The sequence below is a fragment of the Agromyces litoreus genome, assembly GCF_040496015.1.
Taxonomy (GTDB): domain Bacteria; phylum Actinomycetota; class Actinomycetes; order Actinomycetales; family Microbacteriaceae; genus Agromyces; species Agromyces litoreus.
The window spans coordinates 168412-278387 of the sequence record NZ_JBEPKA010000001.1 but is presented as its reverse complement, the minus strand read 5'-3'; the positions used below and the strand labels follow the sequence as shown (position 1 = coordinate 278387).

The 109976-nt window shown below is 73.7% G+C and carries 116 protein-coding genes (2 of these 116 only partly in view); 55 read left to right on the top strand and 61 right to left on the bottom strand.

The genetic code is table 11. The annotated features are described in order from the left end of the window. Together ABME01_RS01390 and ABME01_RS01385 are read right to left on the bottom strand one after the other, a co-directional pair. Positions 1-630, bottom strand: partial view of an aminotransferase class V-fold PLP-dependent enzyme gene (locus ABME01_RS01390; protein ID WP_353826555.1) — the beginning only. The gene continues 1146 nt to the left of window position 1, outside the view; only the first 630 of its 1776 coding nucleotides appear in the window; its start codon is at positions 628-630; its stop codon lies beyond the left edge, outside the window. A gap of 67 nt (positions 631-697) precedes the next feature. After that, a complete protein-coding gene (locus ABME01_RS01385; protein ID WP_353826554.1) occupies positions 698-886 on the bottom strand; it encodes a hypothetical protein in 189 nt (62 codons plus the stop codon). A 203-nt stretch (positions 887-1089) separates the two neighbouring features. Here ABME01_RS01385 and ABME01_RS01380 point away from each other — a divergent pair, with 203 nt between their 5' ends. Continuing rightward, positions 1090-1446 carry a hypothetical protein gene (locus ABME01_RS01380; RefSeq protein ID WP_154346813.1) on the top strand — a complete coding sequence of 119 codons (357 nt, stop codon included), beginning with the start codon at positions 1090-1092 and terminating at the stop codon, positions 1444-1446. 7 nt (positions 1447-1453) lie between these two features. Here the strand turns inward: ABME01_RS01380 and ABME01_RS01375 are convergent, their stop codons facing one another. The 5 genes from ABME01_RS01375 to ABME01_RS01355 all read right to left on the bottom strand — a co-directional run bounded on the left by ABME01_RS01375 (position 1454) and on the right by ABME01_RS01355 (position 5330). After that, complete coding sequence (locus ABME01_RS01375) at positions 1454-1603, bottom strand: hypothetical protein (protein WP_353826552.1); 150 nt, start codon at positions 1601-1603, stop codon at positions 1454-1456. 119 nt (positions 1604-1722) lie between these two features. Next, a complete protein-coding gene (locus ABME01_RS01370) occupies positions 1723-3066 on the bottom strand; it encodes a type I glutamate--ammonia ligase (protein WP_353826551.1) in 1344 nt (447 codons plus the stop codon). A 126-nt stretch (positions 3067-3192) separates the two neighbouring features. Beyond that, positions 3193-3393, bottom strand: a complete 201-nt coding sequence (locus tag ABME01_RS01365; RefSeq protein ID WP_353826550.1) for a hypothetical protein — start codon at positions 3391-3393, stop codon at positions 3193-3195. Positions 3394-3545: 152 nt separating this feature from the next. After that, a complete protein-coding gene (locus ABME01_RS01360; protein WP_353826549.1) occupies positions 3546-4100 on the bottom strand; it encodes a dihydrofolate reductase family protein in 555 nt (184 codons plus the stop codon). Between the two features lie 135 nt (positions 4101-4235). Beyond that, positions 4236-5330: a fatty acid desaturase family protein gene (locus ABME01_RS01355; RefSeq protein WP_353826548.1), complete on the bottom strand. Its 1095-nt coding sequence runs from the start codon at positions 5328-5330 to the stop codon at positions 4236-4238. A 223-nt stretch (positions 5331-5553) separates the two neighbouring features. Between ABME01_RS01355 and ABME01_RS01350 the strand changes: the two genes are divergently transcribed. Further along, a complete protein-coding gene (locus ABME01_RS01350; protein WP_353826547.1) occupies positions 5554-6036 on the top strand; it encodes a hypothetical protein in 483 nt (160 codons plus the stop codon). Positions 6037-6154: 118 nt separating this feature from the next. Here the strand turns inward: ABME01_RS01350 and gap are convergent, their stop codons facing one another. Continuing rightward, positions 6155-7153 carry a type I glyceraldehyde-3-phosphate dehydrogenase gene (gap, locus tag ABME01_RS01345; RefSeq protein ID WP_353826546.1) on the bottom strand — a complete coding sequence of 333 codons (999 nt, stop codon included), beginning with the start codon at positions 7151-7153 and terminating at the stop codon, positions 6155-6157. A 169-nt stretch (positions 7154-7322) separates the two neighbouring features. On the opposite strand from gap, the gene ABME01_RS01340 reads away from it, so the two are divergent. Next, positions 7323-7877: a VanZ family protein gene (locus ABME01_RS01340; RefSeq protein WP_353826545.1), complete on the top strand. Its 555-nt coding sequence runs from the start codon at positions 7323-7325 to the stop codon at positions 7875-7877. A 20-nt stretch (positions 7878-7897) separates the two neighbouring features. Here ABME01_RS01340 and ABME01_RS01335 read toward each other — a convergent pair whose 3' ends face one another. Beyond that, a complete protein-coding gene (locus ABME01_RS01335) occupies positions 7898-8845 on the bottom strand; it encodes a GlxA family transcriptional regulator (RefSeq protein WP_353826544.1) in 948 nt (315 codons plus the stop codon). Positions 8846-8970: 125 nt separating this feature from the next. On the opposite strand from ABME01_RS01335, the gene ABME01_RS01330 reads away from it, so the two are divergent. Both ABME01_RS01330 and ABME01_RS01325 read left to right on the top strand, forming a co-directional pair. Beyond that, the gene (locus ABME01_RS01330; RefSeq protein WP_353826543.1) at positions 8971-10002 is read left to right on the top strand and encodes an SDR family oxidoreductase; all 1032 of its coding nucleotides are present in this window, start codon (positions 8971-8973) and stop codon (positions 10000-10002) included. Positions 10003-10228: 226 nt separating this feature from the next. Continuing rightward, a complete protein-coding gene (locus ABME01_RS01325) occupies positions 10229-10576 on the top strand; it encodes a hypothetical protein (RefSeq protein WP_353826542.1) in 348 nt (115 codons plus the stop codon). Between the two features lie 53 nt (positions 10577-10629). On the opposite strand, the gene ABME01_RS01320 is transcribed toward ABME01_RS01325, so the two are convergent. The 4 genes from ABME01_RS01320 to ABME01_RS01305 form a co-directional block, all read right to left on the bottom strand. Further along, complete coding sequence (locus tag ABME01_RS01320; RefSeq protein WP_353826541.1) at positions 10630-11424, bottom strand: transglutaminase-like domain-containing protein; 795 nt, start codon at positions 11422-11424, stop codon at positions 10630-10632. After that, positions 11421-12287 (bottom strand): NAD-dependent epimerase/dehydratase family protein, encoded by an 867-nt coding sequence (locus ABME01_RS01315; RefSeq protein WP_353826540.1) that lies wholly within the window; start codon positions 12285-12287, stop codon positions 11421-11423. Before ABME01_RS01315 ends, ABME01_RS01320 begins: the two co-directional genes overlap by 4 nt. Positions 12288-12461: 174 nt before the next feature. Beyond that, entirely contained in the window at positions 12462-13754 is a 1293-nt protein-coding gene (locus tag ABME01_RS01310) for an RNA polymerase sigma factor (protein ID WP_353826539.1), read from the bottom strand. Next, positions 13751-14125: a YciI family protein gene (locus ABME01_RS01305; protein WP_353826538.1), complete on the bottom strand. Its 375-nt coding sequence runs from the start codon at positions 14123-14125 to the stop codon at positions 13751-13753. Before ABME01_RS01305 ends, ABME01_RS01310 begins: the two co-directional genes overlap by 4 nt. A gap of 142 nt (positions 14126-14267) precedes the next feature. Here ABME01_RS01305 and ABME01_RS01300 point away from each other — a divergent pair, with 142 nt between their 5' ends. Together ABME01_RS01300 and ABME01_RS01295 are read left to right on the top strand one after the other, a co-directional pair. Next, positions 14268-14705 (top strand): hypothetical protein, encoded by a 438-nt coding sequence (locus ABME01_RS01300; protein ID WP_353826537.1) that lies wholly within the window; start codon positions 14268-14270, stop codon positions 14703-14705. Positions 14706-14817: 112 nt separating this feature from the next. Further along, the gene (locus ABME01_RS01295; RefSeq protein ID WP_353826536.1) at positions 14818-15636 is read left to right on the top strand and encodes a class I SAM-dependent methyltransferase; all 819 of its coding nucleotides are present in this window, start codon (positions 14818-14820) and stop codon (positions 15634-15636) included. A 3-nt stretch (positions 15637-15639) separates the two neighbouring features. Here the strand turns inward: ABME01_RS01295 and ABME01_RS01290 are convergent, their stop codons facing one another. Next, on the bottom strand, positions 15640-15885 hold the full coding sequence (locus ABME01_RS01290; protein ID WP_353826535.1) for a hypothetical protein: 246 nt from the start codon (positions 15883-15885) through the stop codon (positions 15640-15642). 130 nt (positions 15886-16015) lie between these two features. Here ABME01_RS01290 and ABME01_RS01285 point away from each other — a divergent pair, with 130 nt between their 5' ends. Then, positions 16016-16576 (top strand): hypothetical protein, encoded by a 561-nt coding sequence (locus ABME01_RS01285; protein WP_353826534.1) that lies wholly within the window; start codon positions 16016-16018, stop codon positions 16574-16576. Between the two features lie 317 nt (positions 16577-16893). Beyond that, a complete protein-coding gene (locus ABME01_RS01280) occupies positions 16894-17373 on the top strand; it encodes a hypothetical protein (RefSeq protein WP_353826533.1) in 480 nt (159 codons plus the stop codon). 20 nt (positions 17374-17393) lie between these two features. Here ABME01_RS01280 and ABME01_RS01275 read toward each other — a convergent pair whose 3' ends face one another. Together ABME01_RS01275 and ABME01_RS01270 are read right to left on the bottom strand one after the other, a co-directional pair. After that, positions 17394-17957: a dihydrofolate reductase family protein gene (locus ABME01_RS01275; protein WP_353826532.1), complete on the bottom strand. Its 564-nt coding sequence runs from the start codon at positions 17955-17957 to the stop codon at positions 17394-17396. A gap of 14 nt (positions 17958-17971) precedes the next feature. Continuing rightward, positions 17972-18931: a 5'-3' exonuclease gene (locus tag ABME01_RS01270; RefSeq protein ID WP_353826531.1), complete on the bottom strand. Its 960-nt coding sequence runs from the start codon at positions 18929-18931 to the stop codon at positions 17972-17974. A gap of 224 nt (positions 18932-19155) precedes the next feature. On the opposite strand from ABME01_RS01270, the gene msrB reads away from it, so the two are divergent. The 11 genes from msrB to ABME01_RS01215 all read left to right on the top strand — a co-directional run bounded on the left by msrB (position 19156) and on the right by ABME01_RS01215 (position 31727). Then, positions 19156-19647 (top strand): peptide-methionine (R)-S-oxide reductase MsrB, encoded by a 492-nt coding sequence (gene msrB, locus ABME01_RS01265; protein WP_353826530.1) that lies wholly within the window; start codon positions 19156-19158, stop codon positions 19645-19647. Beyond that, positions 19644-20210, top strand: coding sequence for a peptide-methionine (S)-S-oxide reductase MsrA (msrA, locus tag ABME01_RS01260; RefSeq protein ID WP_353826529.1), 567 nt, complete (start codon positions 19644-19646; stop codon positions 20208-20210). The genes msrB and msrA overlap by 4 nt, the downstream gene beginning before the upstream one ends. A gap of 118 nt (positions 20211-20328) precedes the next feature. Next, positions 20329-21381, top strand: coding sequence for an FUSC family protein (locus ABME01_RS01255; protein ID WP_353826528.1), 1053 nt, complete (start codon positions 20329-20331; stop codon positions 21379-21381). Between the two features lie 108 nt (positions 21382-21489). Continuing rightward, a complete protein-coding gene (locus tag ABME01_RS01250) occupies positions 21490-22314 on the top strand; it encodes a DUF8692 domain-containing protein (RefSeq protein ID WP_353826527.1) in 825 nt (274 codons plus the stop codon). 237 nt (positions 22315-22551) lie between these two features. After that, positions 22552-25512 carry an aminotransferase class III-fold pyridoxal phosphate-dependent enzyme gene (locus tag ABME01_RS01245; protein WP_353826526.1) on the top strand — a complete coding sequence of 987 codons (2961 nt, stop codon included), beginning with the start codon at positions 22552-22554 and terminating at the stop codon, positions 25510-25512. A 141-nt stretch (positions 25513-25653) separates the two neighbouring features. After that, complete coding sequence (locus ABME01_RS01240) at positions 25654-26871, top strand: carboxylate-amine ligase (RefSeq protein WP_353826525.1); 1218 nt, start codon at positions 25654-25656, stop codon at positions 26869-26871. Positions 26872-26929: 58 nt separating this feature from the next. Beyond that, positions 26930-27799, top strand: a complete 870-nt coding sequence (locus ABME01_RS01235; RefSeq protein ID WP_353826524.1) for a TspO/MBR family protein — start codon at positions 26930-26932, stop codon at positions 27797-27799. 111 nt (positions 27800-27910) lie between these two features. Continuing rightward, complete coding sequence (locus ABME01_RS01230; RefSeq protein WP_353826523.1) at positions 27911-28597, top strand: alpha/beta hydrolase family protein; 687 nt, start codon at positions 27911-27913, stop codon at positions 28595-28597. Positions 28598-28694: 97 nt separating this feature from the next. Beyond that, positions 28695-29096: a TM2 domain-containing protein gene (locus ABME01_RS01225; protein ID WP_353826522.1), complete on the top strand. Its 402-nt coding sequence runs from the start codon at positions 28695-28697 to the stop codon at positions 29094-29096. Positions 29097-29175: 79 nt separating this feature from the next. Then, positions 29176-30738, top strand: a complete 1563-nt coding sequence (locus ABME01_RS01220; protein ID WP_353826521.1) for a molybdopterin-dependent oxidoreductase — start codon at positions 29176-29178, stop codon at positions 30736-30738. A 422-nt stretch (positions 30739-31160) separates the two neighbouring features. Continuing rightward, a complete protein-coding gene (locus ABME01_RS01215) occupies positions 31161-31727 on the top strand; it encodes a hypothetical protein (RefSeq protein ID WP_353826520.1) in 567 nt (188 codons plus the stop codon). 102 nt (positions 31728-31829) lie between these two features. On the opposite strand, the gene ABME01_RS01210 is transcribed toward ABME01_RS01215, so the two are convergent. From ABME01_RS01210 to ABME01_RS01200, 3 genes are read right to left on the bottom strand one after another with little or no spacing between them, the layout of a single operon-like run. Next, a complete protein-coding gene (locus ABME01_RS01210) occupies positions 31830-33626 on the bottom strand; it encodes an amidase (protein WP_353826519.1) in 1797 nt (598 codons plus the stop codon). Next, complete coding sequence (locus ABME01_RS01205) at positions 33623-34672, bottom strand: agmatine deiminase family protein (protein WP_353826518.1); 1050 nt, start codon at positions 34670-34672, stop codon at positions 33623-33625. The genes ABME01_RS01210 and ABME01_RS01205 overlap by 4 nt, the downstream gene beginning before the upstream one ends. Continuing rightward, complete coding sequence (locus ABME01_RS01200; RefSeq protein WP_353826517.1) at positions 34669-36204, bottom strand: purine-cytosine permease family protein; 1536 nt, start codon at positions 36202-36204, stop codon at positions 34669-34671. Before ABME01_RS01200 ends, ABME01_RS01205 begins: the two co-directional genes overlap by 4 nt. A 99-nt stretch (positions 36205-36303) precedes the next feature. Here ABME01_RS01200 and ABME01_RS01195 point away from each other — a divergent pair, with 99 nt between their 5' ends. Then, complete coding sequence (locus ABME01_RS01195; protein ID WP_353826516.1) at positions 36304-36933, top strand: TetR/AcrR family transcriptional regulator; 630 nt, start codon at positions 36304-36306, stop codon at positions 36931-36933. Between the two features lie 77 nt (positions 36934-37010). Continuing rightward, positions 37011-40583, top strand: coding sequence for a TM0106 family RecB-like putative nuclease (locus ABME01_RS01190; RefSeq protein WP_353826515.1), 3573 nt, complete (start codon positions 37011-37013; stop codon positions 40581-40583). Positions 40584-40594: 11 nt separating this feature from the next. Here the strand turns inward: ABME01_RS01190 and ABME01_RS01185 are convergent, their stop codons facing one another. After that, positions 40595-40906 carry a YdeI/OmpD-associated family protein gene (locus ABME01_RS01185; protein WP_353826514.1) on the bottom strand — a complete coding sequence of 104 codons (312 nt, stop codon included), beginning with the start codon at positions 40904-40906 and terminating at the stop codon, positions 40595-40597. An 89-nt stretch (positions 40907-40995) separates the two neighbouring features. Here ABME01_RS01185 and ABME01_RS01180 point away from each other — a divergent pair, with 89 nt between their 5' ends. Next, entirely contained in the window at positions 40996-41280 is a 285-nt protein-coding gene (locus ABME01_RS01180; protein WP_353826513.1) for a glutaredoxin family protein, read from the top strand. A gap of 47 nt (positions 41281-41327) precedes the next feature. Here the strand turns inward: ABME01_RS01180 and ABME01_RS01175 are convergent, their stop codons facing one another. Further along, on the bottom strand, positions 41328-42326 hold the full coding sequence (locus tag ABME01_RS01175) for an LLM class F420-dependent oxidoreductase (RefSeq protein ID WP_353826512.1): 999 nt from the start codon (positions 42324-42326) through the stop codon (positions 41328-41330). Between the two features lie 76 nt (positions 42327-42402). Here ABME01_RS01175 and ABME01_RS01170 point away from each other — a divergent pair, with 76 nt between their 5' ends. Next, positions 42403-42846, top strand: a complete 444-nt coding sequence (locus tag ABME01_RS01170; protein ID WP_353826511.1) for a hypothetical protein — start codon at positions 42403-42405, stop codon at positions 42844-42846. Between the two features lie 45 nt (positions 42847-42891). Here the strand turns inward: ABME01_RS01170 and ABME01_RS01165 are convergent, their stop codons facing one another. Together ABME01_RS01165 and ABME01_RS01160 are read right to left on the bottom strand one after the other, a co-directional pair. Then, on the bottom strand, positions 42892-44076 hold the full coding sequence (locus ABME01_RS01165) for a baeRF8 domain-containing protein (RefSeq protein ID WP_353826510.1): 1185 nt from the start codon (positions 44074-44076) through the stop codon (positions 42892-42894). A gap of 177 nt (positions 44077-44253) precedes the next feature. Next, entirely contained in the window at positions 44254-45744 is a 1491-nt protein-coding gene (locus tag ABME01_RS01160) for an FAD-binding oxidoreductase (RefSeq protein ID WP_353826509.1), read from the bottom strand. A 228-nt stretch (positions 45745-45972) separates the two neighbouring features. On the opposite strand from ABME01_RS01160, the gene ABME01_RS01155 reads away from it, so the two are divergent. Further along, positions 45973-47022, top strand: coding sequence for an LLM class flavin-dependent oxidoreductase (locus ABME01_RS01155; protein ID WP_353826508.1), 1050 nt, complete (start codon positions 45973-45975; stop codon positions 47020-47022). On the opposite strand, the gene ABME01_RS01150 is transcribed toward ABME01_RS01155, so the two are convergent. The 4 genes from ABME01_RS01150 to ABME01_RS01135 all read right to left on the bottom strand — a co-directional run bounded on the left by ABME01_RS01150 (position 47023) and on the right by ABME01_RS01135 (position 51493). After that, positions 47023-48762, bottom strand: coding sequence for a glycoside hydrolase family 13 protein (locus ABME01_RS01150; protein ID WP_353826507.1), 1740 nt, complete (start codon positions 48760-48762; stop codon positions 47023-47025). A gap of 155 nt (positions 48763-48917) precedes the next feature. Then, a complete protein-coding gene (locus ABME01_RS01145; protein ID WP_353826506.1) occupies positions 48918-49334 on the bottom strand; it encodes a transferase in 417 nt (138 codons plus the stop codon). 202 nt (positions 49335-49536) lie between these two features. Continuing rightward, positions 49537-50496, bottom strand: a complete 960-nt coding sequence (locus ABME01_RS01140) for an FKBP-type peptidyl-prolyl cis-trans isomerase (protein WP_353826505.1) — start codon at positions 50494-50496, stop codon at positions 49537-49539. A gap of 103 nt (positions 50497-50599) precedes the next feature. Continuing rightward, positions 50600-51493 (bottom strand): sulfurtransferase, encoded by an 894-nt coding sequence (locus ABME01_RS01135; protein ID WP_353826504.1) that lies wholly within the window; start codon positions 51491-51493, stop codon positions 50600-50602. Between the two features lie 92 nt (positions 51494-51585). Here ABME01_RS01135 and ABME01_RS01130 point away from each other — a divergent pair, with 92 nt between their 5' ends. Genes ABME01_RS01130 through ABME01_RS01100 form a run of 7 tightly spaced genes read left to right on the top strand, consistent with a single transcriptional unit; the run spans position 51586 to position 58589 of the window. Then, positions 51586-54531, top strand: a complete 2946-nt coding sequence (locus ABME01_RS01130) for a Na+/H+ antiporter subunit A (protein WP_353826503.1) — start codon at positions 51586-51588, stop codon at positions 54529-54531. Beyond that, the gene (locus ABME01_RS01125) at positions 54528-54986 is read left to right on the top strand and encodes an NADH-quinone oxidoreductase subunit K (RefSeq protein WP_353826502.1); all 459 of its coding nucleotides are present in this window, start codon (positions 54528-54530) and stop codon (positions 54984-54986) included. Before ABME01_RS01130 ends, ABME01_RS01125 begins: the two co-directional genes overlap by 4 nt. Continuing rightward, the gene (locus ABME01_RS01120) at positions 54983-56596 is read left to right on the top strand and encodes a Na+/H+ antiporter subunit D (protein WP_353826501.1); all 1614 of its coding nucleotides are present in this window, start codon (positions 54983-54985) and stop codon (positions 56594-56596) included. Before ABME01_RS01125 ends, ABME01_RS01120 begins: the two co-directional genes overlap by 4 nt. Further along, on the top strand, positions 56593-57252 hold the full coding sequence (locus tag ABME01_RS01115; RefSeq protein ID WP_353826500.1) for a Na+/H+ antiporter subunit E: 660 nt from the start codon (positions 56593-56595) through the stop codon (positions 57250-57252). The genes ABME01_RS01120 and ABME01_RS01115 overlap by 4 nt, the downstream gene beginning before the upstream one ends. Further along, positions 57249-57521 (top strand): MrpF/PhaF family protein, encoded by a 273-nt coding sequence (locus ABME01_RS01110; RefSeq protein WP_353826499.1) that lies wholly within the window; start codon positions 57249-57251, stop codon positions 57519-57521. Before ABME01_RS01115 ends, ABME01_RS01110 begins: the two co-directional genes overlap by 4 nt. Then, positions 57518-57904: a monovalent cation/H(+) antiporter subunit G gene (mnhG, locus tag ABME01_RS01105; protein ID WP_353826498.1), complete on the top strand. Its 387-nt coding sequence runs from the start codon at positions 57518-57520 to the stop codon at positions 57902-57904. The genes ABME01_RS01110 and mnhG overlap by 4 nt, the downstream gene beginning before the upstream one ends. A 46-nt stretch (positions 57905-57950) precedes the next feature. Next, positions 57951-58589: a histone deacetylase gene (locus ABME01_RS01100; RefSeq protein ID WP_353826497.1), complete on the top strand. Its 639-nt coding sequence runs from the start codon at positions 57951-57953 to the stop codon at positions 58587-58589. On the opposite strand, the gene ABME01_RS01095 is transcribed toward ABME01_RS01100, so the two are convergent. The 6 genes from ABME01_RS01095 to paaA all read right to left on the bottom strand — a co-directional run bounded on the left by ABME01_RS01095 (position 58573) and on the right by paaA (position 63392). After that, positions 58573-59346, bottom strand: a complete 774-nt coding sequence (locus tag ABME01_RS01095; protein WP_353826496.1) for an enoyl-CoA hydratase/isomerase family protein — start codon at positions 59344-59346, stop codon at positions 58573-58575. The genes ABME01_RS01100 and ABME01_RS01095 overlap by 17 nt on opposite strands. Positions 59347-59383: 37 nt before the next feature. Further along, positions 59384-60595, bottom strand: a complete 1212-nt coding sequence (paaE, locus tag ABME01_RS01090) for a 1,2-phenylacetyl-CoA epoxidase subunit PaaE (RefSeq protein WP_353826495.1) — start codon at positions 60593-60595, stop codon at positions 59384-59386. After that, positions 60595-61095 (bottom strand): 1,2-phenylacetyl-CoA epoxidase subunit PaaD, encoded by a 501-nt coding sequence (gene paaD / locus ABME01_RS01085; RefSeq protein ID WP_353826605.1) that lies wholly within the window; start codon positions 61093-61095, stop codon positions 60595-60597. Before paaD ends, paaE begins: the two co-directional genes overlap by 1 nt. Positions 61096-61178: 83 nt before the next feature. Next, on the bottom strand, positions 61179-62060 hold the full coding sequence (gene paaC / locus ABME01_RS01080) for a 1,2-phenylacetyl-CoA epoxidase subunit PaaC (RefSeq protein WP_353826494.1): 882 nt from the start codon (positions 62058-62060) through the stop codon (positions 61179-61181). Continuing rightward, complete coding sequence (gene paaB / locus ABME01_RS01075; protein WP_067948099.1) at positions 62057-62362, bottom strand: 1,2-phenylacetyl-CoA epoxidase subunit PaaB; 306 nt, start codon at positions 62360-62362, stop codon at positions 62057-62059. The genes paaC and paaB overlap by 4 nt, the downstream gene beginning before the upstream one ends. A gap of 58 nt (positions 62363-62420) precedes the next feature. Beyond that, entirely contained in the window at positions 62421-63392 is a 972-nt protein-coding gene (paaA, locus tag ABME01_RS01070) for a 1,2-phenylacetyl-CoA epoxidase subunit PaaA (RefSeq protein WP_353826493.1), read from the bottom strand. Positions 63393-63530: 138 nt separating this feature from the next. On the opposite strand from paaA, the gene paaI reads away from it, so the two are divergent. The 4 genes from paaI (at position 63531) to ABME01_RS01050 (ending at position 66694) form a co-directional block, all read left to right on the top strand. After that, on the top strand, positions 63531-63995 hold the full coding sequence (paaI, locus tag ABME01_RS01065) for a hydroxyphenylacetyl-CoA thioesterase PaaI (protein WP_436407379.1): 465 nt from the start codon (positions 63531-63533) through the stop codon (positions 63993-63995). A 75-nt stretch (positions 63996-64070) separates the two neighbouring features. Then, positions 64071-65372 carry a phenylacetate--CoA ligase PaaK gene (gene paaK / locus ABME01_RS01060; RefSeq protein ID WP_353826602.1) on the top strand — a complete coding sequence of 434 codons (1302 nt, stop codon included), beginning with the start codon at positions 64071-64073 and terminating at the stop codon, positions 65370-65372. Between the two features lie 34 nt (positions 65373-65406). Then, the gene (locus tag ABME01_RS01055; RefSeq protein WP_353826492.1) at positions 65407-66012 is read left to right on the top strand and encodes a TetR/AcrR family transcriptional regulator; all 606 of its coding nucleotides are present in this window, start codon (positions 65407-65409) and stop codon (positions 66010-66012) included. Positions 66013-66313: 301 nt separating this feature from the next. Next, on the top strand, positions 66314-66694 hold the full coding sequence (locus ABME01_RS01050; RefSeq protein ID WP_353826491.1) for a SpoIIAA family protein: 381 nt from the start codon (positions 66314-66316) through the stop codon (positions 66692-66694). An 18-nt stretch (positions 66695-66712) separates the two neighbouring features. On the opposite strand, the gene ABME01_RS01045 is transcribed toward ABME01_RS01050, so the two are convergent. The 4 genes from ABME01_RS01045 to ABME01_RS01030 form a co-directional block, all read right to left on the bottom strand. Further along, positions 66713-67345, bottom strand: coding sequence for a hypothetical protein (locus ABME01_RS01045; RefSeq protein WP_353826490.1), 633 nt, complete (start codon positions 67343-67345; stop codon positions 66713-66715). A gap of 154 nt (positions 67346-67499) precedes the next feature. After that, entirely contained in the window at positions 67500-68342 is an 843-nt protein-coding gene (locus tag ABME01_RS01040; protein ID WP_353826489.1) for an ABC transporter permease, read from the bottom strand. Then, entirely contained in the window at positions 68339-69088 is a 750-nt protein-coding gene (locus ABME01_RS01035; protein WP_353826487.1) for an ABC transporter ATP-binding protein, read from the bottom strand. The genes ABME01_RS01040 and ABME01_RS01035 overlap by 4 nt, the downstream gene beginning before the upstream one ends. Beyond that, the gene (locus ABME01_RS01030) at positions 69085-69666 is read right to left on the bottom strand and encodes a TetR/AcrR family transcriptional regulator (RefSeq protein WP_353826486.1); all 582 of its coding nucleotides are present in this window, start codon (positions 69664-69666) and stop codon (positions 69085-69087) included. The genes ABME01_RS01035 and ABME01_RS01030 overlap by 4 nt, the downstream gene beginning before the upstream one ends. A 72-nt stretch (positions 69667-69738) precedes the next feature. Here ABME01_RS01030 and ABME01_RS01025 point away from each other — a divergent pair, with 72 nt between their 5' ends. After that, positions 69739-71835, top strand: coding sequence for a RecQ family ATP-dependent DNA helicase (locus tag ABME01_RS01025; RefSeq protein ID WP_353826485.1), 2097 nt, complete (start codon positions 69739-69741; stop codon positions 71833-71835). Between the two features lie 49 nt (positions 71836-71884). Next, positions 71885-72355, top strand: coding sequence for a GNAT family N-acetyltransferase (locus tag ABME01_RS01020; RefSeq protein WP_353826484.1), 471 nt, complete (start codon positions 71885-71887; stop codon positions 72353-72355). Positions 72356-72409: 54 nt separating this feature from the next. Here ABME01_RS01020 and paaZ read toward each other — a convergent pair whose 3' ends face one another. The 7 genes from paaZ to ABME01_RS00985 all read right to left on the bottom strand — a co-directional run bounded on the left by paaZ (position 72410) and on the right by ABME01_RS00985 (position 80882). Then, positions 72410-74545, bottom strand: a complete 2136-nt coding sequence (gene paaZ / locus ABME01_RS01015) for a phenylacetic acid degradation bifunctional protein PaaZ (RefSeq protein WP_353826600.1) — start codon at positions 74543-74545, stop codon at positions 72410-72412. 65 nt (positions 74546-74610) lie between these two features. Beyond that, on the bottom strand, positions 74611-75495 hold the full coding sequence (locus ABME01_RS01010; RefSeq protein WP_353826483.1) for a 3-hydroxyacyl-CoA dehydrogenase family protein: 885 nt from the start codon (positions 75493-75495) through the stop codon (positions 74611-74613). Beyond that, the gene (locus tag ABME01_RS01005; protein ID WP_353826482.1) at positions 75492-76280 is read right to left on the bottom strand and encodes an enoyl-CoA hydratase/isomerase family protein; all 789 of its coding nucleotides are present in this window, start codon (positions 76278-76280) and stop codon (positions 75492-75494) included. The genes ABME01_RS01010 and ABME01_RS01005 overlap by 4 nt, the downstream gene beginning before the upstream one ends. Beyond that, on the bottom strand, positions 76277-77479 hold the full coding sequence (locus ABME01_RS01000; RefSeq protein ID WP_353826481.1) for a thiolase family protein: 1203 nt from the start codon (positions 77477-77479) through the stop codon (positions 76277-76279). Before ABME01_RS01000 ends, ABME01_RS01005 begins: the two co-directional genes overlap by 4 nt. 155 nt (positions 77480-77634) lie before the next feature. Beyond that, entirely contained in the window at positions 77635-78024 is a 390-nt protein-coding gene (locus ABME01_RS00995; protein WP_353826480.1) for a hypothetical protein, read from the bottom strand. Positions 78025-78027: 3 nt separating this feature from the next. Further along, positions 78028-78726 carry an FHA domain-containing protein gene (locus ABME01_RS00990; RefSeq protein ID WP_353826479.1) on the bottom strand — a complete coding sequence of 233 codons (699 nt, stop codon included), beginning with the start codon at positions 78724-78726 and terminating at the stop codon, positions 78028-78030. A 188-nt stretch (positions 78727-78914) separates the two neighbouring features. Continuing rightward, positions 78915-80882 (bottom strand): DEAD/DEAH box helicase, encoded by a 1968-nt coding sequence (locus ABME01_RS00985; protein ID WP_353826478.1) that lies wholly within the window; start codon positions 80880-80882, stop codon positions 78915-78917. A 293-nt stretch (positions 80883-81175) separates the two neighbouring features. On the opposite strand from ABME01_RS00985, the gene ABME01_RS00980 reads away from it, so the two are divergent. Further along, a complete protein-coding gene (locus ABME01_RS00980; protein ID WP_353826476.1) occupies positions 81176-81703 on the top strand; it encodes a GNAT family N-acetyltransferase in 528 nt (175 codons plus the stop codon). Positions 81704-81708: 5 nt separating this feature from the next. On the opposite strand, the gene ABME01_RS00975 is transcribed toward ABME01_RS00980, so the two are convergent. After that, positions 81709-82446, bottom strand: coding sequence for an HNH endonuclease family protein (locus ABME01_RS00975; RefSeq protein ID WP_353826475.1), 738 nt, complete (start codon positions 82444-82446; stop codon positions 81709-81711). Between the two features lie 172 nt (positions 82447-82618). On the opposite strand from ABME01_RS00975, the gene ABME01_RS00970 reads away from it, so the two are divergent. Next, a complete protein-coding gene (locus tag ABME01_RS00970; RefSeq protein ID WP_353826474.1) occupies positions 82619-83626 on the top strand; it encodes an alpha/beta hydrolase fold domain-containing protein in 1008 nt (335 codons plus the stop codon). Between the two features lie 53 nt (positions 83627-83679). After that, a complete protein-coding gene (locus tag ABME01_RS00965) occupies positions 83680-84276 on the top strand; it encodes an antibiotic biosynthesis monooxygenase (protein WP_353826473.1) in 597 nt (198 codons plus the stop codon). A gap of 19 nt (positions 84277-84295) precedes the next feature. Here the strand turns inward: ABME01_RS00965 and ABME01_RS00960 are convergent, their stop codons facing one another. Next, on the bottom strand, positions 84296-85069 hold the full coding sequence (locus ABME01_RS00960; protein ID WP_353826472.1) for an IclR family transcriptional regulator: 774 nt from the start codon (positions 85067-85069) through the stop codon (positions 84296-84298). An 84-nt stretch (positions 85070-85153) separates the two neighbouring features. Here ABME01_RS00960 and hutH point away from each other — a divergent pair, with 84 nt between their 5' ends. The 4 genes from hutH (at position 85154) to hutI (ending at position 91485) form a co-directional block, all read left to right on the top strand. Continuing rightward, on the top strand, positions 85154-86725 hold the full coding sequence (hutH, locus tag ABME01_RS00955) for a histidine ammonia-lyase (RefSeq protein WP_353826471.1): 1572 nt from the start codon (positions 85154-85156) through the stop codon (positions 86723-86725). Between the two features lie 125 nt (positions 86726-86850). Beyond that, positions 86851-88425, top strand: coding sequence for a M23 family metallopeptidase (locus ABME01_RS00950; protein WP_353826470.1), 1575 nt, complete (start codon positions 86851-86853; stop codon positions 88423-88425). A 124-nt stretch (positions 88426-88549) separates the two neighbouring features. Further along, positions 88550-90271 carry a urocanate hydratase gene (gene hutU, locus ABME01_RS00945; RefSeq protein WP_353826469.1) on the top strand — a complete coding sequence of 574 codons (1722 nt, stop codon included), beginning with the start codon at positions 88550-88552 and terminating at the stop codon, positions 90269-90271. Beyond that, positions 90268-91485 carry an imidazolonepropionase gene (hutI, locus tag ABME01_RS00940; protein WP_353826468.1) on the top strand — a complete coding sequence of 406 codons (1218 nt, stop codon included), beginning with the start codon at positions 90268-90270 and terminating at the stop codon, positions 91483-91485. The genes hutU and hutI overlap by 4 nt, the downstream gene beginning before the upstream one ends. A gap of 39 nt (positions 91486-91524) precedes the next feature. Here hutI and ABME01_RS00935 read toward each other — a convergent pair whose 3' ends face one another. Together ABME01_RS00935 and ABME01_RS00930 are read right to left on the bottom strand one after the other, a co-directional pair. Beyond that, positions 91525-91821, bottom strand: coding sequence for a DUF503 domain-containing protein (locus ABME01_RS00935; protein WP_353826467.1), 297 nt, complete (start codon positions 91819-91821; stop codon positions 91525-91527). Positions 91822-91864: 43 nt separating this feature from the next. Beyond that, positions 91865-92194 carry a hypothetical protein gene (locus ABME01_RS00930; RefSeq protein ID WP_353826466.1) on the bottom strand — a complete coding sequence of 110 codons (330 nt, stop codon included), beginning with the start codon at positions 92192-92194 and terminating at the stop codon, positions 91865-91867. A 129-nt stretch (positions 92195-92323) separates the two neighbouring features. Here ABME01_RS00930 and ABME01_RS00925 point away from each other — a divergent pair, with 129 nt between their 5' ends. Beyond that, positions 92324-92950 carry a hypothetical protein gene (locus ABME01_RS00925; protein WP_353826465.1) on the top strand — a complete coding sequence of 209 codons (627 nt, stop codon included), beginning with the start codon at positions 92324-92326 and terminating at the stop codon, positions 92948-92950. A 13-nt stretch (positions 92951-92963) separates the two neighbouring features. On the opposite strand, the gene ABME01_RS00920 is transcribed toward ABME01_RS00925, so the two are convergent. From ABME01_RS00920 to ABME01_RS00910, 3 genes are read right to left on the bottom strand one after another with little or no spacing between them, the layout of a single operon-like run. Further along, entirely contained in the window at positions 92964-93221 is a 258-nt protein-coding gene (locus tag ABME01_RS00920; protein ID WP_353826464.1) for a DUF6510 family protein, read from the bottom strand. Then, positions 93221-94024: a ferredoxin reductase gene (locus ABME01_RS00915; RefSeq protein WP_353826463.1), complete on the bottom strand. Its 804-nt coding sequence runs from the start codon at positions 94022-94024 to the stop codon at positions 93221-93223. The genes ABME01_RS00920 and ABME01_RS00915 overlap by 1 nt, the downstream gene beginning before the upstream one ends. Continuing rightward, positions 94021-94614, bottom strand: a complete 594-nt coding sequence (locus ABME01_RS00910; RefSeq protein WP_353826462.1) for a sulfite oxidase-like oxidoreductase — start codon at positions 94612-94614, stop codon at positions 94021-94023. Before ABME01_RS00910 ends, ABME01_RS00915 begins: the two co-directional genes overlap by 4 nt. Before the next feature lie 78 nt (positions 94615-94692). Between ABME01_RS00910 and moaA the strand changes: the two genes are divergently transcribed. Further along, positions 94693-95760 (top strand): GTP 3',8-cyclase MoaA, encoded by a 1068-nt coding sequence (gene moaA, locus ABME01_RS00905; protein WP_353826461.1) that lies wholly within the window; start codon positions 94693-94695, stop codon positions 95758-95760. Then, complete coding sequence (locus ABME01_RS00900) at positions 95753-96025, top strand: MoaD/ThiS family protein (RefSeq protein WP_353826460.1); 273 nt, start codon at positions 95753-95755, stop codon at positions 96023-96025. The genes moaA and ABME01_RS00900 overlap by 8 nt, the downstream gene beginning before the upstream one ends. Positions 96026-96063: 38 nt before the next feature. On the opposite strand, the gene ABME01_RS00895 is transcribed toward ABME01_RS00900, so the two are convergent. The 4 genes from ABME01_RS00895 to ABME01_RS00880 are packed head-to-tail and all read right to left on the bottom strand — an operon-like array spanning position 96064 to position 99899. Next, on the bottom strand, positions 96064-96483 hold the full coding sequence (locus ABME01_RS00895; protein ID WP_353826459.1) for a molybdenum cofactor biosynthesis protein MoaE: 420 nt from the start codon (positions 96481-96483) through the stop codon (positions 96064-96066). Next, on the bottom strand, positions 96476-97552 hold the full coding sequence (gene moaCB / locus ABME01_RS00890) for a bifunctional molybdenum cofactor biosynthesis protein MoaC/MoaB (RefSeq protein ID WP_353826458.1): 1077 nt from the start codon (positions 97550-97552) through the stop codon (positions 96476-96478). Before moaCB ends, ABME01_RS00895 begins: the two co-directional genes overlap by 8 nt. Beyond that, on the bottom strand, positions 97549-98745 hold the full coding sequence (locus tag ABME01_RS00885) for a molybdopterin molybdotransferase MoeA (protein ID WP_353826457.1): 1197 nt from the start codon (positions 98743-98745) through the stop codon (positions 97549-97551). Before ABME01_RS00885 ends, moaCB begins: the two co-directional genes overlap by 4 nt. Before the next feature lie 17 nt (positions 98746-98762). Next, positions 98763-99899, bottom strand: a complete 1137-nt coding sequence (locus tag ABME01_RS00880; RefSeq protein ID WP_353826456.1) for a HesA/MoeB/ThiF family protein — start codon at positions 99897-99899, stop codon at positions 98763-98765. 187 nt (positions 99900-100086) lie between these two features. Between ABME01_RS00880 and ABME01_RS00875 the strand changes: the two genes are divergently transcribed. Genes ABME01_RS00875 through ABME01_RS00855 form a run of 5 tightly spaced genes read left to right on the top strand, consistent with a single transcriptional unit; the run spans position 100087 to position 103606 of the window. Next, entirely contained in the window at positions 100087-100758 is a 672-nt protein-coding gene (locus ABME01_RS00875; protein WP_353826455.1) for a GNAT family N-acetyltransferase, read from the top strand. A gap of 58 nt (positions 100759-100816) precedes the next feature. Next, entirely contained in the window at positions 100817-101233 is a 417-nt protein-coding gene (locus ABME01_RS00870) for a TOBE domain-containing protein (RefSeq protein WP_353826454.1), read from the top strand. A 5-nt stretch (positions 101234-101238) separates the two neighbouring features. After that, positions 101239-102024, top strand: coding sequence for a molybdate ABC transporter substrate-binding protein (gene modA / locus ABME01_RS00865; protein WP_353826453.1), 786 nt, complete (start codon positions 101239-101241; stop codon positions 102022-102024). Between the two features lie 44 nt (positions 102025-102068). Continuing rightward, complete coding sequence (locus ABME01_RS00860) at positions 102069-102875, top strand: ABC transporter permease (RefSeq protein ID WP_353826452.1); 807 nt, start codon at positions 102069-102071, stop codon at positions 102873-102875. Further along, the gene (locus tag ABME01_RS00855; protein ID WP_353826451.1) at positions 102872-103606 is read left to right on the top strand and encodes an ABC transporter ATP-binding protein; all 735 of its coding nucleotides are present in this window, start codon (positions 102872-102874) and stop codon (positions 103604-103606) included. Before ABME01_RS00860 ends, ABME01_RS00855 begins: the two co-directional genes overlap by 4 nt. Positions 103607-103631: 25 nt before the next feature. Here ABME01_RS00855 and ABME01_RS00850 read toward each other — a convergent pair whose 3' ends face one another. Further along, entirely contained in the window at positions 103632-104114 is a 483-nt protein-coding gene (locus ABME01_RS00850) for a SixA phosphatase family protein (RefSeq protein WP_353826449.1), read from the bottom strand. Between the two features lie 50 nt (positions 104115-104164). Next, positions 104165-105109, bottom strand: coding sequence for an arginase family protein (locus ABME01_RS00845; protein WP_353826447.1), 945 nt, complete (start codon positions 105107-105109; stop codon positions 104165-104167). Positions 105110-105300: 191 nt separating this feature from the next. Here ABME01_RS00845 and ABME01_RS00840 point away from each other — a divergent pair, with 191 nt between their 5' ends. Together ABME01_RS00840 and ABME01_RS00835 are read left to right on the top strand one after the other, a co-directional pair. After that, positions 105301-107499 carry a heavy metal translocating P-type ATPase gene (locus tag ABME01_RS00840; RefSeq protein ID WP_353826446.1) on the top strand — a complete coding sequence of 733 codons (2199 nt, stop codon included), beginning with the start codon at positions 105301-105303 and terminating at the stop codon, positions 107497-107499. An 86-nt stretch (positions 107500-107585) separates the two neighbouring features. After that, positions 107586-107957 (top strand): nuclear transport factor 2 family protein, encoded by a 372-nt coding sequence (locus tag ABME01_RS00835; protein ID WP_353826445.1) that lies wholly within the window; start codon positions 107586-107588, stop codon positions 107955-107957. 18 nt (positions 107958-107975) lie between these two features. On the opposite strand, the gene ABME01_RS00830 is transcribed toward ABME01_RS00835, so the two are convergent. From ABME01_RS00830 to ABME01_RS00815, 4 genes are all read right to left on the bottom strand, one after another. After that, entirely contained in the window at positions 107976-108488 is a 513-nt protein-coding gene (locus ABME01_RS00830) for an HAD family hydrolase (RefSeq protein WP_353826444.1), read from the bottom strand. After that, a complete protein-coding gene (locus ABME01_RS00825; protein WP_353826443.1) occupies positions 108485-109252 on the bottom strand; it encodes a GntR family transcriptional regulator in 768 nt (255 codons plus the stop codon). Before ABME01_RS00825 ends, ABME01_RS00830 begins: the two co-directional genes overlap by 4 nt. Before the next feature lie 153 nt (positions 109253-109405). Next, the gene (locus ABME01_RS00820; RefSeq protein WP_353826442.1) at positions 109406-109837 is read right to left on the bottom strand and encodes a hypothetical protein; all 432 of its coding nucleotides are present in this window, start codon (positions 109835-109837) and stop codon (positions 109406-109408) included. Between the two features lie 31 nt (positions 109838-109868). Next, positions 109869-109976: the final stretch of a molybdopterin molybdotransferase MoeA gene (locus ABME01_RS00815; RefSeq protein WP_353826441.1), read on the bottom strand. 1065 nt of this gene lie beyond the right edge of the window; only the last 108 of its 1173 coding nucleotides appear in the window; its start codon lies beyond the right edge, outside the window — the gene reads right to left on this strand; the stop codon is at positions 109869-109871.

The window sequence follows — 109976 nt, the reverse complement described above, 5'->3', positions numbered from 1 at the left end:
GCCGATCTTCAGCGGCCGGTCGGCGTGCCGCACGAGCTCGGCCTCGAGCGCGTCGGCGTCGATGTGCCCGTCCGGATCCTGCGGGATCGTCACGACGTCCGCGATCGACTCCCGCCATGGCAGCTCGTTCGAGTGGTGCTCGAACGGGCCGATGAACACGACCGGCCGCTCGCCGGCCCGGATGTGCCCGCTCAGGTGGTACCGGTCGTCGAGCGCCGACGGCATCCGGAGCCCGAGCATCCCGACGAGCTTGTCGATGGCGCCCGTCGACCCCGACCCGGTGAAGATCACGACCGTGTCGTCGTCACCGCCGACCGCGTCGCGGATCGTCGCGCGCGCGTCCTCGCGCAGCCGGGTCGTCTGCAGGCCCGTGCCGCTCGACTCCGTGTGCGTGTTCGCGTACCTCGGCAGCACCTCATCGCGGATGAAGTCCTCGATGAAGGTCAGCGCACGACCCGATGCCGTGTAGTCGGCGTAGGTCACGCGGCGCGGGCCGTACGGCCCCGGCACGACCTGGTCGTCGCCGATGACCGACTCACGGATGCGGCGCACGAGCGCGGAGTTCCGGGCCGCGTCCAGGTCGGCGCGGTCGGTCCGGCGGGCAGCGGATGCCTCGTGGAGGTGGGCCACGCGAGGAGGGTAACGCCGTCGACGTCCTGCGGCTACGGCCGATCGTCCTGCGGCGCGGTCCGGTCGGTCACTCCTCGTCGGCGCGATCCTGGGTCGCCGACGACGACGACGCGCCGTGCCAGTGCTCCGCGCGTTCGTCGGACCACCGCTTGGCACGGTCGGCGGACTCGGCCTCGGCCTCCGCCTCGGTCTCCGCCTCCACCTCAGCCGCAGCCTCGGTCTCCGCGCCGTCGTCGGATTCACGCTTCCGGATCATCACGAGCCTCCCCCGCGTCTCTCGCCACCCTAGGCGCTCGGACGCCGCGGGCGCGGGTCGAACGGCCCGCAGCGTCGCCATTCGTGCCATGCGACCCGTCTCCCCTCGACAGGCCGCCGCGCAGCGACCAGACTGGCCGGGCCTGGAGTCGCTGATGCGAGACGACCAGCGGGTCTGCGCCGACGACAGGAGAGCTGGGTCCGATGACCGACACCGAGACATCCGCGACGGCCAGCGAGGATCGCGAACGCCGGCGCCCGGCGACCACCCTCGCCGGACTCGCCGCGGCCTTCGCTCGCGCGCGCCGCGCCGACGTGCCCGCATACGCGCCGCGCGCGTTCGACGCGGCCATGGCGGCATGGCGTTCGGCGACCGCGGCGACCGAGGCCGACCGGGCCACGCGGATCGACGAGGCGGTCGCGGCGTTGGGAACGGCGTCGGAACGGGCGTGCTGCTCGGCCGACCTGCTGGGCGACGTGCGCCGCCGCCGCGTCGGCGCGATGTACCACGATCGCGACCGGTCGCGCGTCACCGTGGTGCTCGACGAGGCGGGAGCCTGAGCGCGCCTCAGCGCACCGGCCGCTCCTCCTCGAGTCGCGTCGACTCGCGCCCCCACCACGTCGTGACGTCGACCCCGTGGTTCTCGGCGTCGGCGAGCGTCCACCACTCGGGCGCGCCGGCGTGCACCTCGTCCGCTACGACGGCGGCATCCTCCACATCGTCGACGCCGGCCCGCCTCGCCGACCCCGGCCCGGCGCGCGCCACGCTCGTCGACGCGGCCGCGCGCTTGGAGCCGCTGCTGGCGTGAGGCCGCGACGCGGCGGCGGCGACCGCGCTCAGTACTTCCAGCGCACGAGCTCGGCGACGTCATCCGGCACGTGCTCGCCGTACGCCTCCCACTCGTGCTGCCGCACCGCGACGTACGCGTCGACGAGCACGTCGCCGAAGACGCCGCGGTAGAACTCGCTCGACTGAAGCCGGTGCAGCGCCGAGCCGAGGTCGGCGGGCAACGGGCGGATGCCGGCGGTGCGCCGCTGCGCGGCCGTGAGCGTCGAGGGGTCCACCCGCACCGGCTTCGGCGGCGTCGCGTCGCGGGCGACACCGTCGACCGCGGCCGCGATGATCGCGGCGACCGCGAGGTAGGGGTTCGCCGCGCCGTCCACCGGCTTGACCTCGATGTTGGACTGCTCGGCCCCCATGCCCGCCTGCCCGGGCACGAAGCGGATCGCCGCCTCGCGGTTGCCCTCGCCCCAGCAGACGTCGGCGCCCGCCCACGCGTGCGGGCGCAGCCGGTGGAACGAGAGCACGCTGCCGCCGAGCAGCGCCACGCCCTCCTCGAGGCGGTCCAGGATGCCGGCGATCATGTTCGCGCCGACGGGCGTGACGGCGAGCTTGGCTTTCGGGTCGGCGAAGACGTTGCGCCCGTCGCGTCGCGCCGACACGTGCACGTGGCATCCGTTCGTCGAACCGCCCACGATCGGCACCGGGCCGAACGACACCATGAGTCCGTGGTGTTGCGCGACGCGGGTGAGCACCACGCGCGCCAGCGCGAGGTCGTCGACCGCGGCGAGCGGGTCGCGCGGGGCGAACGCGAACTCGAGCTGGCCGGCTCCGAACTCGGGATGCATCTGGTCGACGGGCACCCCTGCCACGTCGAGCGCCTCGAGCGCCGCGAACGCGAACGACTCGATCTCGAGCAGCGCGCGGGTCGAGTATGCGGGGCCGGTCGTCGCCGGCACCGGCGGCTCGCCCTCGACGGACGACGGGCGGAACACCGTGCACTCGAGCTCGAACCCGACGACGAAGGTCAGGCGGGCGTCCTCTGCGTCGTCGACGATGCGCCGCAGCGCGGTGCGCTGGCACGTGGGGTGCGGCGACCCGTCGAGCGAGAACAGGTCGGCGGGGGCCCATGCGAGCCGCGCCTCGCGGTCGAGCATGGCCATCGAGGACGTGTCGGCGATGCCCCGCAGGTCGCCCACCACCGGGTCGACGTGGGCCGTCGCATTCAGGTGGTCGTCGACCGAGAACAGCACGCCGACGCTGTTCGAGATCGTGACGCCGTGCGTGCTCGCCGACAGCAGCTTGCGGTGCGGCAGCACCTTCACGCGCGAGATGCCGGCATTGTCGACGTGGCACACGAGCAGGGCGCGGATGTCGTCGAAGCGCACGGATCGGTTCATGCCGGGTCTCCTCCCAGCCGGGGTCCCGGTCGGGGGAAGTCGGGCCCGGCGCTCGGGATCAGTATGCACCCGGCGCGTTTCGCGCGGTTTTCGCGTGCGAGCGCGCGCCGTCGGCGGTGCCCCGCGTCAGGCTCCGGCCGGCGCCGCGGCGGGCACGCCCTTCAGCTCGGAGTAGCGCTGTGCGTGGACCTGCGCCAGGTCGATCGCGCCCGTCATCAAGGCCTCCGCGCATTCGCGCGCGGCCTCGTCGAGTTCGAGCTGTCGGCTGGTTCCCTCTGCGCTGGCCTGCAGGGCGCGCTTCAGGCGATCCCGGTCTTCGTAGATCATGGTCTCCTCTTCTCGGTCCTCGGAGCGATCATGAGGTCGTCGTCAACCGGTGCAGAGGAAGATACCGCGTCGCGCGCCCACCGCAAAGCCGAATGCGGACGTGTCGCCGTCACCTCGTCGGGCCCGTCGCCGTGACATCCATCGAAGACCGCTCATCGGACGACGTCGAAGACGTTCTTGACGACGCCGTTCGAGTAGGCCTCGTGCTCGACGAGCTTCAGGGTGCCCTGCTCGTTGCCGTCGAAGAGGCGCTTGCCGTCGCCGAGCACGACCGGGAACACGAGCAGGTGGTAGCGGTCGACGAGGCCCGCGGCCGCGAGGCCCTTCGCGAGCGTCGCGCTGCCGTGCACGATGATCGGGTCGCCGTCGCCCTCCTTGAGCGCCGCGACCTCGTCGAGCGAGCGGAGCACGGTGGTGCCCTCCCACTCGGGATCGGCCAGCGTCGAGGAGACCACGTACTTCGGCATGGCGTTGTACCCGGCGAACTCCTCGGTCATCGTCGGCCAGATGGGCGCGAACTCGTCGTAGCTGACCCGGCCCATGAGCATGGCGCCCGCCTCGAGCTGCTCGCGGCCCTTGATCTCGTAGGCCTCCTCGACGAAGGGGACTTCCGTGAAGGTCCAGCCCGCACGCGGGTGGTCGCCGCCTCCGGGAGAGTCGATGACGCCGTCGAGGGTGATGAACTCGGTCACGATGAGGGTGCGCATGGGTCGTCCTTTGCTCGGTTCGGGCGAGGCGGAGGTGCCTCTCATTCTGGACGTCGAACGGGGCGCTCCGGGATCGACACAACGCCCGGAGGCATCTCGTTCGACCCGGAGGAACCGAACCGCGGGGGCAGGCCGTCAGGCCGTGAGACTCGCCCGCTGCTCCACGAGCGGGCACGCGAACGGGTCGCGTTCGCCGAGGCCCACGCGGTTGATGTAGCGCAGCACGATCCCGTAGCTCTGCCAGAGCCCGGTCACCGTGTATCGCACGCCGCGGTCGCGGCAGTAGTCCGCGATGATCGCCGCGGCCCGGCGCAGGTGCGGGCGCGGCATCGACGGGAAGAGGTGGTGCTCGATCTGGTAGTTCAAGCCGCCCATGACGACGTCGAGGAATCGATTGCCGCGGATGTTGCGGCTCATGAGCACCTGCCGGCGGAGGAAGTCGAGCTTCATGCCCTTGGGCACGAGCGGCATCCCCTTGTGGTTCGGGGCGAAGGACATTCCCATGTACACCCCGAAGATGCCGAGTTCCACCGCGAGGAACGCGGCGGCCACGCCGGGCGAGAGCACGAGGAAGACGAGCGTGACGAAGCCGATGATCCGTACGGCGAGGAACGTGATCTCGATCGGGCGACGCGGGACGCGCTCGCGGATCAGGACTCGACGCACGCTCGACGCGTGCAGCGAGATTCCCTCGAGCAGGAGGATCGGGAAGAAGAACACCCCCTGGTGCGACATGATCCACCGCGTCACGCGGTTTCCGGCACGTGCGGCGCGGTCGGGGGTGACAGCGATGACGGGCAGCTCGATGTCGGGGTCGGCGCCGACCTGGTTCGGCGTCGCATGGTGGCGGGTGTGCTTGTGCTGCCACCAGCCGTAGCTCATGCCGATGAACAGGTCGCCGACGATCAGGCTGATCCAGTCGTTCCACCGCCCGGACCGGAAGATCTGACGGTGCGCGGCATCGTGCCCGAGGAACGCCGTCTGCGTGAACAGCACGGCGAATCCGACCGCGGTGAAGAGCTGCCACCACGTGTCACCGATCCAGATGAAGATCGTGATCGCCGCGGCGAAGGCGAGCGGCACCGAGACGAGCTTGGTCCAGTAGTAGCCGTAGCGCCTCCGCATGAGTCCGGCGTCCTTCACGCGGCGCGCGAGAACGGTGAAGTCGCTGTTGCTCCGGGCCGGACGCGTGCCGCCTTGCGTCGTCGCGACCTCGATGATTCCGGTCATGACGACCTGCTTCCCCGCACCGACGGTGCGCCGGCGGGACGTTCTCTCGTCGCCATCCGGCGCCTGCCGGTCCTGCCGTTCCTTCAGGCTACGTCCGCTTTCGCGGGCCGCTCCGAAAGTCCGGAGGAACTCTCAGTTTCGCCCTGATCGCGACCGCCGATGCGCTCCGCGCACGCGACGCGAAACTGTGAGGGAGTACATGTTCGAGGCCTACGCTCCGATGATGAACGCGAACTCCGAGACCACCACCCCTCCGCCGAGCCGGACCGCGAAGGAGTCGGACTCGTTCGCGGTCGGCCACATCCTCGTCGCCGAGCTGCCGCCCGAGCTGGGCACCGTCGACGCACCCGAGCGCTACACCGTCGCAGCGGTCTTCACGCGTCGACCGCTGCCGCAGGAGCTCGACCTGCTCGCGGCCCCCGCGGTCGACACCGCCCTCGCCAAGGCGGGCTACGCGCATGTCACGCTGCGCCCCGCCGACCGCCGGCTCCTCATCGGCGGCACCAACCTGAGCGAGCTCGAGCACGGACTCGCATCCGTGATCGGCGGGATCCTCGACGAGATCGGCACCGCGGCGGCGACGACCAGGTCGGCCCAGGCGCGCGACGCGGCCGAGTTCGCCAGCCGCGCGGCCGAGCGTGCGAACCGCGTGCTCGAGCAGGCCGAGCGCATCGACTTCTCGCCGCACCACTCGCACTACAGCTGAGCCCGCGACGGCGCCCGGCATGTGAATCGCGCCGGCGGGGGCTCCACTCCCCCGCCGACGCGATGTCGGGGCCGGGCGGCCCGGGTACCGCCCCCCGAGCCGACCGGAGTCGGTGCGATCAGGCTGCGGCGAGCAGCCCGAGCGAGTCGATGACGCGGTTCGAGAAGCCCCACTCGTTGTCGTACCAGGCGACGACCTTGATGTGCTTTCCGTCCACTCGGGTCAGCTCGGCGTCGAAGATCGACGAGTGCGGGTTGCCGACGATGTCGCTCGAGACGAGCGGCTCGTCGGAGTACTCGAGCACGCCCTTCAGCGGCCCCTCGGCGGCGGCCTTGTAGGCGGCGAGCACCTCCTCGAGCGTGACGTCCTTCGAGACGGTCGTGTTCAGCTCCACGATCGAGCCGACGGGCACGGGCACGCGCATGGCGTCGCCGTTGAGCTTGCCGTCGAGGTTCGGCAGCACGAGGCCGATGGCCTTCGCGGCGCCGGTCGAGCTCGGCACGATGTTCTCGGCGGCGGCGCGGGCGCGTCGGGCATCGGAGTGCGGGGCGTCCTGCAGGTTCTGGTCCTGCGTGTACGCGTGGATCGTGGTCATGAAGCCGTGCTCGATGCCGGCGAGGTCGTCGAGGACCTTCGCGAGCGGCGCCAGCGCGTTGGTCGTGCACGACGCGTTCGAGACGATCGCGTGCGACGCCGGGTCGTAGGCGTCCGTGTTCACGCCGTAGGCGAGCGTGACGTCCGCACCCTTCGACGGGGCGCTCACGAGCACCTTCTTCGCGCCCGCCTCGAGGTGGGCCTTGGCGGCCTCGGCGTCGGTGAAGCGGCCGGTCGACTCGAGCACGAGGTCGACGCCGAGCTCGCCCCAGGGCAGCTTCGCCGGATCGCGCTCGGCGAGCACCTTGACGCGGCGGCCGTCGATGACGAGGACGTCGCCGTCCACCTCGACGGGGCGGCCGAAGCGGCCTCCGACGGTGTCGTACTTCAGCAGCCGCGCGAGGGCGGCGGGTTCGGTGAGGTCGTTCACGGCGACCAGTTCGAAGTCGGCGTCGCGCTCGACGAGGGCGCGGACGACGTTGCGGCCGATGCGGCCGAATCCGTTGACGGCGATGCGGGTCATGACGTCAGGGTCCTTTCTGTTGCCATCCCAAGCGTCGTCACCGGGACCCTGTCGGAGAAGTGGCTGGGACGACAGCATGCGAAAGTATCTCGCCAACTCTCGCGACCGATTCACGCGACACGGAGGGCGTATTCAGGGTCGGCACAGGCTCGATGGGGAGCATCGAGGGATGCGTCCCTCACGTCTCGCCGTCGCGCTGCTGTTCGCGTACGTCCCTGCCGTGCTGTGGGTGACGCTCGGCCCCGCACCGGGTGCCGTGGCGGGAAACCAGACCACGAACGGCGTGCTCGGCGTGCGCACGTGGCTCGACGCCGACACCTGGGCGTTCGGCTCGAGCACGGAGTTCGCGCTGAACGTGCTGCTGTTCGTGCCGCTCGGAGCGCTGCTCGCCTTCGCCCTGCGCGGGGTGCCGGCGCTCGCGGCGCTCGTGATCGCGAGCGGCTTCGCACTGCTCATCGAGGTCGGGCAGATCCCGATGGACGACCGGATCTCCGACCCGCGCGACCTCATCGCGAACTCGCTCGGCGCGCTCATCGGCATCCTGCTCGCCCGCCTCTCGGACGCGATCGCGAGCATCCCCGCGAGGATCCGAACGCGTCGCCGTGCCGCGCGGATGGCGCGCGCGATGCGCGCCGCGCGCCTCTCCCGCGCGCAGACGGACTCCCTCCGTGCCGCCGACGAGGCGCACCGCACCGGCCGCATCCCGGTCGGCCGCTCGAACTGACCCGAGCCCGCGCGGCGGCGTCAGGCCGCGAAGGTGTGGCGGTACTCGCTCGGCGAGGTGCCGAGGATGCGGTGGAAGTGCAGCCGCAGGTTGGCGCCCGTGCCGAGGCCGACCCGGTCGGCGACCTGCTCGACCCCGAGGTCGGTGCGCTCGAGCAGCTCGCGCGCGAGGTCGATCCGCGCGCGCAGGATCCACTGCATCGGCGTGTAGCCGGTGTCCTCGACGAAGCGGCGCGAGAACGTACGCGGCGACACGCTCGCGTTGCGCGCGAGGTCGCCGAGGGTGAGCGGCTCCTCCAGCCGTTCGAGCGCCCACTGGCGCGTCGCCGCGAACACCTCGCCGAGCGGCTCGGGCAGCGCCCGCGGCACGTACTGCGCCTGGCCCCCGCTGCGGTAGGGCGCCGCGACCAGCCGCCGTGCGGCGTGGTTCGACGCCGCGACGCCGTGGTCGCGCCGCACCAGGTGCAGGCAGAGGTCGATGCCGGATGCCGCGCCCGCCGACGTCAGCACCTGCCCCTCGTCGACGAACAGCACGTTCTCGTCGACGCGGACGAGCGGATGCCGCGCCTGCAGCGCCCGCGTGTAGTGCCAGTGCGTCGTGGCCCGCCGCCCGTCGAGCAGCCCGGTCGCCGCGAGCGCGAACGCCCCCGTCGAGATCGCCGCGAGCCGCGCCCCCCGGTCGTGCGCCGCACGAAGCGCGTCGACCACCGCGGCCGGCGGGTCGTCGCGGTCCGGATGCCGATAGCCGGGGATGAAGATCGTCTCGGCCGACTCGAACGCCTCGAGGCCGTGCTCGACCTGGTACGACAGCCCGTCGCCGCCCGTCACGTGCCCCGGGTGCGCCCCGCAGACCCGCACCTCGTACGGCATGCTCGCCCTGGTCGTGAACGTCTGCGCCGGGATCCCGACGTCGAGCGGCTTCGCGCCGTCGAGCACCAGGACGGCGACCCTGTGCTTCCTGCCGGACATCCGATCCTCCGAGACCCTGCGGCCGGGCCATCCGGCGTCGTGGCAAGGATGCCACGGGCCGCAAGGATCGCGCACCCAGCCTCCGATCCGAGACAGGCGATAGAGTCCCGAGCCGGGAGGCGCTCATGGACGACGAACTGGTACTGGTCACCGGCGGAACGGGCTTCGTGGGGTCGGCGTGCCTCATCGGACTGCTCGAGGGCGGCACGCGCGTGCGGACCACCGTACGAGACCTCGCGCGCGCCGACGAGGTGCGCCAGGTGGTGCGCGCGGGCGGCGCGGACCCCGACGGGCTCGAGGTCGTCGCGGCCGACCTCAGCCACGACGCCGGCTGGAGCGAGGCCGCCGCAGGCGCGTCGCACGTGCTCCACGTCGCCTCGCCGTTCCCGGCCCGCCAGCCGAGGAACGCCGACGAGCTCGTCCGGCCCGCGCGCGACGGCGCGCTCCGGGTGCTCCGCGCGGCGCGCGACGCGGGCGTGCGGCGGGTCGTGCAGACCTCGTCGTTCGCGGCGATCGGGTACGGCCGGGCCTACCCGGGCCGCCCGTACACCGAGGACGACTGGACCGACCCCGAGGGTCACGGCGTGACGCCCTACGCGAAGTCGAAGACGCTCGCCGAGCGTGCGGCCTGGGACTTCATGATGCGCGAGGGCGGCGGCATGGAGCTGGCCACGGTCAACCCGGTGGGCATCTTCGGGCCGGCGCTCGGCCGTGACCTGTCGACCTCGCTCGAGCTGCTGCGGCAGCTGCTGCAGGGCGATTACCCGGTCGTGCCGAACGGATCGGTCGGCGTGGTCGACGTGCGCGACGTGGCCGACCTTCACCTGCTCGCGATGCGGCACCCGGATGCCGCGGGCGAGCGGTTCCTCGCCGTCTCGGGCGAGCCGTACGAGTACATCGATCTCGCCCGGCTGCTGCGGGCGGAGTTCGGCGACCGCGCGTCGCGCGTGCCCGACCGGGTGGTGCCCGACTGGGTCGTCCGCGCGGGCGCCCCGTTCAGCCGCGACCTCCGGGCGATGGCGTCCGAGCTCGGCCGCCGCGGCGACGCGACGCACGAGAAGGCGACGCGCGTCCTCGGCTGGATGCCGCGGCCCCGCGAGGAGGCCGTGCTGGCGTCGGCACGGAGCCTGTTCGAGCACGGCCTCGTGCGCGCCTGAGGAGCGGCCGCGCGACATCGCGGTGGGTGCATGCGCTGCCCGCCCGGAAGCGGAGGACGACGTCGGCTCGTGACCTCCACGAGACCGTCGTGACCACATCGAGACCGCCGTGACCTGATCGAGACGTCACAAGGGCCCGAACCGCCGTCATGCACCCGGGGCCCACGGAAGGATTGGCCACAGCGGCGCGGAGCCGCGGACGGCGATCATCCGGGGGGAGCAGCACATGTCGACGGCCGAGACGAGCGAATCGGGCGACGAGCGCATGCGCGTCGCCGACCCCACCTCGACCCCGGGCCGTTCGCTCGGGTCGATCGGGCTGTTCGCGGGCGTCGCGACCGTCGTGCTCGCGTGCCTGACGCCGTACCGCGACGCCGTCGCGTCGGGCGTGCTCGCGCTCGCCGCGCTCGGCGTCTCCACGATCGGGATCGTGGCCCGGCGTCGCGCGCGCCGTGCGGGCCTGAAGACGTCGTCGGCGGCGTACGCCGCGATCTGGCTCGGCCTCGGCGCGATCGCGATCATCGGGATCTCGGTGCTGCCCGCGCTGCTCATGCCCACCGGCACCGCCGGCTGAGGCGCGCGGGGCACGGCTCGGCCCGGGCGCGGCGGTCGGCGCGAACGCCACGGTCAGCGCAGGCGGACCAGCCGGCGCACGTCGTCGTCCGGCAACTCGTCGGCCACCGCGGTCACCTCGACCGAGTCGAGCCGCACGGCGCCGCCGTACACCGAGAGGAACGCGGTGTCGGCCGCGTCGCGACCGGTCGAGATGCGCACCAGCGTCTCGCGCGGCGCGAGCGTCGTCGCATCCACGACGTGCCACGCCCCGTCGACGAACGCCTCCGCCACGGCGTGGAAGTCCATCGGGTCGAGACCCGGCGCGTACACCGCGACGAGACGGGCGGGCACGTCGAGCGCGCGCAGGAGCGCGACGACGAGGTGCGCGTAGTCGCGGCACACGCCCTGCCGGGCGAGGAGGGTCTGCACCGCGCCATCCGTCGGGCTGCTCGAACCCGGCACGTACGACAGGCGGGTGCCGACCCACGACGAGACGGCCGCGAGCCGGTCGACGCCCTCGACCCGGGCGAACTCGGAGGCCGCCGTGGCGGCCAGCCGGTCGGACTCGGCGTACCGGCTCGGGCGCAGGAAGGCCAGCAGGTCGACGGCGTCGGCGGATGCCTCCGGCGCGGGTCCCGGCACCTCGGCCGCGTACGAGCACGTGAGCGAGCCGGCCGGCGCGTCGACGACGTGCAGGCGATTGCCCACGGCATCCGTCAGCTCATCCGCGTCGATCGGGCGGCCGTCGAGGCGGAACTCGAGCCGCTCGCGCGCTTCCACCCCGGACGCGACGGCGACCTGGAACGCGAGCCGGGCGGGCGCGTCGACTTCCAGCCGGATGTCGCAGCCGACCGAGCGCGCGGTCACCGGCGCCCCTCGCGCCAGCCGAACTCCGGCTCGAAGCCGAGTTCGTCGCGCGCCCGCTCGATGGAGAACAGGGACTCGTTGCCGGTGAGGTCCCGCTTCAGCGAGACGCCGGGGAAGAACTCCTCGACGAGCTCCCGCGTGGGCCGGCTCATCACGGTGTCGGCGTTCGCGATCACGTACGCCCGGGCGCCGTCGACGTCCGCTTCGAGGGCACGGCGCACCGACTGCGCGGCATCCCGCACGTCGATGTAGCCGAACGCGTTGAACAGGCGCGATCGCGGATCGTCCTCGAACGAGGCGAACTCGTCGTACTTCTCCGGGTCGATGACGTTCGAGAACCGGAGCGCGATGAACGGGATTCCGGTCCAGTCGGCGACGTGCTCGGCCATGGTCTCGCCGAGCACCTTCGAGAGCGAGTACGTCGAGTTCGGCTTCGGGTAGTGGTCCTCGTCGAGCGGCAGGTAGTCGGGCAGGCCGTCGGGCCCGAAGTCGAGGCCGAGGGTCGTCTCGCTCGAGGCCCAGACGACCTTCTCGAGCCCGACCTTCGCCGCCGCGAGGAAGACGTTGGTGTTGAGCGCGTTGTTGACGTTCAGGGTGCGCGCGGGCGTGAAGATCGTCGGGGCCGGGATCGCCGCGAGGTGCGCGACCGCGTCGACGTCGCCCAGCACCTCGACCGCGTCGCCGAAGTCGGTGAGGTCGGCCTGCGTGTACACGAGGTCGGGACGCGACCATCGCGGCGGCAGTTTCGGCGAGAGCGGCACGACATCGGTCGCGAGCACCTCGTACCCGTGCTCGAGCAGGTCGGCGACGACCGCCCGGCCCGCGAGTCCCGATGCGCCCGTGACGCAGATCCGCTTCGACATCCTGGTGCCCTCCTCCGTCGATGACCCGATCCATCCTGCACGTGCGGATGCGACCGCGCACCCGGTTGCGATCCGACGGCGGCCTCGGTCGGCGTCGCGGTGGCGTCGCGGTGGGCGCCGCGGTGGCGGAGCGGGGCGCGGTCGGCGTTGCGGTCTGCCGGGGACCGCGGCTGCTCAGCCGTCGATCGCGCTGGCGCGGCCCGCCAGGTACGCACGCACCCCGTCGTCGTCGGCGAGCGCCGCCGCGCGACGGTACGCCTCGGCGGACTCGGGCGCGCGCCCGGCGCGGGCGAGGAGGTCGGCGCGCGCCGCCCACCACGGCTGGAACGCGGGCGGCTCGGGCGGCAGGGCGGCGAGGCCCGCGTCCGGGCCGTCGATCCGCCCGACCACGACCGCCCGGGCGACCTCGGCGCCGAGGGTCGGTGCGACGGCGAGGAGGGCGTCGTACAGCGTGCGCAGCGCGGCCCAGTCGGTCGTGCCCGTGCGGCGACGGTCGCAGTGCACCGACTGGATCGCCGCCTCGAGCTCGAACCGACCCGGCGCCGGCGACGACCCCGATTCCGTCGCGCGCGCCGTGCGCTCCCGCGCCGCGCGCCGCAGGTAGGACTCGCCCTCGACGATCTGGGCGGCATCCCACGTGGTCGGATCCTGCAGGTCGAGCGGCACGAAGTCCGCGCCGTCCGGCGCCCGCCGGGCGAGCGGGAGGGTCGTCGCGGCCGCGAGCGCCCACGCCTCGGGCTCGTGCTCGAGCAGCCCGGCGAGCACGGCGGCGAGGTACTGCGCCTCACCGGCGAGGGACCGCGCGTCGCCGCGCCAGTCGAGCGCCGCGCAGGCGTAGATCGCCTCGAGGACCGCGGGGAGTCGTTCGGGCATCGCCCGGCGATCGGGCACCGCGAACGGGATGCGCGCGTCGCGGATGCGCCGCTTCGCGCGCACGAGGCGCTGGGCCATCGTCGCGGGCGGCACCGCGAACGCCCGGGCGACCTGTGCGGCCTCGACGCCGAGCACGGCCTGCAGCATCAGCGGGGTGCGCACGGCCGGGTCGATCGCGGGGTGCGCGCACGTGAAGAGGAGCTCGAGGCGGCGATCCGGGATCGCGTCGGGATCGACGTCGGCGAACGGATCCTCGGCGAACGCGGCGTCCGCCTCGCCCGGTTCGGGCACGGGCGAGGTGCGTCGTCGCGCGGCGGACTTCCATTCGTCGCGTTCGCGGTTCCTGGCCACGGTGAGCAACCATCCGTCGGGGTTGCCGGGCACGCCCGACTCGGGCCACGTGCGCAGCGCGCGCTCGAAGGCGTCCGCGAGCGCGTCCTCGGCGAGCGCGAGGTCACCCGAGGACGCCGCGAGCAGCGCGACCAGGCGGCCGTACGACGCGCGCGCCGCGCGGGCCGCCGCCGCGCGGGCGGCGTCGGCGCGCGCCCCAGCGTCGTCGCGCCGCGCGCCGGTGCGCCCGGCGCCCGTGCTCACCCGTTCGGGTTCCAGGCGCCGGCGACGGTGTACACGGCCCCCGGCCGGATCTCGATGGCGCCCCACTGGAGCGGCGGCGCCTTCCTGGCCCAGTCGATCGCGGCGTCCAGGTCGTCGACGTCGAGCACGATCGTCCCGCCGAGCTGGTCCTTCGTGTCGGCGAAGGGGCCGTCCTGCACCTGCAGCGCCCCGCCCTCGAGGCGCAGGGTCGTCGTGTTCGACGACGGCTGGAGCACCTCCGCGGAGACGAGCACGCCGGCCGCCTCGAGCGACTCGGTGTAGCCGGCGAAGGCGCGCTGCGCCTCCTCGATGAGTTCGGGGTCGAGTTCGTCGGCCACCTCGGGGTAGTGCATCAGCAGGGTGTAGCGCATGGGGGTCTCCCTCCGGCCATCAGCGGTCACTGTACCGGGCCGCGGTGGCCCGTCGACATGATGACGAGCGAGTCCGCCCGCGATCGACACGATCCCTCCGCGTCCGGCTCGCCGAAGGAGTCGAGCGTCCTACGATCGACGCATGACCGACCCTGCGCGCCGCGACCCCGACGACCGCGACGACGAGCGGGTGCCGACCCCGTGGTTCGGCGACGCGTACGACGTCGGCGGACTCGGCATGGGCCGCTTCTTCGCGTGGGCCGCGGTGCTGCTCGGCGCCGGCGCGGTCACGATCGCCCTCTTCGCGCCGCTCGAGGGACAGGCCCTCCGCACGGTGTGGATCACGGGCTTCGGCGCGGCCGCGATGTGGATCGCGTGGATGGCGCCCGCCCGCTACCGCCGCGCGGGCGTGCGCGTGTCGCCCGCCGTCGGCATCGCGATGGGCCTCGGCGGGCTCGCCATCCTGATCGCGATCTACGCCTTCATCGTCATCGTCGCGGCGAGCGGCGGCGTGGTCCTGCCCGCTCCCGAGTACTGGCTGGCGCCGACGGGCCAGGTGGCGCCGGGCGTGCCGACCTGACCCACCCTTACGCCGGCACGGCGCCCGTCGGCGCCCGTGGCGTTCCCGCCCGTGCGCGCGCCACTCCGAGCGCCGCGTTGCCGCCGAGGCGGAAGGGGCGTAGAACCTCACCATGACCGTCGCGGACCGATGGCAGCTGGGTGCACCGTACGAGCGGTACATCGGCCGGTGGAGTCGACTCGTCGCGTCACGGTTCGTCGACGGGCTCTGCGCGCCGCACGGCCTCCGCTGGATCGACGTCGGCAGCGGGACGGGCGTCCTCGTCGCCGCGATCCTCGACCAGTGCGCGCCGTCATCGGTGCTCGGCGTCGATCCGTCCGAGGGGTTCCTCGAGGTCGCACGGGTTCGGCCGCGGGTGACGGGGCGCCCCGCCGCGCGGTTCGAGGTGGGCGACGCCGAACACGTCCCGGTCGCCGACGGCTCGGCCGACGTCGTCGTCTCCGGACTGGTGCTCAACTTCGTGCCGGATCCCCCGGCGGCGCTGGCTGAGTTCTCGCGGATCGCAGCGCCCGGCGCGCTCGTGGGCGCCTACGTCTGGGACTACGCGGAGGGCATGGAACTGCTCAGGCTGTTCTGGGATGCCGCGACCTCGGTGGACCCCGACGCGGCCGCGCTCGACGAGGGCCGCCGGTTCCCGCTCTGCGCGCCCGAGCCGCTGCGCGACCTGTGGACGTCCGCTCCCGGCATGGACGCCGACTCGGTCGTCGTGCAGTCGATCGACGTCGACTCGGTGTTCGCCGACTTCGATGACCTCTGGGACCCGTTCCTCGGCGCCCAGGGGCCGGCGCCGTCGTACCTCGCCGAGACGACGGATGCCGCCCGAACGGAGATCCGCGACCGGATGCGCGCTGCGACGGCGTCCCGAACCCGCTCCGATGGCGCGATCGAACTCCACGCGCGGGCGTGGTCGGTGAGCGGCCGGCTCGAGTGAGCGTCAGGCCGCGGTGGCCGGTCGCCGGGCCGCGGCGAGCGCGAGCCCGGCGAGCACGAATGCCGCGATCGCGATGAGGCCGGAGGTCACCGCCGGACCGGCGTGGTCGATGAACATCATGGTCGCCGGTTCGCCCGAGATGGCCGTGAGGATCCAGTACCCGAGCGATTGCACCGCGGAGAGCAGCCCCACCACGAACAGCACCATCGCCCCCGCGATCCACCATGCCTGCCCACGTCGAGTCGACATCGTCGCCACCCCCATCAGCGTCGTCGAACACGCCCACTATATCGCGTAGCGATCTATCGCGCCATGATCCATTGCGAAGTCCTGTGGATGGAACGGAACTCGCCCGAGCCGTTCGCATACCGTTGTCGGCATGCCTCGAACCGCGCGCCGATGCGCCGCTGCGCTGGCGCTCGCGTGCGCCGCGGTGATCGGTCTCGCCGCGTGCTCCGCGCCCTCCCCTGAGGCGCTGGCGACGTCGTCGCCCACTGCGACCCGAGAGCCCGTCTTCTCGAGCGACGAGGAGGCGCTGGCGGCGGCGATTGATGCCTACGACGAATACCTCGCAATGAGCGTCTCGATCGCGTCGTCGGGAGATGACTTCACGGAGCTGCGAGAAGTGACGACGCCGGATTACGGCGAGACTCGAATTCGCGACCTCAAGAGCTTCTCCGCCGCTGGCCTTCGTGTCTCCGGCGCATATCGGGCGGACTCGACATCGATCGTTTCGCGGTCGCTTCTAGGCGAAGCCGAACTCGTGACGATCTATACATGCCAAGACGTGTCAGGCACGCGAATCCTTGACGCCGAGGGAAATGACGTGACTCCCCCGGACCGTGACCTGCGCGCGCCAATGGTTGTGGAACTTGAGTTGACGGAGACGACTGGGCGCGTCTCAGGAACTGAACTGTGGTCTGGCAAGAACTTCTGCTGACCGTCTTGGTCGCGCAGCCATTCGGCACAGCCGGCACTCCGATATGTACGGAGGAGATGCTGGCATCAGGTATCTGTGGCGTATCAGGCGATGTCATCGAAGACACCGCCACGCTGGAGGGGCAGTACGAGTCGATCAACGACTCCTGGGGTGGCGGAGTGATTGGGCCCCAAAGCGGGTTCGAGCCAGCGGGCGAGGCCTCAACCGTCGACTGGAAGCCTCCTCCACCCCCACCGGACAACTGCGCACCCGAGAACCCGACACCCTGCCTCTTCGAGGGAGCCGAACCCGAGCCGCTGGCGCCCGGCGAGCCGGCGGTGACCCTGCGCGACATCGCGTCGTTCCAGCCGGCCGTGCCCGTCGGCACGATGGAGCCCTCCGGGTGGGCGGTCGTCTCGCTTCCCGCGAACTTCGTGGGGGCGGCATCCGTCGAGACCCGCTCGGGCACGCTGCTCGGTCGACCGGCGGAGGTCCGGTTCCATCCGATCGCCCATCGGTGGACGCACTCCGACGGGGCGGTGGTCGAATCCGCAGATCCGGGAGCGACCTGGGCGGAGCTCGGCGCCGCGGAGTTCTCGCCCACGTCGACCAGTCATGCCTACGCGTCGCCCGGCTCGTATTCGGTCCAGCCCACCGTCGTGTACGCGGCGGAGTACCGCTTCGACGGCTCGAACTGGCGATGGATCGACGGCTTCCTGACCCTCGCGGCGCCGACCATCAGCGTGCTCGTCGGCGAGTTCGACACGGTGCTCGTCACCGGCGACTGCCGTGCCGTGCCGACCGGCCCGGGCTGCTGAGGGCGAGGCTCGGAACAGGTTCAGCGCGTCGTCTCGTACCGGGTCATGACGACGCCGCCCGGGAACGTCCGCGTCTCGACCAGCTCGAGCGACGTCCAGGCGTCCAGCGCCGTGAAGAACGGGTCGCCGCCACCGAGGATGACCGGGTGCGTGACGACCGCGAACTCATCGACGAGCCCGGCCCGCATCGCCGCCCCGGCGAGCGCCGCACCGCCGACCCGCATCGGTCCGCCGTCCTCGGCCTTCAGCCGCGTGATCTCTGCGACCGCGTCGCCGGCGAACACGCGGGCGTTCCAATCCACCTCGCGGAGCGTCGACGAGAACACGACCTTCGGCGTGTCCCGCCAGTTCCGGGCGAAGGCGATCTGGGCCGGGGTGGCGTCCGGCTGCTCGTCACCGGTCGGCCAGTAGGAGCTCATCGTCTCCCACAACCTGCGGCCGTAGAGCAGGAGCTCGATCGCCCGCTCCTCGTCGAGCCACCACTCGAACAGCTCGTCGCTCGGAGCGCTCCAGCCGAGATCGTCGCCGGGGGCGGCGACATAGCCGTCCAGCGACACGTTCATGCCGTACCTCAGCTGCCGCATCGGGTTCGCCTCCCCTAGCCGCGCCCGTCGAGCGCAGCGATCACCCGCGGCACCGCGCCGCCGAGGTTCCACTCCCCGCCCAGGTCCTCGAGCGTCTCGCGGCGCCCACCCATGACGGGAGCGAGCCGCGCGCCGAGCTCCTCCGCCGACGGAAGGTCGAGGTCGCGCACGACGTTCACGACCGTCGGGGCGACGGCGAGGTAGTCGTGCGCGCCGGTGAGCTTCGCACGCATCGATGCGGACATGGTGGCCGGCGCGGCATCCGCCGCATCCGCAGCGCCGGAGGCCACCGCGAGCATCGCGTCGAGGGAGCCGAAGTCGCCGAGCAGCCCTGCGGCGGTCTTCTCGCCGATGCCGGCGACGCCGGGCAGGCCGTCGGAGGAGTCGCCGCGCAGCGTGGCGAAGTCGGCGTACTGGGACGCCTCCACGCCGTACTTGGTGACGACCCACTCGTTCGTCACCAGCTCGAGCCGGTTCATGCCGCGGGCGGTGTAGATCACACGCACGCCGCGATCGTCGTCCACGAGCTGGAACAGGTCGCGGTCGCCCGAGACGACGTCGACCCGCATGGTCGCCTGCGTCGCGAGCGAGCCGATCACGTCATCGGCCTCGTGCGCGGCGACGCCGACGATCGGGATGCCGAGCAGGCCGAGCGTCTCGCGGATCATCGGCAGCTGCGCCTCGAGCGGGTCGGGCACCTCCTCGACGTCGGGACCCGCCTCCACGACGGCTTCGACACGGTGCGCCTTGTAGCTCGGGATGAGCTCGACGCGCCAGTGCGGGCGCCAGTCGTCGTCCCAGCAGGCGACGAGGTGCGTCGGCTCGAACTCGGTCACGAGGCGCGCGATCATGTCGAGCAGCCCGCGCACCGCGTTGACCGGCGTGCCGTCGGCGCGCTTGAGCGAGTCGGGCACGCCGTAGAAGGCGCGGAAGTACAGCGAAGCGGTGTCGAGCAGCATGAGGCGATCGGCCATGCGCCGATCCTCCCACCTCGCACCGACGGGCCGCGCGGCATCGCCTGCGCAGCGCCCGCCCAGCGCACTCGACGCGCTCCCAGCGAACCCACAGCCCCGAGGCGCATCCTGCGGAACACGCGCCGCCCCGCAGCGGTTCTTCCTGTTGGAGGCAGAGGTAACCGGCCCAGCCGGTGTCCGAGCCCCGGGGCGGCACAGCCAGTGTCGCCGGAAATGGAGCAACCGTGTCACAGGACTACCGCAGGACTCCCGAGGCGCTCGACCGCCTCACCCCGTTGCAGCGCAAGGTCACGCAGGACGAGGCAACCGAGCCGGCGTTCCGGAACGAGTTCTGGAACCACCACGAGCCGGGCCTGTACGTCGACGTCGTCTCCGGGCAGCCGCTCTTCGCGAGCGTGCACAAGTACGACAGCCGCTCCGGCTGGCCGAGCTTCACGCGCCCGATCGACCAGGCCAACGTCACCGAGCACGTCGACCGCTCCTTCTTCATGAAGCGCGTCGAGGTCCGATCCGCCGGCGCCGACAGCCACCTCGGCCACGTCTTCGACGACGGACCGTCGGATGCCGGGGGCCTGCGCTACTGCATCAACTCCGCCGCACTGCGCTTCGTGCACCTCGACGAGCTCGAGGTCGAGGGCTACGGCGAGTACCTCCACCTGTTCGAGATCACGGATGCCGCGGCATCCGGCACCAGCACCACCGAGGAGACCGCATGACCACCCCAGGCGCCATCACGACCGTCCCCGGAGCCGAGACCGCCGTCCTCGCGGGCGGCTGCTTCTGGGGCGTGGAGGACCTCGTCCGCAAGATGCCGGGCGTGATCGACACGCGCGTCGGCTACTCCGGCGGCGACGTCGAGAACGCGACCTACCGCAACCACGGCACGCACGCCGAGGCGCTCGAGGTCGTGTTCGACCCGACGAAGCTGAGCTACCGCGAGCTGCTGGAGTTCTTCTTCCAGATCCACGACCCGACCACGAAGAACCGCCAGGGCAACGACATCGGCACGAGCTACCGCTCGGCGATCTTCCCGACCACCGACGCCCAGTACGACACCGCGATCGACACGATCGCCGACGTCGACGCGTCGGGCATCTGGCCGGGCCCCGTCGTCACCGAGGTCGCGCGCGCCGGCAAGTTCTGGGAGGCGGAGCCCGAGCACCAGGACTACCTGCAGCGCATCCCGTGGGGCTACACCTGCCACTTCGTCCGGCCCGGATGGCGCCTGCCCAAGCGCGACGCCGCCGGAACCGCAGACGCCGCCACGGCGGCCGGCTGACCGGACCGTCCGGACGGCCCGCCAGGCGCCGTCCGGACGTGCTCCCGCAGGGCCGGAAGCGACGTGGATCCCGACCCTGCGAAGCGTCACCCCGGGCTCGCCCGATAGCGTGACCTCCATGCGGTTCTCCGAGCGGTTCCGCGCCACCAGGCGGGCGCCCATCCTGCAGGTGCTGAAGTCGGCGGTCGCCACGGTCGCCGCCTGGCTCATCGCCGGGTGGCTGGTCGGCGGGCCGCCGCCCGTGTTCGCGGCGATCGCCGCCCTGCTCGTGGTGCAGCCGAGCGTGAACCAGTCGCTCGGCAAGGCCCTCGAGCGCAGCATCGGCGTGATCGCGGGTGTCGCGATCGCCTCGGTGCTCGGGCTCATCCTCGGTCCGAACAGCTGGGTGATCCTCGCGGCCATCCTGGTCGCCCTGCTCGCGGCCTGGGCCGGGCGGATGACGGCGGGCACCTCGAACCAGGTCGCGATCAGCGCGATGCTGGTGCTCGCGCTCGGCGGCACGTCGCCCGAGTACGCGGTCGACCGCGTGCTCGAGACCCTCATCGGCGCGGCGATCGGCATCGTCGTGAACGCGCTCATCGTGCCGCCGGTGCTGGCCGCGCCCGCCCGCGAGGCGCTCGCGCGGCTCGGGAGCGAGCTCGCGGCATCCGTCGACCGCCTCGCGAACGCGCTCGCGACGCCGCAGCGACCGGCCGAGCTCACCGGGCTGATGCTCGAGGCGAGGCTCATGCGGCCCATGCGCGACGCGGCGGCCGGCGCCATCTCCGACGCCGAGGAGTCGCTCACGCTCAACCCGCGGCGGTCGGCGCATCGCGGCGACCTCGCGGAGCAGCAGGTGCTGCTCACCCGCCTCAGCCCGATCGTCACCCAGGTCGTCGGGATGACGCGGGCCCTCGTCGACCACTACGACGACGACCTCGCGAGCGAGCCGACCGTGCGCGCGATCGCCGAGCAGCTGCATCGCGTCGCCCACGACATCCGGCTCGCGGTGCACCTCGCCGACGTCGACCCGGAACCGCTCACGTCCGCCATCCCGGCGCTGACCGCGCCGCTCGTGATCGCGCCGCCGAAGTCGGACCACTGGATCCTGATCGGCTCGCTCATGGAGGACCTCCGCCGCATCCGGGAGGAGCTGCTCGAGGAGGACGTGGAGCCCGACCGCGCGCCCTAGCCGCGAGCACCGCCGGCCGGGCACGACCGGGCGAGGGTGCGCGTGCTGTCAAGGACTCGTCGTTCCGGTGAACGATCGCTTACCATCTCGTGACCGCACGCCGCGCCCGTGACGTGGGAAGGGACCGAGATCAGCACCGCATTCGACAGCCCGACGACCGACCGGATCGTCGACGGGATGCGACGCACCCCCGCGTGGGTGATCACGACCCTCGTCCTCGTCACGCTCGTCGCGATGACCCTGGTGGTCGCGCAGCCGTGGCTGAGCCCGACCGACCTCGTGCGCGACGGGCAGGCCGTCGCCGCCAAGCACGGCGACACGAGCTCCGCCTACGGCCTGGTGTCGAACCTCGGCATCGTCGTCGCGGTGCTCGCGGCCGGGTTCGCCTCCGCGGGAATCGTCGTACTCGCTTCCGGCGACCGGCTCCGCGCGCTCCTCGGCTGGTGCATCGGGCTCACCCTCGTGTTCGCGCTCGACGACCTGCTGCTGCTCCACGAGAGCACGGCCTTCGGCCCGGCGTCCGGCTTCCTCCTCGTGATCGGCTACGCCGTCGCGTTCGCCACGGTCGCCATCCGCTTCCGCGAGGTGATCGTCGACCGGCTCGATCCGGCGCTGCTGGCCACGATGTTCGCCGCGCTCGGCCTCTCGGCCGCCGTCGACGTGCTGGTCGAGCCCGCGACCATCGCCTCGGTGCTCGTCGAGGACGGCGCGAAGCTGCTCGGCGTGCTGGCGTGGTCGGCGTTCGTCGTGCGAGCCGCACTCGTCGCACTGCGCGCGGGTGGGGAACGGTCGACCGATCAGGCGAGCAGGTCGCGGACCGCCTCGCCCCATTCGAACCCGCACTCGCGGCAGTCGAAGATCGGCGCCTCGCCGTCGGACGCGACGGCGATGGCGGCGGCGCCCGCCTCGACCTCGAGGTCGAGCGGGCCGTAGAGGATGACCCGCACCGCGGTGGAGCCGCAGCGCAGGCAGGGCTCGTCGAGCACGTCGGGCTCGAGCGTCGGAGGCATCGGGTTGGTCATGGCCGAAACGGTACGGGCGACCGCCGACATCCGCCGGACACCGCCCGCGCGTCGCCCGCACGGTGGACGATCGGCGCGATGCTCGCCGCGCCGGCGATGGGACCGCGCCGTCCGCGCTGACTAGGGTCGAGGCGGAAAGGGGCGCACCATGGGCCACCGCGCGATCGTCAGCGGATTCGACTTCTTCTCGGCGGGCGAGCTGCCCGCCCCGGCCCTCCCGGCGGACGAGGTCGCGAGCCTCGTGCGGGAGCACTGGGGGCTCGACGTCGCGCTCGCCCCGCTCGGGAGCCAGCAGGACCAGAACTTCCTCGCGCGCACCCCCGACGGCGACCCGGTCGGCGTCGTCAAGATCACCACCCCCGCCTTCACGGCCGACGAGATCGCCGCGCAGGAGCTCGCGGCATCCCGGATCGCCGAGGCCTGGCCCGAGCTCCGCATCGCGCGGTCGAGCCGGGGCGGCGACGGCGCGCCGCGCTCGGTCGTGGCGACCACGAGCGAGGGGCCGCTCCACGTCCGCATGCTGGAGTTCCTGCCCGGCGGCACGCTGCACGGGCCCGCCCACCTCTCCCCCGCGGTCGTCGCCCGCATGGGCGAGCTCGCCGCTCGCGCGAGCCTCGCGCTCGCGGACCTCGAGCACCCCGGGCTCGACCGGGTGCTGCAGTGGGACCTCCGCCACGCCGATCGCGTGGTCGAGCGGCTCGCCCCGTTCCACCCCGATCCCGCGAAGCGGGAGCAGGTGACGGATGCCGCGGCGCGCGCCTGGGACGACCTGCAGGCCGTCGCGGCCGACCTGCCGCAGCAGGCCGTGCACCTCGACCTCACCGACGACAACGTCGTGTGCCGCGGCGAGCGCGGCACGCGCGTGCCCGACGGGATGATCGACTTCGGCGACGTGACGCGCACGTGGGCGGTCGCCGAGCTCGCGATCACGATCTCGTCGGGGCTGCACCACGCGGGCGCCGAGCCGGTGTCGGTGCTGCCCGCGGTGCGGGCGTTCCACTCGCTGCGCCCGCTCTCGACGGCGGAGCTCCGGGCGCTGTGGCCGCTGGTCGTGCTCCGCGGGGCGGTGCTCGTCGTCAGCGGCGAGCACCAGGTGCAGGTCGACGGCGGCGCCAACGACTACGCGGCCTCGGGCGTGGAACGCGAGTGGGAGATCTTCGCGCGGGCGACCTCGGTGCCCTCGGCGGTGATGACGGGCGTGCTCGCCGAGGCGCTCGGCATGGACGCCGCGGAGGCCGTCGAGGCGGCGGGCGTGGACGCGCGCGCGACGCGGCCGACGCCCCTGACCGCCGACCCCGCGATCGACCCCGACCGCGCGGTGCGCCTCGACGTGTCGATCACCTCGGACGCCGTCGACGCGGGCGCGTGGCTCGACCCCGACCTCGAGGACCGGCTCGCGCTCGCCGCCCTCGACCGGGGCGCGGCCGTCGCCTGGCTCGAGCGCGCCACCCCCCGGCTCACCTCGAGCCGGGTGCACGCGGCCGACTCGCCCGCGACCGTGCCAACCGGCATCGATGCGTGGTTCGCGACGACGACGCACCTCGCCCTCGCCGGCGGCGCGCGGCTCGTCGTGGAGGCCGCCGACGGCGTCACGATCCTCGACGGCACCGTCCCGGCGCGCACGCGAGCCCGCATCCGCCTCGAACGACCCGACGGACCGCACGTGCCGCACCTCGTGCGCCCCGAGCTCGCGCCCGGCTGGCTCGCGCTCGGCGATGACCCCGCGCGGGCGCTCGGCCTCGGCGGCAGCGAGGTGGACGGCGGCGGCGCTGCCGCCGCCGCACCTTCGAACACGGAGCGCGCAGTCGCCACGACCGCCGCGCGCGACGCCGCCGACCTCGTCGCCCGTCGCGACCGCGCGTACGCCGAGGTGCAGGAGCACTACTACGACGCCCCGCCCCGCATCGAGCGGGGCTGGCGCGAGCACCTCGTCGGCACCGACGGGCGGGTGTACCTCGACATGGTGAACAACGTGACCCCGCTCGGCCACGGACATCCGGGCCTCGCCGACGCGGTGTCGCGGCAGCTGCGCACGCTGAACACGAACTCGCGGTTCAACTACGGCGCCGTCGTCGAGTTCTCCGAGCGGCTCGCGTGCCTCGCGCCCGACCCGCTCGACACCGTCTTCCTCGTCAACTCGGGCTCGGAGGCCACCGACCTCGCGATCCGCGTGGCGCTCGCCGCGACCGGGCGGCGCGACGTGGTCTCGGTGCTCGAGGCCTACCACGGGTGGACGTACGCCTCCGACGCGGTCAGCACCTCGACGGCCGACAACCCGAACGCGCTCGCGAGCCGGCCCGACTGGGTGCACCCGGTCGAGGCCCCGAACCCGTTCCGGGGCCGCCACCGCGGCGAGGACGCCGCGCGGTACGCACCAGAGGCCGCCGAGCGCATCCGCGAGCTCGCCGCATCCGACCGCCCGCCCGCCGCGTTCATCGCCGAGACGTTCTACGGCAACGCCGGCGGCATCCCGCTGCCCGACGGCTACCTCGCCGAGGTCTACGCGGCGGTGCGCGAGGCCGGCGGGCTCGCGATCGCCGACGAGGTGCAGGCCGGGTACGGCCGCCTCGGGCGGTGGTTCTGGGGCTTCGAGCAGCAGGGCGTCGTGCCCGACGTCATCGCCGTCGCGAAAGCTGCGGGCAACGGGTACCCGCTCGGGGCCGTCATCACGACGCGCGAGATCGCCGCCCGGTTCCGCAGCCAGGGGTACTTCTTCTCGTCGACCGGCGGCAGCCCGGCCTCGAGCGTCGCGGGCCTCACGGTGCTCGACGCGTTCCGCGACGAGGGGCTGCAGCGCAACGCCGCCGAGACGGGCGCGTACCTGAAGGGCCGCCTCGAGGCGCTCGCCGCGCATCATCCGCTCATCGGTGCCGTCCACGGCCTGGGCCTCTACCTCGGCGTCGAGTTCGTGCGCGACCACGCGACGCTCGAGCCCGCCACCGAGGAGACCGCGGCGATCTGCGACCGCCTGCTCGCGCTCGGCGTGATCATGCAGCCCACCGGCGACCACCAGAACGTGCTGAAGGTGAAGCCGCCGCTCGTGGTCACCCGCGAGAGCGCCGACTTCTTCGTCGCGATGCTCGATCGGGTGCTCGCCGAAGGCTGGTGATCCGTGCTCGGCGGCCGTCCCGATGCACGTCGGAGCCGCCGGCGATAGCCCCTTGACGGACGCTCCGGCGCGGGCGCACGCTCCCGCTATGCGGTGCACGCGAACCGCCGGCGGGCTGGTCGCCGCAGGCGAGGACCGACGATGACGACCTTCGGCATCGAGGAGGAGTTCTTCTTCCTCGACCCCGTGAGCGGCCTGCCGGCGGATGTCGGCCAGGAGGTCCAGCAGCGCCTCGACGCCGATGCCAGGTGGACGGGCCACGTGCAGCGGGAGTTCCTCGCGGCGCAGGTCGAGTACGCCACGCCCGTGTTCGACGACCTCGGCACGGCCGGGCAGGCGCTGGTCGCGTTCCGGCACGAGGTCGACGCCGACGCGGCGCGGCACGCCCTGAGCGTCGCGAGCGTGGGGACCCCGCCGGACGTGCCGCACTTCCCGTCGGTCAGCGACTCCGACCGGTACCACCGGGTCCTGCACGACATGGCCGGCCTCATCGCCGACCACCAGATGAGCGGCCTGCACGTGCACGTCGGCGTGCCCTCGCGCGAGCACGGCGTCGCCGCGATCGACGCCGTGCGGCCGTGGCTCCCGCTGCTGACCGCGATGACCGGCAACTCGCCGCTGTGGCGGCGGAACGTGACCGGCTACGAGAGCTGGCGCACGGTCCAGCTGGCTCGATGGCCCACGGCGGGGTGCCCGCCGCGGTTCGCCGACGCGGCCGACTACGACCGCCGGATCCGGGCCATCCTCGGCTACGGCGGGATGAGCGACCTCGCGCTGATCGCCTGGAACCTGCGGCTGTCGGAGCACGTGCCCACCATCGAGTTCCGGATGGCGGACGCGCAGCTCGCCGCCGACGACACCCTGCTCGTGGCCGCGGTCTGCCGGGCCCTGGTGGAGCGCGCGGTCGACGAGTTCGAGCGGTTCGGTCCGAGCGTGCACCGCCCCGTCCGGCGGGCGGAGGACCCCGACCCCGACGTGCCGGACGAGCTCCTTCGCGCGGCGACGCTCCATGCCGCGCACGCCGGGCTCTCCGGCGGCGCGTTCGACCCCGCCACGGGATGCCTGGCTCCCGCGGGGGACCTGCTCCGCCGCCTGGAACGTCACCTCGCGGCGCCGCTCGAACGGTCGGGCGACCGTGCGATCGTGCACGAGCTGCTCACCCGCCTGCGTCACGACGGCACCGGCGCGGCCCGGCAGGTGGCGGCGTGGCAGCGCGCCGGCGTCCCCGGCCTCCGACGCCTGTTCGCGGCCACGATCACCGCGGGACCGACCCCGGTCGCGCCGCTGCGCGCCGCCATCCCATTCGCCGCCGGACGGGAGTTCGCGCTGGAGCCGGAGCCGATTCCATCGAATGGTTGACGCGTCGGCGCTCGCACCCGCCATACCGTGGCCACACCAGTCATCGAGGGGAGCGACGATGCAGCCGACGACCGAGACGGACGCACCGAGCAGCGAGACCCGACGTCCGCCGGGCGTCGCCGACGTGGTCCGGCAGGTGGTCGTGCTCGTCACGTCGGTGCTCGCGATCGTCGGGGCCTTCATCGGCTCCGGGGTCGCCGGCGGTACGCCGATCCAGGATGCCGCGGGCGGCTGGCTCGACGCCGACTCCACCCTCATCGCCCCGGCACGGCCGGCCTTCAGCATCTGGAGCCTCATCTACACGGCGATGTTCGCGCACGCGATCTGGCAGGCGCTGCCCGCCCAGCGGGCGAGCGAGCGGCAGCGACGCGTCGGCTACGCCGTCGCGCTCTCGCTCGTGCTCAACGCCGTGTGGATCGGCGTGGTGCAGGCCGACCTGCTCGGCATGAGCCTGCCCGTGATCGTCGCGCTGGTCGCGGTGCTCGCCTGGATCTTCGTGCAGCTCCGCCGGATCCCGCCGACGGGCGTCGTCGACGCCGCACTCACCGACGGACCCATCGGCCTCTACCTTGGCTGGGTCATCGTCGCCACCGCGGCGAACGCGACCGCGGTGCTGCAGGCCGTCGGCTTCCGGGGCTTCGGGCTCGCCGAGGAGACGTGGGCGGTGATCGTCCTGGCGGCCGCCGCCGCGATCGGTGTCGCGCTGGCCGTGTGGGGGCGCGGCCGCCTCGCGCCCGCATTCACGCTGTGCTGGGGGCTGTCGTGGGTCGCGGTCGGGCGGCTGACCGACCAGCCCGAGTCCACGACGACCGGGATCGCGGCCATCGTCGCGGCGGCCGTCGTCGCCCTGGCCACCATCGTCGCGCGGGTGGGGTCCGCGCGCTCCGCACGCGTCGCCCGCACGGTGGGGGCCGGCGTCGACGCGTGACGGGCATGCTGCGCGGACGCGCAGCATGCGGGGCCGGGACGCTTCGGGTCGTCCCGGCCCCGCTGCCGTCTTCGGCCCAGGCTGCCGGGCGTCGTCGGGCACCATGGATCCATGGACGATGCAGGCGAGCGCGAGCTCTCGATCACGGTGAGCGACGAGCTGGGCGCGGTCCCGGCCGTGCTGCGCCGGCCCGACGGGGCCACGGCGACCATCGTCGTCGCGCACGGCGCGGGCGCGGGCAAGGAGCATCCGTTCCTCACGGGCTTCTGCCGGGCGCTCGGCGACCTCGGCGTCGCGACGATGCGGTTCGACTTCCCGTACCGGGTGGCCGGCCGCCGGTTCCCCGACCGGCCGCCGGCCGCGATCGCCACCTGGCGCGCGGTCGCCTCGGCCGCGCGCGACTCGGCGGCGCCGGGCGAGCCGGTCTGGGCGTCGGGCAAGTCGTTCGGCGGCCGGATGGCGTCGATGGCGGTCGCCGAGGGCATGGATGCCGCCGGGCTCGTGTTCCTCGGGTACCCGCTGCATGCGCCCGGCCGGCCCGAGAAGGCGCGCGACGAGCACTTCCCGAAGCTGGCGGGCGTGCCGATGCTGTTCCTGCAGGGCCGGAACGACCCGTTCGCGATCCCGAACGACCAGCTCGACGCGCTCGTCGGCGGGCTCGCGCCGTCGGCCGTGCTCGCCTGGATCGACGGCGCGAACCACTCGTTCGAGGTGAAGGGCGCCAAGCGTCCGGCGGCCGAGGTCGGCGCCGGCCTCGCGCCGCGCGTCGCGGACTTCGTGTCGACGCACGCCGGATGAGCGGCGCCGGCGCGGCCCGCGCCGCACGGCGCAGGGACCTTGGACCCCGCGCCGGCGCGGGGTGGACGTACGGTGGTCGTGACGAAGGGGGATCGTCATGGCGAATCCGTCGACCGCGCCATCCGGGCGGAACCCGCAGGTCGAGCGTGCGGCGCGCGAGTCGACCTCGTCCCGGTCGTTCATCGCGACCTGGCTGTTCGCGTGGCTGCTCGGCGTGCTCGGCATCGACCGGTTCTACCTCGGCAAGGTCGGCACGGGCGTGCTCAAGCTGCTGACGGCCGGTGGCCTCGGCATCTGGTGGCTGGTCGACCTGATCCTCACGCTCACGAACACGGCGACCGACGCCGACGGGCGACGCGTCATCGGCACCCGTCAGGAGCAGACGATCGCGTGGATCATCACGGGCGTGATCGTGCTCTTCAGCTGGGTCGCCGGAGCGGTCGCCGAGGGATTCGGGTTCCTGTTCGACCGCTTCCTGCCGCTCCTGCCCGGGATGTAGCACGAGGCGCTCCTTACGAACCCCTTACGTCGGGCCCGCACCGCCGATGACGAGTGGGCGGCCGACGTAGCCTGAGAGCATGCCGACCGATCGCGCGCCCCTCGGCTGGCCGCGCCCGGTCGCGGCCGGCGCGGCGGCGGCCGCGTTCGGGGCGGGCGCCGGCGAGCTCACCGCGGCGCTCATCGCCCCCTCGACCTCGCCGTTCGCCTCGATCGGGGCGCTGCTCATCGACCTGGCTCCGCCGTGGGCGAAGGATGCCGCGATCGCGCTGTTCGGTACGGGCGACAAGGCCGCGCTGCTCGTCGGCGTCGGCGTCGTGCTGCTCCTGCTCGGCGCCGTGGCCGGGCTGCTGGAGGTGCGCCGTCCACGACTCGGGCGCGGCCTCTTCGCGCTCGCCGGCATCGTCGGTGCGATCGCCGCCATGACGCGGGCCAACGCCTCGGTGCTCGCCTTCCTGCCCGCCGTGGTCGGTGCGCTCGCGGCGATGGGCGCGTTGTCGATGCTGCTGCGGCGCCTGCCCGCCGAGGTCGCGTCCCGCGCAGCGACGTCCGAGGTCGAGCCGACGGTCGCGGACGTGGACCGGCGCCGGTTCCTCGCCTGGGTCGGCGGCACGGCGGCGGTCGGCGTGCTCGCGGCGATCGCCTCCACCGCGCTGTCGGCCGGCTCTCGCGCGGTGACCACGGTCCGCGAGGCGTTGCGCCTGCCGTCACCCGCGTCGACGGCGACGGTGCCGGCCGCCGCCGAGCTCGGCATCGACGGGCTCGCCCCGGTCATCACGCCGAACGGGGTGTTCTACCGGATCGACACGGCCCTGAGCGTTCCGCAGGTCGACCCCGAGGAGTGGCGACTGCGCATCCACGGCATGGTCGACCGCGAGGTGGAGCTCACCTGGGACGACCTCGTCGCCCTGCCGATGGCCGAGAGCGTCACGACCCTGGCCTGCGTGTCGAACGAGGTGGGCGGCGAGCTCATCGGCACCGCCGTGTGGCTCGGCACGCCCATCCGCGACCTGCTCGCCCGGGCGGCGCCGGATGCCGAGGCCGACATGGTGCTCTCGCGCAGCATCGACGGGTTCACGGCGTCGACGCCCCTCGAGGTGCTCACCGACCCGGACCGCGAGGCGGTCCTCGCGATCGGGATGAACGGCGAGCCCCTGCCCGTCGAGCACGGCTTCCCGGTGCGGATGGTCGTGCCCGGGCTGTACGGCTACGTCTCGGCGACGAAGTGGGTCACCGAGCTCCAGGTGACCCGGTTCGACCGCGACCGGGCGTACTGGAGCGACCGCGGCTGGAGCGAGCGCGGCCCGATCAAGCTCTCCTCCAGGATCGACGTCCCCCGCCCCGGGCAGTCGCTCGAAGCGGGGACGGTGGTCGTGGCGGGCGTGGCCTGGCACCAGCACACCGGCGTCGACGGCGTCGAGGTGCAGGTCGACGACGGCCCGTGGCGACCCGCGACCCTCGCCACGGCGATCTCGGCTGACACGTGGGTGCAGTGGCGCTACGAGTGGGAGGCCGAATCCGGTCCGCACACCCTGCGCGTGCGCGCCACCTCCGCCGACGGCGAGGTGCAGACCGACGAGCGCGCTCCCGTCGCCCCCGACGGCGCCACGGGCCTGCACGAGCGCACCTTCGACGTCGCCTGACGCGCCGACGCCCGCCTGCCCGGCCCTCGCCCGCCGACCCCGCCCTCGCCCTCGCCACCCTTCCTCCACATCGGCCGGGATGACCGTCGATCACGTGGCCGCCGGTCGGGGCGCGGCGCGCGCGCAGCCCGCCGAGACACTGTTCCTGTTCGCGTCGCCCGGTACTTCGGTACCTCGGCACCTCGGCACCTCGGCACCTCGGTACTTCGGTACTTCGGTACCGGTTCCGCGACATGAAGACCATCGCCCGGCACGGACCCGGGACGGCGCCGACGAGACCGCCCGCGCACCGAACGGCAGGCGAGCAGCACTCGAGCGGGTGGAGGTCCGGTCACGCGCGAAGCTGCACCCGACCAAGCGAGGCACATCCTCCGTGGTGTCGGGCGTGACCAGCAGCACGAAGGACATCGGAAGGAGCCGCCATGACCGAGAAGCCCATCAAGGTCGACGCCGCCACCGACCGCCTCGTCACCGAGCTCGCCCTCGTCCTGCGCACCACGAAGAAGGCGGTCGTCGCGAACGCCGTGATCGCGTACGCCGACCTGCGCGATCGGGCCGTCACGCACGGCCAACCCGACCATCGTTCTCCCGTATCCGTGAGACCGGGTCCCGCGGTGCCGCAGGCGGGGCTCCGTGGTCGGACGGGCGAGTCGGCCCCGGGCGATCCCGGAGTCGGCGCGCGCAGCGGCTCCGGGCTTGCCCCGGCGGATCGCCTGTCGCTCCGCCGCGGCGAACTCGTCGCGGTGTTCGCCCGGCACGGGGCGTCCGGCATCCGCGTGGTCGAACCCGGCCCGGAGGATCCCGACGACGCGGGTCTCGTGCTCCTCGCAGAGACCGCGCTGACCGCGGCCGGACGGGTCGAGTACGAGCTGGGGCGCGCGGCATCGCGCCTGCTCGAGCTCGACGTCCACGTGGTGTCGACGACACTGCTGCGACTCGTCGACGAACCGACGCTCACGCGGCTCCTGGCGATGTCGCATCCGCTCTGAGCGACGCGACGCGACGCGCCGGGCCGGACGCCGCGGGGACCGCGTGCGGGACGCCCGGCCCCGCAGCATCCGGGACCGGGCGTCGCGTCGCGCGGACGCGCGTCAGCCGAGGCGCGGCGTTCGCGGCGGGGCGACCCGACGAGGCGCGAGCGCCTCGAACGCGGCGCCGAGGCGCAGCAGGGCCGTGTCGTCGTAGGCACGGCCGGCGAACGTGAGCCCCACCGGCATCCGGATGTCCTCCATCAGGCCCATCGGCACGGTGACGGTCGGGATCCCCAGGTGCCGGGGCACGAGGTTGCCGTTGGCGACCCAGACGCCGTTGCGCCAGCCGAGGTCGGCCGATGCCGGGTCCACGTCCATGTCGGCTGGGCCGACGTCGGCGACCGCCGGGAAGGCGACCGCGTCGAGCCCCAGCTCGTCCATCCACTCCTCGAGGTCGACGCGGCGCGTCTCCTCGAGCCCGCGGAGGCCGTCCTCGAGCTCCGGCATGTCGTCCCACGTCGCCCCAGGATGCGCGCGCACCCAGCCCGGGTACTCGGCGATGTCGTCGTCGAAGCCCGTGTACCGGTCCGGCAGCGCGCCCTCGGGATGCGGGAAGATGCGCGAGCCGTCGACGTCGGCGAGCGTCGACAGCGCCGGGTCGCCGTTGGCCTGGAGGAAGTCCTCCCAGCCCCACGCCGACAGGTCGACGATCTCGCGCTTCAGGTACTCCGGCGAGACCAGTCCGCGGGTGGCGATCGTGGGCGCACCGGGGCGGTCGCCCTCGTAGTTCGACACGACCGGGAAGTCGACGAGCACGACCTCGGCGCCCGCGGCCTCGAGGTCGCGGCGCGCGGCCTCCCACAGCTCGATCACCGAGGCGCGCGTCTCGATCCGCTGCCCGGTCGCGCCGCCGATGCCGACGGTCTCGCCGGGGGCGGCGGTGCCGGCCTCGGGGTCGGCGTTGACGTACATCCGCGGCACGCCGATGCGCTTGCCCGCGAGCTCGGCCGGCGCGCCGGAGGGGCCCGTCGCGAGCCCGGCGTACGAGGCAGGCCGCACGGCGGACGCCGCCGGCAGCTCGATCCACGGCTGCGCGCGCCAGAAGTCGCCGCGCGTCTCGGGGTCGTCGGCGACGATGACCTCGAGCACCTCGAGCAGGTCGGCCATCGTGCGCGTCTGCGGCACCACGACGTCCATGGTCGGCACGAGCGGCCAGTTGCCGCGCGTCGAGATGACGCCGCGCGAGGGCGTGTACGCGCAGAGCGCGTTGTTCGATGCGGGCGCGCGACCCGACGACCAGGTCTCCTCGCCGAGGCCGAACGCGGCGAACGAGGCCGCGGTCGCGGTGCCCGAGCCGTTCGACGAGCCCGAGCCGAACGCCGCGGTCAGGAACTCCGCGTTGTACGGGCTCTCGGCGCGGCCGTAGACGCCGCGCTGCATGCCGCCGTTGGCCATGGGCGGCATGTTCGTCAGGCCGAGGCAGATCGCGCCGGAGCCGCGGAGCCGCTCGATCGTGAAGGCGTCGCGCTGCGCGACGAGGTCGGCGAAGGCCCGCGAACCGGATGCCGCGGTCAGCCCCTGCACCAGGTAGGAGTCCTTCGCGGTGTACGGGATCCCGTCGAGCGGGCCGAGCAGCTCGCCTCGCGCGCGGCGCGCGTCGGAGGCGCGGGCCTCGTCGAGCGCCTCCGGGTTGCGCACGACCACCGCGTTCAGCGCGGTCTCGGTGCCGGGCCCGTCGAACGCGTCGATGCGTGCGAGGTACGCCTCGACGAGGGCGACGGCGCTCGTGCGACCGTCCTCGAGCGCGGCGCGCAGGTCGGCGATCGACGCCTCGACGACGTCGATGCCCGATCCTCCGCTCGTACCGGCGCCGGTCTCGGCGGACTCGGCCGGATCGGTGCGGATCTCGCTCATCATCGCTCCGTCCCCTCGTTCGGCAGCGCGGGCTGCTGCTGGGTGATGCAGTGGATGCCGCCGCCACGCGCGAAGATCGGCCGCGCGTCGACGGTGACGACCTTCCGGCCGGGGTACGCGTCGGCGAGGATCGCCGCCGCCCGCTCGTCGGCCTCGGGCTCGCCGAAGCCGCACGCGACCACGCCGTCGTTCACGACGAGGTGGTTCACGTAGCTCCAGTCGACGAAGCCCTCGTCGTCGCGCAGGGTCGCGGGTGCGGGCAGGTCGACGACCTCGAGGCGCCGCCCCGCGGCATCCGTCTCGGCCTCGAGCAGCGCGCGGAGATCGCGCGTCACCGCGAAGTCGGGGTGCGCCTCGTCGGCCTGGTGGTGCAGCAGGACGCGGCCGGGTGCGGTGAGCGTCGCGACGATGTCGACGTGGCCGTTCGTGCCGAAGTCGTCGTAGTCGCGGGTGAGGCCTCGCGGCAGCCAGATCGCCTTCGTCGCGCCGATCGTGCGGGCCATCTCGGCCTCGACGCGGGCCCGGTCGGCGTACGGGTTCCGCCGGGGGTCGAGCTGCACGGTCTCGGTGAGCAGCACCGTGCCCTCGCCGTCGACGTGGATGCCGCCGCCCTCGTTCACGAGCACGGAGCTCACGAGCTCGGCGCCCACGTGCGCGGCCGCGAACCGGGCGATCTCGGCCGAGACCTTCCATTCCGCCCACTCGGGAGCACCCCATCCGTTGAAGACCCAGTCGACCGCGCCGAGCACGCCCGGGCGCTCGTCGTCAACCACGAACGTCGGGCCGAAGTCGCGGATCCAGAACTCGTCGAGCGGGGCCTCGACGATCTCGATCTCCGACGAGAGCATGCGGCGCGCGCGATCCAGCTCGGTCGGGTCGACGACCATCGTCACGGGTTCGAACTCGGCGACCGCGTGGGCGACCGCGGTCCAGGCCGCGTACCCCTCCTCGCGGTGGGCGTCGCCCTCGCCGAGGGTGATCCCCTCGCGCGGGAACGCCATCCAGGTGCGCTCGTGCGGTGCCGTCTCGGCGGGCATGCGCCAGGTCATGCGCGGACTCCCTCGGTGCGGGCGGATGCCGCGCCCGGCCGCTTCGCCGGGTCGCGGTACGGGTCCGTGGTCAGCCACAGCAGCGCGTAGATGCCGGCGCCGAGCACCGGGCCCATGAGCGCCGACAGGTCGGCGCCGCCGAGCGCGTTCGAGATCGGGCCGACGAAGAGCGTGGTGTTCGCCGAGAGCACGGCGATCGTCATCGCGCCGACCATCGCGACCGCGCCGGGCAGGAACACGCCGCCGCGGTACCAGAACGGGCTGCCGGGACGGGTGTCGTCGAGCGCGGCGCCGTCGTAGCGGTTGCGGCGCAGCACGATGTCGATCGCGTAGATCGAGACGAGCGGGCCGAAGACGGTGACCGACAGCTCGAGCGAGGCGCTCAGGGCGTCGAGGAAGCTCGGCGAGAGGAAGAGCACCCAGCCGGCCGCCGCGGTCGCGACGACGCCCGTCACGATCGTGGTCACCGGGCGCGAGATGCGCTCGGCGAGGGCCTGCGCGTAGAAGCCGGTGGAGTAGGCGACGAGCACGTTGTTCGTGATGCTCGAGAGCACGATCATCCCGAGGAAGATCGGGGTGAACCAGACCGGCACGATCTCGCCGATGGTGAGCTCGGGGTCGGTCATGTCGATCGCGGTGCCCGCGACGACGCCGAGGACGCCGATGAGCAGCGCGGGCACGAAGCCGCCGAGCGCGGTGTACCAGGCGACCTTCTTCTTCGAGACGTCGGCCGGCAGGTAGCGGGCGTAGTCGGCGCCGATGCCCCACGACAGCGGGCTCGAGGCCACGATCGCGAAGCCGAGCATCACGAGCGCCCAGTGCTCGGCGACGGGAAGCGGCTCCACCGCGTAGGCCCAGTCGGCGGCGCCGAACACGAACACGGCGAGGATGACGAAGACCACGGCGAGCGCGGCGGAGAACCACGGCGCGAGCGCGAGGATCGTGGCGTGGCCGTAGACGCCGATCACGAAGCTCAGGACGCCGATGACGGCCAGGACGATCCACTCGCCCCCGGGCGGGAGCCCGATGCCGACGTGCGCGAGCAGTGCGATCGCGCCGAGCGTCGCGAAGGCGACGTTGATGATCTCGTAGAACACGCCGATCAGGACGCCGAGGCCGGCGCCGAAGACCTTGTTGCCGCGGATGCCGAACATGGCGCGCATGATCGACACGCTCGGCGAGCCCGACGCGGGGCCGCTGACGGCGAGCCAGCCGACGAGCGCCCACCAGAGGTTGCCGACGACGGTGATCGCGAGCGCCTCCCAGAGCGGGAGGCCGAGGAGCATGAGCACCCCGCCGACGACGAAGTAGAGGTAGCCGACGTTCGCCGACATCCAGACCCAGAAGAGGCTGGAGGGGCGGCCGTGGCGCTCGGAGGCGGGCACGTGCTCGGTGCCGTGCTGCTCGACGTGGCCGACGCGGTCGGTGGCGGGAGCGGCGGCGTGCGCGGGGCGATCCGCCGTGGCGGCGGCTGCGGCGGAGGGCGTCGCGACGGCGTCGGCGCGCGTCTCCTCCGGGGACTGGATGCTCATGTGCGGAACCTCATCGTTCGACCGGGTGGTGCTCGAGTGAGCGGAAATTTATTGATCATGCGATCAATAAAGTGGGAGATTACCTAGACTGGCCACACGATGTCAACACCCGTCCGCACCCGAGCCGCCCGCAAGAGCCCCGCCGAGCGATCCGCGGAGATCGTCGAGGCCGCCCGCCTGCTCGCCCTCGAACAGGGGCTCATGGCGGTCACCCTCCGCGCGATCGCGGCCCGCGCCGGGGTCACGCCGGCCCTCGTCGCGCACTACCAGCCGAGCATGGAGACGCTCGTCGCCGACACGTTCGCGAGCATCGTCGCCGAGGAGCTCGACGAGCTCGGCGGCCTCCTCGCCCACCTCCCGGGACCCGCCGCGCGCCTCGGCACCCTGCTCGACACGCTGCTCGACGGCACGCGCGACGACGTGACGATCGTCTGGGTCGAGGCCTGGGCGCTCGGCCGACGCAACGAGGCGCTCGCGGCATCCGTCCGGGCGCAGATGGACGCCTGGCAGGAACTCGTCCGCGGCGTCATCGAGGAGGGCGTCGAGCACGCGGGCTTCCGCACGCCCGACACGGGCGCGGCGGCGTGGCAGCTGCTCGGCATGATCGACGGCCTCAACGCCCAGGCACTCGTCCGCTGGGGCGACGCGAGCGACCGCGGCTCGCTCGTGCACGGCGCGGTCGAGGGCATGCTCGGGCTCGAGCGCGGCGCGCTCGTCGGCGCGGCCTGATCCGCCGAGGCATCCGGCCGCCGGGTGTCGGATGCCGCCGATAGCGTGGGCACCACGATGACGGCGGAGGGAGCCCGATGTACCTGTCCGACGGCACGGTGGTCACGAGCGCGAGCGACCTGAAGAAGGCGTCCGACTGCGAGTTCGCGTTCCTGCGCGAGCTCGACGTGAAGCTCGGGCGCGACACGCTGTTCGAGCCCGTGGCCGACGCCATGCTCGAGCGAGCCGGGCGCATGGGAGATGCGCACGAGCTCCGCGTGCTCGAGCGGTACCGCGCCGAGTTCGGCGACGGGGTCGTAGAGATCGAACGCCCCGACCTGCGCGATGCCGCGCAGCTCGAGGCCGCCGTCGAGGCGACGCGCGCCGCGTTCGAGGCCGGCGCGCCGGTCGTGTTCCAGGCGACGTTCGTCGACGACGGCTTCGTCGGCTTCGCCGACTTCATCGTCCGGCAGGCCGACGGCCGCTACCTCGTGCAGGACTCCAAGCTCGCGAGGCGGGCGCGGGTGACCGCGCTGCTGCAGCTGGCCGCATACGCGGCGCAGCTCGACCGCCTGCGCATCCCCCGCGCCGACACCGTCGAACTGCTGCTCGGCGACGGAACCACGAGCTCGCACCGGCTGGCCGACATCGAGCCGGTCTTCCTGCTGCGCCGCGAGCGCCTTCGCGAGCTCGTCGCCGCGCGGGTCGCGGCCGACGGCCCGGTCGCGTGGGGCGATCCCGGCGTCTCGTTCGACGGCCGATGCCCGACGTGCGACCTCGAGGTGCACGCCGCCCGCGACCTCCTGCTCGTCGCGGGCCTGCGCATCACGCAGCGCGCCCACTTCCACGCCGCCGGCATCACGACGATCGACGAGCTCGCGGCCTCCGCCGGTCCCGTCGAGGGCGTGATGGAGGCGACGCTCGAGGGGCTGCGCGTGCAGGCCCGGCTGCAGCTCCGGGCCGAGGCCGAACTGCGCGCCGCCGAGGCCGCCGGCACCCACGGGCCGGACGACCCGCCCCTGCCGCCGCCGGTCGAGGTGCGCGAGCCCGGGGCGCTGGCCGCGATCCCGGAGCCCGACGAGGGCGACCTCTTCTTCGACTTCGAGGGCGACCCGCTCTACACCGAGGGCGCGGCGACCGAGTGGGGCATCGACTACCTCTTCGGCATGATCGACGCCGAGGAGCGGTTCACCCCGATCTGGGCGCACTCCTTCGCCGAGGAGCGCGAGGCGCTCGTCGCGTACCTCGCCCTCGTGAAGGAGCGGCGGGAGCGGCATCCGAACCTGCACATCTACCACTACGCGAGCTACGAGCGCACGCACCTCACCTCGATCGCCGCCCGGCACGGCGTCGGCGAGGCCGAGGTCGACCAGCTGCTCGCCGACGGCGTGCTCGTCGACCTCTACCCGATCGTCAAGCGCGCGGTGCGGGTCGGCAGCCGGTCGTACTCGATCAAGAAGCTCGAACCGCTCTACATGGGCGACGAGCTGCGCGAGGCCGACGTGAAGTCCGGCGGCGACTCGATCCTGGAGTACGTGCGCGCACGCGAGCTCCAGGCGACCGGCGGGGTCGATCCCAGCACCGGCCTCTCCGGCGACGAGGCGGCGCAGCACGTGCTCGACGACCTCGCCGAGTACAACCGCTACGACTGCGTCTCGACCCTCCGACTGCGCGATTGGCTGCTCGGCCTGGCGCGCGCACGCGGCGTCGCCCCGGTGCCCGCGCTCCTGCTGGCCGAGCCGAGCGGCAAGCAGTACGAGACCAGCCCGCTCGCCGCCGAGCTGTCCCGGCTCGCCGGCACCGCCGACGAGCGGCGCGACGACCCCGACCGCTCGGCGCTCGCGCTCGCCTCGGCCGCGATCGACTACCACGACCGCGAGATGAAGACCTTCTGGTGGGGCCACTTCTTCCGCGTGGAGCAGCCGCTCGAGGCGTGGGAGGACCATCGCGACGTGCTCGTCGTCGATCCGGCCGCGACCGTCGTCCTCCACGACTGGTATCGCGAGGGGCGTCAGCAGTTCGACCGTCGCGAACTGCTGCTGCGCGGTCGCATCGCGCCCGGGTCGCGCTTCAGCGCGGGCGCCGACCTCTACCTGCTCTACGACTGGCCTGCGCCGTTCCCCTCGTTCACCCGACGCCCCGGTTCGCGGGCGTGGGCGAGGGCGACGGTGATCGAGGCGACGGCCGACGGCGTGCGCATCGAGGAGCGTTCCACGGTCGACGAGACGTGGCGCGACCTGCCGTTCGCACTCGTCCCGGGCAACCCGCCCCCGGCCGGCCGCCAGAAGTCGGCGATCGCCGAGTGGGCCCGGCCGATCGTGGAACAGCACCCGCGCCACCCGGCCGACCCCGCGTTCGACCTGCTCCGACGCATGCCGCCCCGAACCCGATCCGGCGGCGCACTCGCACCCGTCGCCGACCACGACTACGTCGGCGCGGTGGTGCGGTCCCTGGGCGACCTCGACCGCTCGTTCCTCGCCGTGCAGGGCCCCCCGGGCACCGGCAAGACCTACGTCGCCGCCCGCGTGATCGCCCGGCTCGTCGCCGACCACGGCTGGAAGGTCGGGGTCGTCGCGCAGTCGCACGCGGTCGTCGAGCACCTCCTCGACGCCGTCGTCGAGGCGGGACTCGACCCGCGCCGCATCGCGAAGGCGCCGAAGGGCGGCGCCGACGGCGCCACGGCCTCGTGGACCGCGATCGAGAAGGACGGCGCGAGCGCGTTCATCGCGGCGAACCGCGACCGCGGATTCGTGTACGGCGGCACCGCGTGGGACTTCGCGAACGCCGACAGGGTCGGCCGGCGCGAGCTGGACGTGCTCGTGATCGACGAGGCGGGCCAGTTCTCGCTCGCCTCGACGATCGCCGCCTCCGTCGCCGCGCGGCGGCTGCTGCTGCTCGGCGATCCCCAGCAGCTCCCCCAGGTGAGCCAGGGCACGCACCCCGAACCGGTCGACCTCTCAGCGCTCGGCTGGATCGCGCAGGGTCACGACGTGCTCCCGCCCGAGTACGGCTACTTCCTCGCCGAGAGCCGACGGCTGCACCCGGCGCTGGCGGCACCCGTCTCCCAGCTGTCGTACGAGGGGGCGCTCGACTCGCACCCGAGCGCCGCACTGCGGTCGGTCGCCGGGGTGGAGCCCGGGCTGGTCCCGATCCCCGTGGAGCACGAGGGGAACACCACCGAGTCGCCCGAGGAGGCCGCCGAGGTCGTGCGGCTCGCCCGCTCGCTCATCGGTCGCGAGTACACGGGCATCGCGCGCGGCGCCGGCGAGGTCGCCACCGCCCCACCACGCCCGCTCGAGCCGCGCGACCTGATCGTCGTCACGCCCTACAACGCCCAGCTCGCGATCGTGCGCGACGCGCTCGATCGCGCCGGACTCGCCGAGGTCCCCGTCGGCACGGTCGACAAGTTCCAGGGCCAGGAGGCGGCGATCGCGATCGTCTCGCTCGCCGCGTCGTCGGCCGCGGCCGCGCCGCGCGGCGTCGAGTTCCTGCTCCTGAAGAACCGCCTGAACGTCGCGATCTCCCGCGCCCAGGTCGCGGCGTACCTGCTGTACTCGCCGGGACTCGTCGACGCCCTCCCCCGCACGCCGCAGGGGGTCGCCCAGCTGAGCGCGTTCGCCCGCCTCGTCGGCGTCGAGCTTCCCGCACGCGAGCGCGAGCCGGTCGGCTGAGCCGAGGGTCGTCAGTCTCCGACGAGCTTCTCGATCGCCTTCGCGATCCGCCGCTGCCGCGTCTCGGGCGTCTTCGCATCGGTGATCGCGGTCACGTGGGCCTTCCGGTGGCTGGGCGCCAGCTTCTCGAACGCCGCCCGAGCGCCCGGAGCACCGTCCAGCGCCGCGGCGAAGTCCTCGGGCACCTCGACGACCCGCGGCTCACGGTCGAGTTCGAGCTCGACCGTGATGGCGTCGCCGCCGCCGAGGGCCTCGACGACCTCGGCCGGCACCTCGATGCCGGTGTTGTTCCCCGTCTGCGCCATCGTGGTCTCGAACCGCATGCGTCGAGCCTCGCACCCGGCACCCGTGCGCGGAACCCCTGCACCGCAGGCTGGGAATATCGCACAGGGTACCCGCGTAGGTTATGGGCATGACCTCCCCCGTCACCGACCTGAACCCTGCCCGCATCACCATGTACGGCGCCGCCTGGTGCGGCGACTGCCGCCGCTCGAAGTCGCTGCTCGACCGACGCGGCGTCGACTACGACTACGTCGACCTCGAGGTCGTCGTCGAGGGCGCCGAGCGCGCCAAGGCCATCTCGGGCCGCACGAACATCCCCGTCGTCGTCTTCCCCGACGGCACGCACTTCACCGAGCCCACCGACGTCGAGCTCGGCGCGAAGCTCGACGAGGTCTCGGCCGGCCCCGCCGCCTGAGAAACGGATCTGCCCGCGCCGCTCGCACCGCCGCGCGCCGGCCGCCGTCAGGCCAGCGCGGGGATGACCTCGCGCTCGAAGAGCTCGAGCCCGGAGCGGTCGTACGCGAGCTCCGGGAAGTAGTGGATGGCGTAGCCGAGGCCGCGCTCGCGCATGTCGCCCAGCTGCGCGACGACCTTCTCGGGCGTGCCGACGAGTGCGGCGTCGCTCCGGTAGTCGCGGATGACGCGCGCCGCCACGTCGGGCCCGGCGGCCGCGGTCACGCGATCCTCGATCGCCTGCAGCCGTCGCTCGACGTCGGCGTCGTCCTCACCGACGACGGTGTTGAAGTTCGAGCTGCGCACGATCGTGTCGAAGTCGCGGCCGAGGCGGTCGGCGTGCCCGCGGAGCACCTCGCTCTTGTGGCTGAACTCCTCGGGGCTTCCGTAGAAGTTCGTGTACGCGGCGTACTTCGCCGCGATCTTGAGCGTGACCTTCTCGCCGCCGCCCGCGACCCACATCGGCACGCCGCCGTCCTGCAGCGGCTGCGGCTGCACGATGGCGTCCGACACCTGGGTGAACTCGCCGTCGAGGCTCGCTCGACCCGTCGTCCACGCCTGGTGCATCACTTCGACGCCCTCGCGCAGCATCCGCAGCCGCGCCGGTGCGTCCGGGAATCCGTAGCCGTACGCACGCCACTCGTGCTCGTACCATCCGGCGCCGATGCCCATCTCGAGCCGGCCGCCCGAGATCACGTCGATCGTCGCCGCCACCTTCGCGAGGTACGCGGGGTTGCGGTACGCCACACACGTGCACATCTGCCCGAGGCGCACGCGCGACGTCGACGCCGCGTACGCGGCCATGAGCGACCACGCCTCGTGGGTGGCCTCGGTGTCACTCGGCACGGGGACCGTGTGGAAGTGGTCGTAGACCCAGATCGACTCCCACGGCGAGCCCTCGCGGTCGGCGTGCGCGGCGAGGCCGTGCATCGTCGACCAGTGCGCCGCCGGTTCGATGCCGACGAGGTCGTGACGCCAGCCCTGGGGAACGAAGAATCCGAATCGCATCAGGCCAGCCTAGGGTTCCGCATCTCAGCGCCAGCACTGATGTCGGCGAGGCGGGTCATCCGTACCGTCGGCGGACATGGCCCACACGATCGATCACGCTCACGTGCACGCCGACGACCTCACCGCGGTCGCGATCACGACCGGCGGCATCCGCGTCATCCACCTCTCCGGCGTGGCCTCGTGCCCGAGCGAACTGTGGCGCGTCGAGATCGCGCCCGACCGTTCGCAGTTCGGCCACGGGGCGCGACTCGCGATCGCGCTGCGGTCGGCGCCGCCGCGTCGGCGCGGGCGCTTCCACTCGGTGGTCGTGCCGTTCGAGGCGATCATCGAGGACGACCGGACCCACGAGGTCGAGGTCAGGTTCGAGTGCCAGCCCGCGATCGTGCTGCCCGTGCTCGAGGCCGACGGGTCGTTCGGGGCCGGCGCCCGCGCGTCCGCGCCGCGACGCCGCGTGACCGCCGCGGATGCGGGCCGCGCGCGACCGCGCGTCTCGCTCGGCGCGGTCCCCGCCACCGCCTGACCGGGCGGTCCGCGCGGGCGCGGTGCGCCCGCGCCGGGACGCCGGTCAGGTCAGGGCGAACCTCAGCTCCGCCATCGCCGGCCCGGTCCACACCGACTCCTCGAGGTCGTCCCCGCGGACGGTGATGACCTTGCCGCCGCGGGCGATCACGAGCATCGCGAGCTGCGGGAGCAGGTCTCCGGCGTGCGTTCCGTCGGCGAGCTCGTCACCGTCGCCGTGGTCGACGGCGAACTCGATCGCCCCCGACTCGTGGTCGAGCGTGCCGTTCACCGAGGTCGTGAAGTCGAACCACATGCACTCCACGGCACCGTCGGCGGCGAGCCGCCCGATCGCGGCGAGGTCGCGTTCGACCCGCCCGGCGCTGCCGTCGGCCAGGCCGGCCAGCGCGGTCCTGGCCTCGTTCACGTTCAGCTCCGACAGCTGCCGGCGCAGCTCCACGTCGATCTCGGCGGCGCCGAGCCGGTCGGGCGCGCCCTGGATGCCGACCACGCGCCGGCCGTTGCCCGCGCGGTCGAGGAACGAACTCAGGAGCGGTTCCGCGGCGAACACGAACAGGGGCACCTTCCCGTCGGCATCGTGCGCCTGCAGTTCCTGCCGGACGGCGTCGGCGACGCGCTTGACGTAGATGTCGTGGATCTCGGGTCGACGGTCGTCCTCGTTGGTTCCGCGGTCGCCGTGTCCCCCGGTGCGACGCTGCCCGACGTCGCCGGGAACGCGGTTCGCGGCGTCGTCGAGGTTGCGAGGCAGGCTCGGATCGAGCGGCATCTCCTCGGCCCGTGCGGTCGGCAGGGCGTGCCAGAGCCCCCACTCGTTCGAGGACAGCGTGACCGCGAACGCCTCCTGGTCCTGGCTCGGAGCGCGCAGCAGCTGCCCGAGCACGAAGTGCGAGCCGACGTGCAGCGCATCGTCGAGCCGGTTCGGCAGGACGTAGACGTCGGTGAAGCCCGGCGCGACGAAGATCGCCAGCGAGCGGGACAGCCCCGCCCAGACGCCGCGGTCGGCGAGCACGGCATCGCGTTCGGCCTTCAGCGCCGCGACCTCGCCGGCGTCGGATCCGTTGCCCCGGACCCGATCGATGGCCTCGTCGAACGCGCTCTTCACGGCGACCTCGGCGCGCTCCCGCTCGCTCACCACGGGCGAGGTCGAGGCGTAGATCGAGATGGCGGGGTGATGCTCACCGGCCAGTGTCGCGAAATCGGTCGTGGTGGGCAGTTCATGGTGAACGGTCATGCGTCCCTCCCCCAAGGTCGAGCGACGACGTCGTCGCGTGTCCCCCAGCCTAGGAACCTCGGCGCAGAACCGACAGACCCATTCGCCCCGGTGACCGACGCGCCGAACGGGCCCGGCCTCGGAGCCGGACCCGGTCTGGTCGCGCGGCGCGGGCGTGCGCCATCCGCGGCCCCGGGATCAGTCGGCCACCGGGTGGTTCGAGCGGATGACGCCCGTCGGGTCGACGGCGTGCTTGACCGCGCGCAGCCGCGCGAGCCGGCCGTCGTCGCCGAAGAAGCGCGATGCCGTGGTGCGGCGCTCGGCGAAGTTGAGGTACTCGAGCCCGGCGCGCCACGGCTCGATGCGCGAGAACAGCCGTCCGAGCGAGGCGACGACGGCGTCGTCGCCCTCGGCCGTCGAGATGCCGACGCCGAAGACGAGCACCTCGCCGTCGAGGCCGCCGACGGCCCCGGGCAGCGGCAGTCCGCGCTCGGCCGCGAGCGCCACGGCGGCATCGGGGTCGAACGCCCCGCCGAGGTGGCGGAGCTCGACCGAGAGCAGTGCCGTGTCGGCCTCGGGGCCCACCGCGGCGACGACGGCGCGGACGGCCTCGGCCGGCAGCTCGCGCAGCAGCATGGCGTCGCCGCGCCCCGGCGTCGGCCCAGGCGGGTCCATGTGCAGATCGAGCAGCTCGGCGGGTGGCTGCGAGCGGACCGTGTCCATCTGCGGGTGCAGGGCGCGCATCGGCGCGAGCAGCGCGTCGGCGCGATCGGGGTCCTCGAGCACGACGGCCTCGACCAGCACGAACGAGCGCCCCGAGAGGGTGGCTGGCAGGTCGGGCAGCGGCGGGAAGCGCAGGACCCGGCCGACCGAGGTGACCGTGTCGGGCACGGTGCGGCTCCACTCGGCCCAGGCCTGCAGCACCTGCTCGGCGCGGTCGAGGGGGAAGAACAGCGCGCCGGCGACGACCTGCTCCAGCTCGAGCAGGCCGAACTCGATCGCGGTCACGACGCCGAAGTCGCCGCCGCCGCCCCGCAGCGCCCAGAACAGCTCCGGGTCGTGGTCGGCGTCGACGCGGCGGAACTCGCCGTCGGCGGTCACGAGCTCGATCGCGAGGACGTGGTTCGCGGCGAGCCCGTGCGCGCGGCCGAGGAACGAGACGCCGCCGCCGAGCGTGTACCCGACGACCCCGACGTCGTGACTCGAACCGGCGAGCGCCGCGAGCCCGTGGGGCGCCGCGGCGGTGACCACGTCGGCCCAGAGCACGCCGGGCTCGACGCGGGCCACGCGCTGCCGCGGCCGGACCTCCACGGCACGCAACTCGTGGGTGCGCAGCAGGATGGCGTCGGCGAGCCCGCGCCCTTCCGCGAGCGGCCCGGCGTTGTGGCCGGTGGCCTGCGGTGCGACCGCGAGCCCGAGCTCGGCGGCGGCGCGAACCGTGCGTGCGACGTCGGCGACCGTGGCCGCGACGACGACCGCCACGGGCCGCTGGTCGATCGCGAGGTTCCAGGCGAGCCGGTCGGCGTCGTAGCCCGGCTCGCCGGGGATCGACAGGCGACCGTCGAGCCGCTCGGCGAGCAGCGCGAGCGATTCGCGGAGCGAGCGAACGGGGGCGGTCACGTCGACGACGGTCTCGGGGACCGCGGCGACGTCGTCCGCCACGGCGGTCTCGGAGGCGAGCTGGTGCATCGGTGGTTCCTTCCGGAGTCGGGGTCGTGGGCCGGGCGGGGGCACTGGAGGCCCGGTCCGGCGGCCGCCGGACGACCCGGCGGCGCTCACGACGGGTTCCATCCAATGCGCGCGCGGACCGCCGGAGATCAGGACGCACCCCCGGATCCGCTCAGGGACAACCCGAGCCCTCATCGCGCCGATCGGCGGGCCGGAATAGGCGGCCGCCGCGAACCGTTCGACCTGGGGATGCCTCCTGCACCCCGTCTCTCGGTCCTCGATCTCGTTCCCGTGCGCAGCGGCCAGTCGTCGGCGCAGGCCCTCGCGGCCAGCGTCGACCTCGCCCGCGCCGCCGATCGGCTCGGCTACGCGCGCTACTGGTTCGCCGAGCACCACAACATGCCCTCCGTCGCCTCGACGACCCCGCCGGTCCTCGTGGCGTCGATCGCGGCGCGCACCGAGCGCATCCGGGTCGGCTCGGGCGGGGTCATGCTGCCGAACCACGCGCCGCTCGTGGTGGCCGAGCAGTTCGCGGCGCTCGAGGCGCTCGCCCCGGGCCGGATCGACCTCGGCATCGGGCGCGCCCCGGGGAGCGACCCGGTGATCACGCAGCTGCTTCGCATCTCGGGGCCGACGGCCGAGGTCGACCGGTTCCCGGAGCACGTCGCCGACATCCAGAGCCTGCTCTCCCCGGACGGCGCGACGCTGCGACTGACGAGCGGCCGCGAGTACCCGATCCGTGCGACGCCCGCGGCGACCGCGGCGCCGGAGCTGTGGCTGCTCGGGTCGAGCGACTACTCCGCGAAGCTCGCGGCCGAGCTGGGGCTGCCGTACGTGTTCGCCAACCACTTCGCAGGCGAGGGCCTGGAGCGTGCGCTCGAGCTCTATCGCTCCGGGTACCGGGCGAGCGAGCGGCATCCGGAGCCCCGCACCATCCTGACCCTGAACGCCGCGGTGGCCGACACCGCCGACGAGGCGTCGGAGCGCGCGCTGCCCCAGCTCCGCGCGATGGCGCGACTCGCCCTGAACCGGCCGATGCGGGTGCTCGAGACCGTCGACGAGGCCGCGGCGGCCCCGCGCGACTCCGACGCCGACGCGGTCATGGCGCGCATGCGGCCCCGCTGGGTGATCGACGCACCGGATGGCGCGGCCGTCGCCGTGCGTGCGCTCGCCGACCGCCACGGCATCGACGAGGTGATGGTCTCGCCGGTCGCCGGCGCACGAGCCGACGAGCCGATCGACGCGACCCCCGGCCGCGTCCGGACGCTCGAGCTGCTCGCCGAGCGCCTGGCGGCCTGATCAGGGGCGGGAGGCCAGCACCCGCGCCTCCCAGGGGCCGAGCGGCGCGTCGAACGGCGGCGGCGCGTCGGGCAGCGTGTTCGTGAGCAGCGGCATGCCGTCCCGCCAGCGGTCCGCGACCGACTCGTCGAAGGCCGGATCGTGCTCGGCCGAGGCGAGGTTCACGACGACGAGCAGGCGGTCCTCGCCGAGCGCCCGCTCGAACGCGAAGATCGCCGGGTGGCCGGCGTCCAGCCGCTCGAAGCCGCCGTGCGCGACGACGTCGCGATCGTGGCGCAGGGCGATGAGGGCGCGCGTGTACTCGAACACCGAACCGGGGTCGCCCACCTGGGCGGCGGCGTTGACGCGCTCGTGGTCCGGGTGCACGGCGAGCCACGGCTCGCCGGTCGTGAAGCCCGCGTTGGGGGTGGCGTCCCACTGGACCGGGGTCCGCGCGTGGTCTCGGCTCATGAGGCTGAGGCCGGACAGGGCGTCGGCGACGGCGGTGCCGCTCGCGACCTCGTCGGCGTAGGCGTTCAGCGACTCCACGTCGCGGTACTCGTCGATCGTGCCGAACGGCGCGTTCGTCATGCCGAGCTCCTGGCCCTGGTACACGTACGGGGTGCCGCGCAGCAGGTGCAGCATCGTCGCGAGCGCCGTCGCCGACGCGTACCAGTGCTCCTCGGCGTCGCCGAAGCGGCTGACCGACCTCGGCTGGTCGTGGTTCTCGAGGTAGAGGCTGTTCCAGCCCCGGTCGGCGAGCCCCTCCTGCCACCGGGTCAGCGAGGCCGCGAGCTCGCCGGGCGCGAGCGGCCGAGGGCGGAACTTCGTGGCGCCGTGGTCGAGCCCGACGTGCTCGAACTGGAAGACCATGTCGACCTCGCGCCGTGCGGGATCGGTGAGCAGGATCGCCTCGTCGAGCGTCACGCCCGGCGTCTCGCCGACGTTGATCAGCCCGTCGCGCCCGTCGAACACCTCGCGGTGCATCTCCTGCAGGAACTCGTGCAGCCGAGGGCCGTTGGTGTAGGCGGCGCCGCCGTCGCCGTACCGACGCCCGGCGCGCACGGGCCCGTCGGGCAGGTGCGGATGCTTCGAGATGAGGTTGATCACGTCCATCCGGAAGCCGTCGACGCCGCGGTCGAGCCACCAGCGCATCATGTCGTAGACGGCGGCCCGCAGGTCCGGGTTCTCCCAGTTGAGGTCGGGCTGCTTGACGTCGAACAGGTGCAGGTAGTACTCCTCGGTCGCCTCGTCCCACTGCCAGGCCGGACCCGAGAAGAACGACTCCCAGTTCGTCGGCTCGGCGCCGGGGTCGCCGCCGTGCGTGCCCGGACGGGCGGGGCGCCACCAGTACCAGTCGCGCTTCGGGTTCTCCCGCGAGGAGCGCGACTCGACGAACCACGGGTGCTCGTCGGAGGTGTGGTTGACGACGAGGTCCATCACGAGCTTCATCCCGCGCCCGTGCAGCGCCGCCAGCAGGTCGTCGAGGTCGTCGAGCGTGCCGAACACCGGGTCGACGTCGCGGTAGTCGCTGATGTCGTACCCGTTGTCGGCCTGCGGCGAGCGGTAGATGGGCGAGAGCCACACGACGTCGACCCCGAGCCGTTCGAGGTGGTCGAGACGCTGCAGGATGCCGCGGAGGTCGCCGACGCCGTCGCCGTCGGAGTCCTGGAAGCTGCGCGGGTACACCTGGTAGACGACGGCGGACCTCCACCAGTCCGGGGCGGTCGACGGATGCCGGGATTCGTCTGCGTTGGCCATGCTCAGATCCTCGCAGCCGCAGCCGTCGGCGTCACCCCGTTGCGCCCCGGGGCGGGGGCGCCGACCGGCGGGGCGTCCACCGGCGGGGGCCCGACGCGGACATGACGATGCCCCGGGCGTTCCCGGGGCATGCGGGGCGGCGGTTCGCGCGCGACTCAGGCCGCGAGGCCCAGGCGGCGCAGGTCGTCGGTCGAGGCCCGGTACTCGCCGTGCTCGGCGACCGTGGCCTCACGCGGCACGCGCGCCGCGTTCTGCACGCGCGCGTCCGCACCGATCGACGCGTAGGGGCCGACGACGGCGAAGCGGCCGACGACCGCACCGCGGCCCACGCGCGCATTCACGCCGATCGTCGCGTTCTCCGCGACGATCGCGTCGGGTTCGATCCAGGCTCCGTGCGAGATGGTCGCACCACGCTGCACCTCGGCACCGGGATCGACATAGGCGGTCGGGTCGACGAACGCCGTGGCATCCACCTTCGCGGTCGTCGCCACGAGGCCGCGACCGTTCACGTGCTTGCGGTAGCGGCGCAGGATGCCGGCATCGTCTTCGAACTCGACGTAGCTGATGCCCACTCGTCCTCCATTCCGTCCGGGCACGGAGGGTCCGCATCCGGATACAGGTACAACATCGGGTCTGACCGGGGCATTCCCCAGCCTCCGCCGCGATCCTGCACGTGGCCCGCGAACCGGCTGGGCACCGGCTGGATCCCCGGGACGACGACGCCCGCGCGCCCCGTTCGATCGGGGTGCGCGGGCGTCGTGGTCGGCCGGAGGGTCAGCCGTCGGTGCGGGTCTCCGTGATGTCGACGTAGAAGACCAGCGTCTGGCCGCCGAGGCCGTTGGAGGTCTCGCCCTCGCCGTAGCCCAGGGCCGGCGGGATGGTCACGAGCAGCTTCGTGCCGACCGTCTGGCCCACCAGCGCGGCCCCGAACCCGGGGATCACGCCGTTGATGGAGAACGGCGCGGGCGCCCGGCCGAAGCTCTGGTCGAAGACCTCGCCGGTCTCCCAGTTCACGCCCTGGTAGTCGACCGTGACCACGTCGTCCTCGCCGACGACCTCGCCGTCGCCCTGCTCGAGGACCTTCACCAGCAGCTCGTCCGACGGCTCGGCGTCCGGGATCGTGAGCACCGGCGTGCCGTCGTCGTCGTAGTCGACGGTCGGGACGTCCTGCGACCACTGGCCGGGGACCGGCAGCTCGACGAGCTCCTGCACGTCGGTGACGATCACGAGGGTCTCGCCGGGCGCGACGCCGATGCTCTCGTTGCCCTGCTCGCCGTAGATCGATTCGGCGGGCGCGACGGTCACGACGCGCGAGCCGATGGGCACGCAGTCGGCGCCCGCGCGGAAGCCGTCGTAGAGCGTGCCGTCGACGAGCTCGAGGGTGGCGGGCTGGGAGAAGATCTGCTCGCCCGTGCTGCCCGAGAACGCGGTCACCTGCGCGCTGACGCTGTCGCCCGGCGCCGTGAGGTCGCCGTCGCCCTCGTCGACGACCGTGCGCTGCAGGCCGTCGGCCTCGACGGGCGTGTCGAACGTCGCGGTCGGCGTGCCGCCGAAGTCGCCGGACACCTCGATCGCATCGCTCTGCTCGCCGGACTCGACGTCGAAGCAGCTCCCGGCGGCCTCCTCGCTCGGGGTGGCCTCGGGCTCGTCGCCACCGCCCGCACAGCCGACGAGGAGGAGGGCGGTCACGGTGGCCAGCGCGAGGGGCGCGCCACGACGCAGGGCACGGTTCATGGAGGGGTACTCGTTTCGATCGGGAAGACGTGAGTGACCCAGTCTGCCCCGTCGAGGTCTCGATTGCCTGAGTCTTCCCCCCACCCGCCGACGCGCGAGACGGCTACCCGCCCTCGCCCTCCGGCCGCGGGCCGGTGGCCACGGGCCGCTCCGGGTGCGTCGACCACTGGCTGAACGAGCCCGGGTACAGCGCCGCCTCGATGCCGGCGATCGCGAGCGCGGCCACCTCGTGCGCCGCGGTGACGCCGGAGCCGCAGTACGCCGCGACCGGGTGCCCGCCGTCGACGCCGAGTGCGGCGAACCGGTCGCGCAGCGCCTCCACCGGCAGGAACCGACCGCTTCGCCCGACGTTCTCCGCCGTCGGCGCCGACACGGCGCCGGGGATGTGCCCGGCACGGGGGTCGATCGGCTCGACGTCGCCGCGGTACCGTTCGGCCGCCCGCGCGTCGAGCAGCACGCCGCCGTCGGCCGCGGCGAGCGCGTCCGCCTCGTCGAGGTCGATGACCGGCATCGCGCCGAAGTGCGCGGTCGCGTCGCCGGGCGCGGGATCGTCGCCCCCGATCTCCAGGTCGAACCCGGCGTCGCGCCAGGCCGCGAGACCGCCGTCGAGGATGCGCACGTCGCCGAAGCCGGCGTGCCGGAGGAGCCACCAGGCGCGCGCGGCCGACATCCCGGACGCATCGTCGACGACGACCGCGGTGTCACGGTCGCGGAGCCCCCACCGACGCATCGACGCCGTGAAGGCCGCCTCCCCGGGGAGCGGATGCCGCCCCTCCCCCGGTGCCGCGTGATCGGCGAGTTCCCCGTCGAGGTCGACGTACACGGCCGTGGGGATATGCCCGGCACGGAATGCGGCGCGTCCGTCCGGCTCGGCGAGCGTCCAGCGCACGTCGAGGACGACCGTCCGCGGTTCGTCCGGCGCCGCCGGTGCCCGCTCGACGACCCGCTCGGCGTCGAGTCGCGCGGCCAGCTCTCGGGGATCGATGAGGATCGGCATGCGCCCATCCTCGCAGCCGCGTCGCCACGGGGCCGGCGGCGGACCCGTCGCTAGACTTGCCGGACGGGTCGGGACGCACGGGGGGAGCTCGGATGATCGGCTCCCTCGTGGCGTTCGCCATCGCGGCCCTGCTCACGCCGTTCGCCACGAGGCACCTCGGCCGACGCGTCTTCCCGGTCATCGCGACGGTGCCGGCGGCGGTGTTCGCGTGGCTGCTCGTGCAGGTGCCGGCCGTCGCCGGCGGCGCCGTGCCCGCCGAGCGCATCGAGTGGATCCCGACGCTCGACATCTCGCTGTCGTTCCGCCTCGACCCGCTCTCGCTGCTGCTGGCGCTGGTCATCACCGGGGTCGGCGCGCTCGTCCTGCTGTACTGCACCTGGTACTTCCGCGACGACGAGCCGGCACTCGGGCGGTTCGCCGGCCTCCTGCTCGCCTTCGCCGGGGTCATGCTCGGCCTCGTCACGGCCGACGACGTCTTCGTGCTGTTCACGTTCTGGGAGGCGACGAGCGTGCTCTCGTACCTCCTCATCGGACACACGGCCGACAAGCGCGCGGCGCGCGGCGCGGCGCTGCAGGCGCTCACGGTGACCACGTTCGGCGGGCTCGCGATGCTGGTCGGGCTCGTCATCCTGACCGTCGCCGGCGGCACCACCTCGCTGCACGTGCTCGTCACCGAACCCGTCACCGGGGTGGCCGCCGAGGTCGCGATCGCCCTCGTGCTCGTCGGCGCGATCTCGAAGAGCGCGCTCGTGCCCTTCCACTTCTGGCTCCCCGCGGCCATGGCCGCGCCCACGCCCGTGTCGGCGTACCTGCACGCGGCGGCGATGGTGAAGGCCGGCGTGTACCTCGTCGCAGCGCTCGCTCCGGGGTACGCCGGCCTCGCGGTGTGGCATCCGATCGTCATCGGCATCGGCGGGTTCACGATGGTGGTCGGCGGATGGCGCGCCCTGCGCCAGAACGACCTCAAGCTGCTGCTGGCCTACGGCACGGTGAGCCAGCTCGGATTCCTGATCCTCGTGGTCGGGCAGGGCACGCGCGACGCCGCGCTCGCCGGCACGGCACTGCTGCTCGCGCACGCGCTGTTCAAGGCGCCCCTGTTCCTCTCGGTCGGCATCGTCGACCACGCCGCGGGCACGCGCGACCTCCGCAAGCTCTCCGGGCTCGGCCGCCGCATGCCGTGGCTGGCGGGCTTCGCCACCCTCGCCGCAGCGTCGATGGCCGGCCTGCCGCCGCTGCTGGGCTTCGTGGCGAAGGAGGCCGTGTTCACGGCCCAGCTCGAGGCGGGCGGCACCGGCGAGCCGTGGGCGTGGGTCGGACTGGTGGGCGCGATCGCGGGCTCCGTGCTCACGTTCGCCTACAGCGCCCGCTTCATCCGAGGCGCGTTCGGCACCCGGTCGGGCGCGGAGCCGACGCCGCTGCACCGGGAGCCCGCGCTGATGGTCGCGGTCCCCGCGATCCTCGCGACCACCTCGCTCGTCGCCGCCTTCGCGACCGCGCTCATCGAACCGCTGCTCGACGCCTACGCGGCGCGGCTGCCCGGCCCGGCCGAGTACCACCTCGCGCTCTGGCACGGCTTCGAGCCCGAACTCGCGATCTCGGCGGCGATCATCGGCCTCGGCGTCGTCCTGGCGTGGCAGCGCGACGCGGTCGCGCGGGCGCAGGCACGCGTGCCCGCGACCCTCGACGCCGAGCGCGGCTACCTCGGCACGATCGGCGTGATCGACCGGTCGGCGGCGGCGCTCACCGCGCGGATCCAGTCCGGCGGGCTGCCGGGCTACCTCGCCGTGATCGTCTCCGTCTTCGTGCTCGCGCTCGGCGGCGCCGCCGCCCTCAACGGCACCTGGCCGAGCGGGCTCCGCGTCGCCGACGGCCCGGCCCAGCCGATCGTCGCGCTGCTCATGGTGCTCGCCGCCTCGGCCGCGGTCGCCGTGCGCCAACGGCTCACCGCGGTCCTCCTCGTCGGCGCCACCGGCTACGGGATGGTGCTGGTCTTCGGCATGGCGGGCGCCCCCGACCTCGCGCTCACCCAGGCCCTCGTCGAGACCATCACGATCGTCGTGGTGGTGCTCGTGCTGCGGCGACTGCCCAAGCGCGTGACGCTCCGCCGCGCGGTCGTGCGCGCACCCGTGCGGATCGCGCTGGGCGCGCTCGCGGGCGTGGTCATGGCCGTCGTCGGCATGGTCGCGCTCGGCGCGCGCCTCTCCCCCTCGATCGCCGAGGGCCTCCCGCCGCTCGCCGAGGAGGCGCACGCGAAGAACCTCGTGAACGCCCTGCTGGTCGACCTGCGCGCCTGGGACACGCTCGGCGAGATCTCGGTGCTCGTCGCCGTGGCGACGGGCGTCGCGAGCCTCATCTTCGTCTCGGGCCGCCAGGGCGGCGCCCCGCGCCTGGACGACGTCGACCGGAGCCGGCGGCTCCTGCCCGTGCCCGAGTCGGCCGACAGCATCCGCGGGGTGCGCCGCCGCCTCGCCGACGTCGACGACGAGACGGATGCGGCATCCGAGGCCGCGTCGACACGGCAGACCTGGCTGCTCGCGGGCCGCACGCTCTCGCCGCGGAACCGCTCGATCCTGATCGAGGTGCTCGTCCGGCTGCTCTTCCACCCCGCCATCGTCGTATCGGTGTTCCTGCTCTTCGTCGGGCACAACGCCCCGGGCGGCGGCTTCGCCGGCGGGCTCGTCGCGGGGCTCGCGCTCGTGGCGCGATACCTGGCCGGCGGTCGCTACGAGCTCGGCGAGGCCGCGCCGGTGGAGGCGGGCCTGCTGCTCGGGACCGGCCTCCTCGTGGCGGCCGGCACCGCGGCATCCTCCCTCGTGTTCGGGCTCACGGTGTTCGACTCGACCTGGTTCGAGACCGAGGTGCCCGTGCTCGGCACGCTCTCGATCGGCACGTCGACCCTGTTCGACATCGGCGTGTACCTCGTCGTCGTGGGGCTCGTGCTCGACATCCTGCGCACGCTCGGCGCCGAGATCGACCGGCAGATCGATGAGGCCGGACCCGACGCCGTGCCGGCCGACCCGGCGGAGGCGATCCGATGACCGCCTCACTGACCCTCGTGATCGTCGCCGCGGTGCTCTTCGGCACGGGCATCACGATCATGCTCGAGCGGAGCCTCACGCGCGTGCTCATCGGGTTCCTCCTCGTCGGCAACGGGGTGAACCTCTTCATGTTCGTCATGGCCGGGGAGCCGGGACTCGCACCGATCCTCGGCGAGGGCGACCTCTCCGCGCTCTCCGACCCGCTGCCGCAGGCGTTCGTGCTCACCGCGATCGTGATCAACCTCGGCATCACCGCATTCATGCTCGGGCTCATCTACCGCAGCTGGTGGCTGGCCCAGCTCGGCGAGCGCGGGGACCTGATCGGCGACGAGGAGGAGAACGCGGAGGACGCGGAGGAGACGGCGGGCCTGTACCGCAGTTCGGAGGTCGACGACCGGGCCGTGCAGCGGGTGCTCGAAGCGAGCGACGACGACGAGGACGGGGGCCGAGCATGACCGATGCCCTCGTCCCGCTCATGGTGCTGCTGCCGCTGCTCGGCGCCGCGGTCGCCCTCATGCTCGGCCGTCGCCAGGGTGCGCAGATGGTGGTGAGCACGCTCGTGCTCGCGGCCGTGGCGGCCATCGCCGCGGTGCTGCTCGCGCAGGTCGACGCCTCGGGCTCGGGCATCGCGGTCGCCGTCGGCGCGTGGCCGCCGCCGTACGGCATCACCCTCGTGGTCGACCGGCTCGCCGCGATCATGATCATCATCTCGGCGCTCATGCTGCTCGGCGTGCTCGTCTACGCCGTCGGGCAGGGCATCGCCGACCAGCACCGCGAGACGCCGGTGTCGATCTTCCACCCGACCTACCTGATCCTCTCGGCCGGCGTGTTCAACGCGTTCGTCGCGGGCGACCTGTTCAACCTCTACGTCGGCTTCGAGATCCTGCTCTCGGCGAGCTACGTCCTGCTGACGCTCGGCGGCACGGGCGAGCGCATCCGCGCGGGCGTGACGTACATCATCGTCAGCCTGGTCTCGTCGCTGTTCTTCCTCAGCGCGATCGCGCTCGTGTACGGCGCGACCGGCACGGCGAACATCGCGCAGCTGTCGGTCCGCATCGCCGAGCTGCCGCAGGACGTGCAGCTCATCCTGCACCTGCTGCTGCTCATCGCGTTCGGCATCAAGGCCGCCGTGTTCCCGCTGTCGTTCTGGCTGCCCGATTCGTACCCGACCGCGCCGGCCCCGGTCACGGCCGTGTTCGCGGGCCTGCTCACGAAGGTCGGCGTGTACGCGCTCATCCGGACCGAGACGGTCATCTTCCCCGAGTCCGACCTGTCCACGCTGTTCCTCGTCATCGGCGGGCTCACGCTCGTCGTCGGCATCCTCGGCGCGCTCTCGCAGGCCGACATCAAGCGGCTGCTCTCGTTCACGCTGGTCAGCCACATCGGCTACATGATCTTCGGCATCGGGCTGGCGAGCATCGCAGGCCTCGCGGCCACGATCTACTACGTCATCCACCACATCAGCGTCCAGACCACGCTGTTCCTGACGACCGGGCTCATCGAGCGCTTCGGCGGGTCGACGTCGATCACGCGGCTCGGCGGCCTGCGCAAGGCGTCGCCGTGGATCGCGATCCTGTTCTTCCTGCCGGCGATCAACCTCGGCGGCATCCCGCCGTTCTCCGGGTTCCTCGGCAAGGTCGGCCTGTTCGTCGCCGGTGCGGATGCCGCGGGCGGCCCGCCCGCGACCGAGACGCTCGGCACCTCCTCCCCCGGCCCGGACTGGCTGATCTGGACCGTGATCGGGCTCGGCACGGCCACCTCGCTCGTCACGCTCTACGCGCTCACCCGCTTCTGGAACCTGGCGTTCTGGCGTCCGCGTTCGGAGCTCGACGGCTACACGTCGCGACTGATCGACTCGGTGCAGGAGGCCCCGGGCGCGACGGTCGTGGCGACGCGCAGCACGCCCGTGCTCATGACCGCCGCGACGGCGGCGCTCGTGGCGCTCACGCTCGCGCTGACCGTCTTCGCCGGCCCGCTGTTCGAGCTGACCGGCCGGGCGGCCGAGAACCTGCGGGATTCGACCGTCTACGTCACGCTCGTCTTCCCCGAGGGAGGTGCGCAGTGACCGGCGAGATCGGGCGGCCACGGCCGCGGACCGCGCCCCAGCAGCTGGGCCGCTGGCAGGCGGTCTGGCGGCAGCTGCCGCTGCTCGCGTTCCTCGTCGCGCTGTGGGTCCTCCTGTGGGCCTCGGTGGACGTGCTCACCGTGACCACCGGGATCCTGCTCGCGATCGCGGTGACGCGCCTGTTCTACCTCCCGCCGGTGCTGCTGAGCGGCCGGTTCAACCCGTGGCGGGGCCTGCTGCTCGGCGGCGCGATGATCTACGACGTCGCGACCGCGTCGATCCAGGTCGCCGTGCGCGCGGTCCAACCGGGCTGGTCGCCGATGAACGCGATCATCGCGGTGCAGCTGCTGACGCGCTCCGACCTCGTGACGACCCTCACGGCCGAGGCGATCACCGTCGTCCCCGGCACGGTCGTCGTCGACATCGATCGCGAGCGGGGCCTGCTCTACCTGCACGCATTCGGCACGCGCACCGAGGCGGACCTCGACAAGGCGCGGCAGCACGTGCTCGTCACCGAGGAGCGCATCGTGCTCGCGATCGGCACGCACGCGCAGGCCGAGGCCGTCCGCGAGGCGCGCCGACTGCGCCGGCGACTCGGCCGTCCGCCGTCCGAGACGGAGCAGGTCGAAGTGGCGAGCCGGGAGGACGACGCATGAGCGCGCTCGCCGTGATGGGGCTCGCCGCCGGCGTGATGTTCGCGGTCGGCGCGATCGCCGCGCTCGTGCGGATCATCCGCGGCCCGACGATGCTCGACCGCGCGCTCGCGACCGACGTGCTGCTCGCCATCGCGATGTGCGGCCTGGCCGCCGAGATGGCGATCAACCGGCACACCGACACGCTGGTCGTGCTGCTCGTGCTGGCGCTGTTCGCGATCGTCGGGTCGATCGCGATCGCCCGGTTCATCGGGAAGGAGGACCGCTCGTGAACGTCGTCGAGATCGGGATCGGCGGGCTGATCCTGCTCAGCGGCTTCCTCTCCATGGCCGCGGGCATCGGCGCCCTGCGCTTCCCCGACGTCCTCACGCGCCTGCACGCCGCCACGAAGCCGCAGGTGCTCGGGCTGGCCGTCGTGCTCCTCGCGATCACGCTGCGCGTGCCGAGCTGGGGCGTCCTCGGCGCGGTCGTGCTCATCATGACGTTCCAGCTGCTCACGCAGCCGATGACGGCCCACATGCTCGGTCGCGCGTCGTACCGGTCGGACCCGCACGGCGAGCTGCTCATCCGCGACGACCTCGGCCGCGACATCGCCGAGCACGAGCAGGAGCACGGGCGCGACCGGGGCGATCGGGGCGTTGCGGCCCCCGACTGACCCGGCGACACTGGCAGCGGGCCCGACCGCCGAACGAGGAGGGCACGTGGACCGCGTCTGGTACGTCGCCTACGGCTCGAACCTGAGCCGCGAGCGCTTCCGGTGCTACGTGGTCGGCGGGCGGCCCGAGGGCGGCGCGCGGACGTACGAGGGATGCCGCGAGCCCGACGAGCCCGCGGACGACGTCGCCGTGCAGATCCCCGGCGCGCTCTACTTCGGCGGTCGATCTCGCGTCTGGGGCGGCGGGATCGCGACCTGGGAGCCGCACGCCCGGGGCAGCGTCGCCGCACGGGCGTACCTGCTCACGGTGCGGCAGTTCGCGGACGTGCTGGCGCAGGAGTCCTGGCGACCGCGCGGGGACGCGATCGACCTGCGTGCCCTCCGGAGTTCGGGCCGGCTGCGTGTGGGGCCGGGACGGTACGAGACGCTCGTGGGCGTGGGCCGCCGTCGCGGCATCCCCATGGTGAGCTTCGCGGGCGAGCACGGCCGGGCGCGGGACGTCGCCGCGCCCGCGGGGGCCTACCTGCGCATGATGGCGACCGGGTTGCACGAGTCCCGGGGCTGGTCGGCCGCCACGGCCGGCCGCTACCTCGCCGCGATCACGGGCGCGGCGCCACGATGGACGTCGGCCGCGATCGCCGGACTGGCGACCGCACCCGGTCCGCCGGTCATCCGCGACCGGTGAACTGCGGGGCGCGCTTCTCCTGGAACGCCGCGAACCCCTCGCGGTAGTCGTCGGTGTCGCAGAGTGCGGCCTGGGCGCGGTTCTCCTCGGCCATCGAGGTCCAGAGCCCGACCCGACGGTCGCGCAGCTCGGCCACCAGCCGCTTGGACGCGACGAACGCCTGGGTCGGACCGGATGCCGCGGCACGGGCAGCCGACCGCGTCTGCTCGAGCACGTCGTCGGCCGGGAACGCCTGCGAGAACAGCCCGGCCGCGACGGCCTCGGCGCCCGACATGAGGCGCCCGGTGACGATGAGGTCCATCGTGCGGTGCGCCCCGAGCCGCTCGGTGAACAGCGCGTGACCGCCCGAGTCGAGCGTCGCGCCGAGGTTCTTGAACGGCGAGCCGATCTTCGCGCTCTCGGCGACGTAGACGATGTCGGACGCGATCAGCAGGCCGAGCCCGACGCCCAGGCAGGCGCCGTGCGCGGCGGCGAAGGTCGGCGCGGGGAAGCGCGACATCTTCTTCAGCAGCGGCTCGACGAGCCCGCCGAGGTAGCCCTGCACGTCGTCCTCGCGCGGGTCGACTCCGGCGATGTCGCGTCCGGCGCAGAACGCGCGCCCCTCGCCCCGCAGCACGAGCGCGCGGACCTCGGCCTCCTCGGCGCGGTCGTACGCGTCGCCGAGCTCGGCGAGCGCCGCCTCCCCGAGCGCGTTGAGCTTCTCCGGGGCGTTCAGCACGACCTCCGCGACGCCGTCGCGGATCTCGACCTCGATCATCCTGCTCCCTGTGCCTTCCTCCCCGCCCGCGGCGGGATCATCCGTCGTAGTCGACCACGACGCGGTCGGACGTGGGGTGCGACTGGCAGGTGAGCACGTATCCGCGCTCGAGTTCCTCGGGTTCGAGGGCGTAGTTCTCGGTCATGTTGACGCTGCCCTCGACCACGCGCGCGCGGCAGGTGCCGCAGACGCCGCCCGCACACGCGAACGGGACGTCGCCGCGCACGCGGAGCGCCGCGTTCAGGATCGACTCGTTCGCGCTCACCGGGCTCTCGACGGTGCCCGAGAGTCCATCGAGGGTGAACTCGATCTCGACGGTCGGCTCGCCGCGCTCGACGGTCACGGGGCGGCCGTGCCGCGGCTCGGTCGCGCGGTCGGCGTCGGTCGTGAACAGCTCGTAGCGGATGGCACGGGCCGGCACGCCCCGGGCCTCGAGCGTGTCGCGCGCGAGCTGCACGAGCTCGAACGGCCCGCAGAGGAACCACTCGTCGACGCTCGCCGGCGGGATCAGGGCGTCGAACATGCGCTCGAGCTTCTCGGCGTCGATGCGTCCGGACAGCAGCGGCGCCGTGCGCTGCTCGCGCGAGAGCACGTGGTGCAGCGCGAGCCGAGCCGGGTAGCGGTCCTTCAGGTCGGCGAGCTCCTCGAGGAACATCACGTCGCGGGTCGACCGGTTCGTGTAGACCAGCGTGAACCTGGCGTCCTCGGAACGGGCGAGCACGGTGTGCGCGAGCGCCATGAGCGGCGTGATGCCCGAGCCGGCGGCGATGCCGACCACGTGCTTGCCGTCGAGGGAGTCCAGCCCGCTCGTGAAGGTGCCCTGCGGGCTCATCACGTCGATCACGTCGCCGACGGCGAGCTCGCCGTTCGCCCACGTCGAGAACCGTCCACCGAGGTCGCGCTTGATGCCGACCGAGATGCTGCCGCGCTGCGGCGGACGGCAGATGGAGTACGACCGGCGCAGCTCGTGGCCGTCGAACTCGCGTCGCAGCGCCACGTACTGGCCGGGCAGGTAGGCGTAGTCGTCGGCCAGCTCGTCCGGCACGGCGAAGGTGACCTCGACCGCATCGTCGGTCAGCGGCCGCACCTCGGCCACCTCGAGCGGGTGGAAGCGCGCCCGCCGGCGCGTCGGTGCGGTGTCGCCGCCGACCGCGCTCGCGAGGAACGCGTCGGCGATCGCGGCATCCGACTCGATCGATCCGGCGGGGGCGGGCGGGGCTCCCGTGGAGCCCAGGTTCGTCGCGGCCATCAGAGCACCTTGAAGTAGTCGAAGGGCTCGAGGCAGTCGAGGCACTCGTAGAGCGCCTTGCACGACGTCGAGCCGAAGCGGGCGAGTTCGCGGGTGTTCAGGGAGTCGCAGCGCGGGCACTTGACCGTCAACTGCAGGCGGATCGGCCCGGCATCGCGCACGGGCGCACGGCCGGACGGCGCCTGGATGCCGTACGTGCGGAGCTTGACCTTGCCGGCCTCGCTCATCCAGTCGGTGGTCCAGGCGGGCGAGAGCACCATCCGCACGTCGACCTCGTCGTACCCCGCGTGCGTGAGCGCGAGCACGACGTCGTCGCGCATCGCGTCCATCGCCGGGCACCCGCTGTAGGTCGGGGTGAGCTCGACGTGCACCGCGCCGTCCTCGTCGACGGCGACCGAGCGCAGCACTCCGAGGTCCTCGATGGTGAGCACGGGCACCTCGGGGTCGGTCACCGTCGCGGCGACGTCCCACGCGGTGCGCGAGGCGGGGTCCTTCGGCACGGGCCGGGCGACGGATGCCTCGAAGGCCGCGTCGAGGTCCACCTCCGGCGGCACGCCGCGGTCGGGCACGGGCTCGGCGGCCGTCACCACGACGCCCCCGGGTGCGCCCGGGCGAGCACCTGCATCTCGGCGAGCATCGGCCCGAGGTGCTCGGTGTGCTTCCCCTCGCGGCCGCGGCCGTCGACGATGAACGCCGTGCGCCCCTCCGGCCGGGCGAGGTCGGCCTCGGCGAACACCTGGTCGACGACCGCGTCGAACGCGTCGCGCAGCGACGACGGCAGCGGGGCGACGCCGGCCTCGGCGAGCCGCGCCGTGAGCTCGTCGTCGCGGAACAGCTCGTCGACGTACGGCCAGGTCTGCTCGATCGCGCGGATCATCCGGCGACGGGACTCGTCGGTGCCGCCGGCGAGGCGCAGGGTCCACTGCACGGCGTGGTCGCGGTGGTAGTCGACCTCCTTCGACGACTTCTCCGCGATCGCCGCGAGCGTGGCGTCGGTCGATCCCTCGAGCGCGCGGTAGAGCTCGACGAGGTAGGCGCTGACGAACAGCTGCCGGGCGATGGTGTGCGCGAAGTCGCCGTTGGGCTGCTCGAAGAGCCAGGCGTTGCGGAAGTCGGGCTCGTCGCGGAAGTAGGCGAGGTCGTCCTCGCTGCGCCCGTCGCGGGTGCCGGCGTAGTGCAGCAGCGATCGCGCGTGCCCGAGCAGGTCGAGCGCGATGTTGCCGAGCGCGACGTCCTCCTCGAGCTCGGGCGCCCTGGTGATCCAGTCGCCCAGCCGCTGGCTGAGCACGAGCGCGTCGTCGCCGAGGCGCAGCGCGTACTCGGCCGCGTCGTCGGATGCCGCGTGGCCGGCGCCGGCGCGCTCGCCGGCGAACTCCTCGGCGAGCGCGACCCGGTCGACCGTGACGTCGCCGTGCGGGTCGAGGTCGGCCTCGGACGAGGCGCCCGGGGTCTCGGCCGTGCTCACAGGTGCTTCACCCCTTCGGACTTCGTGTAGTACACCGCGTGGCGGTAGTTCTTGCCCGCGGGGCTCTCGAAGAACGCGCCCTTCGCGTCGGGGTCGCTGGTCGTGACCGCGTCGGCGGGCACGACCCAGATCGACACGCCCTCGTTGCGGCGGGTGTACAGGTCGCGTGCGTTCCGGACGGCCATGTCGGCGTCGGGCGCGTGCAGCGATCCGACGTGCACGTGGCTCAGCCCGCGGTTGGCGCGCACGAAGACCTCCCAGAGGGGCCAGGCCTCGGTGCCGGTCTCGCCGGGGGTGCTCATCTCGTCTCCTCGTCCCGGTCCGCTCCGTCGCGGACCGCAGGTCTGGTTCGGGGCCGCGTCAGGCGGCCGTGGCGGCCTCCGCGGCCTGCTTGCGGGCGTACTCGGCGGCGGCCTCGCGCACCCACGCGCCCTCCTCGTGCGCCTCGCGGCGGCGGCGGAGCCGCTCGGCGTTCGCGGGCCCGCGTCCGGCGAGCACCTCGTGGAACTCGTGCCAGTCGATCTCGCTCATGTCGTACGCCTGCCGCTCCTCGTTCCAGGCGAGGTTCGGGTCGGGCAGGGTGACGCCGAGCACCTCGGCCTGCGGCACGAGCATGCCGACGAAGCGCTGGCGCAGCTCGTCGTTGGAGAACCGCTTGATGTTCCACGCCATCGACTGCGCCGAGTTCGGCGACTCGTCGTCCGGCGGGCCGAACATCATGAGGCTCGGCCAGTACCAGCGGTCGACGGCGTCCTGCGCCATCCGTCGCTGCTCCTCGGTGCCCTGCATGAGCTCGAGGAGGATCTCGAAGCCCTGGCGCTGGTGGAAGGACTCCTCCTTGCAGATGCGCACCATCGCGCGGCCGTAGGGGCCGTAGGAGGCGCGGCAGAGCGGCACCTGGTTGCAGATCGCGGCGCCGTCGACGAGCCAGCCGATGGCGCCCATGTCGGCCCAGGTCGGCGTCGTGTAGTTGAAGATCGAGGAGTACCGGGCGCGACCCTCGATGAGCTGCTGCATCATCTCCTCGCGGCCGATGCCGAGCGTCTGCGCCGCGGAGTAGAGGTAGAGGCCGTGGCCGGCTTCGTCCTGCACCTTGGCCATGAGGATGGCCTTGCGCTTCAGGCTGGGTGCGCGCGAGATCCAGTTGGACTCGGGCTGCATGCCGATGATCTCGGAGTGGGCGTGCTGGCTGATCTGCCGGATGAGCGTCTTGCGGTACGCGTCGGGCATCCAGTCGCGCGGCTCGATGCGCGAGTCCTGCGCGATCAGCTCGTCGAACCGGGCCTGCTCGGCCTCGTGCTCGACGACCGTCAGGTCGGCGGGTGCGGTCATCGTCGACTCCAATGCTCTCGGGACCGGGGTGCGGCGTCGGAACACTTTACCAACCGATCGTTCAGTTAGTATATGCTCAGGTCGAGCGTCGCGGCAACGAGGTCCGCGACGGGGCCCGCACTCGACGAGGAGCAGCGCATGACGGAGGTCGCGACCGGACGCCCCGACGCCGGACGGCCGGCGGACGAGGAGGCGGATGCCGCGGCATCCCGCCCCGCCCGCCCGATGATGCAGCGCGACCTCGCCTCGGCGATGCTCGGCATGGTCGTCGAACGCGACGAGCCGGGTCTCGCCGTCGTCTCGATGCGCGTGCGCGACGACATGACCAACGGGTTCGCCATCACCCACGGCGGGCTCGTGTTCACCCTGGCCGACACGGCCTTCGCCATCGCCTGCAACGAGGACGACCGCGTCACCGTGGCCGCGGGCGCCGACATCACCTTCCTGAAGTCCACGGTCGCCGGGCAGACCCTCACCGCGACCGCGGTCCGCCGCACCCGCAGCGGTCGCACCGGACTCTACGACGTGACGGTCGTCGACGAGCACGGCGACGCGGTCGCCGAGTTCCGCGGCCGCTCGATCTCCACCAACCGCACCATCTGAACCCCGGGAGCCACCGTGTCGACGACGACCCTTCCGCACAGCACCGACAAGATCCGCCCCATCGTCTCGGGCCTCGTGCCCGCCGCAGCCGACGAGCTCGACCCCGAGGAGCGCCTGTCGCGCGCCGAGATCGAGGCCCTCCAGCTCGAGCGGCTGCAGTGGACGGTCCGCCACGCCTACGAGAACGTGCCCCTCTACCGCCGCAAGTTCGACGAGCACGGCGTGCACCCCGACGACATCGAGACGCTGGCGGATGTCGTGAAGCTCCCCTTCACGACGAAGGAGGACCTGCGCGAGACCTACCCGTTCGGCATGTTCGCCGTGCCGATGGAGCAGGTCGCCCGCATCCACGCCTCCTCGGGCACGACCGGCCGGCCGACCGTCGTCGGCTACACGCACGGCGACCTCGACCGCTGGGCGACCCTCGTCGCACGGTGCCTGCGCGCCTCGGGCGTGCGCCCGGGCATGAAGGTGCACAACGCGTACGGCTACGGCCTGTTCACCGGCGGGCTCGGCGCGCACGCCGGCATCGAGAAGCTCGGGGCGACCGTCATCCCCATGTCCGGCGGGCAGACCGCGCGCCAGGTGCAGCTCATCCGCGACTTCGAGCCCGACGCGATCATGTGCACCCCGAGCTACCTGCTCACCATCGCCGACGCCATGGAGGAGGCGGGCATCGACCCCCGCTCGACGTCGCTGAAGACCGCGATCCTCGGCGCCGAGCCGTGGACGAACGAGATGCGACAGCGCCTCCAGGACCGCCTCGGCATCGACGCGGTCGACATCTACGGGCTGTCCGAGGTGATGGGTCCCGGCGTCGGCAACGAGTGCCTCGAGACGAAGGACGGCCCGCACCTCTGGGAGGACCACTTCCTGCCCGAGGTCATCGACGGCGAGACCGGCGAGCAGCTTCCCGACGGCGAGAAGGGCGAGCTCGTCTTCACGTCGCTGACGAAGGAGGCCTTCCCGGTCATCCGCTACCGCACGCGCGACCTGACCCGCCTGCTGCCCGGCACCGCGCGCCCCGGCATGCGCCGCATGGAGAAGATCACCGGCCGCAACGACGACATGATCATCCTGCGCGGGGTGAACCTGTTCCCCACGCAGATCGAGGAGCTCGTGCTCGGAATCGAGCACCTCACGCCGCACTTCATCCTCGAGCTCACCCGCACGGGCAACATGGACGACCTCACGGTGCGCATCGAGCGCCACCCCGACCTCGAGATCGAGGCGTGCCAGGCCGCGACCGTCGTGCTCGCGGGCCGGATCAAGGAGTTCATCGGATCGTCGGTGTCGGTCCGGCTCGAGGAGCCCGGCACCCTGCCGCGCAGCGAGGGCAAGTACAAGCGCGTCTACGACCTGCGCGAGCCGCGCTGATGCGCCTCGTCGCCCTGATGACAGACTGAAGCGGATGTCAGGGAACACGACGCTCCGACGGGGACGCCCGGGCTACGACCAGCAGGGCATCCTCGAGGTCGCCGTCGCCGCGTTCAACGAGTACGGCTACGACGCGACCTCGATGGGCGTGCTCGCCGACCGGCTCGGGCTGTCGAAGTCGGCGATCTACCACCACTTCGCGTCGAAGGACGAGATCCTCGAGCGAGCGCTCGACCAGGCGCTCGGCTCGCTCGAGGGCGTCCTCGACGAACCCGGGGCGGCGCAGGGCAGCGCCGCGGACCGGCTCGACCACGTGCTCCGCGGTGCGGTGCGCGTGCTCGTCGACCAGCTTCCCTACGTGACGCTGCTGCTGCGCGTGCGCGGCAACACCGACGTCGAGCGGCGCGCCCTCGCGCGACGACGCGCGTTCGACAAGCGGATCACCGCGCTCGTCGCCGAGGCGCAGGCCGAAGGCACGCTGCGCAGCGACATCGACGTGCGCGTCGTCGAACGCCTGCTCTTCGGCATGATCAACTCGATCGTCGAGTGGTACCGCCCGGGCGGTCGCGAGGACGCCGCGCGCCTCGCCGACGACGTCGTCGCGGTCGCGCTCGACGGCCTGCGGGTGCCGGTCGCCTGAGGAGCGGCGCGCTCGTCGGGGTCGTCCGTCAGGGGCGTCCGCCCGAGTCGTCCGTCGGGGTCGTCCGCCCGAGTCGTCCGTCGGGGCGTTCGCCCGGGTCGTTCGGTCGAGTCGCGCGCGCGGATGACGTTCCGCTGTGCACCTCGGTACCGAAGTACCGAAGTACCGAAGTACCGAAGTACGCCGAAGAGGACACTCTCGTGCGACGGCGTCGCGCGGGACGCGACCGGGTCGGGCGCCGCGGAGCCGTGACATCCGTCCGGGGCGCTGGAAGACTGACGCGGGGAGAAGGGGGACCCGGATGATCGAACTGCTCGACGACCTGCCCGAGGGCGTGATCGGCTTCCGCGCGATCGGGACGGTGACCGCCGCGGACTACCGCGAGGTGCTCGATCCGGCCATCGACGACGCGATCACCTCGCGCGGAAAGCTCGACGTCGTGATCGTGCTGGGCGAGGAGTTCGACCACTACTCGCTGGGGGCCATGCTCGAGGATGCGAAGCTCATCGGCCGACCGCTCTCGGCGTGGGATCGTGCCGCGTTCGTGACCGACCGCGACGTGCTCATCGGCATCGCCGTCGCATTCGGCGGGCTCGTGCCGGGCGAGTTCCAGGTGTTCCCGATCTCGCACCTCGACGACGCGATCGCCTGGGTCGACGCGGGCGCCGCTGTGGACGGCTGACCGACCCGCATCGACCGCTCAGGCCCGCGCGACCTCGGGGTGCTCGGGCGGCAGGCCGTGCCGCTTGCCCGCCCGCAGCAGCTCGAGGTTGCGGCGCTCCCAGTCGAGCATCTCCTGGCGCTGCTCCTCGAGGATGCGGCTCTCGCCGCACGTCGGCAGCGACCGCCCGCAGGTGCAGGCCCCCGGCTTCCTCGGGTCGGGGTGGTGGAACGCCTGAAGCCGCCAGAGCGCGACCATCGCCTTGTCGACCCGGCGCGCCGTGAGCTCGGTGGCCCGGCGCGCCCGGCGCACCAGGTCCTCCTGCAGTCCGTCGTGGAGCGCGGCGCCGGCCTCGGAGCCGCGGTCGAGCACCCCCGCACGCAGCTGGTCGCGTTCGGACCTCAGTCGGTCGATCGCCTCGGCGGCGCTCGCGGCATCCGCCGCCGCCGCCTCCGCCGCCGCCCGTGCGTCGCGCTGCTCGGCGTCGAGGATGCCGCGCCACAGCGCGACGTGCTCCCGGTCGCGACGCTCGGCCTTCTCGGGCCCGAGGTGCGCGCGGCAGTGGCTGCAGACGACGTGATCCGACGCCGAGGCGAACCGGAACGTCTGCAGGGTCTCGCAGCAGAGGCACCGGACGAGCACGTCGGCGTGGAGCGGATGTTCGTGGGGCATGCGGGCCTTTCCGCCGGAGCGCCCTGCGTCGCGAGCGCAGGCGACCGACCCGATCAGCGTGACGGGCGGCCGGCGCGCGGTCAAGTCGGGCGGCCCCGACGGCACGCGCGGAGCGCGACGCGGAACGGGACCGGGCGCTGCGCCCCGCGCGCCGTCAGCGATCGAGCTGCAGCCGCGACCACGTCCACGCCGTGAGCGCGCCGAACACCAGCGGCACCGACGGCGCGGTGAGCAGCGCGGCCGCGGGCACCGACCCCGGTGCGATCGCCCAGAGCGCCGGCGCGACGAGCGGGACCCACGCGCCGACGTCGGCGAGCGCCGAGACCTGGGCCACCACGATGATCCCGATCGTCGCGGCGATGCCCGGCAGCAGCCCTCGACCGAGGGACGCGACCCACGCGGCCGGCACCGCGATCAGGGCGGAGAGCACGACGAGCACCGGGATGCGCGCGAGCTCGCCGAGCCCCGCGGCATCCGTCGCCCCGAATCCCATCGCGAACCCGAGGATCGCGACGACGCCCGTGAGCGCGACCGCGACGCCGGTCGACCAGGCCGCGTAGACGACGAGCTTGCCGAGGGCGATCGCGGACCGCGACACGGGCAGGGCGAAGAGCGCGGCGACCGTGCCGTCGGCGAACTCGCGGCCGAACATCCAGCTGAGCGCGACGCCGAACGCGAGCAGGCCCGCGGCGGCCGTGATCTGCAGGACCACGCCCACGAGCCCGGCCCAGCCCGGCACGCCGGCGAGCGGTCCGAGCTTGGCGAGCACCTGCTCCTCGCCGGACGCCGCGGCGAGCAGCATCACCAGGGCGAGCGCGCCGATGCCGGCCACGAGCAGCACCGTCGTCGACGCCATGACGCGCGAGGCGACCGCCTTGCGCGCCTCGACGGCGACCGCCGCACCGATCCCGGCGACGCGGGCGCTCCTCCGGCGTGCCCGCGGGGCGCCCGCGGTGGTCTTCGAGCGGGGATCGCTCCGGGTGGTGCGGGTGCTCATGCGGCATCCTCCCGAGCCTCGTCGTCGGCGTGCACGAGCGCGAAGAACGCGCGTTCGAGGTCGACGCCCGACGGGTCGAGCGCACCGATGACCCGTCCGTCGTTGATCACCGTGATGCGGTCGGCGACCCGCGCGACCTCGTCGAGGTGATGGCTCGACACGAGGATCCCGGCGCCGGCGGCCGCGCGCCGGAGGAGCGATTCGCGAAGCACGATGACACCGGCCGGGTCGAGCCCGTTCGTCGGCTCGTCGAGCACGATCGCCTCGGGATCGTGCAGCAGTGCTCCGGCGACACCGACCCGCTGCCGGTTGCCGAGCGAGAGTCGGCTCGCGCGCACGTCGGCGTAGCGCCCCAGGGCGAACTCCTCGATCGCGCGGCCGACGGCCTCGGGGATGCGCCGTCGCTCGAGGCCGTGCAGGCGCGCGGCCGCCTCGAGGTTGGCCCGACCGGTGAGCTCGGCGTAGGCGAGCGGGTGCTCGACGAGCTGGCCGACGCGCCTCCAGGTCGCGGCATCCGCGTCGCCGATTGCGACGCCGCGCACGCGCACCGTGCCGGAGTCCGGGCGGAGCATGCCGAGGAGCAGGCGCATGAGCGTGGTCTTGCCCGCGCCGTTGAGTCCCACGAGCGCGTGGATCTCGCCGGGCGCCACGGTCAGGTCGATGACGTGCACGCCCGCGCCGCCGCGGAAGGACCTCGCGACGGCACGCGCCTCGAGCCGCGGGACGGCGGTCGCAGCGGCGTTCATCCGCCGACCTCCGCCCGCTCGCCGGCCACGACGTCGAGTGCGCGCTCGAGCGCGGCGCCGAGCGTGTCGATCTCGCCGTCGGCCCACGCGTACAGACCGGTGACCAGGGCCGCGAGCACCGCGGACGCTGCGGCACGCGCCTCGAACTCCGGGGCCCCGTCGGCGACGAGCCGGTCGACGATCGCCGACTCGGTGTTGCCGGCGCTGCGCCACATCGCCCCGCGCAGCGCGGGCGTGCGCGAGGCGATGCGCACGCGCCGGCGGATCTCGGGGTGCTCCGGCTCGGGCACCGACCGCCATGCCGAGCGGATGCCGAACGCCGCGCGCTGCAGCGGCGGGAGGTCGCGCGGCTCGTGCGCGATGCCCGACGCGATCATCGGGTCGTACGGGTCCTCGAGCACGAGCGCCTCCTTGCTCGCGAAGTAGCGGAAGAAGGTCATCTCGCTCACTCCGGCCGCGGCGGCGATGTCGGCCACCGAGGTCGCGTCGTAGCCGTCGCGCTCGATGAGCTCGAGCCCGCGCTCGACGAGGCGCTGCCGCGTTCGGGCGCGCTTCGGGGAGAGCTCGCTGGGATCCACGTTTGAATGTTAGTCACTAACATTCCGCGGTGCAAGCCGCTCCGTGTCGGCCGGATGGGCGAGCATGGAGGCATGCCCTCCCCCGAGACGACCCTCGACCTCCGCGCCCGGGCGCTCGACGCGCTGCGCGCCCTCGTCGGCCGCGACGACGCCGAGTTCCACGACGGGCAGTTCGAGGCCATCGAGGCGCTGGTCGCCGATCGGCGTCGCGCCCTGGTCGTGCAGCGCACCGGGTGGGGCAAGTCGGCCGTCTACTTCGTGGCCACCCTGCTGCTGCGCGAGCGCGGCGCCGGGCCGACGGTGCTCGTCTCGCCGCTGCTCGCGCTCATGCGCGACCAGGTCGCCGCGGCCGAGCGGGCGGGCGTGCGTGCGGTCTCCATCAACTCCACCAACCCGCACGAGTGGGAGGACGTGCTGCGACGCCTCGACGCCGACGACGTCGACGTGCTGCTCGTCTCACCCGAACGACTGAACAACCCGTCGTTCCGCGAGGAGCAGCTTCCGGCGCTGGTGCGCCGGCTCGGCCTGCTCGTGGTCGACGAGGCGCACTGCATCAGCGACTGGGGCCACGACTTCCGCCCCGACTACCGGCGACTGCGCGACCTCATCTCCGACCTGCCGGCGGCCGTCCCGGTGCTCGCGACGACCGCGACCGCGAACAGCCGGGTGGTGGCGGATGTCGCTGAGCAGCTGGGCACCGACGTGCTCACGATCCGCGGCCCGCTCGCCCGGTCGTCGCTGCGCCTCGGCGTGCTGCGCCTGCCCGACTCGGCGAGCCGGCTGGCCTGGCTCGACGAGCACCTCGACGACCTGCCGGGATCGGGCATCGTCTACGCGCTCACGGTCTCGGCCGCGGTCGACACCGCCCGCGTGCTCCGCGAACGCGGGCACGACGTGCGCGCCTACACCGGCCAGACCGACCCCGACGAGCGCGAGGAGTCCGAGCGGCTGCTCAAGCGCAACGAGGTCAAGGCGCTCATCGCCACGAGCGCGCTCGGGATGGGCTTCGACAAGCCCGACCTCGGCTTCGTCCTGCACCTCGGAGCCCCCTCCTCGCCGGTGGCGTACTACCAGCAGGTCGGCCGCGCGGGGCGCGCGACCGAGAACGCCGACGTGCTCCTCCTGCCCGGGCGCGAGGACCGCGCGATCTGGCACTACTTCGCGACCGCGTCGATGCCCGACGAGGAGCGGGCACGGCGGGTCATCGACGAGCTCTCGGACGTGCCGCTGTCGACGCCCGCCCTCGAGGCGCGCGTCGACATCCGGCGCACCCCGCTCGAGCTGCTGCTCAAGGTGCTCGACGTCGACGGCGCTGTGCGCCGGGTGCGCGGGGGTTGGGTCACGACGGGCGCGCCGTGGAGCCACGACGCCGAGCGCTACCGGCGCATCGCCGAGGAGCGCGAGGCGGAGCAGCAGCACATGCTCGAGTACGAGCAGGGCGAGTCGTGCCGCATGGCGTTCCTGCAGCGCTCGCTCGACGACGACACGGCACGCCCGTGCGGGCGCTGCGACGTGTGCGCGGGGCCGTGGTACCCGGGCGACGTCGATGCTGAGGTCGCGGCCGCGGCCGCCGCCGCACTCGACCGGGTCGGCGTGCCGATCGAGCCGCGCCGCGCATGGCCGACCGGCGCCGACCGCCTCGGCGTGCCCGTGAAGGGCCGCATCGCCGCCGACGAGCAGGCCGACGAGGGCCGCGCGCTCGCGCGGCTCACCGACCTCGGCTGGGGCACGACGCTCCGGGAGCTCTTCGCGGCGGGAACTCCAGACGGCCCGGTGCCGCCGAAGGTGCTCGACGCCTGCGTGCGCGTGCTCGCCGAATGGGACTGGAGCGAGCGTCCGGTCGCCGTCGCGGCGGTGCCGTCGCGCTCGCGACCGCAGCTCGTCGCCTCGCTCGCGCAGGGCATCGCGGGCATCGGCCGGCTGCCCTACCTCGGCGAGCTCGCCCCGGTCGACGGCGGCCCGACGGGCGCACCCGGCGGCAACAGCGCGTTCCGCCTCGCGAACGTGTGGGAGCGCTTCTCGGCCGACGGGCTCGACGTGCCCGCCGGCGGCATCCTGCTCGTCGACGACCAGGCCGACAGCCGGTGGACCCTCACCGCCGCGGCGCGCACCCTGCGGCGCGCCGGCGCGACCGCGGTCCTGCCGTTCGTGCTCGCGCTCCGCGGCTGACCGCGCGGCGGCACGCCGTCCACGGGCGCCCCCGCGCTAGCGTCGGGCCATGGAGTTCCGAACGGCACGCCCAAACGAGTCGGCGGCGCTCAGCGAGCTCGTGCTGGCCGGCGTCGCGTACTGGGGCCACGACGTGAACTTCCCCGACGCCGTCCGGAGCCTGGAGGAGCACGACCTCCCGACGCCGGAGTTCATCGAGGCGAACACGGTCGAGGTGCTGGTCGACGACGAGCGGCCGATCGGCTTCTACAGCCTCGTCGAGGCGGACGGGTTCGTCGACCTCGAGCACATGTTCCTCGACGTCGACCGTATCGGCTCCGGACTCGGCCGCCGGCTGTTCGAGCGAGCGACGACCGTCGCGCGAGGGATCGACGATCGCATGCGCATCCTGTCCGACCCCGCGGCGAAGGGGTTCTACGCGGCCATGGGCGCCGAGCTCGAGCGCGAGGTCGAGGCCGCGCCCGGCTTCTTCCTCGGCGTCATGTGGCTCGACCTCCGCCAGCCCGCCGACCGCGGCTGACGGGCGAGCCGACGCGCGGGGCCGCCCGGGCGCGACCCCGCCGCGTCCAGCGGATCAGGCCGGCTGCACCTGCGCGTCGGCGTCGACCGCGTCGCCGCCGACGGCGTCCCCGGTCGGCTCCTTCGCGACGAGCGTGAGCACGTCGTAAGTGGCCACGAGCTCGTCGTCCTGGTTCTTCAGCACCGCGTCCCAGCGCACCTCGCCGTACTCGTCGGTCTCGCGAGGCGTGATCTGCTTCGCCGTCAGCTCCACGCGGATCGAGTCGCCCGGCGAGACCGGCGTGATGAAGCGCAGGTTCTCCAGGCCCGAGTTGGCGAGCACCGGACCGGGCGCGGCGTCCACGAACAGGCCAGCGGCCCACGAGACGAGCAGGTAGCCGTGGGCGACGCGTCCCGGGAAGAACGGGTTCGCCGCGGCCGCGGCCTCGTCCATGTGCGCGTAGAACGTGTCGCCCGTGAAGTGCGCGAACGTCTCGATGTCCTCGAGCGTCACCGTCCGCGCGGGCGAGGCGACCTGATCGCCGATGCGCAGCTCCGCGAGCGACTTCCGGAACGGGTGGCGCTCGCCCGACTCCGCGAACGGTCGCGCCTCGGCACCCGAATGCCAGACGCCCGTGAGCGCGGTGAGCATCGCGGGCGAGCCCTGCACCGCGGTGCGCTGCATGTGGTGCATGACCGCGCGGATGCCGCCGAGCTCCTCGCCGCCGCCGGCGCGACCGGGTCCGCCGTGCACCAGGTGCGGCACGGGCGAGCCGTGTCCGGTCGACGTGCGCGCGTCGTCGCGGTCGAGGAAGAGGAGGCGGCCGTTCATCGCGGCGATGCCGGACGCGAGTGCGACCGCGACGTCCGGATCATGGGTGGCGACGCTCGTGACGAGCGAGCCGCCGCCGCGCGCGACGAGGTCGACCGCCTGGTCGAGGGAGTCGTAGCCGATGACCGAGGCGACGGGGCCGAACGCCTCGACCTCGTGCACGGCCGCGGCCGTGGCATCCGGGAACGACAGCAGCATGGGCGAGACGAAGGCGCCCTCGGGGTCGGGGCCCGTCGAGCCGTCCGCGAGCACCACGTCGGGCGCGTCGGTCGACCCGACGACCACCTCGCCGCCGGCCTCGCGGAGGCGCTCGACCTGGCGGAGCACCTCGTCGCGCTGTGCGAGCGAGGCCAGCGGTCCCATGGTCACGCCCTCGGCGCGCGGATCGCCGAGCACGACCTTCGCGGCCAGCCGCTCGCGGACCGCGTCGACGACCGCGTCGACCGAACCCGCCGGGACGATCGCGCGACGGATCGCGGTGCACTTCTGCCCGGCCTTGGAGGTCATCTCCACGACGAGCTGCGCGATGTAGGCGTCGAACTCCGGCGTCCCGGGCGCGGCGTCGGTGCCGAGCACCGAGGCGTTGATCGAGTCGGTCTCGCTCGTGAAGCGCACGCCGCCGGTCTGCACCGAATCGTGCGCCCGGAGCTTCTCGGCGGTCGACGCCGACCCGGTGAAGCCGACGAGGTCGCCGAGGCGCAGGTGGTCGAAGAGGTCGGGCACGCTGCCGGAGACGAGCTGGAGCGAGCCGGCGGGCAGAAGCCCCGACTCGACGAGGATCCGCACGAACGCCTCGGCGAGGTAGCCGGTCGGCGTCGCGGGCTTCACGACGGTCGGTACGCCCGCGAGGAACGCGGGCGCGAACTTCTCGAGGGAGCCCCAGACGGGGAAGTTGAACGCGTTGATCTGCACGGCGACGCCGGGCAGCCGCGTGTAGACGTGGCGGCCGATGAAGGAGCCGTCCTTCGACAGCGGCTCGACCGGGCCGTCGACGACGACCTTCGCGTTCGGCAGTTCGCGGCGCCCCTTCGACGAGTAGGTGAACAGCACGCCGATGCCGCCGTCGATGTCGACCCACGAGTCGCGCTTGGTGGCGCCGGCGCGCGCTGACACCTCGTAGAGCTCGGCCTTGCGCTCGGTGAGCGCCAGCGCCATCTGCTTGAGCAGCACCGCTCGCTGGTGGAACGTGAGCTCGCCGAGCGAGCGCTGCCCGACCGTGCGGGCGTGCTCGAGCACGGCGCCGAGGTCGAGCCCCTCGGTCGACACCCGGGCGACGACCTCGCCGGTCGATGCGTCGCGCACCTCGGTGGCGGAGACCTCGGCGGACGCGTCGGGCGTCCACCACGCGTCGCGGACGTAGCTGGGCAGGATGCCGGTCATTCTGGTCTCCTCGGTGGTGGTCGGGTCGGCCGCGCTCGCGCCGGCCGTGTCGGTGTCGGCGCGCGTCACTGCGCGTCCCAGACGTGGAAGCCCTCGCCGGTCTTGCGGCCGAGCTTGCCCTCGGCCACCATCCGCCGCAGCAGGGCCGGGGGCTCGAAGCGCTCGCCCAGCTCGCCCGCGAGGTACTCGGCGATGCCGAGCCGGACGTCGAGGCCGACGAGGTCGGTGAGCCGCAGCGGCCCGACGGGGTGCTTGTACCCGAGCACCATCGCGGCGTCGATGTCCTCGGCGGAGGCGACGCCCTCCTCGAGCATGCGGATCGCCTCGAGCCCGAGCGCGACGCCCAGCCGGCTCGACGCGAAGCCCGGTGCATCGTGCACCACGATCGGCGTCTTGCCGATCGCCTCGACCCATCCGCGGGCCTGCTCGACGAGCGCGCCGTCGGTCGCCGTGCCACGCACCAGCTCGACGAGCGTGGAGGCGGGCACGGGGTTGAAGAAGTGCAGGCCCAGGAACCGGGCCGGCCGCTGGAGGCGCTCCGCGAGCACGTCGATCGAGATCGACGACGTGTTGCTCGCGAGCGCGGCGTCCTCGCCGAGCACGGACTCGACGCGGGTGAGGGCGTCGACCTTCAGCGCGAGGTCCTCGGGCACGGCCTCGACGACGAGGTCGGCGTCGGCGAACACCGCGACATCGGTCGCGACGTCGAGGCGCACGGCGAGCTCCTCGGCGGTCTCGTCGGTGGTGCCGCGCGCCACGGACGCCGCGACGGAGTCGAGCACGCGGGTGCGCGCGGCCTCGGCGGCCTCCACGTCGCGTTCGACGACGGTGACGCGTGCGCCGGCGAGCAGGAACGCGTGCGCGATGCCGGCGCCCATGCGCCCGCCGCCGAGCACGCCGACGCGTTCGGGTGCGACCGGGGTCGCCGCGGTGGTGGTCGGGTCGGTCACTCGGTGCTCCTCTGCTTCGCGGACCGGCGCTCGAGGAACTCGGTCATGCGGCGGTGCTTCTCGGGGCTCTCGAAGAGCACGGCCTGCTCCTCGAGGTCGATCCGGGGGTGGTCGGCGCGCGGCGCCCGGAGGACGCGCTTGGCGGCCATGGTCGCCGCGCGATCGTTCCTCGCGATCCGATCCGCGATCGCGTGCGCCTCGGCGAGCAGGTCGCCCCTGGGATGCACGGCGGTGATCAGGCCGATCGAGAGCGCTTCGGCGGCGTCGACGATGCGGCCCGTGAGCAGCAGCTCGGTCGCCCGCGCCTCGCCGACGATCTCGCGCAGCCGCCAGGTGGCGCCCGCGGCGGGGATGATGCCGAGGCCGGTCTCGGGATTGCCGAAGCGCGCGTCGGGCGTGGCGATCCGGATGTCGGCGGCGAACGCGAGCTCGGCCCCGCCGCCGAGCGCCCAGCCGTCGACGGCGGCGATCACCGGCATCGGCAGTTCGTTCACGCGCACGAACGCGTTCGCGTTGATGCCGGCCAACGCGTCGGCCGCGCGCCGCTCGCGCAGCTGCGCGATGTCGGCGCCCGAGGCGAACACGCCGTCGGCGCCGGTCAGGATGAGGGTGCGCGGCTCGCCCTCGAGCTCCTCGCACAGCGCGTGGATCGCGTCGATCGTGGACTGGTCGATGGCGTTGCGCTTGTCGGGTCGGTTCAGGGTCGCGACGACGCGGTCGCCGGTGCGCTCGATGACGAGCGACGACGGCGCGTCGGGCGACACCGCGAGATCCGGCGGGGTCATCGGACGCCCTCGACGATCAGGGCGCTGCCCTGGCCCACGCCGACGCACATCGTGGCGAGGCCGTAGCGCGAGCCCTCGCGCTCCATGCGGCCGAGGAGCGTCACCACGAGCCGCGCGCCGGACGAGCCGAGCGGGTGCCCGAGCGCGATCGCGCCGCCGTCGACGTTCACCCGGTCGGGGTCGAGCCCGAGCCGGCGGATGCTGGCGAGCGACTGCGTCGCGAACGCCTCGTTGAGCTCGACCGAGCCGATCTCGTCGAGCGAGACGCCCGAGCGCTCGAGCGCCTTCTCGGTGGCGGGCACGGGGCCGAGGCCCATGATCTCCGGGGCGAGTCCCGCGGAGGCGCCGACGACGACCCGGGCCCGAGGGGTCAGCCCGTAGCGCTCGACCGCCTGGCCGCTCGCGACGACGATCGCACTGGCGCCGTCGTTCAGCGAACTGGAGTTGCCGGCGGTCACGACCGAGCCGCCCTTCACGACCGGGCGGAGCGTCGAGAGCACCTCGAGCGAGGTCTCGCGGCGCGGGCCCTCGTCGACGAGCACCTCGCCCCTCGCGGTCGGCACCCCGACGATCTCGGCCTCGAACCGGCCCGCGTCGATCGCGGCGACCGCGCGCTGCTGACTGCGGAGCGCGAAGGCGTCGGCCTCCTCGCGGGTGATGCCGTCGACGCGTGCGACCTCCTCGGCGGTCTCGGGCATCGAGAAGGTCGCCTTGTGGCGGGCGAGCAGCTTCGCGTTCGGGAAGCGCCATCCGATCGACGTGTCGTACGCCTCGCCGGGCTTGGCCCACGGCTTCTCGGGCTTCGCCTGCACCCAGGGCGCGCGGGTCATCGACTCCACGCCGCCGGCGACGATGAGGTCGGCGTCGCCCGCGCGGATCGCCTGGGCCGCCATCGTGATGGCGGACATGCCCGACGCGCAGAGGCGGTTGACGGTGATGCCGGGCACGGAGTCGGGGAGCCCGGCGAGCAGCACCGACATCCGCGCGACGTTCCGGTTGTCCTCGCCCGCCTGGTTGGCGGCGCCGAGGATGACCTCGTCGATCGCACCCTCCTCGAGCGCGTCGAACTCGAGGCCGGCACGGCGGATCGCCTCGCCGACGACGAGGCTCGCGAGGTCGTCGGGACGCACGCTCGCGAGCGCGCCCCCGTAGCGACCGACCGGGGTCCGCACTCCTCCGACGAGATACGCCTCCGCCATGCCTGCTCCTGACCACGTCGTCCGGACGGCGGCGCCGCATGCGGGCCGCCGCGTCTTCCCCTCGGCTGAATTCCAACCGACCGTTCAGTCAGTAAGTATGCCGAACGGATGGCCCGTCCGCCAGTCGGCCGACGCGACGGATCGCGGGGTCGCCGTCAGTTGAGCAGCCCGAGGACGCCCGCGGCGATCGGGCCGATCCACTTCGCGACCTTCACGATGTTCTCGAAGATCGAGGTGCCCGCGGCGATCACCGCACCGCCCTTCTGGACCGTGTCGACGACCGCGTCGAGTCGCGAGGCGGCCTTCTCCCGGTCGGGCTTCGACCCGCCCATGTCCTTCGCGATGCCGTCGAGCTCCGACCGCACGCGCGCCGAGGCCTCCGGCGGCAGGAGCCGCTCGGCATCGCGCCGGAGCGAATCGAGCGTCGGCCGCATCTCCTCGAGCGACGAGTCGACGGTGATCGACTGCACCGTCATGTGCTGGTCGCCCGCGGCGATGTACTGGTCCCGCCCCGCATTGAACGTGGCCCCTTCGAATGCCCCCATCGGTCATCTCCCCTCTCTGCGACGCTGCGCCCGCGACATGCCGCTCCCGATCCCGGCGAGGACGCCGCCGAGGAGGAACAGGCCGAACGCGTACCCGAACTCGACCGGGAACTCCGGGATGCCCGGACCCGAGTACGTGGCCAACGCGAAGAACGTGAACCCCGCCCAGGCGAAGCCGCCGAGGGCCACGATGCTGCCGATGATCGCGATCACGCGCCCCGGCCCGCGTCCCTCGAAGATCTCGTCCGACGCGTCCTCGCCCTGCACGTGGATGGTCTGGTTCCACGTCTGGTTGCCGGCCGCGATGAACTGGTCGCGCTGCGACGTGTAGGCATCCCCCGCCCCCGATGCGGTCGGCGACGGACCCGTCGCCGACGGAGTCCCGGATCCGACCTCGACGAGGCGGAGCTGCACCGGCCCGACCGTCAGGACGTCGCCGTCGTGCAGCTGCACCGGGCGGTCGACGCGGCGACCGTTGACCCACGTGCCGTTGCGCGACTGCTGGTCGACGGCGATCACCACGGGGCCGCTCGCGTCGAGCACGACGTGACGCCGGCTCACCCCGTCGTACGGGAGGCGGATGTCGGCGTCGCCCTCGCGACCGACCAGCGACGTCGAGCGCGGGACGTCGATGACGGTGCCGAGGTCGCCGCCGGCGACGACGATCAGGCGTCGGACGGACTCAGCCGGACGGCCGTCCATCGATCCGCACTCCGCGCTGCTCCACGACCACGACCGCCCCCTCGACCATGCGACCCCGCAACGATCTCGCGTGCCCGAATTCTAGGGAGTCGGGGAAGCGGCCGCACCTTCGAGCGCCGGTGCGGTCGACCCCGGAGACGACGCACGCCCCGACGCCGGGCGTCGGGGCGTGCGTCGAGCGAGGCGAGTCAGGCGCCGGCGAGGACCTCGTCGCCGAGGCGCACGTCCTCGAAGTCGACCTCGATCTCCGCGCGGTCGAGCAGCTCGGCGAGCCGGCGCTGGCGGTTGCGCGTGATGAGCGTCACGACCCGGCCCTCGCGGCCCGCGCGGCCGGTGCGACCGGCGCGGTGGAGGTAGGTCTTGTACTCGTCCGGCGCGTCGGCCTGGATCACGAGATCGATGTCGTCGACGTGGATGCCGCGGGCGGCGACGTCCGTGGCGACCAGCACGTCGACCCGTCCGCTCGTGAGCTGCTGCAGGTTTCGCGTGCGCTTGGACTGGTTGAGGTCGCCGTGCAGGGCGACCGCGCGGATGCCGGCGTCCTCCAGGTGGTCGGTGAGGTCCTCGGCGAAGGCGCGGGTGCGCGAGAAGACGAGCGTCTTGCCGTCGCGGTCGGCGAGCTGCGCGACCATGTCCCGCTTGTCGCGGTGGTCGATCACGAACACGCGGTGCTCGATGGTGCTCGAGGCCTGGTCCTCGCCGGCGACCTCGTGCACGGCCGGCTCGACGAGGAACTCGTCGACCAGGGCGGCCACGCCGGTGTCGAGCGTCGCCGAGAACAGCAGCTTCTGGCCGCCGTCGCGGGTCAGGCGGAGGATGCGCTGGACGGGCTCGAGGAAGCCGAGGTCGCACATGTGGTCGGCCTCGTCGAGGACCGTGACGCGGATGTCGGAGAGGTCGAGGTGGCCCTGGCTCACGAGGTCCTCGATGCGGCCCGGCGTGCCGATCACGATGTCGACGCCGCGACGGAGCGCGCCGACCTGACGCGCCTGCGGCACGCCGCCGTAGACCTGGGTGGTGAACAGGCCCACGGACTGGGCGATCGGCTGCACCGTGCGGTCGATCTGGAGGGCGAGCTCGCGCGTCGGCGCGAGGATGAGCGCGCGGGGAGCGCGGCCCATCGAGCGCTTGCGGCGAGCGGCGGCCTCGGAGCCCTTGGCCGCGGCGCCGTCCTCGGCCCAGATGCGCATGAGCCGCTCGACGGTCGGGGCACCGAAGGCGATGGTCTTGCCGGAACCGGTTCGGCCGCGGCCGAGCACGTCGCGACCCTCGAGCACGACCGGGATGGTCGCGGCCTGGATCGGGAACGGGGTCTCGGCGCCGAGGCGCGCGAGCGCGTCGACGATGTTGCGGCCGAGGCCGAGGTCGGCGAACGCGACGCCGTCGACCTCATCGGCCGTCACGGCCTCCGCCTGGAGGCGCTCCAGCACGACGTCGTCGGCCGGCTCGAAGCGCTCGGCGCGGGACTCGTCGCCGAAGAACGCGGAGGGGCGACGCTCGGAGTCGCGGAAGCCGGGGCGGTCGAACTCGCGCGGGCGGCGCGGACCGCGCTCGCCGCGGTCGCCGCGGTCGTCCCGGCGCGGCGCACGGTCATCACGGTCGAACCGACGCGGGGCACGCTCGTCACGATCGAACCGACGGTCACCGCGGTCGTCACGACGCGGGGCACGGTCATCACGGTCGAACCGACGCGGCGCGCGGTCATCACGATCGAACCGACGGTCACCGCGGTCGTCACGACGCGGGGCACGATCGTCACGGTCGAACCGACGCGGCGCGCGGTCATCGCGATCGAACCGACGCGGCGCACGGTCGTCGCGATCGAACCGACGCGGCGCGCGGTCATCACGGTCGAAGCGACGGTCACCGCGGTCGTCACGACGCGGCGCACGGTCGTCGCGGTCGAATCGACGGTCGTCCCGACCGGCTCGGTCGGCACGGTGCTCGGTCCGTCCCCGGGCGACGCGCTCGTCGCGGGTCCAGCGCGGGGCCTTGGTCGACTCGGCGTCCTCGGGACGGTGGCCGCGGTGCTTGGGGCTTCGCGAGCCGGGCTTCTGCGGGCCGCCGGCGCGACCCGGGGTGCGACGGGAGCCCTGGCGGGCGGGGTCGAAGTCGCGGGCGACGCGGCCGCCGGCGGGCTTGCGGTTGTTGGACATGGGGTGACTGCTTTCCTGGTTGCTCGTGTACGTGGCAACCGGCCGCGCGGGCAGCGCAACACGACTGAGAACCCGGAAGCATCGTCGACCGGGGCCGTTCACATACGGTGTGATCTCCCCCGTGCCTATCGCCCGGGGATCCGGCCCACTGGACTCACTGTTCCGCGCAGGGCGCGGCGTCCGATGGCCGACCGCTCCACGATACCGGAGCACCGCCTGTGAATCCCCCGCACGACGGGTTCCCGCCTCGAGAACGTAACGGACCGGTAACGCGGATCGCGTACGCTCTCGTCGTGACCACACCGCCGTCGATCTCCGTCGAGCCGCCGCACGCGGCCGGCATCGCCGAGCTGCTCGAGGGCGGCTCCGCGTACGCGCAGTCCCGATACCCCGAGGGCGCCGGGTGCGTGCAACTCGACTGGGCGGAGCTCCAGCGGCCCGGCGTCGACGTGTACGTCGCCCGCCGGGGCGACGGCACGGCGGTCGGCATGGTCGCCCTCATCGACGACGGCACGCACGGCGACGGCCGTGCCGAGATCGTGCGCATGTACGTCGACGAGTCGGCGCGGGGCCACGGGATCGCCGCCCTCCTGCTGCAGCGGGTCGAGACGGATGCCGCGGCGCGCGGGCTCCGCGAGCTCGTGCTCCAGACGGGCACCCAGCACCTGCCGGCGCAGGCGCTGTACGCCAAGCACGGCTACCGCCGGGTCGACGCGTTCGGCCGCTACGTCGGCGTCCGGGCGAGCATCTGCATGGCGAAGTCACTCGTCGGCTTCGGCGCCGAGCCGCTGCTCGACCGCCCGATGGCCGTCGGCGAGTAGCGCGCTCAGGCGGCCGGTCGGCACCCGTCGAGGACGCGCTCGATCGCGTCGCGCTCGGCGGAGGTGACCCAGAGGCGGTACTCGGACTTCACCTCGACCTGCCGGGCGACGTACTCGCAGCGGAAGCCGCGGTTCGGCGGCAGCCACGTCGCCGCGTCGCCGGCGCCCTTCTGCTGGTTCGCGGAGCCGTCCACGGCGAGCAGGTTCAGCGGGTCGTTGGCGAAGGCGACGCGTTCCTCCTCGCTGAGCTGCTGGGCACCGGTGGCCCAGGCGTTCGCGAGGGGCACGACGTGGTCGATCTGCACGAGCTGCGAGGTGCCCTCGCCGCGGACGAAGTCGATCAGCTGCCCCGTGTACGGGTCGTCGAGCAGGCCCGCGAGCACCCGGCACCCGCTCGGCCGGTCGATCCCGTCGAGGTCGCGGGCGAGCACGTCGTTGCGCGTGTCGCAGCCGTTGCGGTCGACGTCGACCCAGCCGTGGCCGAACTCGTCGCGCTCGTAGCCGGTCATCGCCGCGCGACCCTTGACCGGGAGCGCGTCGAGGTCGGCGTAGGCGGCCTCGATCTCGTCGGCCGTGAGCGGGTCGCCCGTGGCGGAGGAACCGCCGGCGAGCTCGGACTCGAGCGCGACGAGGACGTCGACGAGGTCGTCCACGAGGTCGTCGACGACGACGTCGGTGGAGCAGGCGGTCAGCGACAGGGTGAGCGCGACGCCGAGGCTCGCGCTGAGGAAGGTTCGGATCACCGGGGTCCGTTCGGGCGGGGGCGGGCAGGGCGGGGGCCGGTCGGGGCTGCCGCGAGCGTATCGGGACCGGGCGACCCCGCGCCGCCCGGGCCGACACCGCTCCGGCGGGTGTCCGCGGAGGACCCGACCTCGGGTAGCATCGCCCTCACCCCCGACCCCGGAGCCCCGACCGATGACCCGAACCTCCGGTGATCGCGGCGGCCGGCGGCGCCGGTCGACGCGGATCGCCCTCGCCGTGAGCGCCGCGCTCGCCGTGGTCGGCGTCGTGTCCGCCTTCCACCAGCCGCTGCGCGAGCTCGACCCGAACGCTCGACAGGCCTCCAGCGAGGTCGCCGGGACGGAGCTCATCGGCATCCGCACCTTCGAGCCGCCCGCCGGGCTGCTCGTCGACGAGGACCTCGAGTACGGCGTGGCCGACGACGGCACCGTCCTCACGCTCGACGTGTGCAGCCCGACCGTGCCCGCCCTCCCCGGCGCGAGGCCGGCCGTGCTCTCCATCCACGGCGGGAGCTGGGCGCGCGGCGACAAGGCGAACGCCGACTGGCGCAACGTCTGCCTGTGGCTCGCGAGCGAGGGCTTCGTCGGCGTGTCGGTCAACTACCGGCTCGTGCCCGACGCGCGGTTCCCGGCACAGGTCGAGGATGTCGCGGGCGCCGTCGAGTGGCTGCGGGAGCCCGCACAGCTCGAACGGTTCGATCTCGACCCCGCGCGCATCGGCGCCTTCGGGGGGTCGGCGGGCGGCCACCTCGCCGCACTGCTCGGGACCATGGGCGAGGGGGCGACGGATGCGGGCTCCCGTGTCGCCGCCGTGGTCGAGCTCTCCGGGCCCGTCGGCCTGGGCCTGCCGGAGCTCGACGCCGACGACGCGTCCGACTGGTTGCGCGGCATCGTCGGCGACTTCCTCGGCTGCGAGCCCGGGACGCCGGACGACGCGTGTCCGCAGGCCATCGACGCCTCGCCGACGGCCTGGGTCGACCCGACCGACCCGCCGTTCCTGATCGGCCACGCCGAGTCCGAGGTGGTCCCGGTCGGCCAGTCCGAGCGGCTCGCCGCGACGCTGCAGGCGTCGGCGGTCGAGGCCGAGGTCGCGATCGTGCCCGGTGACGCGCACTCGATCGGCATCCTCGACGAGGGGCTCCGCGACCGCGTCGCGGCGTTCCTCCACGCGCACCTGGGGTGAGGTCCGCGCGCACGTCCATCGGCTTCGCAGCGCCGATGGGGTTCGATTGACGCATGGGCAGTGAACCGATCACCGTGTCGATCCGCCGCGAGGTCGACCCCGAGCGCATCGCGGAGGCGACCGTCTGGGTGCAGACCGGCGTGAACCTCGCCAACCGCTACCCGGGCTTCCTCGGCTCCGGATGGGTGCGCGCGGGCGACGACTCCGACGTGTGGCACATGCTCTACCGCTTCGCCAACGAGCAGACCCTCGAGGCCTGGGAGCGCTCGCCCGAGCGGGCGTGGTGGCTGGAGATGGGTCGCGGGTTCGTGCGCGCCGAGCGGGCGAAGCGGCGGACGGGGATCGAGGGGTGGTTCGACGAGCCCGCCACCGGATCGGTCCCCGCGGTCGCGGACGCCGACGGCGACGTGCCGCCGCTGCCGCCCGCGCCGCCCCGGTGGAAGCAGGCCGTGAGCATCTGGCTGGGCTTCTTCCCAGTGAACCTCGCGTTCTCGCTGCTGGTCGCACTGCTGCCGTGGTGGGACGGCGTCCCGCTCGCCCTCCGCGTGCTCGTCACCACCCTCGTGCTGACGCCGATCATGACGTACTGGGTGCTGCCGTGGGTCACCCGGATGCTGCGCGACTGGCTGGCACCCGCCGGCACGGCCTGATCGCACGGGCCGTGCGCGGTCAGCGCGCTCCGATGCGCCGGGACAGCGTGGCGGCCGCCTCGCGGACGGCGTCGGTCGCCGCCGCGACGAGGTCCTCGGGCGACCCCTCGGCGAAGGTCACCGCGATCGCCGCGGCCGGCCAGCCCAGGTGATCGAGCACCGGGGCCCCGACCGAGGCGAGGCCCGTGGTCACCTCGCCGTGCTCGCCCGCGGCGCCCGCCGCCCGCGCCTCGGCCAGCACGCCCTTCAGTCTCGCGTACGTCCACGGCGCGGCATCCGGCATCGGCGTGCGGTCGGCGAAGGCCGACCGATCCGGGTAGAGCGCGCGCAACTGGGCCGGCGGAAGCGCCTGGAGCATCGCTCGGCCGGATGCCGTGAGGTGCGCGGGCAGCCGGACGCCGACGTCCGAGACCAGGGACGGCCGCCGGGGCGCGCGCTCCTCGACGAGGTAGAGCACGTCGCGGCCGTGCAGCACCGCGAGGTGGCCGGACTCGCCGAGCCGGTCGACGAGGTTCGCCACCAGCGGGCGGCCGAGGCGCGTGAGCGGCTGCTGGCGGCTGAAGCCGCTCGAGAGCTCGAACGCGGCGACGCCCAGGCCGTAGCGCCGCTCCTCCGGCAGGTGCACGACGAATCCGCGGTCCTGCAGCACGGCGAGGAGGTGGTACGTGGTCGACCTCGGCAGGCCGAGCACGCTCGCGATCGATGCGGCCGGGACCGGCCCGCGCTGCGCGGCGAGGTGCGTGAGGATCCGCAGCACCTGGTCGGCGGCGGGGACCTTCGACGCGTCGGCCATCCACCGCTCCCATCGTCCGGTATCCCGGACGGAAGCGTACTCCCCCGCGTTCCGGCGCGCACCGGGCCGGTGTGGAATCGGAGCATGAGCACCATCGCGCCCGCACCCGCCCGCACCGCGGCATCCGTCACCGTCGGCACCGGCCCGCTCTCGATCGACGACGTCGTCGACGTCGCCCGCCACGAGGCGCCGGTCGTGCTCGATCCCGCCGCGCTCGAGCAGGTCGCCGCGAGCCGCGCGATCATCGAGGACCTCGCGGCCGACCCCGAACCGCACTACGGGATCTCGACCGGGTTCGGCGCGCTCGCCACGACCTTCATCGCCGAGGACCGCCGGGCGCAACTGCAGGCGAGCCTCGTGCGTTCGCACGCGGCGGGCTCCGGCCCCGAGGTCGAGCGCGAAGTGGTGCGCGCCCTCATGCTCCTGCGCCTCTCGACGCTCATGACCGGCCGCACGGGCGTGCGCCGCGAGACCGCCGAGACGTACGCGGCGATCCTGAACGCCGGCATCACGCCGGTCGTGCACGAGTACGGTTCCCTCGGCTGCTCGGGCGACCTCGCGCCCCTCGCCCACTGCGCGCTCGTGGCGATGGGCGAGGGCCGCGTCCGCGTGCCCGGATCCGACGAGGTCTCGGATGCGGCATCCGCACTCGCGGCGGCGGGCATCGCGCCGCTCCACCTCGGCGAGAAGGAGGGCCTCGCCCTCATCAACGGCACCGACGGCATGCTCGGCATGCTGGCGCTCGCGATCGACGACCTGCGGATGCTGCTGGCCACGGCCGATGTCGCCGCCGCGATGAGCGTCGAGGGCCTCATGGGCACCGACGCCGTGTTCGCGGCCGACCTGCACGCGCTGCGCCCGCAGCGCGGCCAGGCCGTCTCGGCGTCGAACCTGCGCGACCTCCTCGCGGGCTCCCCGATCGTGGAGAGCCACAAGGGACCGGAGTGCACCCGCGTGCAGGACGCCTACTCGCTGCGCTGCGCCCCGCAGGTGCACGGCGCCGCGCGCGACACCCTCGCGCACGCGACCTCCGTCGCCGAGGCCGAGCTCGCGAGCGCGGTCGACAACCCGGTGCTCACCCCGGACGGCAGGGTCGAGTCGAACGGCAACTTCCACGGCGCGCCCGTCGCATACGTGCTCGACTTCCTCGCGATCGCGGTGGCGGACGTCGCCTCGATGAGCGAGCGGCGGACCGACCGCTTCCTCGACAAGGCCCGCAGCCACGACCTGCCGCCGTTCCTCGCGCACGAGGTGGGGGTGGACTCCGGACTCATGATCGCGCAGTACACCGCCGCCGGCATCGTCTCGGAGTTGAAGCGCCTCGCCGCCCCCGCGTCCGTCGACTCCATCCCGTCGTCGGCGATGCAGGAGGACCACGTCTCGATGGGTTGGGCCGCCGCACGGAAGCTCCGTCGCGCGGTCGACGGGCTCGCGCGCGTGATCGCGATCGAGGTCATGACCGCCGCGCGCGGGCTCGCGCTGCGGGCCCCGCTGCGGCCCGGCGAGGCCACCGGCGCGGTGGTCGAGTGGGTCGCCGGGACGGGTGCGACGCCGGGTGCCGACCGCTTCCTCTCCCCCGAGATCGAGCGGATCGTCGAGGCCGTCCGGTCGGGCGACGTGCTGCGGCGCGCCGAGCGGATCACGCCCCTCCGCTGACGCCCGCGCGGGTGCACCCCGAACGGGGGACCGGCGCGTCGAACGCAACGGTTGTGCGCGCGTCCCTCGAACGGGCAGACTGGGGGCTGTGCCGGCATCGCTGTCGGCCGCTTGGAAACCCTATGATGCGTCGAACCCGAGTCGCTGACGAGCGAGACCCGTTCCGGTCGAGACCCGCCCGGACGTGTACGTTCGCGGTCGCTGCGCTCGCGGGCGGCATCCTGCTCGGGGTCTCCGCCATCGCACCGGCCTCCGCCGATGAGCTCGACGGCACGGCCATCACCGCCGAGGCCGGCGACGCGACGGGCACCGCGGAATCGACCGCGGGCGACGCGACGGGCGGCGAGGCGGACGGCGGGGCGACCGATCCCACGCCGGAACCGACGCCCGCGCCCGAGCCCACGCCGACCGAGGAACCCGCCCCGGATCCGACGCCGGAGCCGACGCCAGATCCCACGCCGGACCCGACGCCGGACCCGACGCCGGACCCCACTCCCGACCCCACGCCGACGCCGGATCCGACCCCGACGCCCGAGCCCGGCCCGGAACCGACGCCCACGCCGACCCCGACGCCGACCCCCACCCCGACGCCGACGCCCAGCCCGACCCCGACGCCCAGCCCGGCTCCGCCGACCTCGAGCGGCGTCACGGCGCCGTACGTGTTCGTGGGCGACGGCCCGGTGGTGCAGGTCGTGCGCACGACGCGGACCGTCACGACGGCGGATGCCTCAGAGGCCGGCGTCGCGAGCCTGCGGACGAAGCTCGACCGCGCCATGGCCGAGCTCCGGACCGCCGAGGACGCGCTCGCCGCCGCTCGCAGCACGAAGGTCGACGCCAGGGCGGTCGCCGAGCGGCTCGATGAGGACGCCGCCGAGGCTCGCCGCATCGCGGAGACCGCCGCCAGCGTGTACCTCGACGCGGTCGAGGGCGACGGCGCCGCGATGCGCTCCATGAGCGCCGCATTCGGGTCGGGCAACGACCTGCTCGCGGGGCTCGCCGGCATGGACCGGATCCAGCGGCTCGCCGGCGACTCCGACCGGCTGCGCGCGATCGCGGAACGTCGCGACGCCGACGCCGATGCCGCCGAGGAGCGCGCCGCCGCCGCATGGCAGGCGGTCGACGCCATCCCGGTGTCGGAGTACGAGAACGACGTGCTCGTGGCGAAGGGCGTCCTCGCCGCCGTGCGGGCCGAGCTCAACGGCGCACAGACCCGCCTGGCCTCGCAGGAGGTCCAGGAGATCATCACCTACGAGGTCATCTCGCCCGACAACGGCCAGCTGAGCGGGCAGGGCTGGGCCGCACCCGTCTTCGGGACGCTCTCCGACGGATTCGGCCCGCGCCCGAACAAGCCCCTTCCCGGCGTGAACGACTTCCACCGCGGCACCGACCTCGCCGCCCAGTGCGGCACGGGCGTCTTCGCCGCGACGAACGGCGTCGTCGTGCAGGCCGGGCGCAACGGCTCGTACGGCAACTGGATCCTCGTCGACCACGGCGACGGCGTCGCCACCGGCTACGCGCACCTGCGCGACGGCGGCGTGCTCGTCGACGTCGGCCAGGTGGTCTCCGCGGGCGAGCTGATCGGCGCGGTCGGCAGCACGGGCGCCTCGACCGGATGCCACCTGCACTACGAGGTGCGCATCGACGGCGTCGCCACCGACGCGGTGCCGTTCATGGCCGCGCGCGGCGTGTTCCTCGGCTGATCGGAACCCCGGCGCCGTCCGCGACGACCTCCGCGGTCACGTCCACGGCCGCATGTCCGGGATCCCGGACGCGACCGGCCCGCCGCGCGTTGTCGACCGGTCGACGAGGGTGTGGGATCGGAACATGACCACCGCCGCACCCACCCAGGCCGACGCCGTCGCCGGCCACCGCACCGTCCGCGCCGCCCGGGGCACCGAGCTCTCGGCGAAGAGCTGGCAGACCGAGGCGCCGCTGCGCATGCTCATGAACAACCTCGACCCCGAGGTCGCCGAGCGTCCGGAGGACCTGATCGTCTACGGCGGCACCGGCAAGGCCGCGCGCAGCTGGGAGGCCTACGACGCGATCGTGCGCACCCTCCGCGAGCTCGAGCCCGACGAGACGCTGCTCGTGCAGTCGGGCAAGCCCGTCGGCGTGTTCCGCACCCACGAGTGGGCGCCGCGCGTGCTCATCGCCAACTCGAACCTCGTCGGCGACTGGGCCACGTGGCCCGAGTTCCGCCGACTCGAGCAGCTCGGCCTGACCATGTACGGCCAGATGACCGCGGGCTCGTGGATCTACATCGGCACGCAGGGCATCCTGCAGGGCACCTACGAGACCTTCGGCGCCGTCGCGCGCTCGCTCGCCGCCAAGCGCGGCGCCACCGACGAGGAGGCCGCCACCGCCTCGCTCGCCGGCACCCTCACGCTCACCGCCGGCTGCGGCGGGATGGGCGGCGCGCAGCCGCTCGCCGTCACGCTCAACGGCGGCGCGGTGCTCATCGTCGACGTCGACGAGACGCGACTCGTGCGCCGCGTCGAGCACGGCTACCTCGACGAGGTCGCCCCGTCGCTGGACGACGCGGTAGAGCGCGTGCTCGCCGCCAAGGCCGCCGGCGAGGCGCTCAGCGTCGGCGTCGTCGGCAACGCGGCATCCGTGTTCCCCGAGCTGCTCGAGCGCGGGGTCGCCATCGACATCGTGACCGACCAGACCAGTGCCCACGACCCGCTGTCGTACCTGCCGGTGGGCGTCTCCGTCGCGGAGTGGCACGCGCTCGCGGCTTCCGACCCCGAGGAGTTCACGCGCCTCTCGCGCGAGTCGATGGCCCGCCACGTCGAGGCCATGGTCGGCTTCCAGGCGCGCGGCGCCGAGGTGTTCGACTACGGCAACTCGATCCGACGCGAGGCCGAGCTCGGCGGCTACGAGCACGCCTTCGACTTCCCCGGGTTCGTGCCCGCCTACATCCGGCCGCTGTTCGCCGAGGGCAAGGGACCGTTCCGCTGGGCCGCGCTCTCGGGCGACCCGGCCGACATCGCGGCGACCGACCGTGCCATCCTCGAGCTGTTCCCCGAGGATGCGCACCTGCGGCGCTGGATCGAGCAGGCCGGCGAGAAGGTCCACTTCGAGGGCCTGCCCGCCCGCATCTGCTGGCTCGGCTACAAGGAGCGGCACCTCGCCGGCCTGAAGTTCAACGAGATGGTCGCCTCGGGCGAGCTGTCGGCGCCGGTCGCGATCGGCCGCGACCACCTCGACTCGGGCTCGGTCGCGTCGCCCTACCGCGAGACCGAGGCCATGGCCGACGGCTCCGACGCGATCGCCGACTGGCCGCTGCTGAACGCCCTCCTCAACACGGCCTCCGGAGCGACCTGGGTGTCGCTGCACCACGGCGGCGGCGTCGGCATCGGCCGCTCCATCCACTCGGGCCAGGTCGTGGTCGCCGACGGCACCGACCTCGCGGCGGAGAAGATCGCGCGCGTGCTCGTGAACGACCCCGGCACGGGCGTCATGCGCCACGTCGATGCGGGCTACGACCGCGCCGTCGAGGTCGCCCGCGAGCGCGGCCTGCACGTGCCCATGATGGACGCATGACCCGCGGTCGCGCCGTGCAGCGGACCCTGCTGACGAACATCGGCGAGCTCGTCACCAACGACCCCGCCGACGACCGCGAGGGCGGCCCGCTCGGCATCGTGCGCGACGCGGCCCTCCTCGTCGAGGACGGTCGCGTCGCGTGGGCGGGCCCGGCGGCGCAGGCGCCGGTCGGCGACGGCGTCGTCGTCGACCTCGGCGGGCGCGCGGTCATCCCGGGCTTCGTCGACAGCCACACCCACCTCGTGTTCGGCGGCGACCGCGCAGAGGAGTTCGCCGCCCGCATGGCCGGCCGGAGGTACGAGGCGGGCGGGATCCGCTCGACCGTCGCCGCGACGCGCGCCGCGACCGACCACGACCTTCGCGCGCGGCTCGCCGGGTTCGTCGACGAGCTGCACCGGCAGGGCACGACGACCTTCGAGGTCAAGACCGGATACGGGCTCAGCGTCGCCGACGAGGCGCGCCTCGCGCGCCTGGCGAGCGAGGTCACCGACGAGGTGACCTTCCTCGGGGCCCACGTGGTGCCCGCCGAGTACGCGGACGCGGAGCGCGACCCGGGCACCGGTGCCGACGCGTACGTCGACCTCGTGGTCGGCGCGATGCTCGACGAGTGCGCGCCGCACGCCCGCTGGATCGACGCCTTCTGCGAGCGCGGCGCGTTCACGGCGGAGCAGTCCCGGCGGGTGCTCGAGGCGGGTCGCGCGGCGGGCCTCGGCGTGCGCGTGCACGGCAACCAGCTCGGCGAGGGCCCGGGCGTCGCACTCGCGGTCGAGCTCGGTGCGGCATCCGTCGATCACTGCACGTACCTCTCCGACGACGACGTCGCCGCGCTGGCGGCATCCGACACCGTCGCGACGCTGCTGCCCGGCGTCGAGTTCTCGACCCGGCAGCCCTACCCGGATGCGCGCGGGCTCATCGACGCCGGCGTCGCGGTCGCGCTCGCGAGCGACTGCAACCCGGGATCGAGCTTCACGAGCTCGATGCCGTTCTGCATCGCCGTCGCCGTGCGCGACATGGGGATGACGCCGGCCGAGGCCGTCTGGGCGTCGACCGCGGGCGGCGCGCTGGCGCTGCGGCGGACCGACGTGGGTGCGCTCCGGCCCGGGATGCGCGCCGACCTCGCCGTGCTCGATGCGCCGAGCAGCATCCACCTCGCCTACCGCCCCGGGGTGCCGATCGTCGCCGAGACGTGGAAGGACGGCGCCAGGGTCGCCTGAGCCCGGCTCGCGCTGCGCCCGGGCGGGCGGCCCCACGCCTCAGTCGTCGTCGGCGCGCCGCAGCCGACGACGTGCCGCGAGCAGGGTCACCTCCGGGTGGCCGGCGACGAGGCGCTCGGCCCGGTCGAGCACGTCCGTCACGCGATCCGCGCTCGGCCCCGCGACCGCCACGCCGAGCTCGGCCCGGCGGTGCAGGTCGTGCGCGCCGACTTCGGCGACCGAGGCCTCGGTGCTCCGCCGGAGCTCGGCGATGATCGGGCGCACGACGGCGCGCTTCTGCTTCAGCGAGTGGACGTCGCCGAGCAGCACGTCGAACTCGATCCAGCCGATCCACACCCGGCCAGCCTCCCATGACGCCGGACCGGCGACGACCTCGACCTCAGTCCCGTCCCGACTCGATCCGAGCGGCCGCACGGATCGCCGCCTCGACGAGCGACCGGTCCGGCAGCCCGGCCGGCCCGCGAGCGGTCGCGTAGACCCGGCAGGCGAGGACGCCGACGACCCCGCTCGCGCCCGCGACGTCAGCGCCGTCCACGAGGATCGTCGGGGAACCGGCGAATGCGGACGCCAGCGCCTGCCGCTCGGAACGGATCGGGATGCACTCGACCGGCACGTCCGCCCGCCCGACGTCGTCGAGGACGGATCTCGCGAGGCCGCGCGCCTGCCGCCAGTGCGGGCAGGCGTCGACGTAGTGCACCTCGACCCTCATGCCCTCATTGTCGTCCTCGTGGCGGCCGATCGGTCGGCACCGCCGGCGCGGGCACGACGGGACGTCCGGCCCACGTCTCCGGCCCCCCGAGGAGGAGCATGGGCGCGGAGGACGCCTGGGGGTGGGGCCATGGATCTCGCCGTCGACCGCGCGGTCGGAACGGACCAGGTGCGCATCTGGGCCGGCCTGCAGGGCTTCGTCAGCCTCGCGGCGCTGGTCGCCCTGATCCTGTTCTTCGTGCTCTCCACGCCGTTCTCGACCCCGCAGGCGAGATGGTCCTGGCTGGGCCCGGTCAACGACTGGCTCGCGGTCATCGGTGCGGTGCCGTGGATCGTCGCGATGCTGCTGCTGGCCCGCTACGTCGCCGCCGGCCCGTGGCTGTGGGCGCTCACCGTGCTCGCGTGCGTCGGCGCCGCCGCGATCGCCATCGTCACGGTCCTCATGCTCGCCGGCCTCGCCGACCTGCAGGCCCAGTCGATCGTCGCGGTCGCGGCGACCCTCGTCGCATTCGCGTGGGCCGCCGTCGTCTCGGCGGTCGCGCGCGATGCCGGGGTCCTTCCCCCGTGGGCGGCGATCCTCGCGATCGCGGTGATCGCGGCGTTCCTCGCCGGGGCGGTGGTCGCGGGCCTCGCGTTCGCCGCCGCCGACGGGTCGGCGCTCCGCACGGTGCTGTTCGCGGTCGCGGTCGGCGTCGGCGGCCTCGCATGGATCGCCTTCCCGGTGTGGTGGCTCGCGGTCGCGTCGACCGTCACCTAGCGGCTGACGACGCCTAGCGCCGCACCTCGATCGCGCTCACGCCACCGAGGTCGAGCCAGGCGCGCTCGCCCGTGTCGACGAGCACCGCGAGCACATTGTCGCAGTGCGGGCAGCGCACGACCGTGCCGGCGCCGCTCACGTAGACCATGGTCCGGGCGAACTCCTGGACGGTGCCGCAGCCCGTGCAGCGTCCGTTCGCCGTGGTGATGTCGAACGAGAAGAAGTCGGCGAGCGGTCCGGCGAGCGCGTTGCCGTCGACGTGGCCGGTCATCAGGTGCCTCCGAATCGTTCGGTGCGGATGTCGCGGGAGTCGTGGCCGAGCTCGATGAGCCACGAGGCCACGAGCTCGACGAAGCCCGTCGAGCCGCAGACGTAGACGATCGGGCGGTCGCCCGGCGGGATGGTCGCCTCGGCGAGGCGCTCCCGCGTGATCCGGCCGGGCGGAGCCGATGCCCCGTCCGGTGCGCGCCTCGAGTAGACGAAGTCGAGCCGCAGCGGCGCGGACGAGCGGGCGAGCTCGTCGAGCTCCGCGGCGAAGTAGACGTCCTCCGGCGTCCGCGCGGCGTACAGCAGGCGGAACGGCGTCGGGTCGTCGGCGTCGGCGTGCGCCCGGGCCATCGCGACGAGCGGCACGACGCCCGAGCCGCCGGCGATGAGCTGGACGGGCCGCGCGTCGCCGCCGGCCGCGCGCGGACGCCACACGAAGAACGCGCCGAGGGGTCCGTGCACCTCGAACCGGTCGCCGGCTCGGAGCACGTCGACGAGGAAGGGCGAGACCTCGCCGTCGGGCACCCTGTCGACGGCGAGCACGACCCGGGTGCCGTCGCCCGACGACGCGATCGAGTACGACCGGCTGGCCGTGTAGCCGTCCTCCGCGGTCAGGCGGATGTCGAGGTGCTGGCCGGCGGCGTTGCCGGGCCACCCGTCGACCTCGAGCTCGATGCGGGCCGCGCTCGACGTCTCGCGGCGGGTGGCGGCGACCGTGGCGGGGTGCCACCCGGCCCGCGGCACCGGAGAGGAGGGGACCCCGAAGGTCGCGGCGGCCGACGCGGCCGCGCTCGACGCGTCGCTCACCAGTACCGCTCCTCCTTCCAGGGGTCTCCCCGGAGGTGGTACCCGTTCTGCTCCCAGAAGCCGGGCTCGTCGTGCTCCATCATCTCCAATCCGCGGACCCACTTCGCGCTCTTCCAGAAGTACAGGTGCGGCACCAGCAACCGGGCTGGGCCGCCGTGCTCGGGGTCGAGCGGCTCCCCGTCGAACTCGAACGCGACCCACGCCCTGCCGCCGAGCAGGTCGTCGAGCGGCACGTTCGTCGTGTAGCCCCCGTAGCTGTGCGCCATCGTGTACTCGAACTCCGTCTCGACGCCGTCGAACAGCGTGTCGAGGGCGATCCCGCGCCATCCGGTGCCGAGCTTCGACCAGTGCGTGACGCAGTGGATGTCGGTCGTGACGTCCTCGATCGGCAGTGCCATGAGCTCGTCCCAGCTCCAGCGGTGCTCGGCGCCCGACTCGGTGCGGATCGTGAACGCCCATTCGGCCGTGTCGACCTCGGGCGTCGGCCCAGCCGACAGCACGGGGAAGTCGCCGACGAGGGTCTGCCCGGGCGGCAGCCGATCGTCCCGTTCGCGCCCCCGCCCGGTGAAGCCCCTCGTGATGAACGACATGGCGCCCCCACCCCCGGGTCTCACGATAGTGACGGGCGGAACGGATGTCACCGGTCGATCGGTGCGTAGGGTTGGGTCATGGCTGCCATCGCGCTCGGCATCCCGGCCGTCCGCCGGTCCGATGCCGACGTGCCGTCGACCGAAGGGCGCCCGCACGTCGCCGGACTCGTCGACCGCTTCGGACGCGTGGCCCGCGACCTGCGCATCTCGATCACCTCGGCGTGCTCGTTGCGCTGCACCTACTGCATGCCGGCCGAGGGCCTGCCGGTGATCCCGCGCGACGAGCTGCTCTCCGCCGACGAGATCGCCCGGCTCGTCGGCATCGCGGTGCGCGACCTCGGCGTGCACGAGGTGCGGTTCACGGGCGGCGAGCCGCTCACCAGGGGCGACCTCGTCGAGATCGTCCGCCGCAGCGCGGATGCCGCGCCGGGCACGCCGCTCGCCCTGACGACCAACGGCATCGGCCTCGACAAGCGCGCGGCGGCGCTGCGGGATGCGGGCCTCTCGCGCGTGAACGTCTCGCTCGACACGCTCGACCGCGAGCACTTCGCCCGCCTCACCCGGCGGGACCGGCTGCCCGCCGTGCTCGCCGGCATCGACGCCGCGCACCGCGCCGGCCTCGGCCCGATCAAGGTGAACGCCGTGCTCATGCGGGCGACGCTGCACGACGCTCCCGACCTGCTCGCCTGGGCGATCGAGCACGGCTCGCGGCTGCGCTTCATCGAGCAGATGCCGCTCGACGCCGACGAGGCGTGGCGACGCGAGCACATGGTCGACGCCGCGGAGCTGCTGGCCGTGCTGCGAACGCGCTTCGCACTCGACGCGGTCGGCCGCGAGGATCCGGCGGCGCCCGCCGAGGAGTGGCTGGTCGACGGCGGGCCGGCCACGGTCGGCGTCATCGCCTCGGTGACGCGCCCGTTCTGCGGGGCCTGCGATCGGACGCGCCTCACCGCGGAGGGCGCGGTGCGCTCGTGCCTGTTCGGCGACGACGAGACCGACCTGCGCGGCCTGCTGCGGTCGGGCGCCGGAGACGCCGAGATCGCCGATCGCTGGCGTGCGGCCATGTGGGGCAAGAAGGCGGGGCACGGCATCGACGACGTCGACTTCGTGCGTCCCGTACGGACGATGGGAGGCATCGGTGGCTGAGCCAGGCACCCTCGAGCGGACCGTGCTGGTGCGCTACTTCGCGGCCGCGGCCGAAGCCGCAGGCACCGAAGAGGAGCAGGTCGTCGTCGACGGCGACGCCTCGACGGTCGGCGACCTGCGCGACCTCCTCGCCGCCCGGTACGGGGCACCCATGGTTCGCGTGCTCGCGAACGGCTCGTTCCTCGTCGACGGCGTCGTGCGACGCGACCCGTCGACGCCGATCGGCGCCCGGGTCGACGTGCTGCCGCCGTTCGCCGGCGGCTGAGCGCGCTCCGCCACGGCCGCCCGCGCGCGCTCAGCGCCTCAGAGGTTGACCCACTCGCTGGCGCCGCCGTCGAGGTGCTGGCGCTTCCAGATCGGCGTGCGCTCCTTGATGCGGTCGACCAGCTGCGCGCACGCGGCGAACGCCTCGGCCCGGTGCGGCGCGGCGACGGATGCCACGAGTGCGACGTCGCCGATCCCCAGGGCGCCGACGCGGTGGGCGGCGGCGATCGCGAGTCCCGTCTCACGGGCGACCTCGGCGCAGGTGTCGCGGAGGAACCGCTCGGCCTCGGGGTGGGCGGAGTAGTCCAGCGCGGTGACCGCCTCGCCGTGGTCGTGGTCGCGGATCACGCCCTCGAACGTCACGAGCGCCCCGTCCCGGCGGGTGAGCACGAACGCCTCGATCGCGGCCCGGTCGAGCGGCTGGTCGGTGACGATCGCGAGCACCTCGGGGTCAGGCATGCGGCGCGCCCCCGTGCTCCATGCGCTGGGCTTCGCCGACCGGTTCGCCGCCCGTGGCCCCGGCCGGCGGCCGGCCCGCATGGTCGCCCCCGGCGACCTGGTCGACCAGGTGCGGCAGCAGCTCGTCGAGCACGGCGAGCCCGTCGGCGACGCCGCCGCGCGAGCCGGGCAGGTTCACCACGACCGTGCGACCGGCGACGCCGGCGAGGGCACGGCTGAGCGCGGCGGTCGGCGTGGCGGCCCGGCCGGCGGCGCGGATCGCCTCGGCGACGCCGGGCAGCGCCCGGTCGAGGACGGCTGCGGTCGCCTCGGGCGTTCGATCGGTCGGGCTCACCCCGGTGCCGCCGGTCGTCAGGACGACCGTCGGCGATTCGTCGACCGCGGCGCGCAGCGCGTCGGCGAGGTCCGCGTCGGCGACCACCCGGGGCTCGCCCGCGCGGAACCCGCGCGACCCGAGCCACCCGGCGATCACCGGGCCGGTCGTGTCCTCCGCGGTGCCGGCTGCGGCCCGCGTGGAGGCGACGAGCACGATCGCGGTGCGCTCGCCAGCGTCGGCCGGGACGACCTCGGAGGCGGCATCCGGAACCGCGGCGGGCTGCTCGTCGGCCCGCCAGGTGCCACGCGTGCCGCCGCGCTTCTCCACGAGGCGGATGCCGCCGAGCCGCGCCGCGGGATCGACCGCCTTGACCATGTCGTGCAGGGTCAGGCCGGCGACCGCCACCGCCGTGAGCGCCTCCATCTCGATACCCGTCCGGGCTGTCGTCGAGACGGTCGCGCGGATGGTGACGGCGGACTCGTCGAATCCGAAGTCGATCGAGACGGCGTCCAGCGGCACGATGTGGGCCAGCGGGATCAGCTCGCTGGTGCGCTTGGCCCCCGAGATGCCCGCGATCCGCGCCGTCGGCAGCACGTCGGCCTTCCGCAGGCCGTCCGAGCGCACGAGGCCGACGACCTCGGGCGTGGTGTCGAGTCGGCCCTCGGCGATCGCGATGCGTCGGGTGACGGGCTTGCCGCCGACGTCGACCATCCGGGCGCGGCCGTCGTCGTCGAGGTGGGTGAGCTCGCTCATAGGAACACGGTATCCACGTCGTCGCCGGACGCCAGCGCCTCGACGTCCTCGGGGACCACGACCAGCAGCTCGGAGGCCGCGAGCGCGGCGACCAGGTGCGAGCCCGGTCCGCCCACGACCTCGACGCGGCCGTCGTCGGTGCGCCGCCCGCGCAGGAACTGCCGTCGGCCCGGGATGGAGTCGATCGGCGTCGCGAGCGTCATCCGCTCCGCGCGTGCGGGGGCGAGCCCGGCGATCGCCCGCAGCGTCGGGGCGACGAAGAGCGCGAACGACAGCTGGGCGCTCACCGGGTTGCCCGGGAACGCGACCAGCGGCACGCCGCGGTGCACGCCCGTCGCCTGCGGTCCGCCCGGCTGCATCGCGACCGAGCCGACCCAGGCGCCCCTGGGCTCGATGAACTGCCGCACCACCTCGTGGTCGCCCATCGAGATGCCGCCGCTGGTCAGGATGAGCTCGGCGCCGGCGTCGACCGCCGCGTCGAGCTCCGCCTCGAGCCGGTCGACGTCGTCGCGCACGCGGCCGGCGTGCACGACGACCGCGCCCGCGGCTCCGACCCCGGCGGCGAGCGCGACGCCGTTCGCATCGGGCAGCTCGCCGGGCCCGAGCTCGGACCCCGGCTCGACGAGCTCGCTGCCCGTGCTCACCACCGCGACCCGGACCCGCTCGCGGACGAGCAGCTCGGTGCGGCCGGCGGCCGCGGCGGCGGCGAGGTGCCGGGGCTCGAGTCGCACGCCGGCGGGCAGCACGTCCGCCCCGGCGACGAGGTCGGAGCCGGCCTCGCGCACGTACGCGCCCGCGCCGCGCGCGCGGAGCACCCGGACCCTCGAGCCGTCGCCCGCCGGCTCGGTGTCCTCGACCGGCACGACGGCGTCGGCGCCCGCGGGCACGGGGGCGCCGGTCATGATGCGCATCGCGGTGCCCTCGGCCAGCGGCGCCGGGACACCCGGCGCCGCGGCCGACTCGCCGACCAGCGGGAGCTCGACCGGGGCGCCCGCGACATCCCGGGCCCGGACGGCGACGCCGTCCATCTGGGCGTTCCGGAACGGCGGCAGCGGGATGGCCGACTCGACCGGCGAGGCCGTGATGCGCCCGAGCGCCTCGGCGAGCGGCACCCGCTCGGTCGCGCGCGCGCCGAGCGGTGCGAGCAGGGTGCGCACGAATCGCGCGTGCTCGTCGAACGGGATGCGGCTCATGCCTGCCTCGCCATCTCTCAGTACCTCGTCACCGCCGCGTCCACGTCGACCGACCACGCGTCGATGCCGCCCGTGAGGTTGCGCACCGAGGCGAACCCCGCGCTCGCCATCCGCTCGGCCGCGTGCCGTGACCGCACGCCGAGGTGGCAGAACACGACGACCGGCGCCTCGGGGTCGAGCTCGCCGGTGCGGGCTGCGAGGTCGCCCAGCGGGATGAGGATCGCGCCGCGGATGGACGCCACCTCGGCCTCCCACGGCTCCCGGACGTCGAGCAGCAGGGGCGGCGACGGCGAGGCGAGCTCGGCGGCCAGCGTCCGCGCGTCGACCTCGCCGGGGAGCGCACGCTCCTCGGCTCCGGACCGGGCGGGCGCCGGCGGCGGCTGCGTCGCGACGCCTCGTCCGGGCGCGGCGACGAGGTCCGCCGGCTCGGGCTCGTCGGCTCGCGCGTAGGCGATCTCCCGCGTCCGCCCCGTGAGCGCGTCGTACACCGCGACACGGCCGAGGAGCGGCTCGCCGATCCCCGCGAGCAGCTTGAGCACCTCTCCGGCCATCAGGCCACCGGTCACGGTGCACACGGTGGGCAGGATCCCGTCGATCTCGCAGCTGAGACCGGCATCGGCGGGCGGTTCGGGGAACAGGTCGCGGTACGAGACCCCGCGGGCCTCCCAGCACACGCCGGCCTGACCCGAGAAGCGGGCGGCGGAGCCCCACACGAGGGGGACGCCCGCTCGCGCCGCCGCCGCGTCCGCGACGTAGCGCGTGCCGAGGTCGTCGGTGCCGTCCACGACGAGGTCGGCGTCGGCGAGGAGGCCGTCGGCGGACCGCTCGTCGAACCGGGCGGCGACGGGGCGGACGTCGATGCCGGGCGCGAGCTGCCGCGCGGTCTCCGCGGCCGACTCGACCTTCGGCCGCCCCACGTCCGCGTCGTGGTGCAGCGTCTGCCGGTGCAGGTTCGTCGGCTCCACGAGATCGTGGTCGACCAGGGTGAGCCTGCCGACGCCGGCCGCGGCGAGGCCCGGGATCACGGCACTGCCGAGTCCGCCGGCCCCGAGCACGACGACGTGGGCCTCGGCGAGCCGCCGCTGCCCCGACGCGCCGAGGCCGGGCAGGACGCGCTGGCGCGCGAACCGGACGGACGCTGGGTCGACGGGCATGGCTCGATTCTCGCAGCCCGCGTAGGCGATGGGTCCGCCGAAGGCAATCCCTACCGGGTTCACAGGCTGAACGCGTACGGTCATACCACGGGCCACCGCACCGGACGGTGTCCCGCGCCGCCGTGTCGACCCGACCCCGGTCTTGCGGATTCGGCCGAGCATGCGCGACCGTGACCACGAGGACCCGATGAGCCGAACGACAGGAGCACCGCCGAGGCGGGGCGCACGCGTCGACGTGCGCCGCCTGGTGCGCGACCTCGTGCCGCAGCGCCCCCGGTTCCTCCGCGGGCCGCGCATCGAGGACGGCGTGCGCTCGCCGGTGATCCGGACCGAGCGGCTGACGCTCCGGCCGCACCGCATGGCCGATGCCGCCGCGTGGTACGAGCTGCAATCGGATCCCGACGTGGTCGAGCACCTCGCGTGGCCGCTCCGCGGTCGCGCGGAGTCGTTCGTGCACCTGCTGAACCGCACGCGCCACACCCGGCTGGAGCAGCGCGACGACTTCCTGGCGCTGGCCGTCGTGCTCGACGGCGAGCTCATCGGCGACGCGTCGCTGCACCTGCGCGAACTGGAGCCGGAGCGCCGACGCTGCGATGTCGGCTGGGTGATCGGCCCGCGCTGGCAGGGTCGCGGCTACGCGCGGGAGGCCGGCCTGGCGATGCTCGAGCTCGCGTTCGACACGCTCGGCGCCGCCACGGTCCAGGCGCACATGGCCCCGGCCAACCGGGCCTCGCTGGCGCTGGCCGAGCGACTCGGCTTCTCGGAGGGCGAGCCGTCAGGCGGCGACCGCGTGATGGTCCTCGACCGCGCGCGCTACCGGTCCCTCCACGACGGCGACGAGACCGCGGCCACCTCCTAGTCGGGAACCGCGAACGCGGGTACGATCGCCTCATGGAGACGCATCCGCGGTCCGAACGGTGACCTCGTTCCGCATCAGCGAAGCCGCCGCCCTGCTCGGCGTGAGCGACGACACGATTCGGCGCTGGGCGGACGCCGGGCGGGTCGAACTCGAGCGCGCCGCCAACGGCATGCTCACCGTCGCGGGCACCGAGCTCGTCCGGCTGCTCGGCGACGCCGACGCCGGGAGCGCGCTCGCCGAGGCGTTCCCCCTGGCCCGGGCCTCGACCCGCAACCGGTTCGTCGGGCTCGTGACCGCGGTCGAACGCGACGGCGTCATGGCGCGGGTCGAACTCCGGGCCGGGCCGTTCCGCATCGTGTCGCTCATGAGCCGCGAGGCCGCCGACGACCTCGGACTCGAGCCCGGCGTCCTCGCCGCGGCGAGCGCCAAGGCCACCATGGTCTCGATCGAGCTGCCGCAGGGTTCCGGCGGGTGAGGCGGATGCCGCGTCGCGCCGCCGCCGCGGTGCTCGCCACCGCGATCGCAGTGCTGCCGACGGGGTGCGCGACGACGGAGAGGGACGCGCCCGACGCCGCCGATGCGACCGCCCGCGTGGAGGGCACGATCACCGTGTTCGCGGCCGCCTCGCTGGCCGAGGCCTTCGAGGAGCTGGCGCACCGGTTCGAGCGCGCGCATCCCGGCTCGCACGTCGACCTCAACCTGGCCGGAAGCACCGCACTCGCCCAGCAGGTCCTCGCGGGAGCCCCGGCGGACGTGCTGGCCACGGCCGACGACGCGTCGATGGAGCTCGTCGTCGCGGCAGGACTGGCCGACGCCCCGGTCGGCTTCGCATCGAACACGCTCGAGCTCGTCGTCCCGGCCGACTCTCCGGCCGCGGTCACCGGCCTCGACGACCTCGCGCGCGACGAGCTGCGCATCGCGCTGTGCGATCCGACCGTGCCGTGCGGCGCGGCCGCCGTCCGGCTGCTGCGCGCCGCCGGCGTCGACGCCGCGCCCGACACCCTCGAGTCCGACGTCAGGGCCGTCCTCACCAAGGTCGTGCTCGGCGAGGCCGACGCCGGACTCGTCTACCGGACCGACGCGCGGGCCGCGGGCGACCGCGTCACGGGCATCCCGGTGCCGGGCGCGTCATCCGTCGTCAACCGGTACCCGATCGCGGTGACGACCGAGGCGACGCACCCGCAGGTCGCCGAGGCGTTCGTCGCGTTCGCGACCGGGCCGGAGGCGCGCCGGGTGCTCGACGGGCTCGGGTTCGGGGCGCCGTGACCGGCCGGGAGGCGCGGCCCCGACGGACCGTGGCGCCGCCCCCGATGGAGCCGCAGCCGGCCCGTCTGGCGTGGCCGGTCGCGGCGCTCGCGGGCGTCGCGCTCGCCGTCCTCCTGCTCCCCCTCGCCGCGCTCGTCGCCCGGGCGCCGTGGGGCGACCTCGGCAGCCTCCTGGCGCGGGAATCCGTGGTCGAGGCCCTCGTGCTCTCGCTCGCGACGGCGACGATCGCGACCGCTGCGTGCCTGGTGCTCGGCGTGCCGCTCGCGACGCTGCTCGCCCGCGCCGCGGCGTGGCCCGTGCCGGTGCGCCGCCTGCTGCGCGCCGCGGTCACCGTCCCGCTCGTGCTGCCCCCGGTGGTCGGCGGCATCGCGCTCCTGCTCCTGCTCGGTCGGCGCGGCCCGATCGGCGCCCCCCTCGAGGCCCTGACCGGCGTCACCGTGCCGTTCACGACCGGGGCGGTCGTGCTCGCGCAGGTGTTCGTGGCGCTGCCGTTCCTGGTGTTCGCGGTCGAGGGCGCCCTGCGCTCGGCCGACCGACGCACCGAACTCGCCGCCGCGACGCTCGCCGCGTCCCGGTGGCAGGTGTTCCGCCACGTCACGCTGCCGCTCGTCGCGCCGGGCGTCGCCGCAGGGGCCGTGCTCTGCTTCACCCGGGCGCTCGGCGAGTTCGGGGCGACGATCACGTTCGCCGGGTCCCTCCCCGGCGTCACGCGCACGCTGCCGATCGCGAGCTACCTCGCGATGCAGTCCGACCCCGAGGAGGCGGTGGCGCTGGCGCTGCTGCTGCTCGCGGTCTCGATCGCGATGCTCCTGCTGCTGCGCGACCGATGGCTCCCCGGGGTGCGCGCATGACCCCGGCCGATCCGCCTCGGCGCCGTCCCGGCCTGCTGGTCGATGTCGCCGTGCCCCGAGCAGGGCATCGGGTGGCGGCCGCCTTCGAGGTGCGACCGGGGCATCCGCTCGCGATCATCGGACCGAACGGCGCGGGCAAGTCGACGCTCCTCGGCGCGATCGCGGGCATCGTGCCGATCGAGGCCGGTCGGGTGCGCATCGGCGACCGCGAGCTCGGTACGCTCCCGCCCGAGCGTCGGCGCGTCGGCGTCGTGTTCCAGGACCACCTGCTCTTCCCGCACCTGAGCGTGCGCGACAACGTGGCGTTCGCCGCCCGCATGCGCGGATCGCGGCGTGCGGCTCGCGCCGCGGCCGAGCCCTGGCTCGACCGGTACGGGCTCGTCGAGCTGGCCGACCGCCTTCCCGGCCAGCTCTCGGGCGGCCAGGCCCAGCGCGCGGCCCTCGCGCGGGCGCTCGCCGCCGAGCCCGACGTGCTCCTCCTCGACGAGCCCATGTCGGCGCTCGACGTCGAGGTGCGGCACGACATGCGGGTCGAGCTCGCGCGGCACGTGCGGGAGTTCGGCGGGGCGACGGTGGTCGTGACGCACAGTCCGGCGGATGCCGCCGCGCTGGCGGACCACGTGCTCGTCCTCGAGGCGGGCACGGTCACCCAGCGGGGCACGCTCGCCGACCTCGCGACCGATCCGGCGACGCCCTACGTGCGGCGGATGCTCGCGACCGGAGGCGAGTGACGGACCCCTGGCGCGCCGCTCCGACTCAGCGGGGCGTGTCGAGCCGTCCCGACACCGGGTCCGCGTCGGCCACCTCCGACCAGGCCCACACCGCGAACCGGAACTCCGCGACCGCGCACGTCGGCAGGTGCTCGAACTCGCGCGAGAGCCGGAACGCGAGCTCCGACATCCCGGGATCGTGGGCGACGAGCATCGCCGTCCCGACGTCGTCGGGCAGTTCGGACGCGACCTCGAGGATCGTGTCGGGCCCCGCGCCGTAGAGCCGTTCGTCGAGCCGGAGCCGATCGGGCGCGAGGTCGAGCTCCGCCGACATCGCCTCGGCGGTCGTTCGGGCGCGGAGGGCCGTGCTCGACCGGATCGCATCCGGCACCACCCCGCGTTCGCGCAGGCGTCGAGCCATCTCCGGTGCGTCACGGCGCCCGCGGTCGTTGAGCGGCCGGTCGTGGTCGATGAGCGTCGGGTCGCCCCACGCCGACTTCGCGTGGCGCACGAGCACCAGGGTCTTCATGACGCGAGTCTGCCACCGACGACGTCGCGCGTCACGGCGGGACGACCGGCCTACTCGCGAGCCGCGAGGCCCGCCGCGAACTCCAGCACGCAGAGCGCGGCCAGGCGCACCGTCCGGCCGTCGGGCGAGTCCGTCGTCGCGTCGATCTCGGCGAGGTCGGCGCTGCGCACGCGCGGGTCGGATGCCGCGGCGCGCACGAGCGCGCGCAGCTCCCACGCCGCGAGGCCGCCCGGCACGGACGCCGGGCAGGCGGGCACGACTGCGCGGTCGCACGCGTCGACGTCCACGTCGAGGTGCACGGGCCCGCCGCCCGCGCCGGCGATCTCGAGCGCCTCGGCCATGACCTCGGCCGGGCGGCGGCCGTGCAGCTCGTCCCGGTGGACCACCGTGATGCCGAGGTCCGCGGCGCGTCGCGCGTACGCCGCCGAGTTGGCGAAGTCCTGGATCCCGACCTGGACGATGCGTCGCGGGTCCAGGCCAGCCTCGATCAGCCGGCGCACGGGCGAGCCGTTGGAGACGCCGTCACGCAGGTCGTAGTGCGCGTCGATCGTCACGAGCCCGGCGCGGCCGAGGTCGTCGCCCCACGCTCCCTCGGCGGTCGCGACCGTGACCGAGTTGTCGCCGCCGATCGCCATGAGCGCGTCGGCACGCCCGAGGACCTCGCCGACCCGGGCGCGCGTGCGCGCCTCGCCGTCGGGCCCGTCGGGCTCGTGGACGTCCCCGGCGTCGACGATCGCGAGCATCCCGAGGTCGGCGACGCCGGTGCCGGCCGCCCGGTCGGGCACCAGCGCCGGACTGTAGCGGCGGAGGGCCTCGCGCACGGCGACCGGGGTCGAGTGGGCGTTCGTCGGCGACAGCGACGTGCGCCACGCCGGCACGCCGAGGATCGCGAGCGCGGCGCGCTCGTCGGCGTGCAGCCCGTCGAACGTCGGCCAGCCTCCGGCTCGCGGCCAGAGCGGATCGTGCGAGAGGGTGGCGGACGACGGGTCGGTCATGGGGCCGACGGTAGCAACCGCGGACGGGGTCCGCACCGGCGGGGCAGCGGGTGCCGTCTGCCATCCCGGACGGGGTCCGGACGGATCCCGTCCCCGGGGGAACATCCGCGGCGCATCTCGGGTTGAAGGTGGGGAGCAATACCCCACCGGGGTATTCGCCGAGATGACATCACGGAGGAGGATCGATCTCGATGACGGATCACACGCGATCGCGCGAGACCCACGGCGGACACGACCATCCCGCGACGCACGACGGCCACGGCGGGCCGGACGCGGATCCCGGGCACGCGGGTCACGCGCAGCCCGCCGCCGACCACGAGCACTCGGGCCACGGGGAGCACACGGGCCACGCGGGTCACTCGGGCCACGGGGAGCACACGGGCCACGCGGGTCACTCGGGCCACGGCGACCACGTCGCACGGTTCCGCCGCCTCTTCTGGATCATGCTCGTCGTCGCGGTGCCGACGATCGCGTTCAGCGGCATGTTCGCCGACCTGCTCGGCTACCCCCTGCCCGACGCGGCATGGGCCGCGTGGGTGTCACCTGTGCTGGGCACCGTGATGTACGCCTGGGGCGGCTCGCCGTTCCTCTCCGGGGCCTGGTCCGAACTGCGCTCGCGGCAACCCGGCATGATGCTCCTGATCGGGCTCGCGATCACCGTGGCGTACGTGGCCTCGCTCGGCGCCGCGCTCGGCCTCCTCCCCCACGACCTCGACTTCTGGTGGGAGCTCGCGCTCCTCATCGTGATCATGCTCCTCGGCCACTGGATCGAGATGCGCTCGCTCGCCGCGACCTCCTCCGCGCTCGACGCGCTGGCGGCGCTCCTGCCCGACGAGGCGGAGCGGGTCACCGACGACGGCACCGAGACCGTCCCGCCGGCCGACCTGGCCGTCGGCGACGTGGTGGTGGTCCGTCCGGGCGGCCGCGTCCCCGCCGACGGCGAGGTCGTCGACGGCACCGCCGCCATGGACGAGTCGATGATCACCGGGGAATCGCGCACCGTCGGCCGCGGTCCCGGCGACCAGGTCGTCGCCGGCACCGTCGCGACCGACACCGCGATCCGGGTGCGCGTCGGCGCGGTCGGCGACGACACCGCGCTCGCGGGCATCCAGCGACTCGTCGCGCAGGCGCAGTCGTCGAGCACGCGCGCGCAGCGCCTCGCCGACCGCGCGGCGGGCTGGCTGTTCTGGTTCGCGCTCGGCTCCGCCGTCGTCACCGCGATCGCCTGGGCCATGGTCGGTCGCCCCGACGAGGGCGTCGTGCACACCATTACCGTCCTCGTCATCGCGTGCCCGCACGCGCTCGGGCTCGCCATCCCGCTCGTCGTGCAGATCGCGACCGAGCGCGCCGCCCGCGGCGGCGTGCTGGTGACCGATCGCCTCGCGCTGGAGACCATGCGGACGGTCGAGGCCGTGCTCTTCGACAAGACCGGGACGCTCACCGAGGGCCAGCCGGCCGTGACGGATGCCTCGGCGGCGCCGGGGCACGACCTCGACGAGGTGCTCGGGCTCGCCGCATCCGCCGAGCACGACTCCGAGCACCCGCTCGCGCGCGCGATCACGGCCGATGCCGATCGACGCGGGCTGTCGCCGGCGTCGGCCACGGACTTCTCCGCGTCGGCGGCGATCGGCGTCACCGCCTCGGTCGACGGCCGCACCGTGCACGTCGGCGGTCCCGGCATGCTCGAGCGCGAGCACCTGCAGCCGCTCCCCGTCGCACGCGACTGGTCCGATCGCGGCTCGACGGTGCTCCACGTCGTCGTCGACGGCGAGGTCGCCGGCGCGATCGCGCTCGACGACGAGGTCCGCTCGGAGTCCCGTGAGGCCGTCGACGCGCTGCACGCGCTCGGCATCCAGGTGGTCATGATCACGGGCGACGCCGAACCCGTCGCGCGCACGGTCGCGAGCGAGCTCGGCATCGACCGCGTGTTCGCCGGCGTCCGGCCGGAGGACAAGGCGGCCAAGGTCCAGGAGCTGCAGCGAGAGGGCCTGAAGGTCGCGATGGTCGGCGACGGCGTGAACGACGCTCCCGCGCTCGCGCAGGCCGACGTGGGCATCGCCATCGGTGCGGGCACGGACGTCGCGATCGCCTCCGCCGGGGTCGTCCTGGCCTCGAGCGATCCGCGGTCGGTGCTCTCGGTGATCGAGCTGTCCCGGGCGAGCTACCGGAAGATGACGCAGAACCTCTGGTGGGCCGCCGGCTACAACCTCGTCTCCGTCCCCCTCGCCGCGGGCGTGCTCGCCCCGGTCGGATTCGTGCTGCCCATGTCGGTCGGCGCCATCCTGATGTCGCTCTCGACCGTGATCGTGGCGGGCAACGCGCAACTGCTCCGCCGGCTCGACCTCGCGCCCGAGGTCTCCGCGCGGGCCGTGCTCGGGCGGACGACCTGACCGCCGTGGCCGGGCCGGGCGCGTCGTCGACCGGGCGACCGTCCGGCCCGCTGCGGCCGCGCCGACCGACGGCGTAGGCTCGCGGCATGGACCCCGAGTCGATCGCCGTGCTCGTGACCGGAGCGGAGCGCCGGCTCCTCGAACCCGAGGTGCGCCGCGACCCGTCCGCGCTCGAGGACCTGCTGCACGAGTCCTTCCGCGAGATCGGCCGGAGCGGGCGGCTGTGGACGCGCGACGAGCTCATCGACGTGATGACCGGGCCCGACGCCGTGGACGTGCAGTCGGCGGTCGTCACGGGGGAGCACGTCGAGCTCGTGGCATCCGACCTCGCCCTGCTCACCTACACGCTCGACGCCGACGGCATGCGCAGCCGCCGCAGCTCGCTGTGGCGGCTCACCGGCGGCCGGCCCCGCATGCTCTTCCACCAGGGCACGCCGCTCGGTCCGAGCGTCGGGTGAGGCCGCCCCGCTGCCGCCTCAGTACGCCGGCGCAGCGGGCACCGCGAGCGCGACGACGTCGGTCACGTCGGTGAAGATCGCGTCGTGGTACGCCGACTCGAGCGCCGGGCGCCGGGACGACCCGCTCAGCACGCCGACCACCCACCCCGCGCCCGCCGCGCGCCCCGCCTCGAGGAGGGCGATCGAGTCGCCGGCCACGAGGACCTGCCTGACGTCGAGCGTCCCGACGGCCTCCATCGCGTGGTGCACCGCGAAGGGCGCCGGCGGAGCGGATGCCACGTCGTCCGCCGCCACGACGGCATCGACGGCGCCGGGGGCGCGCAGGTCGTCCGACACCGACCACCCGAGGCGGCCGAGCACGTCGACCGCCTCGTCGTGCGTCCGCTCGCAGACGAGGGCGACCCGTACGCCGCGGCGTCGGATCTCGGCGATGCTCGACGCGACGCCCTTGACGGGCACGGGCGCGCCGGCGGCGTCCGCGGATCGACGGATCACGGCGCCTTCGAAGGACAGGACGGCGAGGGTGATCATCGACGCGTCCCACCCGCATCCGGGTGCGATCGCGTGAGGGGGGTGCGACGGTCGACCTCGTTCTCGATCGTGAAGGTCGCCAGCTCTGGGCGGTACCGGTCGTCGGCGTACGCGAGCGGGCGGCGCGCCGAGTCGAACGTGATACGCCGCTCACGCAGGAGCGGGCTGCCGGCATCGACCTCGAGCGCCTCGGAGTCGAGCGGGTTGGCGGCGACCGCGTCGATCGTGTGGCGAGCGCGACGGAGGTCGACGCCCTTGGCCGCGAGGTGCGCGTGCAGCGAACCCCGGTCGTGGTCGAGGTCCGTGAGCAGCATGCCGATCTCCGGCGGGAAGGACGTGCGCTCGACCATGGTCGGCACGCCGTCGAGCAGGCGCACGCGCACGACCTGCGTGACGGCGGCCCCCTCGTCGAGCCCGAGGAAGCCCGCGACCGTGGTCGGCGCGGGCCGGCTCCCCGCCTCGAGCGTGCGCTGGCCGGGCTCCTTGCCGATCGCGCGGGCCCACTCGGTGAACGAGGTGAACGTCGAGAACGGCTGCGTGGGGACGACCCGGCCGACGAGCGGCGGACGCCCACGACCGCCCACCACGTAGCCCTCCTCGCGGAGCACGGCGAGCGCCCGTCGCACCGGGCCGCGTGAGGTCCCGAACTCGCGGCAGAGGGACGCTTCGCTCGGCAGGCGCATGCCCGCCGACCAGTCGCCGCGCCCGATGCGCTCTCGGAGGGTGTCGTGCACCCGCTCGTGGAGCGGCACCTCGGTGGACATGCAACGACCGTACGGATCCGGCCTGCCCCGCAGGGTGGGCGCCGCGCGACGGCTGGGTGAAGCTTCGGTGAACCGCAGGCGACGCCGGGCTCGGTCCGGGCGGAGCCGGAGCGACTTCCGTCCGACGCTGCCCGGCGGGCTCCCGAGGCGGGGTCAGCGCACGTCGGGCGTGAGGTCGCGGGCGCGGCGCAACAGCTCCGTGAACCCGTCGAGGTCGAGCCGTCCGACGTCGGTGATGGTGATGGCGGCCGACCCGACCCGCACGCGGCCCAGACGACCGGCGTACCGCTGCACGAGGTACCCGCCATCCTCGGCCGCGTTGACGTACACGCTCACGTGCGTCGACTGCCGAGCCAGGCCGACCATGAACCAGTCGACGGCCGATCCACGCGGTCGGGGCTGCGTGATGCCGCCGTAGCCGATGATCGACTGCTCGGTCCCGCCCCAGAACACCCCCTCCCACAGCACGCGCTCGAGCCCGCCGAGTTCGGCGGCGATCACCCGGTCCAGGTCGCGCATCGCGTCGGCGCGCGCCCCCTCGAGATCGCGGAGGAATGCGTCGACGTCGCGTCCGGTGCGCTCCATCCCCACATCCTCGCACCCCGGCCCTCGAGGCTCAGGCCCACGGCAGCGGCAGCGCCTCGACGGGCTCGTCGCGGCGCACGCCGCCGGGTGGGATGACCAGCACCGTGTCGGCCCTGGCGAGTCCGCGCAGCATCGCGGC

Coding starts and splice junctions, on each gene's coding strand:
- ABME01_RS00965 (WP_353826473.1), top strand. CDS start 83,680: ATGGGCAGTGAACCGATCACCGTGTCGATCCGCCGCGAGGTCGACCCC.
- ABME01_RS01135 (WP_353826504.1), bottom strand. CDS start 51,493: ATGCCGATCCTCATCGATCCCCGAGAGCTGGCCGCGCGACTCGACGCC.
- ABME01_RS01315 (WP_353826540.1), bottom strand. CDS start 12,287: ATGTCGAAGCGGATCTGCGTCACGGGCGCATCGGGACTCGCGGGCCGG.
- ABME01_RS01055 (WP_353826492.1), top strand. CDS start 65,407: ATGTCAGGGAACACGACGCTCCGACGGGGACGCCCGGGCTACGACCAG.
- ABME01_RS01365 (WP_353826550.1), bottom strand. CDS start 3,393: ATGATCTACGAAGACCGGGATCGCCTGAAGCGCGCCCTGCAGGCCAGC.
- ABME01_RS00880 (WP_353826456.1), bottom strand. CDS start 99,899: ATGCCCGTCGACCCAGCGTCCGTCCGGTTCGCGCGCCAGCGCGTCCTG.
- ABME01_RS00885 (WP_353826457.1), bottom strand. CDS start 98,745: ATGAGCCGCATCCCGTTCGACGAGCACGCGCGATTCGTGCGCACCCTG.
- ABME01_RS00950 (WP_353826470.1), top strand. CDS start 86,851: ATGCGTCGAACCCGAGTCGCTGACGAGCGAGACCCGTTCCGGTCGAGA.
- hutU (WP_353826469.1), top strand. CDS start 88,550: ATGACCACCGCCGCACCCACCCAGGCCGACGCCGTCGCCGGCCACCGC.
- moaCB (WP_353826458.1), bottom strand. CDS start 97,552: ATGAGCGAGCTCACCCACCTCGACGACGACGGCCGCGCCCGGATGGTC.
- ABME01_RS01330 (WP_353826543.1), top strand. CDS start 8,971: ATGGACGACGAACTGGTACTGGTCACCGGCGGAACGGGCTTCGTGGGG.
- ABME01_RS01170 (WP_353826511.1), top strand. CDS start 42,403: ATGGCCCACACGATCGATCACGCTCACGTGCACGCCGACGACCTCACC.
- ABME01_RS01295 (WP_353826536.1), top strand. CDS start 14,818: ATGACCGTCGCGGACCGATGGCAGCTGGGTGCACCGTACGAGCGGTAC.
- ABME01_RS01205 (WP_353826518.1), bottom strand. CDS start 34,672: ATGACCTGGCGCATGCCCGCCGAGACGGCACCGCACGAGCGCACCTGG.
- paaB (WP_067948099.1), bottom strand. CDS start 62,362: ATGAGCACCCCCGGCGAGACCGGCACCGAGGCCTGGCCCCTCTGGGAG.
- ABME01_RS01165 (WP_353826510.1), bottom strand. CDS start 44,076: ATGACCGTTCACCATGAACTGCCCACCACGACCGATTTCGCGACACTG.
- moaA (WP_353826461.1), top strand. CDS start 94,693: ATGGCTGCCATCGCGCTCGGCATCCCGGCCGTCCGCCGGTCCGATGCC.
- ABME01_RS00990 (WP_353826479.1), bottom strand. CDS start 78,726: ATGGACGGCCGTCCGGCTGAGTCCGTCCGACGCCTGATCGTCGTCGCC.
- ABME01_RS01235 (WP_353826524.1), top strand. CDS start 26,930: ATGCAGCCGACGACCGAGACGGACGCACCGAGCAGCGAGACCCGACGT.
- ABME01_RS01190 (WP_353826515.1), top strand. CDS start 37,011: ATGTACCTGTCCGACGGCACGGTGGTCACGAGCGCGAGCGACCTGAAG.
- ABME01_RS00835 (WP_353826445.1), top strand. CDS start 107,586: ATGGACCCCGAGTCGATCGCCGTGCTCGTGACCGGAGCGGAGCGCCGG.
- ABME01_RS01325 (WP_353826542.1), top strand. CDS start 10,229: ATGTCGACGGCCGAGACGAGCGAATCGGGCGACGAGCGCATGCGCGTC.
- ABME01_RS01050 (WP_353826491.1), top strand. CDS start 66,314: ATGATCGAACTGCTCGACGACCTGCCCGAGGGCGTGATCGGCTTCCGC.
- ABME01_RS01125 (WP_353826502.1), top strand. CDS start 54,528: ATGACCGCCTCACTGACCCTCGTGATCGTCGCCGCGGTGCTCTTCGGC.
- ABME01_RS01380 (WP_154346813.1), top strand. CDS start 1,090: ATGACCGACACCGAGACATCCGCGACGGCCAGCGAGGATCGCGAACGC.
- gap (WP_353826546.1), bottom strand. CDS start 7,153: ATGACCCGCATCGCCGTCAACGGATTCGGCCGCATCGGCCGCAACGTC.
- ABME01_RS00995 (WP_353826480.1), bottom strand. CDS start 78,024: ATGGGGGCATTCGAAGGGGCCACGTTCAATGCGGGGCGGGACCAGTAC.
- ABME01_RS00860 (WP_353826452.1), top strand. CDS start 102,069: ATGGAGCCGCAGCCGGCCCGTCTGGCGTGGCCGGTCGCGGCGCTCGCG.
- ABME01_RS01255 (WP_353826528.1), top strand. CDS start 20,329: ATGCGGTTCTCCGAGCGGTTCCGCGCCACCAGGCGGGCGCCCATCCTG.
- ABME01_RS01350 (WP_353826547.1), top strand. CDS start 5,554: ATGAACGCGAACTCCGAGACCACCACCCCTCCGCCGAGCCGGACCGCG.
- ABME01_RS01000 (WP_353826481.1), bottom strand. CDS start 77,479: ATGGCGGAGGCGTATCTCGTCGGAGGAGTGCGGACCCCGGTCGGTCGC.
- ABME01_RS01340 (WP_353826545.1), top strand. CDS start 7,323: ATGCGTCCCTCACGTCTCGCCGTCGCGCTGCTGTTCGCGTACGTCCCT.
- ABME01_RS01020 (WP_353826484.1), top strand. CDS start 71,885: ATGGAGTTCCGAACGGCACGCCCAAACGAGTCGGCGGCGCTCAGCGAG.
- ABME01_RS00825 (WP_353826443.1), bottom strand. CDS start 109,252: ATGTCCACCGAGGTGCCGCTCCACGAGCGGGTGCACGACACCCTCCGA.
- ABME01_RS01370 (WP_353826551.1), bottom strand. CDS start 3,066: ATGAACCGATCCGTGCGCTTCGACGACATCCGCGCCCTGCTCGTGTGC.
- ABME01_RS01160 (WP_353826509.1), bottom strand. CDS start 45,744: ATGCACCAGCTCGCCTCCGAGACCGCCGTGGCGGACGACGTCGCCGCG.
- paaE (WP_353826495.1), bottom strand. CDS start 60,595: ATGGCCGCGACGAACCTGGGCTCCACGGGAGCCCCGCCCGCCCCCGCC.
- hutH (WP_353826471.1), top strand. CDS start 85,154: ATGAGCACCATCGCGCCCGCACCCGCCCGCACCGCGGCATCCGTCACC.
- ABME01_RS00930 (WP_353826466.1), bottom strand. CDS start 92,194: ATGAGGGTCGAGGTGCACTACGTCGACGCCTGCCCGCACTGGCGGCAG.
- ABME01_RS01175 (WP_353826512.1), bottom strand. CDS start 42,326: ATGCGATTCGGATTCTTCGTTCCCCAGGGCTGGCGTCACGACCTCGTC.
- ABME01_RS00925 (WP_353826465.1), top strand. CDS start 92,324: ATGGATCTCGCCGTCGACCGCGCGGTCGGAACGGACCAGGTGCGCATC.
- ABME01_RS01140 (WP_353826505.1), bottom strand. CDS start 50,496: ATGAACCGTGCCCTGCGTCGTGGCGCGCCCCTCGCGCTGGCCACCGTG.
- ABME01_RS01025 (WP_353826485.1), top strand. CDS start 69,739: ATGCCCTCCCCCGAGACGACCCTCGACCTCCGCGCCCGGGCGCTCGAC.
- ABME01_RS01285 (WP_353826534.1), top strand. CDS start 16,016: ATGCCTCGAACCGCGCGCCGATGCGCCGCTGCGCTGGCGCTCGCGTGC.
- ABME01_RS01195 (WP_353826516.1), top strand. CDS start 36,304: ATGTCAACACCCGTCCGCACCCGAGCCGCCCGCAAGAGCCCCGCCGAG.
- ABME01_RS00920 (WP_353826464.1), bottom strand. CDS start 93,221: ATGACCGGCCACGTCGACGGCAACGCGCTCGCCGGACCGCTCGCCGAC.
- ABME01_RS01385 (WP_353826554.1), bottom strand. CDS start 886: ATGATCCGGAAGCGTGAATCCGACGACGGCGCGGAGACCGAGGCTGCG.
- ABME01_RS01335 (WP_353826544.1), bottom strand. CDS start 8,845: ATGTCCGGCAGGAAGCACAGGGTCGCCGTCCTGGTGCTCGACGGCGCG.
- ABME01_RS01035 (WP_353826487.1), bottom strand. CDS start 69,088: ATGAACGCCGCTGCGACCGCCGTCCCGCGGCTCGAGGCGCGTGCCGTC.
- ABME01_RS01200 (WP_353826517.1), bottom strand. CDS start 36,204: ATGAGCATCCAGTCCCCGGAGGAGACGCGCGCCGACGCCGTCGCGACG.
- ABME01_RS00855 (WP_353826451.1), top strand. CDS start 102,872: ATGACCCCGGCCGATCCGCCTCGGCGCCGTCCCGGCCTGCTGGTCGAT.
- ABME01_RS01230 (WP_353826523.1), top strand. CDS start 27,911: ATGGACGATGCAGGCGAGCGCGAGCTCTCGATCACGGTGAGCGACGAG.
- paaA (WP_353826493.1), bottom strand. CDS start 63,392: ATGACCGCACCCGCCGACCTGACGGTCGTCGAGCACGAGGCCGAGCAG.
- ABME01_RS00845 (WP_353826447.1), bottom strand. CDS start 105,109: ATGACCGACCCGTCGTCCGCCACCCTCTCGCACGATCCGCTCTGGCCG.
- paaZ (WP_353826600.1), bottom strand. CDS start 74,545: ATGACCGGCATCCTGCCCAGCTACGTCCGCGACGCGTGGTGGACGCCC.
- ABME01_RS01290 (WP_353826535.1), bottom strand. CDS start 15,885: ATGTCGACTCGACGTGGGCAGGCATGGTGGATCGCGGGGGCGATGGTG.
- ABME01_RS01180 (WP_353826513.1), top strand. CDS start 40,996: ATGACCTCCCCCGTCACCGACCTGAACCCTGCCCGCATCACCATGTAC.
- ABME01_RS00970 (WP_353826474.1), top strand. CDS start 82,619: ATGACCCGAACCTCCGGTGATCGCGGCGGCCGGCGGCGCCGGTCGACG.
- ABME01_RS01305 (WP_353826538.1), bottom strand. CDS start 14,125: ATGCGCTACACCCTGCTGATGCACTACCCCGAGGTGGCCGACGAACTC.
- ABME01_RS01300 (WP_353826537.1), top strand. CDS start 14,268: ATGACCGACCCTGCGCGCCGCGACCCCGACGACCGCGACGACGAGCGG.
- ABME01_RS01185 (WP_353826514.1), bottom strand. CDS start 40,906: ATGCGGTTCGAGACCACGATGGCGCAGACGGGGAACAACACCGGCATC.
- ABME01_RS01245 (WP_353826526.1), top strand. CDS start 22,552: ATGGGCCACCGCGCGATCGTCAGCGGATTCGACTTCTTCTCGGCGGGC.
- ABME01_RS01120 (WP_353826501.1), top strand. CDS start 54,983: ATGACCGATGCCCTCGTCCCGCTCATGGTGCTGCTGCCGCTGCTCGGC.
- ABME01_RS00910 (WP_353826462.1), bottom strand. CDS start 94,614: ATGTCGTTCATCACGAGGGGCTTCACCGGGCGGGGGCGCGAACGGGAC.
- ABME01_RS01155 (WP_353826508.1), top strand. CDS start 45,973: ATGCCTCCTGCACCCCGTCTCTCGGTCCTCGATCTCGTTCCCGTGCGC.
- ABME01_RS00985 (WP_353826478.1), bottom strand. CDS start 80,882: ATGTCCAACAACCGCAAGCCCGCCGGCGGCCGCGTCGCCCGCGACTTC.
- ABME01_RS01045 (WP_353826490.1), bottom strand. CDS start 67,345: ATGCCCCACGAACATCCGCTCCACGCCGACGTGCTCGTCCGGTGCCTC.
- modA (WP_353826453.1), top strand. CDS start 101,239: ATGCCGCGTCGCGCCGCCGCCGCGGTGCTCGCCACCGCGATCGCAGTG.
- ABME01_RS00820 (WP_353826442.1), bottom strand. CDS start 109,837: ATGGAGCGCACCGGACGCGACGTCGACGCATTCCTCCGCGATCTCGAG.
- ABME01_RS01355 (WP_353826548.1), bottom strand. CDS start 5,330: ATGACCGGAATCATCGAGGTCGCGACGACGCAAGGCGGCACGCGTCCG.
- ABME01_RS01130 (WP_353826503.1), top strand. CDS start 51,586: ATGATCGGCTCCCTCGTGGCGTTCGCCATCGCGGCCCTGCTCACGCCG.
- ABME01_RS01360 (WP_353826549.1), bottom strand. CDS start 4,100: ATGCGCACCCTCATCGTGACCGAGTTCATCACCCTCGACGGCGTCATC.
- ABME01_RS00895 (WP_353826459.1), bottom strand. CDS start 96,483: ATGCCTGACCCCGAGGTGCTCGCGATCGTCACCGACCAGCCGCTCGAC.
- ABME01_RS01225 (WP_353826522.1), top strand. CDS start 28,695: ATGGCGAATCCGTCGACCGCGCCATCCGGGCGGAACCCGCAGGTCGAG.
- ABME01_RS01110 (WP_353826499.1), top strand. CDS start 57,249: ATGAGCGCGCTCGCCGTGATGGGGCTCGCCGCCGGCGTGATGTTCGCG.
- ABME01_RS00850 (WP_353826449.1), bottom strand. CDS start 104,114: ATGAAGACCCTGGTGCTCGTGCGCCACGCGAAGTCGGCGTGGGGCGAC.
- ABME01_RS01150 (WP_353826507.1), bottom strand. CDS start 48,762: ATGGCCAACGCAGACGAATCCCGGCATCCGTCGACCGCCCCGGACTGG.
- ABME01_RS01215 (WP_353826520.1), top strand. CDS start 31,161: ATGACCGAGAAGCCCATCAAGGTCGACGCCGCCACCGACCGCCTCGTC.
- ABME01_RS01240 (WP_353826525.1), top strand. CDS start 25,654: ATGACGACCTTCGGCATCGAGGAGGAGTTCTTCTTCCTCGACCCCGTG.
- msrA (WP_353826529.1), top strand. CDS start 19,644: ATGACCACCCCAGGCGCCATCACGACCGTCCCCGGAGCCGAGACCGCC.
- ABME01_RS01005 (WP_353826482.1), bottom strand. CDS start 76,280: ATGACCCCGCCGGATCTCGCGGTGTCGCCCGACGCGCCGTCGTCGCTC.
- ABME01_RS01040 (WP_353826489.1), bottom strand. CDS start 68,342: ATGAGCACCCGCACCACCCGGAGCGATCCCCGCTCGAAGACCACCGCG.
- ABME01_RS00960 (WP_353826472.1), bottom strand. CDS start 85,069: ATGGCCGACGCGTCGAAGGTCCCCGCCGCCGACCAGGTGCTGCGGATC.
- ABME01_RS00830 (WP_353826444.1), bottom strand. CDS start 108,488: ATGATCACCCTCGCCGTCCTGTCCTTCGAAGGCGCCGTGATCCGTCGA.
- ABME01_RS01210 (WP_353826519.1), bottom strand. CDS start 33,626: ATGATGAGCGAGATCCGCACCGATCCGGCCGAGTCCGCCGAGACCGGC.
- ABME01_RS01220 (WP_353826521.1), top strand. CDS start 29,176: ATGCCGACCGATCGCGCGCCCCTCGGCTGGCCGCGCCCGGTCGCGGCC.
- ABME01_RS00840 (WP_353826446.1), top strand. CDS start 105,301: ATGACGGATCACACGCGATCGCGCGAGACCCACGGCGGACACGACCAT.
- ABME01_RS00875 (WP_353826455.1), top strand. CDS start 100,087: ATGAGCCGAACGACAGGAGCACCGCCGAGGCGGGGCGCACGCGTCGAC.
- ABME01_RS01095 (WP_353826496.1), bottom strand. CDS start 59,346: ATGATCGAGGTCGAGATCCGCGACGGCGTCGCGGAGGTCGTGCTGAAC.
- ABME01_RS01270 (WP_353826531.1), bottom strand. CDS start 18,931: ATGGCCGATCGCCTCATGCTGCTCGACACCGCTTCGCTGTACTTCCGC.
- hutI (WP_353826468.1), top strand. CDS start 90,268: ATGACCCGCGGTCGCGCCGTGCAGCGGACCCTGCTGACGAACATCGGC.
- ABME01_RS01275 (WP_353826532.1), bottom strand. CDS start 17,957: ATGCGGCAGCTGAGGTACGGCATGAACGTGTCGCTGGACGGCTATGTC.
- paaI (WP_436407379.1), top strand. CDS start 63,531: ATGACGGAGGTCGCGACCGGACGCCCCGACGCCGGACGGCCGGCGGAC.